Genomic DNA, 82678 nt, shown 5'->3' with positions numbered 1-82678 from the left:
GCGTATTCGCACATTATTATCGACTGCTCGCAAACAGGGTTGGAAGGTTATTGATACCATTGCGGATGTCTTTAATGGCAAAATCCCACAGTTCAATTAACAAGCTGCTGGGTAGTTACAAAAATTCTGTAAAATGGTTTGTGATGGGTATATACGATTACACCGCTAAATATTTATTAACCAAGCCAACAAAGTTTGCTGGATCTTCAAGCTGTGCGCCTTCAACCAACAAGGCTTGCTGATATAAAAGTTCTGTCCAATCAGCAAATTGCGCATCGTCTTGCTCTTGCTGCAAGTGCTTCACTAATTTATGATCAGCATTGATCTCAAGAATTGGTTTGCCCCCCATGCCTGGCATCATCATTTGCCCTGCATCTGCCATCATTTTTTGCAAATGCATGCTCATGCCATAATCATTAACAACAATACAGCTTGGTGAATTAGTCAAACGCTTAGAAAGACGTACATCTTCGACTTTATCTTTTAGCACTTCTTTCATTTGCTTAATAATGCTTTCAAACTCTTTCTGTGTTTCTTCTTGCTGCTTTTTATCTTCTTCAGAATCCAAGTCACCAAGGTCTAAATCACCTTTAGCCACTGATTTTAAGGTCTTGCCATCAAATTCAGATAAGTGCGATGTCATCCACTCATCAACGCGATCGCTTAACAATAACACCTCAATGCCTTTCTTACGGAATACTTCCAACTGTGGGTTATTCTTCGCTGCATTAAAGCTCTCAGCGGTCACATAGTAGATAAACTTCTGATCTTCCTTCATACGTGACACATAATCAGCTAATGACACATCTTGTTCGGCAGTATCTTTGTGCGTTGAAGCAAAGCGCAATAACTTAGCGATCTTATCTTTGTTTTCATGATCTTCAGCAGGCGCCTCTTTTAATACTTGTCCAAACGCCTTCCAGAATTTCGCATATTGCTCTTTATCATCTTTAGCCATTTTATCGAGCATATCTAAGACTTTCTTAGCTGTAGCTTTTTTGATCTTATCGATCACTTTATTATGCTGCAAAATCTCACGTGAGATATTCAATGGCAAATCATTTGAATCAATCACCCCTTTAACAAAACGCAAGTATGACGGCAACAAATGCTCGTTTTCCATAATAAATACGCGTTGTACGTAAAGCTGTAAACCAGATTTACGCTCGCGATCCCATAGATCAAATGGCGCGCGCTCTGGTAGATACAAGAGGCTTGTATATTCAAGATTACCCTCAACCTTATTGTGCGACCAAGTTAATGGATCAGTAAAATCATGTGAAATATGCTTATAAAATTCTTTATACTCTTCATCGGTAATTTCAGATTTAGAACGTGTCCACAAAGCTTTTGCCTTATTGATTGTTTCCCATTCTTTAGTATCTTTTTCTTTGCCTTCTTCATCATGCTCAATTTTTAGCATTTGAATAGGCAATGAAATATGGTCTGAATATTTCTTAACGATTTGACGCAACTTCCAATCATCTAGCAAATCATGCTCTTCATCTTTAAGATGCAAAATAATCTCAGTACCACGTGCTTCTTTAGTGATATCTTCAACACTAAATGAACCATCGGCCTTAGACTCCCAACGCACGCCTTGTGAAGCGTCAACACCAGCTTTGCGTGTATTTACCGTCACTTTATCAGCAACGATATAGGCAGAATAAAAACCAACACCAAATTGACCAATCAATTGTGAGTCTTTACTCTGATCACCACTTAATGCTTCTAAGAATTTCTTAGTGCCTGATTTTGCAATTGTACCCAAATGCTCAATTGCCTCATCACGCGTCATACCAATACCATTATCGGCAATCGTGATCGTTTTAGCTTCCTTATCAAAAGAAATGCGTACTTTCAAATCAGCATCATTTTCAAAAATATCAGCATTACTTAATGCTTCAAAACGCAGCTTTTCTGCAGCATCTGATGCGTTAGAAATAAGCTCTCTTAAGAAAATTTCACGGTTTGAATAGAGTGAGTGAATCACCAAATGTAATAATTGTTTTACTTCCGTTTGAAAGTCAAAAACTTGCTTTTCAGACATGGTCGCTCCTATTTTGGTTTGCTTTATTTAAAACTCGACCGCAAACAAATGGGCGTTAAAAAAGATATTTCAAGGCTAAATTGATAAAATGTTGTCATTGACAGGTGAAGCTCATAAATAGTACTGTCTATCCACACCAATCTTTGGATATAACAGATAATGCACAACACCATCTACACTGCTAGTTGCCTTTGCGGGGATGTCAAAATAAATATTTCTGCAGAACCCATCGCCATGCTTAATTGCCACTGCAAAGATTGCCAAAAATGGACAGGTTGCGCTTATGAGCCAGCCGTTGCTTTTAACAAAAGTGACATTCAGCTTCAAGGTCAAGTCAACTTTTTTGACAAAACATCTGATAGCGGAAGCGTTGTCTCACGTGGTTCATGTGCCAACTGCGGTGGCTCAATTATCAATAAGTGCACCGCCTTTGATCACTTGTATATTCTATATGCCGGCACTATTGATAGTGAAAATTTCAAACATACGCCACTTGCTGAGATCTATACTCGCAGCAGAATGAATGATCATTGTGAATTAGAAAATACACCTCAATATCAAGGCGCATTACAGAGGTAATTATTGGGATTCACTCGTTCCCTGAGCGTAGTTAAAGGGTACGAGTAACAATGGCTTCGACTGACGCTCAGCCAATATTGATGCTAAACTAATATTATTTTTCAGATTGATCGTCCGCTTGTTGCGGTTTAGCCGCTTCAGACGGTGTTGCAGTTAGCGCTTCTTTGGCTACTTGTGGAGCCAATTTTTCTTTCTCATCTTTCGGGATATAGCTATCACCCCAATCACCTGGCTCTCTGACCTCGCGACGCGCCATTAAGTCATCGACCTGCATTGAATCAATCGTTTCATATTTCATCAACGCATCCGCCATAGCGTGCAAGATATCCGTGTTTTCCTTAAGAATAGTTTCCGCTCTTGAGTAATTTTCATCGATTAAGCGACGAACTTCGCCATCGATATCAACGGCTGTTTTATCTGAGAAATGTTTTGGATTCTTACCCATACTTTGCCCTAAAAACGGCTGCTGATCATCTTCATCAAACAAAATTGGTCCCATCTTGTCAGACAAGCCCCACTTGGTGACCATGCTGCGAGCGATATTGGTTGCTACTTGAATATCATTAGAAGCACCCGTAGTAACTTTGTCATAGCCAAAGATCAGCTCCTCAGCAATACGCCCACCAAAGATACTTGATAAGCGACTTAATAACTGCTCACGTGATTGACTGACTTGATCACCATCTGGCAAGTACATTGTCACACCTAACGCGCGCCCTCTTGGGATAATACTAACCTTATACACAGGATCGTGATCAGGTACCAAACGCCCAACAATCGCGTGTCCGGCTTCATGATAAGCCGTTAAGCGCTTCTGCTCGTCACTCATTGCCATCGAACGACGCTCAGTTCCCATCAAAATTTTATCCTTGGCTTTTTCAAACTCTTCCATGCCAACGATTTCTTTGTTAACACGTGCGGCAAATAATGCCGCTTCATTCACTAAATTTGCAAGCTCAGCACCTGAGAAGCCCGGTGTACCACGCGCAATCCAGTCAACACGCACCTCATCGGCTACCGCAATCTTACGCATATGAACTTTTAGAATTTGCTCACGACCTTTAACGCTTGGCAAACCAACTGTTACCTGTCTGTCAAAACGACCAGGACGCAACAATGCAGGATCCAATACATCCGGTCGGTTAGTTGCAGCAATCACGATAACACCTTCATTATCGGCAAATCCATCCATCTCAACCAGCATCTGGTTTAATGTCTGCTCACGCTCATCATGTCCGCCACCTAGGCCAGCCCCACGATGGCGACCCACGGCATCAATTTCATCGATAAAGATAATACAAGGCGCGCGACGCTTGGCTTGCTCAAACATATCACGCACACGTGACGCACCAACACCAACAAACATTTCAACGAAATCTGAACCTGAGATTGAAAAGAAAGGCACCTTTGCTTCACCGGCAATGGCGCGTGCTAATAGGGTTTTACCTGTTCCAGGAGGTCCTACCATCAACACACCTTTAGGGATCTTGCCGCCAATCTTCTCGTATTTGGCAGGATTTTTTAGGAAATCAACAATTTCAGCCACTTCTTCTTTGGCTTCATCGACACCGGCGACATCTGCTAAAGTTACTTTGATCTGATCTTCACCTAAGAGTTTTGCCTTACTTTTACCAAATGAGAAGGCACCACTTTTACCACCTCCGGCACGCATCATTAAGAAAATAAAAAAGCCGGCAATTAACAATAATGGCAACCAATTAAACAAAAATGCCAATAGTAAACTTGGTTTTTCTGGTGCTTTTGCAGAAACTTCAGCATTTTTACTGAGCATCTGATCAACAATACTTTGATCCAAGAGTGGTGCATAGGTAGTAAACTTCTCATCAGAATCCGTTGTCCCCGTGAACGTCCGTCCATCAACGTTAACTGATTTGATGCTGCCGCTATTTAATTGTTGCACAAAACTTGAGTACTTCATCGTTGTTGATGGATCGGTCTTCGTACTCATGTTGCTAAAAATAAACACTAAGCCTACGGCAATCAAGCCCCAGAATAGTGCATTTCGCAAGAACTCATTTTTCTTCATGCAAGTGTAATCCTATTGATTTTGCTTAATTATTCAACTTCCAAGCTCAAACCTAAAAGCCAATTTATTGGTTGGACATTATAGTATATCGCTGACCTTGTCGCGATGGCTTCACAACAAAATTTTGCAAACACTTATTAGGCTCAACCTTAGCACAAAAAAATATCGCTTCACAATTGTAATTCAGCAGATATTTAGCGAATGCGCTAACTCTTCTGTTTCGCCATTCCAATATTTAGCGGCGTAAGCATGGCAATGGTGAAAAAACAAGTTACACCAACTATTACCTCTCCCCTTACGGGAGAGGTCGTGCAGCTTACACTGCGCGGGTGAGGGGGAGTTGAAACGCAACTTCTCTTTTATTCATTACGTAACAAATGTTTTGAAATAAATCAAACAATTATTGTTTATCAAAGTTGCAATATAGATCTGGATTAAACTTCATAGTTTTTAGCCCGTTATTAAATAAACTAATCAGCTTAGCTGAACCGGTTTGATCTTTTGCGGCAATTAAGTAATGTGTTTGCTGATCAGCAACGAATGCCTTAGTGAAAAGACTTACCCCGTCTTTAACATGCGCAATATTTTCAAGCGCATCGTCACCTGCGTAGACAGCAGTCACACGCTTTGCTTTCAATTGACTAAAACAATCTTGCATTGTTAATGCCGTAATACGCGTCGCTGTCTTTTGTGTAAACATGTCTGCCAACTTGCCATAGGCACCATAGCCTTGCGGCACACAGACTTTTGCCCCTTGTAACGACTTGAAATCAATATAGCTTTGCTTATCATCAGTCAACACCCAAATGTAAGCCGATTTAGTGTAAAGCGCATCACTATAAAGATATTTTTGTGCGCGTTCTTTGGTATAGCTCCATGGAAATGACACACTAGGTGAAGCGCCATAAGCTAAGCTTTTCATTGCCACACTCCATGGCAGCCATTTAATCTCGCCAAGATTCACACCTTGGCTTTTAAAAACTTTTGTCACAAATTCAGTCAAACAGCCTTTGTTGTTTTCATGCTGATTAACATATGGATAATAATAATCACCCAAGGCATAATCCACTGTATATTGAGTTTGCGCACTGGCATAGCCCATGCCCATACTCAGTAAAATAACACTAAACTTTAATCCCCTCACATCGCACTCCTCTTTCGCATTATTTATCCTTAACACCGATGCTCTTAGCATAAACGTAATTAATCCAAAATGCATTAACCATAATGTCAATCCAAGGAATATAGCATTTTTTTGCCGCATACACATATTGACTTATGCCAAATCAATTTCTACGATGTGGTGCGTATTTGAACTTTTAACAGATAATCTCAATCTAAGGAGAACACATGAAAAAGATTATTGCACTAACCACTGCCATGCTACTTGCTGGCTCAATCACAGCTTATGCCGCCGATGCGCAAACAACTGCAACTGCAGTTGGTGCCAAGCCTGCTGCGGCTAAAACTGACGCGGCAAAACCTGCTAAAGTTGATATGAAAGAAGTAAGCTACATCATCGGTCAAGAGATGGGTAAAGGCTTCAAATCACAAGATATCGAGCTTGATGTCAAACAATTAAATGCAGGTTTAGAGGCTGGACTTTCTGGCAAAGAATCTAAGATTTCTGAAGCTAAAAGCAAAGAACTCATGCAAGCTTTCCAAATGGAAATGATCCAAAAAGCGCAAACAAAAATGAAAGCTGAAGGTACTGCAAATCAAAAAGCAGCCGATGCATTTATGGCTGACGTTGCTAAAATGCCTAATGTTAAGAAAGCAGCTGATGGTATCTACTACCAAGTAATCACTGAAGGCAAAGGTGACGTTCCTGCTAAAACTGATACAGTAACTGTCAACTACACAGGTACAACACCTGCTGCTGATTTCAACAAAGACGCTAAAGCAGGTGCAGCACAACTAGCCAAGGGCGAGCTTCTTGGTAAAGTGTTTGATAGCTCTGAAAAAACTGGCAAACCAGCAACTTTCCCATTAAATCAAGTGATCCCTTGCTGGACTGATGCTTTAAGTCAAATCCCAGTAGGTTCAACAGTTATTCTTTACTGTGCACCTAAGCAAGCATATGGCGAGATGGCTCCACCACAAATCGGACCTAATCAAGTATTAAGCTTCAAAGTAGAATTAATCAAAGCAGAAAAAGCGGAAAAACCTGCAGCTAATGACGCTGCTGCAACTGATACTCAAGCAGACGCAACAACAGCTGCTGAATAATATACTCTGACATTTTAATCTTAAGCCCGCTGTTGCGGGCTTTTTTATTTATTTTTATTGCAGAAAGACAAGAGGGATGATTATATGAAGGTTATTTCATTTAATGCCAACGGCATTCGCGCTGCCACGCGCAAGGGCTTTTTTGACTGGTTCACCCAGCAAGATGCTGATTTTTTATGTATTCAAGAAACGAAAGCACAGTTTGATCAACTCAAAGACGATGGCATTTATTTCCCTGAAGGCTATCACTATGCTTATACTGATGCCAAGAAAAAAGGCTACAGTGGCGTTGCCATCTATGCCAAACGCAAACCTAAGCGCATCATCCACACCCTAGGCATAGACTGGGCAGATGATGAGGGGCGCTATATTCAATTTGATTATGATGATTTAAGTATCGCCTCTATTTATATCCCTTCAGGCTCAAGCGGTGATGAACGTCAGGCGTATAAAATGGATTTTTTAGATAAGTATAAAGATATACTCAAAGATCAAATTAACCATAACAAGCGCTTTATCGTCTGTGGTGATGTTAATATCGTGCACAAAGAAATCGATATTAAAAATTGGAAACAAAACCAGAAAACCTCCGGCGTTTTACCTGAGGAACGCGCTTGGCTTGATCACGTCTTTGATGATATTGGTTGGGTTGATGCGTTTCGCGTGATTAATCAGCAAGCTGAACAATATACTTGGTGGTCAAACCGTGGTCAGGCGCGCGCTAAAAATGTCGGTTGGCGGATTGATTATCAGTGGATTACACCTGAATTAAAAGATAAAGTCATTGATGATAATGTTTACACTGATTCATGGTTTTCAGATCACGCACCTCTATCAATCACATATAAAGCCTAAGGGTAAAACTCATCGTCTAATAATTGCGCTAACGTGTAAGGCAAGCATGCTGGGAATTCACTTTCAGCCAGTCCCGTTTCTTTTTGCGCTGCCAAAATCGCATCACCATAAACATCATCAAGCATTTCTTCAATTTTTGCTTTCAAACTTGGTGTTTTCTTCAATCTTCTGGCAATTTTTCGCCTTTGCTCTTTGATTGTTAACGACCAACTTTTACTTTGATAAGTCGGCTGATGTTCCCACTTAAGCAGATGCATAATCAAGACAGTTAATCGACTCTCCATCTCGCGCTCTTGACTAACACCCATATCTTCCAGCTCCTCACTTAGATGATCGAAATCAAGTTGCTCAATGTCACGCGCTTTTAAAGCATGCGCCATCTTCATTGCCCATGCGTAAAAGTCTCTCTCATATAACTGTGAAACATTCATAGCCTGCTCCATTTATTTAACATTATAAACACTGGCTATTATAGCAACAATCAACTCAAAGCACAGCATTTCAGCAAGATCAAACAAAAAAGCCTGCAATTGCAGGCTTAAAATAGTAAAAACAGAAGGTTGAGGAGTTCCTCCTATTTTTTACAGTTTTTTACGGTTTTTGTTTTTAGAAATATACTGAGATATCTAAAGTATAGGCATTGGTATGCTGATTGTTGTACATATGCATATAAGCATATTCTAGACCAATCAACACATTCTCAGTGAAGAATGGACGTTGCGCTGAAGCAACAATCATCTTATCAACACCAGAACCTGGGTAGATAACTTTATAGTTATTACTTGAGGTAGCCCCCGACGTTGTCCCATAACCTTTATCCGCATTACCACTTAAAGTAATCGGTAAATTATTAGTGTTATAAGCACCGTTATAGGCGATATTGAAGTTGGTTGAACGACCATAAATCTCTGGTGAGAAGCCAGCTTGAACATACCAAGCACCAGCATAGCCATTATTTGTCATATCTGATTTATTTGTCGTTTGCGCCCAACCAGCACCAACACCATAGATATCATAAGCCAAGCTTGTATCAAAGTTTACTGCACCAATACGCGTCTTACTTGGTCCTGGGTTTGTTGCCAAATTAAATGAGCTATTACCTGTACCATTAACATTGTAGACGTAACCACCATTAATGCCGTATGCCAACTTACCAATCTCGTTACCATAAAATGCGGCATAAACAAAGTCACTGGTGTGATCATCGGTTTGGAAAAGTGTCAAATTACTGCTTAGACCATCCTTATAATAAGCAAGAGAGACGTTATTAACACGACCTGGTCTAAATAACATCTGCGTTAATGATCCAGTCCATGGACCACCACCTGAGAATGAACCGAATGCTAAGCGGTTTTTACCAACCGTTGCATACAGTGGGAAGTCATCTAAATTACCAAACATCACAAAAGCATCTTGTGCATTGACTTTATAGCCGTCAGATGAATCAGCTGCTAAGGTTGTTTCAGCCGTAACATAACGACCTAAGTTCGCTGCAACATATAAGTTAGCAGTAGTAATTGGCAAACCTTTGCCTGATTGATAAGTCTGATAATCTGGATTTGAAGAAGTGCCCTTATTGTAAGTAATTGGACTACCATGCCAAACCTGTGGATCTGCTTCCAAATAACCACCAAACACTAACGCGCGATCGCTATACATATTACGCTGCTTTAATAAGCCCAGAGCAAACTGCGATGAACTTAGCATTCCCATCGGAATAACACCATCATGAACATCTGAGAACAAGAAGTTCTGAATCTGCCCCATATTGGTTGGTACCGTGACGTGATCAGAGCTATCAGTGCCAGTATCAACACTCTCAACACTACCATGTTGCGTTTGCGTAGGTGCTGATTTTGCCATTGCTTCTTGGCTTGCTTGCAGTGCGGCAATCTCTTTTTTCAGCTCAGCAATTTGTGCTTGTACTGTTTGATTATCTGCACTGCCAGTGTTAGCATCTTGCGCATAGACTGCCGTGGCAGCAGATGCGGCAAGCATTGCCAATGTGATTTTTTTTAACATTTATCTTCCCCTTCCTGTTTTCTTTACGGGTAATTTTACCTACGAGCAAAAAATGCTCGATAACAAGATAACTGATGACAAAAAAAAAGAAAAGTACAAAAACCTGCTTTTTATGAAATTATTATAGAGTAACGCTTGATTTTTGATTACAGTGAGCACACCAACTCAAATACTATTACTCAATGACTTCTAATGAATACTAGATCTAACGCTTTTAACACTGATGTTTTAATCATTGGCGCAGGTCCCTCAGGCACTGTTGCCGCGTCAATCCTTGCACAGAAAGGCTATCAAGTCACCATTATTGAATCCTCCAAGTTCCCGCGTTTCTCCATTGGCGAGAGCCTGCTGCCACAAGCGATGGAATTTCTAGCGCATGCTAATTTACTGCCCTGCATCGAAGACGCACATTTTCAATTTAAAAATGGTGCCGCTTTTTTCTGCCAAAATCACTACACTGAGTTTGATTTTAGTCAAAAGTTTAGCACTGGATTTGATAGCACATTCCAAGTCGAGCGCAGTGTTTTTGATAAGCTGTTAGCTGATCAAGCTACACAATTTGGCACAACAATCATCTATGAACAACAAGTCATTGATATTCGACTAAGCGACAATAGCCAGATGATCACTACAATCGATAAAAGTGGCAAAACACACCAATATCACGCACGATTTGTACTCGATGCTAGTGGGTTCGCACGCGTATTGCCTAATTTGTTAAAGCTTAATCTACCAAGTGAATTTCCACCGCGCATGTCTGTCTTTACTCACATCAATAGCGTACTTGATCAAAGACTATTTGACCAAAATAAAATCTTGATTACTGTACACCCAATGCACAGCGACATTTGGTTTTGGTTGATTCCCTTAAGTCCGACTAAATACTCACTTGGCGTTGTTGGTGAACCGCATTTGCTACAACAAAATGAAGATGAACCCGAAAAAATATTAATGCGACTTATTAATGAAACACCTAATTTATCTAATATTTTAAAAGAAGTCAGCTTTGATATGCCCGAGCGCAAGATTGTCGGCTATGCCCAAGATGTGAGCACATTGCATGGCACAGGCTATGCACTTCTTGGCAATGCTGGCGAGTTTTTAGATCCTATATTCTCATCAGGGGTCACGATTGCTCTAAAATCAGCCGTCCTTGCCGCTGAAACATTAGATAAGTCGCTAAAAGGTGAGAACGTTAATTGGCAACAAGACTTTGCTGTTCCCTTACAAAAAGGTGTTAACACTTTTAAATCTTATGTCCGTGCTTGGTACACCGGTGAATTACAACAAATTATTTTTAGTCACACTCAGCCACCTGAGATCAAAGCTAAGATCTGCTCCATTCTCGCAGGTTATGCTTGGGATGAAACCAATGATTATGCCACGGATGCCAAACGCAAACTAAGCGTCCTTGCTAAAGTCTGCAGTCACCTTCAATAAAAGGCTATCGCCGCACTGGCGATTAAATATTGCGCTAAATAATAACTGATCATGACAAGACTTGGTTCGTGCTTTAACTTGCGTTTAAACTTATCCCACGCCAACACGGAGTCTGAGAACATAAAGCACAATGCACCAAGCATCATACACAGGCTTGGTAACGACCTATCGGCAATATAGACATTAACAGCCACAGCACCCATTACCACAATAATCACAATATAAACAGCAACAGCAATGCGATCTGAGCCCAGTTTTGGGTGTAACTTAAGATAAAACACTACTGCATATAGCAACATCGCAACAACAACCCACCAATGAAATAATGTAAGCTTCAATGAGAAAGCCACAATATAAGCAATATGCGCCAACAAGAAACTCGCAAGCCCACCAGTGAAGTTTTTCTCCTTTGTCGATAGCAAAAAAACATCACCTATTAATGACAGCATTAATCCCAATAAAATCAACACCACAAACATGTTAATCTCCGCGCTAAAGCAAAATGCATATAGCAAAATCAACAAGGTTGTTAATGGCTTAAACACATAACTTAAAACACTCATCGTACGATATTTGTCGATAATATGTATGCTCGCGCATAATGCAATTAATAACGTTAATCCAATTATTCCTAACATAACTTATTTATCCAACATCCAACATCCAACATCCAACATCCAACATCCAACATCCAACATCCAACATCCAACATCCAACATCCAACATCCAACATCCAACATCCAACATCCAACATCCAACAAAAACATTCTAACAAATTATTATCACAACGCATTCTTGTCATTGCTTAACTTATGTTATGATACGCAGCAATCAAATCCGGTCAACCTTGCACTTATGACTGAAAAGAAAAACACCCTTGGCGTAGTAATTATTACTAAAAACGAAGAAAAGAATATCGCGCGCTGCTTAGAATCTGTCAAATGGGCAGACGAGATTATTGTCGTTGACTCGGGCAGCACCGATAAGACACTTGAAATTGCTAAATCTTATGGTGCCAAGACGATTGAACGTCATTGGCCTGGTGATGGTCCACAAAAGCATTTTGGCATTTCGCAACTAACCACTGACTGGGGGCTGATATTAGATGCTGATGAAGAGGTAACACCTGATCTTGAACACTCGATTAAAGCAACGTTGAATAACCCACAGTACAGCTTTTATAAAATGCATCGTCGATCATTTTTCTTGGGAAAAATCATTCACCATGGCGACTGGGGTAAAGACTGGATTGTGCGTTTATTTGATTGCAAAAAACATCAATGGACACAAGATATAGTTCATGCCAAACTTGATGTTTCAAAAAAGCAAGCTGGTATGTTACAAGGCAAACTTATTCATCACTCTCAGGACAGTGTCACCAGCTCATTAAAGAAAATGAACGATTATAGCGATGGCACCTCAGCGATCCTGTGGCAAAAAGGCAAAAGAACTTCCTTGCTAAAGGCAAGTTTTCATAAACATTGGACTTTCTTACGTGGATTTATTATGCGTTTAGGATTTCTAGATGGAAAACGCGGCTATTTAATTGCTAAACTCTCGGCTTATGGCTCATATTTCAAATATGTTAAATTATGGGAGAAGCAACAAAATGAGCAATAATACCTATCAAGGGTTGGTCTCAGTTATTGTTTCTACCTATAACTGGCCAGAAGCGCTCAAGCTTGCTTTAACGGCGTTAAACAACCAAACCGATAGTAATTTTGAGGTTATTATTGTCGATGATGGCTCAACTTTTGCAACCAAAGAAATGATTGAGCAATTTAAAACAATGGCTCGCTTCCCTTTAAAGCATCTATGGCAAGAAGACAAAGGGTTTCGCGCTGCAAGAGCACGTAACCTTGGCATTAAGCATGCCTCTGGAGATTACATTATCTTTCTTGATGGCGATTGTGTGCCAAACATACACTTCATCGAAAACCACCGCAAAATAGCTGAGACAAATTATTTTGTCGTTGGTCACCGTATTATTTTATCCGAAAGCTATACACAAAAAGTTTTACAGCACCAACTACCACTATGGAAGAAAAGTGGCTTTGAGTGGATGATTAATGCCTTGTGCAAAAATTCAAATAAACTCTTGCCAAAACTTTATGTTCCTTTTTTAAATCGTTATAAAAAACCAAATAAATGGCAAGGCGCTAAAACTTGTAATCTCGCCTTTTGGAAAAATGATTTACTTGCCGTAAGAGGCTTTGACGAAAGTTTTGAAGGCTGGGGGTTTGAAGACTCAGACTTAGTTATTCGCATACTTAATTATGGAAAAAGACGTAAATCTGGCAAGTTTGCCACTGAGGTTTTCCATTTATGGCACAAAGAAGCAGATAGAGCAAATGAGGGTAAAAACTTTGATTACCTACAACAACTATTGCAAACAAAACGTATTCACCCTGCAAATTCTGAACTATAACAAGTCCTGCTGATATATCTTGTTGATCGTGTTAAATGCACTCTCAAAGCTAAACTTTTCTAACTGCTGTTGTGTTGCAGTAATAGGAGAGACTAAAGCTTCTTCTATACTTTTAGCTAGCGCCAACGGATCATTACAATGTACTAAGTATTTAGCCATATTTTCAACTAATATTTCTTTTGGTCCCGACTTACAATCCGTACTCACCACAGGTGTTCCACAGATCATCGCCTCAACAATCACGTTACCAAATGCTTCATAAGCAGAACACAACACGACAACTTGAGCATTTTTCATATATGGAAATGGATTGCTCATGAAATTCATGACTTTAATTTGGCTTTGCTTTTTAGCATTTACCACCTGCTTTTCCAATGCCAAAACATTGTCTGTGATAAAAATCAAATTCACATGCGCTGTAACTTGTTCAAATGCTGCCAATAACAGATCCTGACGCTTACTATCTAAGCTATACCTACCAACATGTAAAATATAGGGCTTCTCATCAATCTGGAACGCCTGTGCTTTGCTACGAATCAGATCAAAATCAAAAAAATTATATAATACATGAATAGATTTTGGTTTAACTTCAAACCTATTAAGAAGGGTCTCTTTAACACCATGCGACACACATATAATTCGCCTTTTATTAAAATGCCTAAATTCTTTTTTGCGCATTTTTTGATAGGATTTTTCACTTTCCTCCAATTTTCTATCTAACACAAAACTTGAACAAAAATGTCGATAATAAAATGTTTTATTCTCAACAGAAGCTTTGAGCCATTTTCTTGAAGTCGTTTTATTCGAGAAAATCATTTTAAAATCATGGAGCTTATCTAGCTTGGTAATTAATCTAGACACCAAAATTTCTTGCAAAACTTTAATGTCATGAGCATTTTTTGCTGCCTCTGCAAATAAGATAATTCGTTCATCAATATCAATATCAACCTTACCAAAGACAATCAAATAAACTTGCAGTCCTTGCTCTAGCAAAAGTCGCGCAAGATTAAGAAGTACAACATCAGCACCACCACGTTTTAACCCTTGAGAAATTAGTAAAACTTTATCATTAGCCTTTAGCATATTAAGACCGAATTCAATACATTACGATAAAATTGATTCTACTTGAGTTGATGTGAAATGCTAAGGACTTTATACTAGCAAAAATCTTATTTGAGGTAATCTAACTTAACATGCAAACCCCGCCACATCAGAACTACGACTTTTTGAATAAAGCTTATCTTTTTTTCGCTTTTGGACTAGGGCTCGTCATGACAGTCTCTACAGCACTCACCAGCATATTCGCGATATGTTTACTATTATTATTTATCATCAGTGGTGACTATTGTGCTAAATTCTCCTTAATCAAACGCTTTTATATTTGGCCAGCAATCGCATTAATTATTTTGGCTTTAATTAGTTGCCTGTATTCAACGCTGCCATTTAATGAATCTATTGCTTGGGTTGGCAAATTTTACAAACTCTTAATTGTTTGGGTTATCGCCTATGTATGCTATAAAAACCCTGAGATTATTAATAAGCTCTTATTAGCATTTTTTATTGGCGTGATACTCAATGTCATTGCTATTTTCGTGAATTATTATTTCTTAAGTCCTGAAAATGCCATTGTTTTTAGCGGCCCGACTTTTCCAGCGGCACAGTCGCACTTTGTGACGGGCTTTATCTTTGCAGTTGCTGCATTTATGCTCTTTTCAATGGCGTTAACAACCCACAGTAAAAAGCAACGGATACTTTTTCTAATTCTCGGCATTATTATTATTTGTGCTGAGCTTGGCTTAAACACGAGTCGTACCGGTTATTTGATTGAGTTTTCTGTATTGGCAGTTGGCTTTTTTATGAAATTTCGCTGGAAAGGTTTAATTGCTGCTATTGTCATTGTCCCGAGTGTTTTTGCCGCATTTTATCATTTCTCGCCAAACTTCAAGATGCGTGTTGATGAAGCCCATAATAGCACTATTAGCTATTATAATGGCACAAACACTGACACTTCCGCTGGTATTCGTCTAAGTTTTTATCACACTGCCCTTGGAATTTTTGAACAAAAACCACAGCGCATTTTCTATGGTTGCGGCACCGGTGAGCAAACACAGTGCAGCACGCATTTTATTAATAGTGAAATACCATCACATGACAAAAAATATTATCGCGTGATTAATAACCCGCATAATCAATATATCTATTTTGCAATGCAATCGGGTATCTGGGCACTGGCTATATTCATCTTTTTATTACTTGCTTCTTTTTGCTATGCCAAAGACATGCCAATGATGATGCGTAATAACACACGTATTCTTATCATTGCCTTTGCCATTGGCTGCTTGGTAAATTCATGGATACTGGATATTGGTCCCGGGTTTATCTTCTGCTTTTTGTTACCCGTCGTGCTAGCTCAACGCTACATCAAAAACCCAGATGCACAATAAAACCAAATTCCCCAATATTTTTATCTCTAGTTATATTAAACTACTTAGCAGTATTGATTTGCCATAACAAATAATCATCGTGACAATGACACAAAAAACACCACATTATCATTTTATCGGCATTGGCGGCATGGGTATGTCAGCGCTTGCGATATTTTGCCTACAAAAAGGCTATCGTGTGTCTGGCTCTGATTTGCAATCATCAGAGCTTACATCGAAGCTTACTACAATGGGTGCACATATCACATTGGGGCATGATGCTAAGAACTTAACCGATATTGATGCCGTTATTTATACCTCCGCCATGCGCAAAGATAATCCTGAATATCAAAAAGCATTAAGCCAAAACATAAAAATTCATCATCGCGCGGAGTTCTTAGCCTTTTTAAGCAAAGACTATGCTGAGCTTATTGCCATTACTGGCACTCATGGCAAAACAACGATCACTAGCCTTTTGGCACATATCATGCGTGAGGCAGGACTTGATCCAAGCTTTATTAACGGTGGACTTGCTAATAACTTCACACATCACGCACATGCTGGTAACTCACCTTATATGATTATTGAGGCCGATGAAAGTGATGCCTCATTTCTTAAGATACACCCTAAGCATATTATTATCAGTAACGTTGATCTTGATCACATGCAAACCTATCAACATGAGATTACAGCACTTATTCACAGCTTTGCTAATTTCGCTTTAGCTGATAACGTTATTGGCGAAATTCTTATTGGCAGTGATAGTGACAGCGCTTATCAACTCGTAGAGAAGATAAAAACACACAAGCCAAGCGCCCTGCATTATGGTTTAAACAATGATATGGATATTCAAATCATTCATTTCGAGCAAACAACACATCACGCGAAGTTTGATATTACCACCACAGATAAGAGCTATAACGACTTTATAAGCACCTTGCCTGGTAAGCATAATGCTGAAAATGCGCTTGCTGCCATTGCACTTTGCCTTAAATTTGGCATTGCCGAGAATACGATTAAACACGCATTATTAAGCTTTAAAGGTATTTATCGTCGTTTTAATCATTACCAAACCACAATAAATAATCACACGGTTGAGCTTATTGACGATTATGGTCACCATCCGGTTGAGATTCAAAGCACATTGGATGCTGTTTCACAACAATTTCCGCATCAACGTCTTATCCACATCTATCAGCCACACCGCTATACACGGACGCGCGATTTATTTCATGAGTTTATCGACTGTTTGAAAAATGCGGATATTGTGATTCTAATGCGCAGTTATGCTGCCAGTGAAGACCCAATTGAGGGCGCGCATGCCGTAGATCTATTTAACGCACTAACAAACAAACACCCGCAATGCTTTTATGTTGATAATAATGAAGAAGCCAAAATCCTTATCGATAAACTTGCCTCAGCACATGATGTGGTACTCGTGCAAGGTGCAGGGGACATTGCCCATTTAGTGAGTATGTTGCGATGAAAAATCAAATTGAACGCGGTGTATTATATGTTGTCGCGACACCAATCGGTAATTTACAGGATATTACTCTGCGTGCTTTAGATACGTTAAAAAACGCTGAAGTCATCTTTGCTGAAGATACGCGCGTCACGCGCAAATTGTTAGAGCAATATGCGATTAAACCACCAGTGATTATCTCCTGCCATGAACATAACGAACAGGCACGTGTTGATTTATTAATCGAGCATTTAAACGATCAAAAAATAGTGGCTCTAGTTAGTGATGCCGGCACGCCATTGATTAGTGATCCCGGCTTTTACTTGGTGAAAACGCTGCGTGAGAAAGACTACACTGTAGTACCATTACCTGGTGCTAGTGCTCTAATTACCGCCTTATCCGCAGCTGGTATTGCAACCGATGGCTTTCAATTTAAAGGTTTCTTACCTGCTAAGTCAGGAGCTCGCAAAAAGATTTTACAAGGTATTGAAAAATCAACGATCACAACAGCCTTTTATGAGTCAACACATCGAATTATTGCCACACTCACGGATATTCAGGATACATTACCAAATTACACACTAGTTGTTGCCAAAGAATTGACCAAACAATTTGAGCGTTTCTTTAATGGGACTGCTAATGATATTTTGTCTGACTTTGCAAAAGATTCTTCATTAACCAAGGGAGAATTTGTTATCCTCATTGAAGGTATTAAGGCAGATGAAAAAGACGATACTATTGTTGATGAACATAAACTGCTTAGCCTATTGCTTGAGGAACTGCCAATTAAAAAAGCCGTCAGCATCGCAGTAGAGCTTACCCAAGGCAAAAAAAATGCCCTATATAAGCAAGCGCTTGCAATACAAGAAGATAAACAAAACAATACCAATAACACATCAGGAATGTAGATTTAATGGGACGATTTAGTTTTACGATTAAAATGAGCTGGTATCAACGTAAAAAAATAAAAGCAATTGCCCAGCGCAAACATCAAGTGGAAAATGTCACACAGTTAAATCCTGAAAAACTTAAAAAATCAGGTATTCGTTATATTGCACTTGATTTTGATGGTGTACTCGCGCCTCATGGTCAACCCTTGCCAGATGAAAAAATTCTCAATTGGCTTAAGTCGCTAACCGACAAATATAGTGAGCATAATATTTTTATTCTTTCAAATATGCCGACCGCAGAGCGCGCCCAGTATTTTGCTACACACTTCCCTAATATCCGCTTTATTGATGGCGTTGCTAAAAAGCCTTATCCCGATGGCTTATTAAAAATTCAAGAACTAGCACCATGCAACGCACATGAACTTGCCCTTGTTGATGATCGACTACTTACTGGGTGCCTTGCCTGCATTTTGGCTGGTAGCTTTCCTGTTCTAGTTATGAGACCCTATAGCAACTATAAAAGACGACCTTTTCAAGAAAGCTTTTTTGGATTGCTACGCTTTATTGAGAAGTCAATTTTTCTCTAAATTACTATACCATTATATAAACGTTGCCTGAGCGTCAGTCGAAGCCATATGTTGTCTCTACGTCGCCATTTGACTTCATTCAGAGCATGGAGTATTGCTCGGCAAATGTTGAAGCTTAATCCATTAAATAAACGACAATACTCTATTGTTGCAATATCGTCTTAGCACCTTTTTCAACCATCTTTTGCGCTAATGCCTTACCAAGATCAATCGCATCATCGCCATTTAAAGTCTCGCGCATTATCTGTGCACCGTCATTGCTAGCAACCATCGCTGTTAACTGCAAACTGTTAGCATCTTTTTCACAAAATGCGGCAATCGGCACATGACAGCCACCTTGTAACTCTTCATTAAAGCTGCGTTCTGCCAGTGCGCATACTCTAGCGTCTTTGTTATCAATAGCATTGAGTAATGTTTTGATTTTGGTATTTTGCGCTAAATACTCAACAACAACAATGCCTTGCCCAACCGCTGGCAAGGAAATATTAATATCAATCAGGCTTTTGATGTGCGCAGTTAGCTCTAAGCGAATCAATCCAGCTGCTGCCAAAATAATCGCATCATATTGCCCATCATCAAGCTTTTTGAGTCGTGTTTGCACATTACCACGCAAATCAAGAATATCTAAATCTGGTCGATAAGCTAATAGCTGAGCTTTGCGTCTTAAGCTTGATGTGCCAACAATCGCGCCTTGCGGTAAATCATCAATACTGGAGAAAGCATTAGACACAAAAGCATCTTGTGGATTCTCACGTTGACAAAAAGCACCCAATGCAAAGCCTTCAGGCAACTCATACGGAACATCTTTCAGTGAATGAACAGCGATATCAGCACGCCCTTTCGTGATTGCTACTTCAAGCTCTTTCATGAAAAGTGCTTTACCACCGATTTGATTCAATGGGCGATCAAGAATCTTATCGCCTTGTGTTTTCATCGTGATAATCTCACAAATCAATCCAGGATGTGTTTGCTCTAACAATTCCTTGACGTAACGGCTCTGCCATAATGCTAGCTGGCTATCACGCGAAGCAATAATCAATTTATCTAATTTATCTGGCTGTGTCATTGATCAGCCCATAACATGATTGGATAAAGTGACTAATATCATGAATCTCTGGCATACACACGCTATGCTCCATTGGGTAGTCATGAAATTTGTGTTTTATACCTAATTCCTCAAGCTTAGCTTTAAGCATTTGACCAGCAGCAAATGGTACCACTGGGTCATGACTGCCATGCCCTATAAAAAACGGTGTTTGCTGATTAGCATTATTAAGCTTTGTTTTAAAATAATCCCAATCTGGCAAATAAGTTGATAACAGCACAATGCCGGCAAATGAGTAAGGCATCGTAAGTCCTGCTAAGGCAGCAATCGCTCCGCCTTGAGAAAAACCTGCAATAATCATATTCTCAGTAGCAATACCGTCACTAAGCTGTGATTTAATGATCTCATCTAGCGCATTTAACGAATCTTCAATTCCTTTACAGTCCACGTCACGTTTTATATCATCAATACGTTTTATGTCATACCAAGCACGCATTTCCATGCCCATGTTAATCGTCACTGCCTGCACAGGCGCATGCGGGAAAATAAAACGCACATTTGCATCAACTGGCAAATTCAACTCTGGCACAATCGCCTCAAAATCATGTCCATCGGCACCCAAACCATGCAACCATATCACCGCATGTGTCGCTTTTTGTCTTGGCTCAACAACCACTAAATCAAGCATTTTTCCCAATCTATATTACACTTAAGCTTAAAAATGCTGTCATTATGAAACACAATACGCTTGAATGCCAGCAACATACGTGGCAAATTAATACCGTTTGATAATTTAGTAATCAATAAAATTTAGGAGCTAAAACCATGGTTGCCCTCATTATTATCGTTGTAATTCTTGCTTTGATTTTTGGCTATGTCTTGATGACATATAATAGCCTCATCGCTGAAATTGAAGCCGTTAAAAACTCTGAGCGCCAAATTGACGTCCAATTGGATCGTCGTGCTAAAGTCTTTGACTCACTCATTAGTGTCGTCAAAAAGTATATGGATTATGAGCAAACGACATTAAAAGATGTCACCGCCTTAAGAAATCAGGCAATACACGCCAAAGAAAAGGGTGACACTGAAACACGCATGGCAGCTGAGAATGAAATCTCAAAAATCGCCGGTGGCTTGAATGTTCAGTTTGAAAATTATCCTGACTTAAAGGCCAATCAAAACGTCATGCAATTGCAGGAAGAAATTACCTCTACCGAAAATAAACTGGCGTTTTCAAAGCAATCTTTTAACGACAGTATTGAAAAGTACAATGCCCATAAGAAGTCAATGATTGCGGGTATTGTTGTGAATATGTTTAAAAGCAAGCTTGATGAAGATTTTATCTACTGGCAAGTCAGTGATGAGAAACGTCAAGTGCTTGAAGATAGTCGCGTTGAGTTATAAGCCATGGCAGCAATTGATATCAATGGTGTTGATTGGCGTGAAGTCGTTAAGAAAAACACGCGCAAATCGTACATCGTTATCGCTTTATTTTTAATTATCTTTTTTGCGCTTGGCTTTCTGATCGATCTTGTCTGGCGCTATGGTCAATACGGCGGCATGATGACTTATGCGGGATATCGCTTAAGTTTTGCTGATATCGCTTATCTTGTGGCGACCTTGAAACTCACGCCATGGGCGACGATCATATCCACTGTTATCGCATTTATTTGGCTGATGGCAACCTTTAGCTATTATGACAAGATCATGCTTGCCGGAACCCAGTATCGCGAGATTAGCGCAAATGACCCGGATCCACTTTGTCAGCGTATTTATAATGTCACCGAAGAGATGAAGATTGCTGCCAATATGCCCTATATGCCAAAGGTGTACTTAATCGAAGCCGATTATATGAATGCCTTTGCTTCCGGATTTTCTGAAAAATCATCGATGGTTGCGGTAACACGCGCACTTGCCAATCGATTAAATCGCGATGAGTTGCAAGCAGTAATGGCGCACGAGTTAACCCATATTCGTAACCAGGATATTAAGCTTAATCTATTTACCGTCGTGTTATCGAATATGCTGATGTTTATGATTGAGTTTTTATTTTACTCGACACTTTTTGGTGGCAATCGTAATCGTCGCGATAACAATAATGGTGGCAATGCGATGGCGATTATCTTTATGGTGATTATGCTGCTGCGTTTCATACTACCCATTATTACCAGTATGATGGTGCTATTCTTAAGTCGCACACGTGAGTATATGGCAGACGCTGGTGCCGTTGAGCTGATGCGTGATAACAAGCCGATGGCGAATGCACTGATTAAAATCAGTCAAAATCATAACGAGCCGCAAACTGCGCAAAGCTATGCGCACAATAGCAATGAACGTATGCGCCGCGCCTCTTACCTTTATGATCCAGCTAGTAGTAAGTTTGCCGCTGGCGGCATGGATGATATGTTTTCCACCCACCCAAGTTTGAAAAAGCGCTTAGCTTCTATTGGTGCCAATCTGCGCTAGCTTTGATTGGCTCACCTGCTGTTCAAAAGGTCATCTATTATTTCTTCGACACCAATTAAAGGCAATAATCTAAGAATCACGTCTTTAAACACACCTTTTTCTGCCTTAGCAATGAATCGGCATTTGCGCTCTTTCCACGATAATGTTTGCACAATTGATGATGCTACAACAGATGGGTTATCAATATTATTAATGGAGACTTCAGTAGCTCCGCCACGAATAGATGTACTCACTGGGCAACAAATAAGTGTCGATGTTTTTGAATTATATTCTTTGGATGATAAGACAAAAGCAGGGCGATACTTGCCAATTTCCTTGCCTTTTGTTGGCTCAAAGTCAAGCCAGACAATATCGTTTCGCTCTGGAATATACTGCTTAGTCATGCCATTCATTGCCTTGAGGCTTAACTATTAAATCTTTGTGACTGCTCTCATCTAAGCCATCAAGTAATGATGACTCGGAGAATGGCAAAATTGTTTTTTGTTTAGCTTTGCGTATGAATAAACCATCTGCCTTTATTTCAACATCAACAATCGTTCCAGCCTTAAAGTCCGTTAAATCTCTAAGTGCACCTGATAATCTAATCCCAAGACTATTTCCCCATTTGAGAATTTTTGCGTTTGTATGCATGATGGACTCCAGTTACTTAAGTTATACATAGTATAACATTCATTTGATAAATTGCTATCAGAGATCTATATATTTCACATTAACCTCGCAAATACTGCTTTAAATCACTGGCTGAATGGATGCTAGACATCACAGTTTTATGCGTTACCTTCTTATGTTTACCTGCCTTAAACCACGGAATATACACTGAAAAAATAACTGCTAATGTCATCAATAAAATGATTATACGTCTTAACATATCCTCCCCCTTTGGATATTAAAGCATCATCTTTAAAAATCTGCCGGTGTGCGACTGCGCATTTTTAGCTATGCTTGCTGGTGCACCTTCGGCAATAATCTGACCACCGCCATCACCCCCTTCAGGACCCAAATCAATAATCCAATCTGCTACTTTGATCACATCTAAATTATGTTCAATAATGACGATGGTATTGCCTTGCTCACGCAAACGCATAATGACATTAAGTAATTGCTGAATATCATGAAAATGCAGCCCTGTGGTTGGTTCGTCGAGAATATATAACGTTTTGCCGGTTGCTGTTTTTGATAACTCTTTGGCTAATTTCACCCTTTGCGCTTCACCACCTGACAAGGTGGTCGCATTTTGCCCCAAAGTAATATACGACAAACCAACATCCATTAAGGTTTGTAGGCGACGCTTAATTTGTGGCACTGCCGAGAAAAACTCTAAAGCTTCTTCAATACTCATATCAAGCACTTCGCTGATATTTTTGCCTTTGTATTGAATCTCTAAAGTCTCACGATTATAACGCTTGCCTTGGCAAACATCGCATGCCACATAAACATCCGGTAAAAAGTGCATTTCCACCTTTAACACACCATCACCTTGGCATGCTTCACAACGCCCACCTTTGACATTAAAGCTAAAACGTCCCACCTGATAGCCACGTGAACGCGACTCCGCAGTTGCTGCAAACAGCTCACGAATGGGTGTAAAAACACCAGTATAAGTCGCAGGATTTGAACGCGGTGTGCGTCCAATTGGGCTTTGGTCAATATCGATAACCTTATCCAGTAGCTCAAAACCTTTGTGTTTATCATAGGCTCGCGCTGTGATGCTGTTGTTTTTATTCAACAATTTTGCCGCTAAGGGATAAAGTGTGCGATTAATCAAGGTTGACTTACCTGAGCCAGATACTCCGGTGACACAAGTTAATAAACCCAAAGGAATTTTCAAATTAACATTTTGCAGGTTATTGCCCTTGGCACCATAGATCTCAACATACTGCCCTTTTTGTGGCTTTAATTTTTTGCCATTAATCGCAATTTGTTTGCGTTTGGAGAGATAGTCAGCCGTTAATGAGTTTTTATTATCAATAATCTCACTTAAGCGCCCTTCAGCCACGATTTGCCCACCATGAATACCAGCACCAGGTCCTATATCAATAATATGATCGGCTTGTTTAATCGCGTCTTCATCATGCTCGACTACAATCACCGTATTACCTAAATCACGTAAATGATGCAAGGTGTCTAATAGCTTTTGATTATCACGTTGATGCAGCCCAATCGATGGTTCATCGAGAATATACATCACTCCAACCAAGCCTGCACCAATTTGACTGGCTAAGCGTATACGCTGAGCCTCACCACCTGAGAGCGTATCGGCTTGTCGTGATAGATTTAAATAATCCAAGCCAACATTAACTAAGAAACCCAAACGCGCAAGAATTTCTTTGAGTAAGCGCTCAGCAATCACGTGCTTTTGACCTGTAAGACTCAAATTATCTAGCCATTTAACACTATCTTTAATCGACAGAGCTGTTAATTGCGCGATATTTTTGCCGGCAATAAATACATTGCGCGCACCCTCATTTAAGCGCGTTTCATTACAACTTGGGCATGGTAAATTACTCATCAGTTTACTTAATTCTTCACGAATCATGTTTGAGTCAGTTTCTTTGTAACGACGCTCGAAATTTGCCAAAACGCCTTCAAACGGCTTCTGTGCTCGATATTCTCTGCCACCTGAGCTTTTGAAATAAATATTAATCTCGGTTTTACCTGAGCCATTTAGCACCAGCTCTTTTTGCGCATCGGTGAGTTTATTAAAGGGTGTATCCAGTGAGAAATCAAAATGCCGAGCCAACGCCTCTAATTGCGCAAAGTAATAGCCATTACGCTTATCCCAACCATGTAACGCACCCTGGTTTAAACTTAAGTTATCATCAACAATAATTTTATCCGCATCAAAGTAAGCCTTAGTTCCTAAGCCATCACAGCTTGGGCAAGCACCAATTGGGCTATTGAATGAAAAAATTCTGGGGGCTAATTCCTTAAGCGAATAATTACAGTGCGGACAGGCATGCTTGGATGAAAAAATAATATCGTCTTGTTCACCCTCTAAAAACACAAGCTTAGCAATGCCGGCTGATAAGTCTAACGCTGTTTCAAAGGACTCTGCTAAACGCTGTTGGTTTTTCTTTTGTGATTTAAATCGATCAACGACTACTTCAATCGTATGCTTTTTATAACGATCCAATTTAGGCGGATCACTCAATTCATATAATTCACCATTAATGCGCGCACGCAAATACCCTTCAGCGTAGAGCTTTTCCATCAACTGGATGTGCTCACCCTTTTTATCAACAATCACGGGAGAGACAATCATAAGCTTCGTTTCATCATTAAAACTTAACGTATGATCAACCATCTGGCTAATCGTTTGCGCCTTTAATTCAACCTTATGCACAGGACACATCGGCTCACCAATACGCGCAAATAACACACGCAAGTAATCATAGATTTCAGTGACTGTCCCTACTGTTGAACGTGGATTATGCGATGTGGTTTTCTGCTCAATCGAAATCGCAGGGGACAAGCCTTCAATATGTTCAACCTCGGGTTTATCCATTAACGATAGGAATTGCCTAGCGTAACTTGATAATGACTCAACATAGCGCCGCTGCCCTTCAGCGTAAAGTGTATCAAATGCTAATGATGATTTACCTGAACCACTTAAACCTGTAATAACCGTTAATTTATCGCGAGGGATCTCTAAATCAATATTCTTAAGATTATGCGTTTTCGCACCTTTAATTGTAATTTTATCCATGCTGTTATACCGCAAAAAAGAATGACCAGATTGTAACACAATCATTAAGCAGGTTGAATCATGTAAGCTACAGCATCAGGTCTTGCGGTGGTCGAGCAATTAGTGCCACTACGCTTTACTGGATTTATCATTGGCTTATGGTGGGTATTTTTTGCAGTGATCTTGTAATTTGCTTTCATTTTAATTACCGTACCTGCCCACGATGATAAACAGAGACTTCATTTGAAAACACGTAACATAAGTATCGCAGGGCTACTATTTTCATCAATCAGTGCTATTTTAGGCTCCGGTTGGCTATTTGCTGCATCACAAACCGCAAGTTATGCTGGACCTGCCGCAATGCTATCTTGGATTATTGGTGCATTATTGATCATGATTATTGCCTTTGTCTTTGCTGAAATTTGCACCATGATACCCGTCACAGGCTCAAGCACTCGTATCCCACACATTACCCATGGCACCTTGGTTAGCTTTATCTTTGCCTGGATTATCTGGTTATCTTATTTAACGCTTGCCCCAACGGAAGTTCAAGCCATCATCCAGTATCTTGCTGTCTTTTTCCCAACACTTATCAATGCCTCTAGTGGCGGTTTAAGCGCTAGTGGCTTTGGATTTGCTGCCATTTTATTACTCTTGATCAGCATTCTTAATACCTACTCGCTACGCTGGCTTATTCGCGCAAATAATTTTCTGACGATCATCAAAATTATTGTTCCAAGCATTATTGCGATTATCATATTAGTGATTGTTTATCATCTGCATCAAAGCACTCCTGTCACATCCGCCAATCTAAGCTTTGCCCCCAATGGTAGCTCAGGCGTATTATCAGCCATCTCATTAGGTGGCATTGCCTTTTCCTTCACGGGATTCAAGCTTGCAGCAGAAATGGCAGGTGAGACTAAAAACCCTAAAAAAGCCATCCCCATTGCTATTATCGGTTCGATTATTGCGTGCCTGATTATTTTTCTACTGCTGCAAGCTGCTTATATCTATACCGTTTCTGGCAGTGTTGAACATAACAACTGGCAACATATTACTCTTGCAGGCAGTCATGCTGACGAGTCTTTTGGACCTTTTGCAATGATCGCTAAAATGCTTGAAATTAAATGGCTAATGGTCTTGATTTACATTGGCGCAATTGTTGGTCCACTTGCTGCAGGACTGATGTATTTTGGCAGTGCCACACGCTCTATCTTTGCTATGAGTCAAAACAACTATATTCCACAAATATTTGCCAAACTGACGCCAAAAGGCAATCCACTTTACTGCATTATTATTAATTTCATCGTTGGCATGCTGATGTTTGCACCACTACCTGGCTGGTCAACCATGGCAACTTTCCTGACGTCACTTGTTGCATTAACCTACATTATGGGTCCTGTTAGTGCTAGCGCTTTGCGCCTACGTATCCCGGAAGCACACCGACCATTTCGACTTCCTTTTGCACGGATTTGGAATATTATGGCATTTTATGCCAGCACCTTAATTGTCTACTGGAGTGGTTGGAATATCGTCTCAAAAACAAGTTTTATGATTGCAATAGCCATTATTGTCTTAATGCTCTACCGGATATTCAAAAAAGATAAAAGCATCACGATCAATTGGAATTTTAAGCAATCTTACTGGCTCTGGCTTTATTTAGTGCTGTTAACCGCTGTATCTTACCTTGGCAATTATGGTGGCGGAATAGCTGTTTTTGATCTACCTAAAGCCATGATTGCATTATTAATTATTTGTATTATTTGCCATCGCATTGCAGTACAATCGAGCCTACCTCGTGAATCTATCTTAAACAGTCTTAAAAACATTGAACTCGAACAGCGTAAGCTTAGAACAGTGGAACAGCATTAAGCAATTTGCACTGACCACACAAGGTATTTCTGATATATCAGCCACTGATTGCCTACTTGATCCGTATATCCCTAAGTATCAGGAGTGGCTTGAACAAGGTTATCATGCTGATCTTGATTACATGATCAAGCATGGTAGCAAACGCTATACGCCACACGAACTTGTTGCAGACACTAAAAGTGTTATTGTTGTGCGTTTAAACTACTTACCCCAAGCTTATTGCTTCAAAGGTATTCGCAAAACGCTATCAACACCAAGTGAAAATGCAGCTATTTCTGTTTATGCGCACGGTCGCGACTATCACAAGGTGTTACGCCAAAAGTTAAGTAAACTAAGTGATTTCATTCAAAATATTTTTCCAGAACACAGTGCACGTGTTTTCACAGATAGCGCCCCCGTTTTAGAAAAGCCATTAGCTGAAAAAGCTGGTCTTGGCTGGATCGGTAAAAATGGCAATCTCCTACACCCAGTCGATGGTTCATTTTTCTTTATTGGCTGCATCTACTCTAATCTTGACTTTAGTGCATTTGCACAATCGCCTATAACGGATCAATGTGGCAAATGCCAAGCTTGCATTAAAGCATGCCCTACCAATGCCATAGTTAACAATAAAGTCATTGATGCCAATAAATGCATCTCTTATTTAACGATTGAAAACAAAGGTGTGATTCCAATCCAATATCGGCAAGCAATTGGTAATCGCATCTATGGCTGTGATGACTGTCAACTGGTATGCCCTATTAATAAGGAAGCGCCTGTAACCGCTGAGTCCGACTTTCTCGCACGCGCGTACTTAAGCAACCAAAGTTTGATGGATTTAGCGCAATGGTCAGAACAAGAGTTTTTGAAAAAAACAGAAGGCTCTGCTATTCGCCGAATTGGTTATCAGGCTTGGCTTAGAAATATCTACATTGCCCTTGGTAATGCGCCTTTCTCCAAAGAGATTATTATGCTGCTTGAAAAAGCCAAACAAACACATGTTAGCAATGCTTTACTCTTAGAGCATATCAACTGGGGAATTCAGCAACAGATGGCAAAAATTTAGGTGGGTTTCAGGATATCCATATCCTATTAAAATTCATCCGTGCGGGGGGGGCTATCCATTTCTACCTTCATCCGTTAAGGTCGCCATCCGTTGCATGAGTGACATTATGGACAAAACAATTATCAAAATCTGTAGGATTTTAACTAAATCTTTGTGAGAAATTTGCCATTTCCATAAATTTAGCTTATATTTTGATCACAAACGCCATATTATGATCATTCCACACCCTCTCCATCCAAGACAATCTGTAGAGTTTCTTACTATTTTGCTTTATTCCTAATTACTACATATCATCATAATCTATAGTATTGACTTATTTTTAACTGCGATCCACCTTTGTAATCCCCCATAAATATGCCAAAATAAGCCACCTAACGCGATTAATTGGATATTACTACTTATGTTTTTCAATAAAAAAACAGATCAAAATGAATTAAAAAAAATTGCTGCAACTGCCGCAATTGAATATATCAAACCGGGAATGACCGTTGGTGTTGGTACAGGCTCAACCGTTAATTTTTTTATTGATGAACTTGTGAAAATCAAGTCCAAAATTGAGCTAACTGTCTCAAGTTCTGAGGAAAGCACTAAACGCCTCAAGGCACATGGCTTTGAAGTCGTTGATTTAAACTATCCAAATAAAGTCGATATTTATATCGACGGCGCTGACGAAGCAAACAGACATCGAGAGCTGATCAAAGGTGGGGGGGCTGCATTAACGCGCGAGAAAATTTGCCGTGTTGCCAGTGACAAATTTATTTGTATTATTGATAAAACCAAGCTAGTACCTCAACTAGGGCGCTTTCCATTGCCGATTGAAGTTATTCCTATGGCGCGCAGTTATGTTGCCAAGGAATTAATAAAGCTAGGCGGTCAAGCGATCTATCGTGAAGGTGTAATCACTGACAATGGCAATATTATTATTGATATCCATAACCTGATGATCGATAACCCATTGAAACTTGAACAGCAAATCAATCAAATCACCGGTGTAGTTTGCAATGGTTTATTTGCAGTTAACCCTGCCGATATATTGCTCATAGCCAATGACAAAGGTCAAATTGATATTATTGAATAAACATAACAATGGTCGGGACGGCGGGATTTGAACCCACGACCTTTAGCACCCCATGCTAACGCGCTACCAGGCTGCGCTACGCCCCGAGGTCAAATCTCACAATAATGAAATATTTGAAGTAATGAAAAAGCACTCCTAGAAGCGCTTTTAATGAAATAAATTATCCAGCAATTTGAACGTTTACTGCTTGTGGACCACGGCGGCCATCTTCGATATCAAATGAAACGCGTTGATCATTAGCTAATGATTGTAAACCGTTTAATGCAGTTACGTGAACGAAAAGATCAGAACCACCATTGTCTGGCTTGATAAAACCAAAGCCTTTTGTTTCATTAAAAAATTTTACGGCACCTGTTTGTTGCGACATATCCTATACTCTCTTACTATATTATTTAAATTAAACTTTACTGACTCCATGTACTCTTATGCGCTTAGTGGGTATATGCAGCATGATAAAATCACTCACATATAAGAACAAAAATCACTCAAAGACCAAAAAGTCGCACTCAGTATAGCAAGACTGTATAAAAAACAAATCATTTTATATGCGCAATAGCAACTATTTTATTTTGACAGCGATCTATGATAGGGATCATGCGACAAGAACAGCAAGCCACTGCCCTGTGAATAGTCAATAAGCAGCTCATCTTGAAGTGCATGATTACGAATGCCCAGCTCTTCACCAAAGCGTAATGTATATTGATCCAAATCAAAGGCGAACCCTTGTAATGTTAAATCAACCAACTCAAATAGCGGCACAATTGAGACCATTTTTCCTTTAGTATTGGTTATATGCATGTTTTGATGCATTAACTGTGAAACACCATAACGATCAATCACTTGACATTTGAGTTGATGCTGATGCCTAAGCAAGGTCGATATATTGCCAAGGTAGTGATCCATTTCCCGACCACCAAACCCGAATAAAAATAACTCACGATATCCGTGTTGTCGTAAATGGTTTAACGCCTTCTCAAAATCGGTAGAATATTGATCATCATCTTGCTGATATGGGATGTTTAAGCGCTTAGCATGATCAATCGAGTCACCGTCACCAATAATCATCCGTACTTTGTTAACAAGACTTTTGACATTTTGAATCTGATTAAACGCCCCATCAGCACAATAAATCGGTAAATCATCTAAATGCTGACAGATATAAGATTCGCAAAACGCGATATCGATCTCGCCATTAATTAATAGAACTGCTTTTTTTGCCAAAGGATCACTCGCTTTTTTGCTTTTTTTGCTTTTTCTGCTTTTTCTGCTTTTTTTATTTTTTCTTGTCGCGATGAGTATATACTCATGACAAATACAAAAAAACCATGCGCAGGCACAAGTTTAGATGAACTCAGAACTTAATAACTTTTTGCATCACCTAAAATTTGAGCGCAATTACTCTGATCTCACCATCGATGCCTACAGGCAAGATTTACATGGCTTTGATGTCTTTTTGCAAAGCAAAGACAAGGCACTTGCTGAAAGTACATCACAAGAGATCAAACTCTGGCTTAAGACATTGCATAGTCAAGGTATTAGTCCCAAATCGATTCAACGTAAATTAAGTGCTGTTAAATCCTTTTTCCGCTATTTGTTAAGCAATGAAATAATCACAAAAGATCCTTCTTATGCTATCAAAGCGCCTAAAGCACCAAAGAAGCTTCCCAAAACGCTTGATGTTGATCAAATGCAGCAGATATTGGACTATAAAAGCGATGATGATTTAGAACTGCGCGATCTTGCCATGCTTGAAGTTATCTATAGTAGCGGACTACGCCTTAGTGAATTAGCCCAATTACGTTTTGAACAAATCGATTTCTCACAAAAAACCATTCGCGTATTTGGCAAAGGCAATAAAGAACGCATCGTGCCAATCGGTGATAAAGCAGTTAGCGCCATCAATAAATGGTTAAACATACGTCAAAGTTTAAACTGTGCCCATGACTATCTTTTTACCACCTTTAAAGGCACCCCCATTCAAGCGCGCAGCATTCAGAAGCGCTTTGAAAAATTTGCACTTGAACACGCACCAAAACATATCCATCCGCATATGCTAAGGCACGCCTTTGCCAGCCATTTGCTTGAATCATCAAGAGATCTTGTTGCCGTGCAAAACCTATTAGGGCATAGCGATATTTCAACCACTCAAATTTATACACACCTTGATTTTCAACAACTGGCAAGTGTCTATGATCAAACCCATCCACGCGCTAAACGTAAAAAATAAGACTTCTAATATATGCAATCCATAAACTATCTCATATCACACAGCACGGCAATCTCACCTGATTTAGAGATGCTTAAATCTATATCTATCAATAGAGTAAGCTCCATCCCTAAGCACTCATTTTATCTTGAGTATGAAGATGATGTGCTCACACTAAAGCATAGCGATTCATTATTAACACTCTATGTTGATTTCAATAGCACTGACATTCAAAATCGCATCAAACCCAATACCGCAAAACTTGATTTAATTAAAGCAATTGAAGGGAAAGGCAAAGATAAGCTCAGCATTCTAGATATGACTGCAGGCCTTGGGCAGGATAGTTTTTCTCTTGCCGCACGAGGGCATACTATCGATGCGATTGAGCAAAACCCTCATGTATTTTTTCTGCTTCAAGATGGCTTACGACGCGCCAAAGAAGAACCAAATTTAGCAGTAATTGCCGATAGAATTAATCTTTACTTTGCCAATTCAATTCAGCTTAATCATGTTCATCAAGTGGCTAAATATGATGTAATCTATCTTGACCCGATGTTTCCTGAGCGCACCAAAAGTGCCAAGGTCAAAAAGAATATGCAATTATTGCATGATTTGGTAGGCATTGATGAGCAAAGCAATCAGCTCCTTTTCCATCAGGCTAAAACATTAAGTCCTAAGAAGATAGTCGTTAAACGCCCGCGCTTGGGCGATTTTATTGACCATCAAAAACCGACCAGTCAAGTGATTGGTAAAAGTAGCCGATTTGATGTTTATGCCTATTAAACAGGCTAATGTGATAATTTTCCCCCCCTCTATTTACGTTGATTTTAAGAAACCATTAGGCAGGTGCTCCGGGTAAATAAATGTTTTTGGCATCAACGTTAATTTGCTGACAAATGTTTCCACTACAGTTTGAAAGAACAAGATTGCCGCTTGAGTTTTTCTCTAAATGAAACTCTGTATTGTCAGTGCTCTGTCCTTTATTCATCGTTAAACTCACGTCACACGTTTTATCAAAGCTCAGCGGAATGACCGACTCATTAGCAACCGCCTTGCCACATACATTACCCGTGATAGTTGTCCAACCACCACCAATATTAATATTGTACTCACTTGGTGGCGGCGGTGGTGTATACGGTGATGTATTAGGCAAACTTTTTGTGCTTCCCACATCAAGCACTATCCCCTTGTAATTAGGTACATATAAATTCCCAATTGAATCATCAATTGAAAAAGCATAGATCTGAAGCCCTAAATTAGGCGGTGTCTTATCGTGCATAAAAATAGTATACGGATCAAGCACATATTTATCACTGCAGTTAATGCTATCAGCGTGATCACTATCATCAGCTAACCCACCACGCAATAGATCCGTGACATGAGACCCAAGGTGTATACTTTGATGATCATCAATATAAGGCCATATGTTTTTCTTGGGATCTGTTGGATATTTTGGATCAGGTGCGGTGATAAATGGTACATAGCCATAAATATTTGTAAGAATCTTAGAGCGATTTTGGGCATTAGCGATAACAGTCGCAATATTCTCAGGCGTAATTGCCTCTTTTTTAGAAAGCAGATAGTTTTCAACAAAGCCATTAATAACACCCCTGACTTTTTGCTGGAACTCTCTACAATGAGATGTTGGATCTTCGTCACAAGCCGTACTACTTTGATTATACCAAACATCAAACCATTTATGCTCCAAAGACTGTCTTATCAGATCCCCTTTGCTCTGTTCAGCTAACTCAGGATGAGCAAACAAATTATATGCTCCTGGCATCTTATCCAAAACAGGTTGACCATCATCTCCTTTATAAAATGGCCAATTTGCTGCGTTTGAGAATTTGCTCATTGCATCTTGATAATAAGTTTGCTGATTATTCATTCCAACCCATCCAATTTGGGGTTGTGATGTCGTTGGCATAAAAGCTTCCATAGCAACTGGAATATCACTAAACGCATCAACTGCCGAAAAATCATAGTCAACCGTGTCCCCATGACTGAAAGTATACTCTAATAATTGATAAGGATATTTGCTGTCTGGAGCAAGCGGTGCATTAGGCTGCATGCCAACAATGGAACTTTGACCGATAAAAACTCGCCCTGCATTCCAACAATTTGACGCTAAATTTATAGTCACCGCTGTATTAGTCGCAATACCATTTTTCTCTATACTAGGGTCTCCCGTACAGTCGATAAGTTGTTTATTCACCATCGCTGTTACCAAAGGATAAATTGTCTGATTTGTATCGTTGATAATTTTTATATACATAGGGTCTGCCGACACAGCCTGCCCCACCATTAAACCCGCAACACATAATGGTGTTAGAATAAAAAATTTTTTCAAATATAACATTGTCACTCCTTTACCTTCTGATTATTTTCAAATTTAACCTGACGTCCTTTGTAGCATGTATGTCATTATCATTAAGTCATGTAGAATAAATTGTGGACATCCTTTTGTCTTCAATACAATCGTTGCCCTACAATATAAGATAACGATTGTATTTGCTTCCCCCTACCAAATGTTGCCAAGCATCTTTAATTAGATACTCCACTAAGAATCCGATGTGATGGTTTTAGACTAACCATTCACAGCATACGCCGTAACATTAGATGCAGCTAACGAGTAATCCAAGGTTAATTACTACCAGACCATTGATCTAATGTGGTGCGCGTTGCAAAAGCAGAAGCATCAGATCCAAAGTTTTTGTTATCGGTTGTATGCACTACATTTTTTATTGTTTCAGCTGTTGATTTATTGATATTTATATTGACATCAACCATGTGCTTGAGCGTAATTCCCGTATGATCAGGTGCTTCAATCGCGGACTGACTGTATGTATTACCTGATGTATTTCTAAATACACTATATACACCAAAACCATAGCCATTAAAGTGGACTACTTGATCCGCAATTTTAAACGATGCCGGAACGGCAAAATTTGCCGGCACATCATAAGGTAACTCTGACTGGTAAAAATACACGCTACCATTATCGCCATTCCAAATCACCTGATTGCCCCTGAAATGTTCAACAGCCAAACCATAGGCAATCACATTATGTCCATTAACAATTAAACCTGTTTGTGCAGCATCCTGATCCCAACTACCAGCACCTACACCATGATCTGCACGCCACAACCACAGGTTATCCAAGATGGTGTAACTATCATTTACCGTAATACAGCTTTGCGTTTGCGCCTCAACCCTACCACCAACTCGGCAGTAAACATCTGACAAAGTCGTCGGATCATTTGCGTTACCATGATCCTGTCCATTTACACCAATTTGCAATAAAGAAGGGTCGTTGGCATTAATAGCATCATTAGAGCCTGCCTCAAAAACGATACCGGCAACTTTAACACCACTGGCATTGACTTGCATAATCGATTTATGTGGTGATACAGCAGTTAATACCGGCACACCCAAACCAAACACCACGGTATTAGCTTGGTTAATATTAATCGTATCCGTTAAATTATACTGCCCAGGTGTAAAGATTACAGCGCATGGCTGACCCGCTTTAGCTTGAATCGCTTGATTAATATCACTAGCACTCATGCTTGGCTTCACAATAACAAACTGTGACTGCGGAATAATAGCAGCCCCATTACTTAAGTCGCTTGCCCCATGACTTGCTTGAGCATTATATTTTGGTACAACTATCTCAAAGCTTCCGTTTTCAAAAGCTAAATAAGGTTTTTCCTGAATGCTTGGCGTGCTACCAACAACGGTATACGGAAATTGAGCCCAATCACCTTCTGCAGGCGCTCCATTGACACCAACGAACACCTGATTCCAAACGCCATTAGACCAGTTGCCAACTGTACTATTTCTTGATAGCCACTGCTGCTGTGTTATTGATTGCACGGCATTATTAGCCGTTATATTTGCCAAGAACCCGCCACTAGCATAACCGTATGGGTGATATGGATCAGGTGCGTTTGGATCTTTTTGCGCCAACCATAAATCACCTTTTATATTGACACTCCGCATTGGCGAGGCTTGAGATACCGCCCATGTATCATTGCCTGGCACTGTGAAGTTTTCTGCTGAACGCCAAAATGTATCTAAACTTGTACCATTTCTTAGGTGTGTGACTTGTACACTGCCTATGGTTGTATCATTCGGGTTGAGCCCCAAACCTGCCACCTGAGTATAATAGCCAGCTTCAACATTCGTGCCACTATAATTACCTGGTTTAAATAACAGTGCATATCCATTTGATCCAAACTGATCGTCCTGCATTTGTGTATTGATGTTTCCTGCAATATCATTGATATTTACTTGGCTTTGGCTGGCGTCAAACACGCAAACATGGTCTCCAAATAGTGTATCGCCATAACCACCACAAGCACTGCTGTTTGCTGCATTTACTGTGACAGCACAGCCTAAACTCAATGCACACAATAATACTGTTTTTCTAACATTTAGATACATTTTTGACTCCTTAGTCGTTGATACAATCATTGTATCTCCCTCTCTTTCCAATTTATCCATACCAGCTTCAAATCAATAGCAAGCGTCAATTAGGGCAGTCTTTCATCATAATGAGGCTTCCTTTTGTTTGTTTTACCTCCTTTTTCAGATCTTATTCCATCTAATGACTGCCACACAAGAAGCCAAATGGCAGGGGTCACACCCTAATTTTCAAAAAACTGCTTTCGCGAATTGCCGCCGTAACATTTTGACAAGCACAATATCGCTCCTTTAGCATACGTAATTGGAGACTAAAAGGAGGATAAGATGAATTATTTAACAAAACATTTAAACGATATCAATGAAGGATATTTTCAACACGCCAAAGAAGCACTCTATTGCAGCGCGTTGATGGTTGCAGCCGGTATCTTTTGCACGATACATGCAATATTTCCTTTTTTGTTTGAAAAAACAGCAAGCAACATTCTAAACAAACTACAGCAACGCTTCAAAAAGCGTTTGAACTCAAAGTGCGACTAAATCAATCAAACAAGTGCCTTATCCGCATTTGATACATGAATATAATAAAGATGCTTTTCGTACTGCGTTAAGATATCGGCAATCACCTGCTCTTCGGTATAGCCCATGATGTCATATTGCTGACCGCCATGTATTCTACCCCAAAGTGTCAATATGAGCGTTTACTTGGATTCAATACGGGGAGTAGTTGTAATGCAGCCTCTATTGGTCATTTATTTTGATTACATCTGCTTAGAACATGATTCAAAACCCATAAAGGTCCGATAAGCAAGAACTGCAGGTCTTTGAAAAAAGAAGGTTTTTTGCCCTCAAGTTTGTGTCCAATAAATTGGAAAATCCAACTAATGATGAAGATAACCAAACTCACCCAGAAAAGTTGCGGTATTTGATAAAGAATCACAACCATAATCACGGTAATCACCAGCATGTACAGACTAAGCTTTAATGATAATCGCGCAAAGAAAATCAGGCTAACAACGACTAAAAGCCACATAAGCCAAGGAGAAATACTCAATAAAATGCCCATTAAGCTAAACATAATAAGTGGCACAAAAATATAGTGAATCGTCTTATTGGTTTTATTTTGATGGCTTTGGGCGTATTCATCGAGCCATTGATCAAGTGTTTTCATTATCAAGTTCCTATAGATAATCATAAGTATCTACAGTTTAACGTAAGTTACAGCTTCTAAATAGCTATATACCACCCATAAACCATTTTACAGTATTTCTGCCATTGAATTTTATGCCCTTTTAGGTGATTGAATTTTGACAATAGTCCTAGCTATTACCTGCAATCCAATCACCTAACAGCATCAAAAACTTCTTCGGCACCGAATGTCGCAAAATGATTGACGGGTGGGATATCACAAACCATATTGCCTCACTTGGATGTAACTCAATAAGTCTTAAATTTTGTCATAAACATGATAAATCAAAAAAATAACCGCCGCACCAAAGACAAATGGCCCAATAACAATCGCTGGCAACAATAAATTCTTAAGTAGTTTCATAGCTTCTCCCGTTTTTATTCTTTTTTAAAATTTGTCATCAAAAAATAAAGCGTCGCTAGGATAACGTTAATTTGCTATAAAATTAATGCTCATGTTACACACACCAAACGTTAGTATATTCAAATACTAGTTATTAATGTGCTGATTTTATAGTCTTTTATCAAATTTAGACTATAGTTAGTACTACCTTAAGCCACAACAATATTATAAAAATTATCAAATGGATATTGGTGATGAGACAAGCAAAAATATGGTTAAACAATAAGTTCAACATCAAAAACTCCAGATCATCCTACTGGCACCGTATTCATGTAACACTTATTAGCTTAATGCTCGTTATTATTGGCAATTCCATATTTGGTATTTTGCATTTTGCAACTGAAAAAGAAATCTATGGTGGCGTATATAGCTACTGTGCGGTACTTTCTTATTTCATACCGCTTATCTTATTGAAATACCGTCATTACTATTTAGCAAAATTTACCCTTGGCGCACTCTTTATTATCAACACCTTTATTTTTACTTACTTTTTGTATCAACCGGAGCTGTTAAACTACCTTTTCTTTATGGCTGTGCCTCCTTTTAGCAACATGATCTTTGAGGTTAATCAACACAAAACCAAGTGGTTTCTGTCACTTACTTCAGTTGCTTTGATGATCTTTTGTGTAACGTATCCTAACTATAACTATTTGATTGAATTACCATTAACTGATCAAAAGATAACAAATATCTTTATTCTTATGACCATCACAATTGTTATTGCGACAACGATATCGGTTATTTTATCTGATATTGCTTACAGTGAAAAACAATTAGAACTGATGGCAACAACCGATCAATTGACCGGTTTAATGAATCGTGGTGCTTTTTATGATAGCGTCAAAGATTTCAAGCAGCTTACTCGTGATGGTACACCTTATAGTGTGATGTTTATCGATATTGATAAGTTCAAAAAAATCAATGACGAGCACGGACATGCTATGGGAGATAAAATCATCCAGAATGTAGCAAGTATTTTAAAACAGCACACACGAAAAGATGACATCGTGTCACGTTTTGGTGGCGATGAATATGTGATTCTTTTGCCAAATACCACGATGCCTCAAGCGCAAGAAATCGGTCAAAGACTTAATGCGAAAGTATGTCAAGACATACCCAAGATCGGCTTAATTCAAGTCACGATCAGCATTGGTGTTGCTAGCAATTTGTATCACACATTAGAATCCAATAATTTTGAAACCACCTTAAATAAAGCCGATGAGGCGCTTTATCAAGTGAAAGCCGCAGGGCGAAATGGTGTTATTTGTTTGCAGGTGTAGCCAGACACCCTGAAAATCACACCCTGAAAACTAACAATTTTTGCAGAGACCTGCAGCCCTAGCTACACTACCATGCATGCCAAAACATGACATTGGGCAACTTTTTAGTAATGTGGATCCAGTTATAGTTTCCATATTCTTAGCGTATGCGCTCTGAGAAACAGAACCCAATGCTAATATAGTCAATACAGGTAACAAAGAACCGATTAAATTTAATTTTTTCATTTTATTTCCTTACGTTGTTTAACAGTTTAATTATAAAAACCATCAGTCGAATCTAGCAAAGCGCTGATTAAGCCTGTATAGTAATTATTTTATCCTCTTTTTGTATACTATTCGCATTGACACTATGCAACTTTTGCTCTAAAAGATCGATATGCTTTAACACCTCCGGTGAGCGTTTATCTCTTAGGCGCGGGATATTTAATGTATGCTCATAGGCAATTTTACCCGGATGGTTATCAAAGATAATAACGCGATCTGCCATCATCACCGCTTCTTCGACACTATGAGTGACTAGCACCATTGATTTCGTTGGAATTTGCTTATTAAGCCATAGGTTTAATATATCACTACGCAAAGTATTTGCCGTAGTAATATCAAGCGATGAAAACGGCTCATCTAAGAATAAAATCTCCGGCTCAACCATAAGCGCTCGCGCGAAGCCAACACGTTGTTTCATGCCGCCAGATAGCTCATTAACATACGCTTTTTCAAAACCTTGTAGTGATATTTTTTGAATAAGTTCATGCGCTTTAGGCTCACTTATTTTACGTGAAACACCCAATGCATCACTGCCAAATAGAATATTGTCAACCACATTCAACCATGGCAGCAATGCAAAGTTTTGAAACACCATGCTCATATTATCAAGTGGCTTAGTCACTGGCTTGTCTTTGTAGAGCACAGAACCATAGCTTGGATGCAAGAGTCCTGCAGCAATGCGTAAGAAGCTTGATTTACCGGCACCTGATTTACCTAAGATGGTAACGATTTCATTTTCATGTAATGTGAAGTTAATACGATCCAACACTTTAAGTGAGTGCTTTTTGTCTTTTTCAAAATAAAGTTCGATATTTTGGCATTCGATAAGTACATTGTTTTTCATTTTCAAATCCTCTTTTCACGCTTCTTCGCCAAGATCATCACCCGTTCTGTCATTTGCGTTTTGATGATAAGGTTGGCAAAGAAACGATGGTCAACCTATGTTATATTTTTTTAAGTTTTAAATTATGGCTATGACCATATTCCTGCCCACTTTGATTGTGTAAGCGTTGGCTGAGCGTAAGTCGAAGCCTTTATGAAGTATGATTTTCCCAAGCTACCCTTCGACTTACGCTCAGGGTACGGTGAGCACTTGTGGGTGGGCATTTAGTCTTAGCCTAGATTTTATATTTTGTTTCCGCAAGCTTATACAATGGCTTCCAGATAAAGATTACACACAGTGCGACAAGCACACACATCGCACTGACGGCTAATGCTGCTTCAGCTATTTGGTTATTACTGGTTGTTTGTGACACAAGCTCGCCAATGCCGCTGATTGAAATCGTTTTACCACCCCAAGTAATCAGCTCAGCAGCAATTGCTGAGTTCCACGCGCCACCCGCGGCACTGATAATCCCACAAACGATGTAGGGAAAGACCGCAGGAATTGCAAACTTAAACCACCATTTAGTACCTTTTAAGTGGAAACTGCGTGACATCTCAATTAAATCTGATGGCAAAGCTGAGGCACCAGCAATCACATTAAACAACACATACCAAGAAGTGCCTGTCATGATGAGTGGAATTGCCCAAATACTTAAACTACCGCCACCGAACATCAGTAAAATTGCCACGATTGGGAAGAAGATCGGTTGCGGAATAGCTGCCATTACCTGAATAATTGGCTGCAACATTTTGGTACGCTTCGGTGAGATACCAATCCAGATACCAAGAGGTGTACAAATCACGATACTTAACCCCATAGCAATTGCGACACGATATGTCGTCTCCCACATCAGTGGTAACAGATAGGTCATATCGCCATTAGGGAAAAACTTCCATAATGAAACACCTGCCCAAATAGCTAAGGTAATAATACACAGATACCAAATTGCTGTTGATAAGTGTCGAACTGCTGGCGTGAGTGATAACTGCGGCAGCGATAGTTTTCTAGCAATAATTGTTGGTGAATTAATGAAGTAAAAACTCACCGTTTTAATGCCTTTAGCAATCGCGTTAAAACACGTTGATTTAGTGCATAAATCATGCATCCACGAGCTATGCGCACCACTGACATTTATCTGTTCATACTTAAATTTCTTTGACCACTTGACCAATGGACGAAATACCAACTGATCAAAAGCAACAATCGTCAAAATAATCGCAATAAGGGCGTATACGATTGCTAACGCGTTGGCGTGATCAAGTGCGGTACTTATATACGCACCAACGCCCGGCAACATAACATCTTTATCACCCACAGGAATCGCCTCAGTTGCAACAAGTGCAAACCATGCGGCAGATTGCGAGACCATCACATTCCACAAAAGCCCAGGTACTGAATAAGGCATTTCAATCTTCCAAAAACGCTGCCACGCATTTAGTTTATACACACGCGACGCATCAATCACTTCCTCTGGCACAATGCGAATCGTCTGATAAACAATTAATGCCATATTCCATGCTTGTGATGTAAACACGCCAAAAATCGCTGCCGCTTCAAGCCCCATCACTGAATGAGGAAATAGAAATAAGAAAAAGGCCGTGGTAAAAGTCAAAAAACCCAGTAAAGGTACTGATTCCATAAAGTTAATAATTGGCAACAAAATGCGTGCAACATGCTTGTTCTTAGCACATGCATAACCTGCAATTAAGGCAAAAGCAAACGACCACACCATCCCAATAAGTAAGCGCATTACCGTACGCAATGTATAATAAGGTAAATGACTTGGATCTAGTGATATTGCCGCCACAGATGATTCATTAATAAAGCTTTGATGCATGCCAATCCACGCGTAATACATCAGCCCAAGGGCTGCAATAACCAGCATGACAAAAACAACATCCTGCAGCGAATAGTTTCTTTTTCTGTAGTTATTTTTTAATTTTATTGTATTCATAACTTACACCTTAATTCATTAACTTAATATATTTCTTTTATTTTTTAATCTTATAAACCAAGCACTAGACAACAGATTGAGAATACCAATAAGGCATAAACACAGCTGTTTTTATTGCTAAATATTTCAATAATAACGCAACATACCACAGAATAAATACATTACACATCTATGTATAATATATTATCCGAGTGACTGAGCTATCTTGGTATTACAGCATTGGAGTTACAACTATTTGATGAATACTTTCTATTTGGCATTTATCAAAACTAACGAAAAACAAACTGGGTTACAACTACCCACCACCAGTACGGCTTAGGCTATACGATCTCTCCCGCAAGAGGCGAGATAACAGATGGCATAACTCATTTTGCGACGGATGTCAGAAACTATAAACGCAGTCAATCAAATATAAAAGTATTAATGAAACAGCTATAGAAATAATCTATTTATCTCCAACTGCAAAAGATCAACAACTGGGTGGTTGAAGTGAGTGAAAAGTTATCATGTTTAGCTCCTTAATATCATGTTGGGGAGGGTCACATGTGCCCACATATCGGGGAACACTATTTGGTTCTGTCGCGCATTATTTACTTAAGCAGAACAAAGGTCAAGTATTTTTTTAATTTTTATAATATTTATCTAAAAACAATACATTTTCAGTCACAATAAACCTTAATCGTCGTGATTATTGCAAAATACGCAATATATAATTGATGATAATTCACTTTATTTCAACACAAACTTTATAGCACAATAAGTTTATCGGCGAATTTTTATTTTTAATTATTAGAAACACTAAAAACAATGAGGTAAGACCATATGAAAATCCAAAGCAATATTTTTGAAGTCAAAGAGTACAACTTAGGCGGCAACAGTGAAACAATTGTTGCCGGAGGTCGTCATTTATTCTCAAAGCTGCCACAAGCATTTGAGGGTATCAAGCAAATCGGTGTGATTGGCTGGAGCTCACAAGGTCCAGCGCAAGCGCAAAACTTACGTGATTCACTCGCTGACACTGATATTAAAGTGTGTGTTGGATTGCGCGCTAATTCCAAATCAGAAAAATCTGCTGAAGCAGCAGGCTTCTCTAAGGCAGATGGCACATTAGGTGAGATGTTTGACGTTATTTCTAAATCTGATTTAGCGATCATTTTGATTTCAGATGCAGCACAAGCTGAACTTTACAAAGAAATTTTTGCTGCGGCAAAACCAGGAAGTACCCTTGGCTTTTCGCATGGTTTTTTAATCGGCTATATGAAGACAATCAATGCGCCAATTCGCAATGATATTAATATTGTTGCAATGTGTCCAAAAGGGATGGGACCTTCGGTAAGACGACTTTATGAACAAGGCAAAACGGTTAATGGTGCGGGCATTAACAGTAGCATTGCCGTTTATCAAGACGTCAATGGTAAGCCAACTGATTATGCGCTTGCTTGGGCAATTGCCTGTGGCGCACCATTTGTTTTCCCAACGACGATGGAGATGGAATATCGCTCAGACATTTTTGGCGAGCGCGGTGTATTACTCGGTGCCGTTCATGGCATTATTGAAGTGCTTTATCGCCACTTTACCGATAATGGTGTTAACCCTGAAGAGGCTTTCAAGCGCACTGCTGAAGCAATCACAGGTAATATCTCAAAAACCATCTCAACACAGGGGCTTAAAAAGGTTTATGACAGCTTTAGTTCAGCAGATAAAGAAAAGTTTGAGAATGCTTACAATGCTGCCTATACACCCTGCTTAGATATTCTTTTTGAGATCTATGAAGATGTTGAAAGTGGCAATGAATTTCGATCAGTCACCTTGGCAGGCAAACGCCATTCGCGCCTACCAATGGGCAAAATCGATGGCACTGACATGTGGAAAGTCGGCGAGAAAGTACGTAGTCAACGCGATAACAACAATATGCCAAATGACCCAATCACTGCGGGTGTTTACCTTGCCTGCATTATCGCCCAAGTTGATGTTTTAGCTGAAAAAGGTCACAGCTATTCAGAGATCGTGAATGAGTCAATTATCGAAGCCGTTGACTCACTTAATCCATATATGCACTTTAAAGGTGTTGCGCACATGGTTGACAACTGTTCAACCACTGCACGCCTTGGCGCACGCAAATGGGCGCCACGCTTTGACTATAACTTAATGCAACAAGCAATCCCTGCAATTGATCAAAAAGCGCCAAGCAATGCACCGTTTACAAAATTTGCAAATCACCCTGTACATGAAGCATTAGCCGTCTGCTCAACTTTGCGTCCATCGGTTGATATTAGTGTTGTTTGCTAATACCAATTAAATCCAGCTACTCTTAGGTACGACAGGAAGATAGAGTTTTTGCTCTGGGCTAATCACGTTTCCTTTCAAATGATTCAATGATTTGATGCAGCTTTCAGTCGTATTATTCGCTTTAGCAATCTTGCTTAAACTATCACCTTTTTTCACTGTATAGGATTGTAAGGTTTCAGTTTGACAATATTGATCCGGCGTGAGATATACTGTTTTTGTCGCACATCCTGCCAACAACAAGCCAGCTGCTGCCAGCGCGCTTAAGCTCAGTAGACTTTTTTTATTCATCATTTTCAACTCCTATGTTTAACGTTTACTTAATCAGCACGATCGAGTATAGCAAATTATTCTAAAGCTGTATCTCTTAACACACTATCCGTCTGTGCCTGACGATATTGTTTGATTGCCTCATTATATTCATGATGCTCAACAGCCAATATACTGCATGCAAACAAAGCGGCATTGACAGCACCAGCACGCCCAATGGCAAATGTTGCCACCGGAATGCCTGCTGGCATTTGCACAATAGATAACAATGAATCTTGTCCCGATAAAGCTTTGGATTGCACCGGCACCCCAAGCACAGGGATATGCGTTTTCGCTGCAAGCATGCCTGGTAGGTGCGCCGCTCCTCCGGCACCTGCAATAATTGCTTTTAGTCCTTTCTGCTCAGCTGTTTCCGCATAGCTAAATAATAAATCAGGCGTGCGATGCGCTGAAACAACTTGCACCTCATAAGGAATACCCAATTTCTTTAAGGTTTCTGTGGTATTTTGCATTGTTTCCCAATCAGACTTTGAGCCCATAACGACGCCAACTAATGGTTTACTCATCCTTTAAATCCCCTCTTTTTGAATAACATGTAAAACTTGCGCACAAATCCACTCATATATAAATTGAAAACTATGCTTACCTTTATTGCTAAAACGCACATGATGCTCTTGTTCAAAGCTTCTATTTTTAACATGATCATGCGCCTTAATGACTAAAGACAGATCATCAACCAAGTGTGCGCTTTTGCTCCAAAAGCCAAGCATGCCATTGGTTTGCAACTGCACACTTAACTTTGGCTTAGTTTCAGTGACTGGCATCAATTGTGCTAAATGACTGTATACATAACCTTTGGTGACATCCTTTTGCATGCTTAGACTCACTTCACCTGTTTTAAGATAAGTTTTGAGCACTTCACTAGCATGTTGCTTAGTCGTTGTTGCTAAAAACGGCTCAACCACTTTGGTAATCTCATGAGCGAGTAACGACACATCCTGTGCGGTCGTGACATGCAGCTTAACCTCAAGATATGGATATGCTGCGCGATAACCAAGCTCTAGCTGATATTCAGCAGCCAATGGACTTAACATCTTGGCAATATGCGCCTCTGAAGCGCCCAATAATTGCCATTGATAGCGTACCGGCGTGTTATGTAGCTTCAAATGAAGCAGTCTGGGTAAAACCTCTTGATCAAACATCGGTAAACATTCATGTGGCGGTCCCGGCAGCATAAATAAATGCCTATTATCAGCATTGATATAACAACCATCCGCTGTACCTTGCGCATTAACAAGTACCTCCGCACCTTCGGGGAAATACGCCTGTTTCTTGTTATTCTCAGGCACAGTTGCAAAGCGACTGGAAATACGCGTGAAAATTCGCTGCCAAGAATCTTCATTAAACACTAACGATTTATTAAAAACTTCGGCAATCGCCTCGCAGGTCTTATCATCTTCAGTAGGTCCCAAACCACCCACTGTAATAACAACATCATGCTCTTGCAGCAAAAACCGAAGACTTGTTTTGAGCTTCTCTTTAACATCAAAACAGGCTAGATGTAACCCTGGCTGAAAGCCATATTCATATAGCTTTTCAGCTAACTTAGGGGTATTGGTATTAATGACATCACCGGTGGTGATCTCATCACCCGTTGCTAAAAAACCAATGCGCTTTATGTCAGATTGCAACGCAGTCATACTATCGATAAATACACTATCAGCACCCTCGTTAAGTAACTTATGAATTTCTTCATCCGGTAATGAGCCAATCGAATAAACCAACACGGTGTGAAAAGCTTCTTTTAATTGCGCAATACGCTCACGATTAAGTACAGTACTATTAATACCTAGAGCGATACAGCCCCACTGATCAAACTTCTTCTTTGTTTCAGTAAAAACACTATGCTCTTCACGCTGCCAATCTTCAACCTCAAGCAAAAATTCACATGCCAGTTTTATTTTACTTTCAGCCAATTGCGCTAAGACGTACTCTGAAAAGCTCGATAACAAGATACGTGAATATAATTGCGGGTAACGCTCAACAAGATCTAGTAAACTCTTAACTAAACGCTCTTCATAAGCAGCATCAAACTCAGCTTTGACCTTAATCTCAATATTGGTATATAGATCCGATTTAGTTGCCATCCAAGCTAAATATTCATCCATCGTTGGGATCTTGGCATGCACCTCTGGGAAGCGATCGTTTAATACATGAAGCTCACTAATATCAGTCCAAGTTTGACTCGTTAGATCAACATCTAACCCTGTAAGCTTCTTAGCATTATTATCATGAAAAATAAAAAGCATATTATCAGCACTTAACTGTACATCCAACTCAATCCAGCGCGCTCCTGCTTGATAGGCCTTTTCAAATGCCAACATCGTATTTTCAGGCGCAATTTTATTCGCCCCTCTATGGGCAATAAATTTACTTATCTTCATGTTGTGACAACTCCAGTTCTGATTGCTCAACAATATCTTGCGGTAATGACTTTTTCATATGCACCCCCATATTTTCGAGTTGCACGGCTTGGGAGATTAAGTTGCCTCTTCCTTTGGTTAGCTTGTTCAACGCACCATCATAAGTCTCTTTGGTTTTATCTAACTGCTTACCAAGTGTTTCAACGTCTTCGACAAAACCACGGAATTTATCGAGCATCTTAGTTGCGCGCTCGGTGATGTCACTCGCGTTTTTGTTTAAGCTTTCATATTTCCATGTGTTACGAATAGTGCCTAAGGTTGCCAATAAGGTCGTTGGTGTTACGATAATAATGCGCTTTTTAAAGGCTTCTTGAAACAAGCTATCATCATGCTGAAATGCCACTACAAAAGCTGCTTCAATTGGCATAAACATCAAAATAAAATCCAATGAATTAACCTGTGATAAACGCTCGTAGTTTTTAGATGACAACAATGCAATATGCTGACGAATAGCGTCAATATGCTTCTTAAGATACTCTTGTTTTGAGCTATCACTATCAGCACGCGTATAGGCATCATAACTTACCAAGGAAACCTTAGCATCGATAATGACGTCTTTGCCATCTGGCAAGTGAACGATTGCATCAGGGCGCATGACTTTGGTATTATCCTCATCATCACTTGCTTTGAAGCTTGTCTGCACATCATATTCATGACCTTTGCGTAGACCTGATGATTCAAGCACGCGCTCAAGCACCACCTCTCCCCAATCGCCTTGCAGTTTCTTATCACCTTTAAGCGCTTTGGTAAGATTTTTCGCTTCTTTGTTCATCTCTTGGTTTAATTCAAACAGCTTATTGACTTCTTTTTGCAATGAAGCACGCTCTTTTGCCTCATGCACATAAACATCATCAACTTTCTTTTTAAACTCGTTAATATCATTTTTAAAAGGCTGTAATACTTCTGCCAAATTGACTTTATTCTGATTGGCAAACTTCTCGCCCTTTTCTTCAAAAATGCGATTTGCCAAATTCTCAAACTGTTCCGTCAAACTCTTTTTAGCATTCTCTAGTAGTGCAATTTTTTCCTGCGCGTTTTGCTCTTGTGCTTCAATGTGTTTTAAGAATTTTGAGCGCTCCGCCTGAAGTGCTGATTTTTCCTCAGTTAAATGATCAACTTTAGCAAGTAAGCCATCATGCTTAGCTGAGAGTTTACTAAGCTCAACTATCAAGCGCTCGCCATCTTTAGCTAACGAATCAATCTTGACTTCATCACTGGCAAGTTTATTTTGCAGCTTGAGCACTTCCTCACTGCGAATCTCAAACTTTTGTTTTGTCATACTGAGTTCCTGGCTTAAGCGCCTTTCTTGCTCTTGGTAATGCTTATGATCTGTTGTCAATACCAAGTTTTGCTGCTGGCTTTGCTGCAGTTGACTCTCTTTATCCTGAAGTAGCGCCTCAATTTGCGGCAATTGCTCTTCAAGCGCTTTTAACTTCACTTGTTGTGATTTGCTTGAAACTTTGACGAATAAAAACCCAATAATAAGACCCAATATAAAGGCGGCAATGATCAGTCCGACCAACATAACTTTTCCTTTGCATTATGCTTTGATAATTTGGGCTATATCATGCCATAAAATTGATGTCATCGCTTGTAAATATCATTTGGTTGCAAAAATTTTATCACCTGCATCACCAAGTCCAGGGATAATATAGGCTTTTTCATTCAAGCATTGATCAATTGAAGCGGTATAAAGCTCAACCTCGGGATGCGCTTTCTCAAGAGCCCTAATACCCTCTGGTGAGGATAATAGCGTCACCACAATAAAATGCTTGCATCCTGCGGATTTAAGCAGTGAAATCGTCTTATTGATTGATCCGGCAGTGGCAAGCATTGGATCGAGAATGACCGCAATGCGTTTATTAATATCAACACATGCTTTGAAGTAATACTCGCGCGGCTCAGCAGTCTCTTCATCACGCTCAACACCGATCATTGTCACTGGCGCATTCGGTAATAAAGATAACGCACCATCTAACATACCAAGTCCTGCACGCAGTATCGGGCAAAAAGTCGGCAATGGCTTTTTAAGCATAGGCACTGCAAGCCGCCCCTGCCAATGCTCAATAATTTCCTCTTCAACCATCAGGTCACTTAATGCTTCATAACATAACAGCATGGCAAGCTCGCTAGTGATCATTCTAAAGTCACGACTTGAAGTCGACTCATCCCTTAATAGGCTTAATTTATGCTGCACAACCGGATGTACAATTTCATGAGTTTTCATTGCTTGGTTTTCCTACTTACAAAATGTCTCAATAACAAACTCTCCTGTGCGAAAGCCTGTGAAATCCAGCCATAGGCATCAATACATTCTTGATATTCTTCTTCACTATATGTTGCTAGAAATTGTTGCTTTATTGCTTGTTGCTGCAAACGTGTCACAACATCTGCATTATATTGTGCATACGCTTTATTTTCACCAGTCATCGACTCCACTAAAAACCCCGCCGCTGTTAATACTTCAACATATTGGGTCATAGTTGTTGGATAAAGCGTTAACCCTTCAAGCTCACACATTTTATCGACAAGTTCTCCAAACCCTGCCCCATCTGGACTTAACCAGTCATTCACAATAAACAGCCCATCTTTTTTACAAACACGATGTATTTCTGTAAATAATGGTAGTTTATTATCCAAATGCACCAATACTCCTTTGGAAAATATCAGATCAAAGCTTAGCTCTGAAAAGGGCAAAACATCAGGGTTTTCTAAGTGATAGAAATGCGTGTTTGGTTTCTTGTAATGTTTATTTGCATGCTTAACCATATCGGCATTAATCTCAACACCATGATAATCAATACTTGGATATTTACTTGAAATATACTGTGCCAAACCGCCTTGACCAAAGCCAATTTCTAATACTTTTTTATTGTATAAATCAACACCTGAAAAAAGCTGATCAATAGCTTCACTCCCGCCTTCTGACATCATGCCCTCACCATAGCAAAGCTCAAGTAATGAACAATATTCTTGCGGGTATTCATCGATAATTTTCTGATAATCCATTATTTATCCTATGATCTAAAACACTAAAATGGGCAACTCGCCTTCACTGCAGGATATTGCATTTTTAAGGCATCTTGATACCACGTGTTAAAGTCTTTTTTATGATGCTTATAAAAGCTGTTCATTTTCTTAATTAACCACTTGCCATCTTTGGTTTTATTGGTCATAAAAACCTTTTGGCTGACTTTATTGCCTGAGATAGAATTTAAATCAAATTTAAGTCCGTGATCACTCAACACACTATCTTTCATATCTGCACGGTATTGCACTTCAATTTTGTCAGTAAACATAACAAGTTTCTTTTGAGGGTATTTGTTCAAACAGGCATACACTTCTGCATTGGTTGGTAAAATCTTTACTTCAGCATTACGAATATAGCTCTCAGCAAAAGGCTGATTTGTGCCACCTTTATTCTCAATAACGGTCACACCTTTTTGGTCAATGCTCGCAAGGTTTTTAAACGTAGACTCATTTGCTTTAGAAAAAACAGGAGCTTTTTGGTTCGACAACACGCCCGTTGATAAATAAAACATGCTTGCACGCTCAGGTGTGTAACTAATACCACCCATCGCGATGTCACATTTTGTCTTAAGATCATCACTTAAGGTCGACCATGTACTATGCACAAATTCAACTTTACGCTGAATCTTATGCGCAAACTCTTTTGCAACACTGATTGCAAAGCCTTTATACTCTCCCGTACTTGCATCATATGATGTCAATGGTGGATAATCTCCTGTGGTACAAACACGCAATTGCTTTTGGTTAGCTAACGCACTATTGCTAAATAAAACCATCGCTGTTGCTGCACTGGCGGTAAAAATAATTTTTTTGACTTGTTTAACTTGCATTACTTGCTCCTGATATGCCACTTCCATCTTTATTAACGCATGTCATCATATACTATATTCAAGATGACTTCCCAGCGCTATCTGCTCAAAGTCTTGCGCTGTTGCCACAGCCCTTTGCAGATCTTGAGTCTTGGTTATGTAGCTCACAACCGCAACACCATCGACACCACATTGCCAGACATCAGCCATTTGTGGCTCAAAGATTCCACCAATAGCAACAAGCGGTGTTTCTTGACAAAGCTTACGCCAAATACGCAATTTATCTAATCCCTGCTCATTAAACTTCATCTCTTTGGTCGTTGTCGGGTAAATGGGACCTAATGCAACATATGAAGGCTTGAGTGTTAATGCGCGCGCTAATTCAACATAGTTATGCGTGCTGATTCCTAGACGCAGACCCGCTTCAGCAATCTCATGCAAATTGGCAGTATCTAGATCCTCTTGTCCTAAATGCACACCAAAACATTCATATTTAATCGCCAATTGCCAATGATCATTAATAAACAAAGATAAGTTATAGGCTTTAGCAATAACATTTGCTTTTTTAATTTGAGCTTCCAACGCATCTGGGGATAAGCCTTTTAGTCGCAACTGAATGGTTCTAACGCCTAATTTCGCCAATTTTTCCACCCAATCAACATGATCAACAACGGGATAAAAGCCTATTGGATGCTGCATTTGTGGAAACTTTTTATGTTCGGTTTTTTGATAACTCATCTCTGGCAAATAACTTACATTATCCATGGCATCTTGAGCATAATAGCTTAAATATCTAACCTCTAGTTGAGGGAGATCATTAACCGCTTTATCCATCTGTTGTGATAGATGATATTTAGCGATACAAATCGCTTCTGTTATCTTCTCATCTTGCGCCACAAGAGCCGCAATACTGCTTGCCAAGGCGCAACCCGTACCACGTATATTACCCTCATAGACTGCTTTGCTTTGATAATGCACGCCTTCTTGAGCTTCAAGTGTCAAATAATCACAGCCCCTTTGGTTTTCGACTAAAGCATGTCCTCCTTTTAATAAGACATGTTGTATTTCATATAAGGATTTTAATGTGTATGCAATCTCAACAGGCGATTTTTGATTGATATTCTCATCATTTAACAAACTAGCTGCTTCAGGTAAATTCGGTGTTAATAAGTAACATAGTGGCAATAGCTGTTGTTTTAACGCACTTATAATATCCGCATTCATCAACATGCCACCTGAGCTTGTTGCAATCACAGGATCACAGATATATTTCACCTGTGGATTAGCTTGCAAGAATTTACTTAGCATTTTAATTTGAGCAACCGAAGCTAGCACACCGCTTTTAATCACTTGTGGTTTGTGCATATTAACAACAGCTGTAAATTGCTCATAAAAGACAGTATCCTCAACAACGTTAAGCGCTATAAAATCACGATCATTTTGCACAGTATTTGCCGATACCACGGCAGTGCAATCTACCTTAAAATAGTTAGCTACTTTGATATCTTGCAACACACCCGCGTGTGCTGTTGGATCAATGCCACCAATGACTAATAGGTTGGCTTTATTATCTTCTTTTATCATCACATTTTACTCATAAGCCCCAGAGATTCTGGGTATAGATTTAGATAACTTTGTTGCGCTAAGAACTCAATATCATAACGTGTAAGGTAGTGCTTAATAATCTCAACAGGTACTGCTAACGGCAAAATGCCTACATGATACTGTTTGATTTTATGTTGCAAATCATCACGTTCTTGTTTTGAGATCAATTTGTTAATTTCACGCAACATGCGCTGCAAAATCGTATGATGTTTGCCACGCGTAGCTACTTTTTGCAGCGCCATTAAAAACATTTCATAATAGCTTTTCTTAACCAGCTCAAAGTTTTGCTGATGTCCATTAGCAAGCAAGCGACCTAAAGCTTTTTGCGCATCAGGATGATGTAAACGTAAGATAATTTTATGACGTGTATGAAAAGCCATCAGATCATTAATGTTTTGAGCATGTAATACTTCATTTTTAGCTTGTCTAGTCAATAGCACACGCTTGATAAAATGCTCTTTTAAATAAGGATCATTTAAACGACCTTCATCCTCAAGTGGCAAAAGGGGGCAATGCTTTTTAACATATGCCACGAAAAAACCATCTGCTTTGTTATGAATGATCCCATGCTTATCATTGTAAAGTTTAACACTGCCATTGCCACAGCTAGGTGAGGACTTTTTTAAAATAAAGCCGTCAACATCTTGAAGGCTTGATGCGGCTTTATCAACACCTTGTTGTAATTGCGGGCTGACATCGGTGACTTGATCATGCTTCACTGCCGCAATATTGTTATTCTCTTTCAACTCAAGATAAATAGGCTCACGCGGCACACCAAAACCTGCTGACATCTCTGGACAAACAGGCTGGTAATCAAAAATAAGTGCCAATTCTTCGGTGATCATTTTCTTATGCGAATTAGCACCATTAAAACGAACATTATTACCTAAAAGACAGCTTGAAACGGCAATCATTGGTTTATTTCTTACTCGCGTTTCCTTTGTATTTGACATATTCACTCCTTGTAACCTAAAAGTTTAAAATACTTATCATGAACACAAAATCACATAACACAATATAGCTTAACTTAGTTTATTTGATGCCAAAATGGCGTATCTTGCAACGGCGTACTTGCCTGCGCTAGCTCTCTTTGCGGCATGCGTTTAGCTAAATATGCTTTTCTGCCAGACTCAATCGCCAAACGAAAAGCATCTGCCATCAGTGGTGGGTTTTCAGCTAATGCCACCGCGCTATTTAAGAGCACACCATCAAATCCAAGCTCCATAGCTAAGACGGCATCCGATGGTGTGCCAATACCAGCATCAACAATGAGTGTAATGTCTTTCAAGCGCGAACGTAACAGTTTAAATGCCGATGGGTTAACAATGCCTTGCCCACTGCCTATATAAGAACCTAGCGGCATAATCACTTTACAGCCTAGATTGACTAGTTGTTGGCAAACGATTAAATCATCGGTGCAATAAGGCAGCACCTTAAATCCTTGATCAATGAGAATTTTTGCTGCTTTAACAAGCTCAAACACATTAGGTTGTAAGGTGTGATTATCACCAATGACTTCAAGCTTAATAAAATCCGTATTGAAAATTTGCCTTGCTGCCTTAGCAATCATCAACGCTTCATCTGCTGTCTTGCAGCCCGCGGTATTAGGTAACACATGACAACCACTTTGCTGTATGCTCTGCCAGAAAAAGTTATTTTTGCCTCCATGCAACTCGCGCTTTAATGCCACGGTGACCATTTGTGTTTGCGACATATTAATCGCATCATACATACTCTCCAAGCTTGGATAGAGCGCTGTCCCCAAAAGCATGCGCGAGTCAAGATTCATATCATAAAGCTGTAATTGCTCCATCTAACCACCTTGCATGGGTGTGAGAATATCGATCTCATCACCCTGTTTAATTTGTGTTGTATCATAAGCGCTGTGATCAATAATTGATTTATTGACCGCAACCGCTGCATAGCTTGAAGCAAAGCCAATATCAGTTAATAACGCCTGCAATGATTGCTGACTTTTCAATTGCTTTTTCTCACCATTTAATACGATCTCTATCATACTTGCTCCACTATTTTTATATCTTTTATATCACTTCTCATTTTATCGATAACTTTTAACGCATAGATGGGCGCTAAAAGATAACCATGTCGATAAAAGCCATTGAGTGTTATCAGGTTATTCTGTTGCATGAGCCTTGGCAAGCCCTCTTTAAAGCACGGGCGTACTTGAGTGAAATTTTTGATAATCCGCGCTTCGGCAAAACCCTCATCAACAGTTACTAAAGCGCTTAATAAAGTAAGCTGTGAAATCACACTCATCTGACTCATATCTTCTGATTGGACAATCGTCGCACCAATATAATAAAACCCACTGCCACGTGGCACGATATATAACGGCATGCGCGGATGGCATAATCTAGTGATTCCTGTGATGTTGACTTCAGGAGCATAAACCACTAAAGCTTCGCCACGAATACCATATAAATCATTGAAGTTATCTTTAGCACCCATTCCGCGCGCATCACAAACATAATCATAACCTCTTTGAAAATCTTGCAATTGAGCTTTGGAAATATCTTGTGCCAAGTGTAAAGAAACACGTGGATGATTCATCAAATAAAGTCTTGATTGACTAAAAAATTGCGGCACATGAACACAGCCTTCATTCTCAATATGGAGCATGCGATGCGCAAGCTTACCTTGAGTATACTGATCTGTTAATGGAATTTGCGCATAAGCATGTTCATGTAAACTCAATCTTTGAACGCGTGCAATTTTGGTTTCAAGATCACTCAGATCCAAAGGGTGAGCAATGATATTTGTTCCAGTTTGAGTGAAAAAACCACCCAATAGCCACTGATCAATACGCTGCCAAGCCCCTGCCGCAGAGCATGATAGATCATAAATCATTTGCCCTTCATCTAATGCTTCGGAAACAGGGGCAACCATGCCAGCTGCGGCATAACCGCAACTTGATTTACCACTAAAATCAGTGCTTTTGTCATATAGATCAACCCTAATATCAGCGAATGACTCAAGCAATGTAATTGCCAGTATGCGCCCAACAAGACCGCCACCAACAATCGCAACACGCATGCTATTCAACATGATAAATTTCAGCACCTTGCGCTAAAAAATCCTCACTTTTCTGCTGCATGCCTTTGCTTGCAACATCCGCTAAATCAAGCTTATGTTCTTTAGCATAATCACGCACTTCTTGAGTGATTTTCATCGAACAGAATTTAGGCCCACACATCGAGCAAAAATGTGCAAGTTTATGCCCTTCTTTTGGTAAAGTCTGATCATGGAAGCTTTGTGCTTTTTGTGGATCAAGGCTTAAATTAAATTGGTCTTGCCACCTGAATTCAAAACGGGCTTTTGATAAAGCATTATCACGAATTTGCGCCGCAGGAAAGCCCTTGGCTAAATCAGCCGCATGCGCTGCCAGCTTATAGGTAACTATACCCTCGCGTACATCCTCTTTATCCGGCAACCCTAAGTGCTCTTTAGGTGTCACATAACAGAGCATCGAGGTGCCATACCAGCCAATTTGTGCTGCACCTATCGCTGATGTGATGTGATCATAACCAGGCGCTATATCCGTCACCAAGGGACCCAAGGTATAAAATGGTGCTTCAAAGCAATCCTTAAGCTCTTTGGTCATATTCTCTTTGATCATTTGCATCGGCACGTGCCCAGGTCCTTCAATCATCACCTGTACATCATGGTTCCACGCGCGCTTAGTTAACTCACCAAGAGTTTCAAGCTCAGCAAATTGCGCTTCATCATTAGCATCTAAAATAGAGCCTGGACGCAAGCCATCACCTAAAGAAAAAGCGACATCATAGGCTTTCATAATTTCACAGATTTCATCAAAGTGTGTGTAGATGAAGCTTTCTTTATGATGCGCAATACACCATTTGGCAATAATTGAGCCACCGCGCGAGACAATACCTGTTAGTCTCTTAGCGGTTAGATGAATATATTTCAAACGCACACCAGCATGAATAGTGAAATAACTCACTCCCTGCTCAGCTTGTTCAATCAAGGTATCGCGAAAGATCTCCCATGTGAGTTTCTCCGCTTGACCATCGACTTTTTCAAGTGCTTGATAGATAGGGACTGTACCAATTGGAACAGGTGAATTACGAATAATCCACTCACGCGTTTGATGAATGTTTTTACCCGTTGATAAATCCATCACTGTATCGGCACCCCAACGCGTCGCGATCACCATTTTTTCGACTTCCTCAGCAATCGATGAGCTCACCGCAGATGTCCCAATATTGGCATTAATTTTGACACTGAAATTGCGCCCTATAATCATCGGCTCCATTTCTGGATGATTGATATTACTTGGAATAATCGCTCGTCCCAAGGCGATCTCTTGGCGCACAAACTCAGGCGTTATTTCATTGGGAATGTTTGCGCCAAAATCAACACCAGAATGCTGCTTAAGTAAAATAGGATCTTGAATATGGGCATTTGCACGCTTTAAGTTCTCGCGCAGTGCAACATAGCGCATTTCTTTGGTGATTATTCCACGACGCGCGCAATGCATTTGTGTGACATTATGACCTTGCTTTGCTTTTAATGGCTTAGCACGCTTGGGAAATGCTAAGTCTTTTTGTGTATGGGTAAACTCAGCACTAAAGTCTGTTAATGTTTCGATCTCGTTATTGTCTTTAATCCACGCTTGACGCAATTTAGGTAAGCCTTCAACCAAATCATGGCTGTAAGACTCATCACTATATTTGCCTGAGGTATCATATACCGCAATCTCAGGATTTTGCACGCGCCCTTGCTCAGTTAGCGTATCGCTCTGGGCAATATAACGAAAAGGCACATAAATATTGTCATCCGCCTTAAGATATTTTTTGCTCGATGCTGGATAAGCTACTTGTAAATCAGCTGATAAGGTCAATGACGCTTTGTCGCTACTTGATGCTGTTTTTTTATGCTGTGGCATGTATGGCTCCTTAGATTTTGCCTTTTACATGCGTAGGAAAACTTTTTGTGATATATCGCACCAACCATTTTGAGCACAGTACAAAATACAAATCGTTATAACAACTTCCTACGCTAGTACTAACTAGTTCAGGTACAAAGGGTTACAAAACTTGCATTTTGCTCTCAGCCAAAGGCACCCCTGTTGTAAACGCGATTTATCCTAAAGTAATTTTCCGGAGGTGTCTACTGCTAGATTTTGTTCGTAATATAAATCGGCTATAACCATACTCCTGCCCACTTTGATTGTGTGAGCGTTGGCTGAGCGTAAGTCGAAGCCTTTATGAAGTATGATTTTCCCAAGCTACCTACTTCGACTGATGCTCAGTGCATCGCTTCGAATTACGCTCAGGGTACGGTGAGCACTTGTCGGTGAGCATTTAGTTTTAGTCCATAAATCTTATCTAGAAATGTGAGAATAACATTTGGAAATATGCATGAGTCAGCGCTTGACCGATAAAAGGGTACAGCGCACCAGCAATCGCGATAGAGGGACCAAAAGGAATGAGCGAAGTTCCTTGTCGCTTCATTAAGCTTATGATAATAGCAAACACAATACCAATCACCGCACTGGTGAATATCAAAAACAACAAACTTGGTGCGCCAAACCAAGCGCCAAGGGCTGCCATTAATTTGAAGTCACCATAGCCCATGCCTTCTTTTTTAGTAATGAATTTAAACACCCAAAAGACGAGCCATAATATGCCATAGCCAAGGACCGCACCCAATATTGCCTGTATTGGCGAGCTAAAAACAAACCCGCAATTTATTAATAGCCCAAGCCATAACAAAGGTAAGGTTAGATTATCAGGCAATATAAAATGTTTAAGATCAATCACTGCTAGCGGAATTAAAAAGAAATACATAATGCAAAGTGATAGAGCAGCAGGCGTTATACCAAAATAGTACAGCGTGAGAAACACCAAAAGACCGCTAATGAGCTCAACACTTGGATAGAGCCAAGATATTTTACTGTGGCAAAAGCTACATTTACCGCGCAAAAAAATAAAGCTTATAAGAGGAATATTGTGCCATGGCTTCAGTTGCTGGTGACATGCCGGACAAGCTGACCTGCGATGAATATTTTCAGATAAGCCCCTCTTTATATCAGGTGGCGAGATATCAAGAATATCATAGGCTTGATCTTTGTATTGCTTATCTAGTATTTCAGGTAGCCGCGCAATGACCACATTTAAAAAACTACCAACACAAACAGCAATAATGGTTGCCGCAATGATAATAATAGGAGCTATCTCGTTTAAAAATTCCATAACCACATTCAAAAAAACAGATTTCTTATGAGTATATACCGATTAAAAAAAGCGAAAACAAAAACTTTGGTAATTGATGCTTAACCGAATATCAATATTGCGATATACTTGCCGGTGTTTTCGTTTTTGTGTCGATCAGAACATGAAAATTTTGTTAAACAAACCATAAAGTAAATAGTGAGAAAGATATGAATTTACATGAATATCAAGCAAAACAGCTTTTTGCTGAATACGGCTTACCGGTATCAAAAGGTTATGCTGTTGAAAGCGTTGAAGAAGCATTGGTTGCTGTTGATAAAATTGGTGGTGACATGTGGGTTGTTAAGGCTCAGGTTCATGCAGGCGGTCGCGGTAAAGCGGGTGGCGTGAAACTTGTTTCTAACAAGGAAGATGTTGCTAATTTTGTGAAAAACATGATGGGCACACGTCTTGTTACTTTCCAAACCGATGAAAACGGTCAGCCAGTTAGCAAAATCCTTATCGAAAGCTGCACTGATATTGCCAAAGAATTATATCTAAGCGCGGTTGTTGATCGTAGCACGCGTCGTATTATCTTTATGGCATCGACTGAAGGTGGTGTTGAGATTGAAGAAGTTGCAGAAAAAACACCTGAGAAAATCTTCAAAGAAATTATTGACCCAGTCGTCGGCGCGCAACCTTACCAAGCACGTAAAATTGCGTTTAAGCTTGGCTTAGAAGGCAATCAAATCAAGCAATTCACTAAGATTTTCTTAGGTCTTGCTAAAATGTTCCAAGAAAGAGATCTTGAGCTTTTAGAAATCAATCCTTTAGTCATCACTAAAGAAGGCAATCTCCACTGTTTAGATGCTAAAGTAGCTGTTGATGGCAATGCATTATATCGTCAACCACAATTAGCTGAATGGCGTGACTTATCGCAAGAAGATGAGCGTGAAGCACGTGCTGCTGAGTGGGAGCTTAACTACGTTGCTCTAGATGGTGACATCGGTTGCATGGTTAATGGTGCCGGTCTTGCAATGGCAACAATGGACATCGTCAAACTTCACGGTGGACGTCCTGCAAACTTCCTAGATGTCGGCGGTGGTGCAACAAAAGAGCGCGTATCAGAAGCATTCAAAATCATTCTATCTGATGCAGCAGTTAAAGGGGTATTTGTGAATATCTTCGGTGGTATCGTGCGTTGTGACATGATTGCTGAAGGTATTATGGCAGCAGTTGAAGAAGTTGGCGTTAAAGTGCCAGTCGTTGTGCGTCTTGCCGGTACAAATGCTGAGTTAGGTGCCAAAAAATTAAAAGAAAGCGGTTTAAATATTATTGCTGCTAATGGTTTCACAGATGGTGCGAAGAAAATCATCGAAGCAGTTAAAGAGGTATCTCACGTATGAGCGTTTTAGTTAATAAGAATACAAAAGTTATCTGCCAAGGTTTTACTGGTAAGCAAGGTACTTTCCACTCTGAGCAAGCGATTGCTTATGGTACAAAAATGGTTGGCGGGGTAACACCAGGCAAAGGGGGTACAACTCACTTAGGTCTACCAGTATTCAATACGGTTCAAGAAGCCGTTGATGCAGTACAACCTGATGCAACTGTTATCTACGTACCAGCACCTTTTTGTAAAGACTCAATCATTGAAGCTGCTGATGCTGGCATCAAATTGATCGTATGTATTACTGAAGGCATTCCTGTTATGGATATGCTTGAAGCGAAGGTTTATGTTGAGCGCTCAGGCTCACGTTTGATCGGTCCAAACTGCCCAGGCGTTATTACGCCAGGCGAGTGCAAAATCGGTATTATGCCAGGCAGCATTCATATGCCAGGTAAAGTTGGTATCGTATCACGCTCTGGTACATTAACATACGAAGCAGTTAACCAAACAACTGCTTTAGGTTTTGGTCAATCAACATGTATCGGTATCGGTGGCGATCCAATTCCAGGTACTAACTTTATCGATGCTTTAGAGATGTTCCAAAACGACCCACAAACTGAAGCAATCATCATGGTTGGTGAGATCGGTGGTTCAGCTGAAGAAGAAGCTGCTGAATACATTAAAAAGCACGTTACTAAACCAGTTGTATCATACATCGCTGGTGTCACAGCACCTGCTGGTAAGCGTATGGGTCACGCAGGAGCCATCATCTCTGGTGGTAAAGGTACAGCCGCTGAGAAATTTGCAGCACTTGAAGCCGCAGGTGTCGCTGTTAGTAAATCACCTGCTGAATTGGGCAAAGTCCTTCAGCAAGTTACTGGTTGGGCGGTTCCAGCTTAATCATCTATATTCTTTTCAAGCGCACATATTGTGCGCTTTTTAGTTTCTTATAGTTTATTTACTTTGATTGCACTAAAATTTTGTCTGTATACTTTTAAATTGTATATACTTCAAAGAGCTAAGCTAACGTTTAGGAGATTAACATATGGCAAATACACTTTATGATAGAGATTTCTATGCATGGACTATGCAAACAGTTAAAGCACTCAGAGAAAAAGCTTTTGATAAGGTGGATATAGAACATTTAGTTGAGGAAGTAGAAAGTATGGGTAAAAGTGATTTTAGAGAGCTTAAAAGTCGTTTAATTGTACTTATTGCACATTTACTGAAATGGGAATATCAAGAAAGTCAAAGAAGCACTAGTTGGCAAGGAACTATTAGGGAGCAACGCAATTCAATAGAAGATGTGCTTGAAGACAGTCCAAGCTTATATCGCTTACTTGAAGGCTTAATGACTGAAGATAAATTATATGCTCGCGCAGTTAATCTTGCTGCTTTGGAAACAGGAATTGCTAAAAAAGCATTTCCTGAGCACTGCCCTTATACAGTAGCACAGCTCTTAAATCATGACTTTTTACCTACTGATGATTTAGAGTAAACCTAAAATTTTTATACAATCACGATCATATGGCGCCTCAAAAAACATATTCTCACCAGTCTTCGGATCCTTAAATGACAAGTTCGCTGAATGCAAAAACAAGCGATTAAAGCCTTTTTTTATTAACACTTGGTCTTTATCGGCAATGCCATATTTTTTATCACAAACGATCGGACAGTGATATGCCGCAAGATGCACACGAATTTGATGCGTTCTACCGGTGTGCGGCATCGCTTCGACCAAAGTGTATTGATCAAATTTTTGCAAGATTCTAACACTGGTTAATGCATCCTTACCTTCTGTTTTATCAACACGCACCATACGCTCACCATGTAGTAGTAAGTGACGCTTTAATGGCAAATCAATCTGTTTGATTTTATTTGACCAACTGCCATGCACTAGGGCGTGATAAGTCTTTTGCACTTCACGCTTTTTCAAAGCTTCATGAAAATAGGTCAAGATGCTGTATTTCTTGGCAATGATCATACAACCCGAGGTTTCCTTATCCAAGCGATGTGCTAGCTCAAGTTTTTTAGCTTGAGGGCGCAGTTGACGCAAGCGCTCTATTAACCCTGAGTTAACGCCTGAGCCACCGTGAACGGCAATGCCAGAGGGCTTATTAATAATCATATAATCCGCATTCTCGAATAAAATAAGTGATTCAAGGAAACTCAAATGGTCATCACTTACCTTAGCTGGCGCTTCTTCCTCAAGGATAAAGGGTGGAACACGTACGATGTCACCCGGCTCAACGCGATAAGTTTGTTTAATGCGTTTCTTATTGACGCGTAAGTCTCCCTTGCGAATCCAACGATATATCAAGGATTTGGGCAGTTTACTAAACTGTCCAATCAGAAAATTATCAATGCGCTGACCTTCGCGATCAGCATCTACTTCAATATGTTGAACACCTGCCATACTAGAACTCAACCACGCTACGAATGCTTTCACCTTTCTGGGATGGTAATACATCAATAGTTTCGATTGAGAGGGGTGTATTGGCTTGCCAAGCAACGGCTGCTTTAGATTTTATAGTATGAGACATGTCGATCCTTTGTTCCTGCAAAATATTGGCACTTATTATGCGCGAAACCACCAACCCCGCCAAGGATTTCCATATCTTTTTGCCCTATCTCCTGTTAATAAACCAAATCCTTTGGGTCTATATCGATAAAATCCGGTTCAGGTGTCACATCAAATTGAATGGCGTTAATGGTTTCTCTATTTTCTAACTTGGCCTTGCATAGCCGATGCATGCCATCCATGATTTGCCCATCAGCACACAACAAAATAGGATAACTCAAATCAGCAGCTTGAATAAGTTTCATATGCTCAATAATATTCAAGCACGTTGGCTTTTCTTCGCCAAGCTCATACCAATAACACTGATCAAGCTCTTTAAGTTGATCGACTTTAATCGATATTGCTTTTAGGTGCTGTGATTCTTTAACAAGCTTTTTAACATCCCAAATTAACAGCTGCCCTTTAGCGGACTTTCTAAAATGATACTGAGTCCTCATTCGGCAATCTGCTCTAGGCAGAAATTGGTTTTACCAAGCTCAGCCACAGCAAAGCTCGTTGCTTTTTGGATCACCACATCTTGTGCTTTCGCATCTTGCTTATCTTGTGTATAGAAAACACTGATCACAATTGGTTTGCATTTGTTTGGCCATATCACGCCAATATCATTCGTTGTACCATAATCACCCGTACCAGTCTTATCACCAACGATCCAAGACTTATTAACACCCGCTTTTATGCGTTTATCTCCCGTGGTATTTGTTTGCATCCACTTGATCAATAAATCACGCTGCATAGCAGGAAGAACATTACCCAGCACAATTTTATCTAAACTCTGTGACATGGCTTTTGCTGTTGTTGTATCTCTTTTATCTCCTGGGATAGCGGTATTTAAATAGGGCTCATAACGATCTAACCTAAAGGTTGTATCACCAATGCTTCGCGCAAATTGGTTTAACTTATCCAAACCACCTAACTCTTTAAGCAGTAGATTTGCTGCTGTGTTATCACTTAACATCGCTGCATGACATAATGCGCTAACGGTCATGCCTTTACCCAGATTTTCTTTGGTGTACGGTGAGTATGCATTGACCATATCTTTTTGTGTATACTCAATCTTCTTTTCAAGCAATTTGGGCTCATTAACACTCTTGTTTAATACTGCCGCAACAAGCATCAGTTTAAATGTACTGCACATCGGCATGCGTTTATTTGCATGATAATCAACAACTTGATCATTCGATGTGTCAATAGCACTAATTGCCAGTTGCCCACCGTACTGTTTTTCAAGTGCCTTAAAGTTATTATTAACATTTGCAAAGCTTGTCAGTGTTAGTAACGACAAAGTCACACCCACTGTATACTTACTGATTAAACGCATAATAGCTCCCCATTAATTTCTATTTGACAAAGCTTACAGTGCTTATCATCATATCTACAAACCCACCGTAACACCATGCCAAATATCATGCCTAATATCGCTATTTTTGATCTTGATCACACGCTTATTTCTGTTGACTGCTCCAATGAATGGGCAAAATATCTATGTGATCAGGAACTGGTTAATAATCCAAAAACTTTTATGGCAACCAAAGAGGCATACGATCGCGCCTATCATGCCGGTGAAGTCGATATGCTCGGATTTTGCCACTTTATCTTACAGCCTCTGATTGGATACAATGAAAGCTCATTACAAAACACATTAAAAGACTTTGCCCACTTTATTGTCAAGAACTTCACTTACCCTGAAGCTCACCAAGCAGTTAAGGGGCATGTAGCAAAGGGAGATCAGATTTTATTAATATCCGCAAGCTTGATCGATTTAGTGCGCCCCATTGGTCTTTTGCTTGGATTTGATCAAGAAAATATTATCGGTGTACAAAATGTCAAAGAAAATGGCAAACTCACGGGTGGAGTGATTGAACCACTAAGTTTTGGTAGCGGCAAAGTTCACTACTATCAACAATGGCTTCAAAAACAACCCGAGATATTTGAGCAAAGTATTTTCTACTCTGACTCAATTAATGATGCGCCATTATTAAAGCTTGTTGATAAAGCAGTTTGCGTGAATCCAGATCCTAAATTAGCATTATTAGCTCATGATAATAAGTGGGAAGTAAGAAGCTGGCAGCAAATGGAAACGGCTCACGAACAAATCAATGACGTGTATTTTTGATGCACTCCTTTAGTTCAATAACATCTTTTTGATCAAGACCTGTTATTTCATAAACATCATCAATCGCATAGCCTTTATGCAACATTTTGCATGCAGTTTCTTCTGCCTTCAAACGCGCTCCTTGCTGCATACCCTTTGCAATCCCTTGTGCTTCCCATTTTTCTGCTACCGTCATAACATCACCTCTTAAACTTGGCGCTATTCCGGGCGCATGTGCGGGAATAAGATCACATCACGAATCGATGCGCTATTGGTGAAAAACATCACTAATCTATCAATGCCAATACCCTCACCTGCGGTAGGTGCTAAACCATACTCTAAAGCACGGATATAATCCGCGTCATAAAACATCGCTTCATCGTCCCCTGCATCTTTTGCTGCAACTTGCGCCTTAAAGCGCTCTGCCTGATCTTCTGCATCATTTAACTCAGAGAAACCATTGGCAATCTCACGCCCACCAATAAAGAACTCAAAACGATCGGTAATAAAAGGATTATCATCATTGCGACGCGCCAATGGTGAAACCTCGGCTGGATACTCGGTAATAAAGGTTGGTTGAATCAAACGATGCTCAACCGTTTCTTCAAAAATCTCTGTTTGTACTTTACCTAAACCGTAGTGTGATTCGACTTTAATGCCTAGCTTTTTAGCAATTGCTACCGCTTGGTCAAAATCACTCAACTGCTCTTTAGTAATCTCTTGATTAAAATGTAAAATTGAGTCAAACATACTCATACGCACAAATGGTTGTGCCAAATCATAATCCTGACCTTGATAATGAATATCTGTTGTACCCAAGACTTCTATCGCCATCTTGCGCAATAAATCTTCGGTTAAATCCATCAAATCTTTATAGTCAGCATAGGCTTGGTAAAACTCAATCATGGTAAATTCAGGGTTATGGCGCGTTGATAAACCTTCATTTCTGAAGTTACGATTAATCTCATACACGCGATCGAAACCACCGACAACCAAACGCTTTAAGTAAAGCTCAGGTGCGATACGCAAATAAAGCGGCATATCTAGTGCATTGTGATGTGTTGCAAAAGGTTTTGCTGAAGCGCCCCCTGGAATCACGTGCATCATTGGCGTTTCGACTTCCATAAAGCGATGTTCATCAAAATAGCGGCGAATAAATTGAATCATTTTAGAGCGCGTCTGAAATACTTTACGACTCTCACTATTAGTCATCAAATCAACATAGCGTTGGCGATAACGCGTTTCTTGATCGGATAACCCATGAAACTTATCAGGCAATGGGCGGATTGATTTGGTTAATAACTTAATGCTCGTTGCATGCACCGATAATTCGCCGGTATTGGTCTTAAATAATATGCCCTCAACACCAACAATATCACCCAAGTCCCAATGCGCGTTAAAGCGATCATACTCGCCTTCGGCTAAATCATTTTTGCGAATATACGCTTGAATACGACCAGACATATCTTGCAACGTGATAAATGATGCTTTACCCATCACACGCTTAAGCATAATACGCCCAGCAATTTTTACTGTTGGCTTATCTGTCAAAGCCTCTAACTCTGCTTTTTCGATCTTGCCATATCGTGCTTGCAGGCATGCTGCTGCGGCATTGGGTTTGAAATCATTAGCAAACGCAATACCATTATTTGATTCGGTATGCTCTTTAAGCTTTTCTTTGCGCACTTGAATCTGATTATTTTCTTCGATTTGCGCTTCTTCTTTTGTCATCACTTGATCTTGAACTTGTTCTGTCATGGCTGTTATTCCAATTTTTTATTTTAATCTTTATTTAAGGGCGTATTCGATACGCCCCTACGCTACATCATTTTCAATACGCCCCGCTACATTATGTGCAACACGCTCCTATGGTGTATCATGCCAATTTTAGTAATCTGGCTATCACAAACCCATTTTCAAGCTGGCTTCGATAAATTTATCTAAATCACCGTCAAGCACTGCCTGTGTGTTGGTATTCTCTACAGAGGTTCTTAAGTCCTTAATTCTTGATTGATCAAGTACATAAGAGCGAATTTGGCTGCCCCAACCAATATCTGATTTAGACTCTTCAAGCGCTTGCTTTTCAGCATTGCGCTTGTGCATCTCTAGCTCATATAACTTTGATTTTAGCTGCTTCATCGCTTGATCTTTGTTTTTATGTTGTGAGCGATCATTCTGACATTGCACGACAATACCTGATGGCTCATGCGTAATTCTTACCGCTGAATCTGTACGGTTGACATGCTGCCCACCGGCACCTGACGCGCGATACGTATCAATGCGCAAATCCGCGGGGTTAATCTCAATCTCGATATCGTCACTCACCTCAGGGGAGACAAAAACCGATGCAAATGACGTATGACGACGATTGCCTGAGTCAAACGGTGACTTACGCACCAAACGATGTACACCCGTCTCAGTCCTAAGCCAACCATAGGCGTACTCACCTTCAAAACGAATCGTACAGCTCTTAATGCCTGCAACATCGCCATCTGAGACTTCAATGAGCTCTGTTTTCAAGCCATGCGCCTCACCCCAACGTAGATACATACGCATAAGCATTTGCGCCCAATCTTGCGCTTCAGTGCCTCCCGAGCCAGATTGCACATCCAAAAACGCATCATTTGGATCCATTGGGTTATTAAACATACGCATAAACTCAAGCTTAGCTAACGCAGATTCCAAATGATCAATTTCGGTGATCACCTCTTGCAAGATGCTCTCATCATCAGCTTCTTGCGCAAATTCAATCATCTCTAGCGCATCAGTAATTCCCTTATCAAGCGTTAAGACATTATTAACAACCACTTCAAGTGCTGTTTTTTCTTTACCTAGCGTTTGCGCATTCTCTGGATCATTCCAAATCTCTGGATTTTCCAACTCCATTAATACCTCGTCTAAACGCTCTTTTTTATGGGCAAAGTCAAAGATACCCCCGAAGTGTATCTAAGCGCATTGCCATCTCTTTTAATTGTGTTTTATAGCTATTTACTTCCATTACAGAAAATTTTATTTGATTGGCGTTAAAGTGGTCGATATTCTAGCATAAGCTTGACTCAGCTGCGAATTGTTTTTCCCTTTGCACAGTTTAAGCATAGCTCAATTGCTATTTTGTTCTATAATGACGTAAAAAAGTGTATTTTATTGTATCTAAATGCATCGCAAGCAAAGGAGATTGCCATTATGTCATCACAACCTCTTTCTCAAGTCTCGCCTAAAGAAAAAGAAATCTCGCGCACGAAAAATATTGTTGCTAGCTTCTGCGGAAGCGTTTCAGAATGGTATGAATTTGTTGTTTATGCCTTTTGCGCACCCTTCTTAGCGCCCTTGTTTTTCCCTTCTGACAATCAGCTTGTTTCCGTTTTAGCTGTTTATGGTGCCTTTGCTGCAGGCTTTTTGATGCGTCCATTAGGGGCGCTTGTTTTTGGTTACTTTGGCGATAAATATGGACGACAAAAAACTGTCTCTATTGCGGTTATTTTAATTGGCTTACCGACTGTCATCATGGGCATTATGCCAACCTATGAACACATTGGTGTTATCGCACCCATTGTGCTTATTCTTGTGCGCATGCTCCAAGGCTTAAGTGTTGGCGGACAGTTTACCGGATCTGCCGTTTTCATCAATGAGCATATAGGCAGTAATCGCCGTTACCTAGGTGCTGGCATCACCTTTACTGGCGCATTTGTTGGCATGCTACTGGCATCAGCAGTTGGCGCGCTATTAACGGCTATTTTAAGTGATAAACAACTTGCCAGTTGGGGATGGCGCATCCCTTTTATCTTAGGGATTTTTGTTGCCATCTTAGGCTATTACCTTAAAACGCACACCAGCGAGACTCCACAGTTTAAAAAACTCAAAGCACACAATGCCCTACCAAAGAATCCAATTATTGAAGCATTTAAAACACAAAAATTTGGCATGCTACTTGGTATTTTCATTTGTTGGCTAACGCCATTAATCGTCTATCAGCTATTTATCTTTATGCCAACCTATGCGCATACTTACCTTAATATTGAGCTAAGTCACGCACTTGAAATCAATGCCATTGGCATGATCATCTTATCTGTTTTCACCGTTTTTTGGGGCTATGTTGCTGATCAAATTGGCTTTTACAAGGTCATGGCAACGGCGGCGGTTATTTTGCTTTTCCTCTCACCATTACTCTATTGGCTAATGTCACTACATACTTCGATTTTTATTCTGGCACAAATTATTTTTGCCATTGTAGGAGCTGCTTTTATCGGTCCTGTAATGGGTATGCTTAGTCATTTATTCACAGTCAATGCGCGTTATACCGCGTTATCAATCAGTTATAATATAGGCTTTGGGATTTTTGGTGGCAGTGCAGCATTGTTTGTCATCTATCTCATTAACACAACGATGATCACATGGATTCCTGGTGTTTATATTTCCTTTGCTGCCATTATTTCTTTGATTGCCTTAACGATTGCCAGAAAACACATGAAGGCTTAAAAAGCCGATCATTTTAATTGCAGTTTATCTGCCAACACTCTAAAGTGGCTCGCTAACTATATAAACAAGTATGCACTTCGCTGCTTGACTAAGTACTATCTGAATATTTGGAGTTATCAATGAAACCGGTTAACAACCGCCTATTAGTCGCCATATTGATGTTGACGATTGTTATTGATGTCATGGGTGTGGGACTTGTTTTCCCCGTCATTCCTGAAATCATGATGTCAAAACAAAGCCCATTTTTTGGGGTTAACACAGCTGATTCGCTACGCAATTTTTATTATGGTCTATCCATGGCAGTATGGCCTTTGGGGATCTTTATTGGTAGTGCGATTATCGGCAGACTCTCTGATAAATATGGGCGTAAGCTGATGATCATCGTCTCACTAGCTGGCACGATTGTTGCTTATCTATTATCCGTAAGCGCTTTAGCGTTAGGCTCATTAAGCATTTTCATGTTAAGCCGTTTTATTTGCGGATTTTTTGGTGGCAGTTTTAGTATTGCGCAAGCAGTTATCTTGGATATTTCTAACGAGAATAATCGTGTTAAAAACCTAAGTTTAATCACGCTTTCCGCCTCTATTGGTTTTGTCTTTGGACCACTTATAACAACAGCTGTTGGTTTATTATCGCAAACGGAATATCAAGCCATTACACTGCCATTTTGGTTTGGCGCAGGACTTTCTGTGGTCAATCTATTAAGTGTTTGTTTCTTGCTACCTGAAACCTACACCAATCGTATTAAAGAGCAAAAACTTAAGCTGATAAGTCTTATCTTCAGTTTTAAAGTAATGTTTAGCGACAAGCGTGTCAAAATACTTGCATTAGCCTTTTTGATGTTGCAAATCGGTTGGGGCTACTACGCCCAAGGTTTACCACTTGTATTAGCGCAAGCATTCCAATTTGAACCAGCCAGCATTGGTTTTGTTTTTGTGATCATGAGTTTAGGTTTTGCCTTTTCAACACTTTACTTTCAAAACGTTGTGCTTAAACGCCTTAACAATCATCTTGCGATGCTATTAAGTGGCACCATTATCGCGATATTGATTGCACTTTGCACCTTTTTCTTAAGCCCAAGCTCAATGATTATCAGCGCATTTATTGGCGCGCTATTAGAAATCATCTTTTATACTGCCTTATTATCAGTCATTGCCAGCAAAGTTGAGGGTCATGAACAAGGCGCCATCATGGGAGGCACTACTTCTGTATTTGGTATTGCTTGGGCAATCAACGCCTTTACCCTTGGCTTATTTACAACATTCTACTTATTACTTCCTCTGTATCTAGCGGCGGTGAGTATTTTAATCGCAGGATTAGTCGTCAAACTAGACAAATAACATAAGTTATATTTATTTACTAACGATTTGCTTTGAATTTAACGTACTATACCCCTTCCTAAAAGGGAGAAAATAAGGAGATTTTATATGTTAATTAAAAATAAGCCCGTCACACTAACGTTTTTCATCACCCTGTTTCAAACGATGAGCACAGGTGTTATGTTTAGTTTAACCGTGTTGTATTTAACGCTTTCACTCAAGGTTAGTGAAAGCGAAGCATATATGCTCAACACCGCACTTTTTTCGCTTTTTTATTGCTTGCCACTGATAGCAGGTATTGTTGCTGACAAGCTCTTAGATGCAAAGCGCACGCTGATTATTGGACAGCTTTTTAGTATTTTTGGCTTTTTTGCCTTAGCACAGTTTGGCGAGCCTTTACTTGTCACGAGTTTAAGCTGCATTGCCATTGGTGGCGCATTTTACTTGCCTAGCATTTGGAAATTATTGCATAGCTGCTTTCCAGAGCATAACACGAAACGCTCATACTACTTTACTGTTGCCTATATAAGCCTTGCCACAGGCGGTATGATTGCAACATTTAGCTCAGGCTTCATTGCCAACTATTTTAGTTACCAAACTGCCTTTTATATTGGTGCAATCTACAATGTAATTTCACTCGTGTTGTTTATATCGTTCCAACACATTTACCCTGCTTCAAGACAGATTATTTCACTAAGCAAATACACATATAGCTTGGTTGTTTTTGTGCTTACCTTTGTTATAGTGCACTACCTCATGCAAAGACCACATGCCACGGTCACCATTATTTATATTGCTGGATTGTTACTTATTGCATACTTCTTGTATCTTGCAAGCCAAGCGCAAAACATACAGCAAAGAAAGGGAATTTTAAAATTTCTGGTATTTTGTTTTATCAATGTTGCCTATTGGAGTATTGCTACTTTGTCACAGACAAATATCACACTCTTCGCACAGTACAATCTTAACAGGCAAATTTTTGGGCTTACCTATCCGGCAGGTTCTGTGATTACTTTTTGGTATATCAGCATGTTTATTTGCGCAATTGGCGTGAGTTATTTTTGGTATCGCAAGCTCAAACACAATGCATTTGATCAAAAATTTCTTATTGGGCTTATTGTGACTGCAATTGCGGGTGCTGCAATCCCAGTTTCAATATATTTTTCAGGACTCCATAATCAGGTCACTTTTTTCTGGATTATTATATTTTTCTTCTTCTTAGGTCTTGGAGAAATCCTAATACACCCTAATGGTAGCGCCTCTGTAGGGGAGTATATTCAAGAAAAAAATCGAGGATTTGCACTTGGTTCTTGGGAATTTGCAAGTGGACTTGGCGTTGCCATCTCAGGGCAACTATCTGTATTAACGGTCACCGATAGCAAAGAAACGAATTTATTATTAAGCAATCAAGCCTATAGCCATGTGTTTTTGTATATTGCTATTATTTGCCTTGCCTTTGGCATCATTACATTCCTCATTAATCGCTTTTTGAGAACATCACATTAATACCTTAATTTTGTAGTATTCATTTATAAAACTAGAACGCTTAAAATATCTCCCACAGCATAGGCAATCTTTGAACATGCTAGCTATATTGCGGTGGGGCCGATTGTACAGCGCTTTTAAAGCTAAGGGGTAATACGCTTTAAAAGCCGCTCGTACATTTTTATAATCTAATAAACCACACAGAGTAAGACAATGGCAACCATACACACAGCAGAAGAATACGCTAATATTTATAAAATCTTACAAAAACATGATAATTCCAAGCAAATCATAGACCATATCACCAAAGAAATTTTACCTACTATCAACTGCAATCGCTCTTTAGATATCGGGGCAGGTGAGGGCAAAATTACCAAAAAGATTTCGCCACACTTTAATAACACTCTAGCAATCGAACCTAATCCTACTTATGCAAGTTTATTAAAGTCAATTGATGACTTAACCGTGATCAATCAAACTTTTCAAGAAGTCAAATTATCTGAGCAGTATAACTTTATATTATGCTCTCACGTACTCTATCACGTCGATGAACAAGACTGGGAAATTTTTGCATTAAAGGCGTATAAAGCACTCGCACCGGGAGGTGTGCTCATGTTTGTCGTGCCATCGAATAAGGGTGAACACTATGAAAAATGCATAAGTTACAATCCACAATATAAGTGCTATAAGCTTCTCAAGGCAATTGCTAATAAGCATAAGATTAACTATAAGCTCAAAATAACTGATGCTTTTTACAATACAACAACCTTGGATGAAATGTATCAAATTTGCCGCTTTTCAATCCTAGAGGACAGCTTCACCTATGAGATGTATCAAGGCCTTCTACAAAAAGGGATTGAGCCATTCAATGTAGATGTTATGGATTATGCTAAGCGTAAATATGTCGATGATAATCATTACTCACTAATCATTCACCCTGCCTTTATTAGCTTTCATAAACCCTTGTAATTATCGTAATAAACGCGCATAACGGCGCATATTCTGAAATAACCCATGGCTTTTAAACCATGCTTCAATATTCCCTGAAAAATGGCTGCGATAGAGCTCCTGAATATTACGAATATGTGTGCGTACTGTGCCAACTGAACACTGCAATATTCTGGCACTAACAACTGTACTATAGCCTTCAAAATACAAAGCCAGACATTTAATTTGCTGCTTTGTCAGATAAAGCCCTTGCGCGTTAATTAACACATACAGCTTTGCCAACATTGCATAACAACGGCTATTTGATTCGTTTAATGCCTCTAATGTTTTCGCCGCTGTTTTATCATCAGTGATCTGCGCAAAAACACCTGCCATATCAGGTGATAACGAATATTCTTTGATTTTATCCTCTTGCCAACGCAACATAATTGAAGCATTAAAAACAAACTTCTTACCTGTGGTTTCTATACCGCAAAACTCACCAATATGCTCACAGTTTTCAGAAAACTGTAATACAGTGGTATCGGCGCAATGCGCTTGCTGTAAGAAATCCAATGATCTCACATCAACCGATTGAAAATAAAAAGAAAGATCCATGGCAATTTCATCACGCCCAAAAGCAATACCATAGTCAGTCAAAGCCAAACAATCGGGTGTTAGAAACTCACCCAATGCATTGTTATCGCGCCCAATCAGCAGAGCATCTAGGAATTCTTTTGTTTCATTAACCTTGTTATTACTCTTCGTCATCCATGTTCTCTTTTAATTACACGATATCAAAGTCAAACATTTGATTAGCAAATGGCTCGTCAATCAATCTAAAATGCCACCATTCCGTTGCTATTGGTTCAAATCCAGCACTTAACATCTCTTGACGTAATAACGCTCGGTTGGTAATCGCTTCTTTTGAGGCTTCTCTATTCTCAGGATGTGACAAGGGATCCATATAATCAAAGATCGTACCCATTTCAAGCGCTTGACCTTGTTGATCAATCAATGTTAAGTCAACGGTGCTACCACTACAGTGGTTTGATGTTTTATTAAAATAGCCCTGTCCAAATAAGTCTGCTTTGCTTAAGTTGGGATAATACTGACGCTGCGTATGATTATCGTGAGTGTCTTGCGCCCATTGCCAAAAATCATCAACGGCTTTAGCGGGACGATAAGCATCCCAAATCAATAGACTTAAATTATGTTTAGCAACACGTTGAGCTACCTGCTGCAATGCAGCGTAGCAGACCTTTGTCATCAAGCATTTATTCGCATAATAGCCTACTATACGCCTACCTACGATATTATCATCATAGCTGTATTTAATATCCCAACGCATTGGGTCCGATTGCGTTAACTCAATAAACTCACTATGCATAGTGCAACTACCGAATATTAGAAAGGAATATCGTCATCATCAAAGTCATTAAGTTGACTTAAATCTGGCTGCACTTGAGGCTTGGCTTGCTGTGGCGCCTGATTATATGCACCTGCTGCAGCTTGTGGTTGCGCTGATGGTTGGTTAAATTGTGGCTGCGAATAACCTTGCTGAGGACTGCCTCCATTCTGTCCTTCATTACGTCCGCCCATTAGCTGCATTTCAGTAGCAACAATCTCGGTTGTATAGCGCTCTTGACCATTTTGATCTTGCCATTTATTAGTGCGAATACGCCCTTCAATATACAGCAACGACCCTTTTTGCGTATATTGTGCAACCGTCTCTGCTTGCTTACCAAACACGACAACACGATGCCATTCTGTATTTTCAACAAACTGCCCTGTTTGACGATCTTTATAGCCATCATTGGTCGCTAATCGCAAATTTGCTACCGACATACCACTTGGCATATAGCGCACCTCAGGATCTGCACCCAATCGTCCAAGCAAAATCACCTTATTTACTGTACCCTTAGCCATAAATCACCTTTTATTCTAAATTATTCTAATTTTTCAGTCTGAAATTCACCGACCTATAGTATCACAATGATCGCAGCGTTAACACGCTTAGCATGTAAGATTATTGACAAACTTAATCAACGCATAGACCTTGATGTCATATGCTCTTTTAAGAAGCTGACATATCATTTTTTATTACACAATACGCCATTTTGCCATAGTCCATTGCTTGCAAATCTGCTAATCTGAGTGACGTAAAATCGATAACAAATTGGAGTTAATCATTCATGAGTCGTTATGATAACATCAACATGGATAATTTATGGAATGAAGAACAAGATCATTTCAGTAATGAACAATATTATTCGCTGTTGATAGAACAATATAAAATCTACGTTGAAATGGCAGATCGTGCAAGCTTTCGTCGTGTGTCAATCAATCTATTTTTCCTTATTGCCAATATCGCCATCGTTGGCATTATGGCACTTGGCATTAGTCGCTCTAGCACTGAGTTATCACTTGGCTTATTGGTATTGCCTTTATTAGGCTTATTAGCCATTTGCTATTGCTGGTGGCGTGTTGTACGTTTTTATCGCCATACGGTTAATATCAAAGAACAAGTCATTGGCGCGCTTGAAAAACGCCTACCTTCTAGCCCCATCTTTTCTGCTGAACGCGTAACTGCATTACAAAAAGGTTCTTTCACGCCACTTAAGCGTATCGAAACTTATATGCCGTTTGTATTCTTCTTACTATATATCGGCATCTATATCTATCTTTTGATTGCTTGGGGGAAATAAGCAATGACCACAACTTTAATTAAAGATGAACTAACACAACTAAAGTCACGTTACCAATCTTTTATTGATCAAGGCTTAAAGCTTGATATGACACGTGGCAAGCCATGTGTTGAGCAACTTAATCTATCCGATGAGTTACTCAACAACTTAAATCATCAAGATGTCGTTGTTGCGCCTGATTATCGCAATTACAGCCCACCTGATTTACTTACAGGACTTCCCGCAATCAAGACACTTTTTGCCGATGTGCTTGGTATTACGAGCGATCAAATCATTGTTGGCGGCAATTCATCGCTTAATTTGATGTATGACACAATTATCAAAGCGCTCATTCATAAACTGCCAAATCAGACAAAAAGCTGGTCTGAACAAGGGAAAATCAAATTTCTGTGTCCAACCCCTGGCTATGATCGTCACTTTGCCATTTGTGAGTCTTTTGATATTGAGATGATTAACATTCCTTTAACTGGCAATGGTCCAGATATGGATCAAGTGGAAAAACTCGTTGCTAATGACAGCAGCATCAAAGGCATGTGGTGTGTGCCTAAGTACAGCAACCCAACAGGTGAAAGCTACAGTAATGAAACGATCAAGCGTCTTGCTGCGATGCAAACAGCTGCAAATGACTTTAGAATCTTCTGGGATAACGCCTATGCCGTGCATCACCTAGATATGCAAGATCAAGTGGAAATTATTGATATTCTTAGCGAGTGTACCAAAGCTGGTAATGCTGATCGTGTATTTATGTTTGCCTCCACCTCAAAAATCACTTATGCCGGTGCTGGCATTGCCATTATTGCCTCTAATAAAGGCAACCATGACTGGCTAGTATCGCAACTAAAAGCACAAACCATTGGTCATGATAAAATTAATCAGCTGCGCCATTTAAAGCTTCTTCCAAATAAAGATGTTTTTATGCAACACATGGCAAAACATGCAGCCATTTTAAAACCTAAGTTCGATATTGTGAATGAAGTCCTTAGTGCTGAGCTTGGCACGGATGGTCAATTTGCACAGTGGCACGAACCCAAAGGCGGCTATTTCATTAGTTTTGATAGCCAACCTGGACTTGCTAAGAAAATTGTCAAAATGGCACAAGATGCAGGTGTTAAATTAACTAACGCAGGTGCCACGTATCCTTATGGCAAGGATCCACAAGATTGCAATATTCGTATTGCCCCTTCCTTACCAACGGTCTCTGAGCTTAAAATCGCGACCGAAGTGTTAGCCGTTGTTACCAAAATTGCGACATTAGAACATTAACATCACCTTACTCAACCATCTTTGCTAAGGAAGCACTATGAAGGGTCTTAGAATACTCGTTGATCACCTTGATCTCTGGGCACCTTATTTTCCAACTGACAATCTACAAACCACTCAAGATTACTTAACAACAAAGCATCATCACAGTGCCTATTTGATTAATTTATCAGACGATACAGGTTATCTTGGTCAAGGTTATTATGCATCCCTACTTGCTGAAGCTAATGGCGATAAAGTCATACCCAGCGTTAGCACATTAAACAATCTTCAGCATCTCGGTGATTTATCATTTAGTCTTCTCAATATCCGACTGAATTCACAAGCTATTGATGTTTTAGAACAGCTTAATCAAGACAACACAGTACACATCAAACTTTACTTTGGCACATCTGCTTACCCAGGATTTGCCAAACTTGCGCGTAAAATTTTTGATATTTACAATGCCCCTCTTCTACAGATCGGCTTTATTAAAACTGCCAATATTTGGCAAATTCATAGTCTTACAACCATCTCCCTGCAAAGCTTAAATGATGCAGAGGAAACTTTTTTTGCAAATGCGCTGAGTGATTTTAGCACCAAAGTCTGGCGTAAGCCGCGCTCACAAAAGCAATATCGCTATGAAATGGCAATACTCGTTGATCCAGACGAAGCACTGCCACCAAGTAATAATCAAGCGATTAAAAAATTTATTAAAGCAGGACGCGCACTAGGTGTTGATATAGATCTCATCACCAAAGAAGATTATGCGCGCCTACCTGAATACGATGGCTTATTTATTCGCACTAACACCCAAATCAACCACTATAGTTATGCATTTGCTAAAAAGGCAGAGGAAAACAACCTTGTTGTCATGGATAGTACCCAAACAATTATGCGCTGCACTAACAAAGTATACTTGCACAATTTGATGGAAAAAAACCATATTACCATGCCTGAATCTTATTTTGTTTTCCGCCGCAATACCCCGCCAAACTGTGATGAATTAATTGAAAAATTAGGCTTGCCTATTGTGTTAAAAGTACCTGATGGTTCATTTTCAAAGGGTGTTAAAAAAGCTAAGACAAAAGAGGAACTCATTAGCGAACTAAATAATCTTTTATCTCAATCATCAATTATTATTGCGCAAAAATATCATTACACAGATTACGACTGGCGTATTGGTGTTTTGAATAATAAACCACTGTATGCATGCAAATACTACATGGCACCAAACCATTGGCAGATTGTAAATCACGGCAAAAAGAATGTGACTGCAGGGCCTGCTGAAGCATTTGGCATTCATCAAGCACCCAAAGATGTCATTAAAATAGCACTTAAGGCGTGCCGTTTGATTGGTCACGATCTTTATGGTGTTGATATCAAGATGATTGATGATAAACCTGCCATTATTGAAATTAATGACAACCCATCCATTGATCATCCATGGGAAGATGCTTATTTAAGTGATGAGCTTTATAGCAGAATCATGCTTGAATTTGTTAATCGTATGGAGCATAAGCGAGTTCACTATGACGATTAACATTCGTCTGGCGCAAACCAAAGATGTCCCTGCACTTATTGAGATTGAAAATGCTCTTTTTAACAGCGACAAACTAAGCAAAGCTCAATTTTATTACCATATTCGTTCATTAAAGAATGAACTTTTTGTTGCTTATGAGCATCACGAAATCACTGGATATATATTATTGTTTATACATCGTCATAGCGCACGCATCTACTCGCTTGCTGTTTCGCCAAACCATCAAGGCAAAGGCATAGCCCGCGAGCTCATGATACATACAATAAATCACTTAAACACCAACATTAGAAATGTTTTTCTTGAAGTTAACACCAATAATTTAAAAGCTATTCACCTGTATCAGAAGCTAGGCTTTGGCGTTAGTAAAACCATACATAATTATTATGACAATGGTGATAGCGCCTATAGAATGAAGAAAGCGCTTACTCAAACTTAGGCAAAACCAACTTACCCTTAACAAAAGGTGGGCACCATAAAAACTGTGTTGATAATATCTTTGAGAACTTAAATAAGCCATCTACAACACCGTCTTCTTCACCCGTCATTCGTAAGAACTGCGCTTCAAAGGGGTAAAAGCTTGTAGCAAAACACGAGAACATTAATCCGCCTTCAAGCTTATCATTAATCCATGGCATCGATCGGCGCCACATAAATGCTTCAGGTTCAAAGCTCTCTTGTGCTGTGCGTTTAACATGGGCAAACGGCTTGTTATCTTCAAACTCACGATTATCATCCAGGCTTCGCCCAATAATCTCTTCCTTAGCTTGCTGACTTGCTTTATCAAGCCACGCAAAGTCATGCTTCCACTTTTGAATAGTCCAAAAACTCGAACCATCTAAATATTTATCATCACTCACAACAATCGCGGTATTAAATTGCTCATCATCTTTAGGATTCTCGGTACCATCTTCAAAGCCAGATAAATCATGATCAACCATTTTGCCGTCTTCTACATAAGTTAAATAAGTGCAAGCTCGCGAGATATCCGTGCATTTAAAGGCATCACTTGCAATAGCAATCATTTGACGCGCCTTATGCATTAACATGCCTTGATCATTATCTCTTAACCAAAGCACTAAGTCGCAATGTGTTTTAGTCGCAAGCTTTTGCTGCTTTATTGTTGGTGTATATGCTTTGAAATCACTTTTTAGCTCTGCCTTGTGCATAAGCGCCTCACCCAAGCCAATCACCGTAGATTGACCATCAATCAGCTGACGTAAGCTTTGCATAACCTCCTTTAATTTACGCTTCTTCTTCAGAACAAAAAATAAATAAATTGCCGATGACGGTAAGTTTTCTAAAATACCTTGCTGATATTTTGGGATCTTGATCATTACTCTTCACTCCATCCTTTTGCTCTTGTCACGGCTTTGTGCCAATAGTTAGTATATTGTGTGCGTAGTTCGTTATTCAGTGAGCTTGTAAACTCTTTTTCAACAGACCATAACGATTTTAACTCATTAACATCCGACCAATAACCAACCGCAAGACCTGCCAAATAAGCCGCGCCTAATGCCGTTGTCTCTAATACTTGTGGGCGAATTACCTTAGCGTTAAGCATATCCGCTTGAAATTGCATTAGGAAATTATTTGCCACAGCGCCTCCATCAACACGCATTTCAGTTAATGGGATATTAGTATCTGATATTTGTGAATTAACAATATCCACTACCTGATAAGCTATGCTCTCTAATGCAGCACGCGCAATATGCGCTTTAGAGCTGCCACGCGTTAAACCAAAGATCGAACCACGTGCTGATTGATCCCAATGCGGCGCACCCAATCCTGCCATTGCAGGTACTAAATAAACACCACCATTATCAGCAACGGACAATGCAAGCCTTTCACTATCAGCGGCATTTTGCAAAATACCTAACTCATCTCTTAGCCACTGAATAACTGCACCACCCATGAAGACGCTTCCCTCTAGTGCATAGGTTGTTTTGCCATTAAGCTGCCAAGCAATTGTTGTTAATAAGTTATTGTTTGAAACTGCAGGAGTATCTCCTGTATTCATCATCATAAAGCACCCCGTACCATAGGTAGTCTTTAACATCCCTGGTTCTGTACACATTTGTCCAAATAATGCTGCTTGTTGGTCTCCTGCCACACCTGCTATCGGAATTTTTGTCGCAAAAAGGGTCGTTGCTGTTTGCGAATACACTTCACTTGAGGATTTCACTTCAGGCATCATTTCCTTAGGAATATCAAACAGCTTTAATAAATCGTTATCCCATTGATTGCTATGGATATTATAAAGCATCGTGCGACTGGCATTACTTGCATCTGTTGCATGTAGACGTAAATTAGTAAACTTAGCCATAAGCCAAGTATCGACCGTACCAAAGCATAACTCACCCTGTCTGGCTTTTTCACGAGCACCATCAACATGATCAAGAATCCACTTGATCTTAGAGGCACTAAAATAGGCATCAATCACCAATCCTGTCTTTTCTTGGATCATTTTAGCATGACCTTCAGCTTTTAATTTATTGCAGAAATCCGCTGTGCGTCTGTCCTGCCACACAATTGCATTATAAATCGGTTTGCCCGTGTCACGCTCCCAAACAATCGTTGTTTCACGCTGATTAGTAATACCAATAGCGGCAATATTCTTACCATTAATACCTGCTTTGGTGATAGCAGTAGCAGCAACTGCAGCTTGTGTACTCCAAATTTCCTTAGGATCATGCTCAACCCAACTAGGCTTTGGATAAATTTGTCTGAACTCTTGTTGCGCCATTTCAACCACTTGACCTTTTTGGTTAAATATAATCGCACGTGAACTCGTTGTACCTTGATCGAGTGTTAGAATATATTGCGACATGCATACGTCTCCTTATCATTAGCTCCGCCAGTATCATATACGGTATAGATACAAAGATACAATAAGATACTGAAAGAAACACAATAGAACCTAGATTGTACAAACAAAAAAGGCACCCTTAGGTGCCTTTTGAATTGGTATTGTATTGCGATGTCCCATCGTCTTGCAATGTCGAATAATTTGGCGGTGTCCTACTTAACTTCAGGCGTCCTGCCTTACGCCATTACATGGTCAATGTCATGCTTCCATTGATCAAATTTGTTCCCAACAAATTTGTCACATGGCGAATGGTGAGACGGAAAAATCAAATAGTGCCAACTATTTGCCGTCGAACGCCACTTGTAACGGATTAGCAAGTAGCCGATTTGATAAAATACAGGATGTATTTTTGATAAATACACTATCATCGACGCTAACTGTTTTCACTTCTGAGTTCGGAATGGGTTAAAAGCACTGCTTTTAACGACTTTGAAGCGAGGGGATATTTTCTCTCCCGAGCGTTGACTCAAAGTCCGGAATGATCACCATGGAAGGTTTTACGACAAACCGTCAAGGAAGTATTTTTGAAAAGCTCAGGTGAAATATATTATGCTTGGCAATGTCTTACT

At 39.7% G+C, this 82678-nt stretch carries 78 protein-coding genes, 1 tRNA gene, 1 pseudogene and 1 riboswitch; of the genes and pseudogenes, 32 read left to right on the top strand and 48 right to left on the bottom strand.

What is annotated here, in order from left to right:
• Positions 1–157 precede the first annotated feature (157 nt).
• Positions 158–2050 (bottom strand): molecular chaperone HtpG, encoded by a 1893-nt coding sequence (gene htpG / locus F3D68_RS06715; protein ID WP_151193676.1) that lies wholly within the window; start codon positions 2048–2050, stop codon positions 158–160.
• A 159-nt stretch (positions 2051–2209) separates the two neighbouring features.
• Here htpG and F3D68_RS06710 point away from each other — a divergent pair, with 159 nt between their 5' ends.
• On the top strand, positions 2210–2629 hold the full coding sequence (locus F3D68_RS06710) for a GFA family protein (RefSeq protein ID WP_151193675.1): 420 nt from the start codon (positions 2210–2212) through the stop codon (positions 2627–2629).
• Between the two features lie 94 nt (positions 2630–2723).
• Here the strand turns inward: F3D68_RS06710 and ftsH are convergent, their stop codons facing one another.
• Positions 2724–4676 carry an ATP-dependent zinc metalloprotease FtsH gene (gene ftsH, locus F3D68_RS06705; RefSeq protein WP_151193674.1) on the bottom strand — a complete coding sequence of 651 codons (1953 nt, stop codon included), beginning with the start codon at positions 4674–4676 and terminating at the stop codon, positions 2724–2726.
• A 400-nt stretch (positions 4677–5076) separates the two neighbouring features.
• On the bottom strand, positions 5077–5820 hold the full coding sequence (locus F3D68_RS06700; RefSeq protein ID WP_191092734.1) for a substrate-binding periplasmic protein: 744 nt from the start codon (positions 5818–5820) through the stop codon (positions 5077–5079).
• Between the two features lie 206 nt (positions 5821–6026).
• Here F3D68_RS06700 and F3D68_RS06695 point away from each other — a divergent pair, with 206 nt between their 5' ends.
• Positions 6027–6905: an FKBP-type peptidyl-prolyl cis-trans isomerase gene (locus F3D68_RS06695; protein WP_151193672.1), complete on the top strand. Its 879-nt coding sequence runs from the start codon at positions 6027–6029 to the stop codon at positions 6903–6905.
• 84 nt (positions 6906–6989) lie between these two features.
• The gene (locus tag F3D68_RS06690) at positions 6990–7760 is read left to right on the top strand and encodes an exodeoxyribonuclease III (protein WP_151193671.1); all 771 of its coding nucleotides are present in this window, start codon (positions 6990–6992) and stop codon (positions 7758–7760) included.
• Here F3D68_RS06690 and F3D68_RS06685 read toward each other — a convergent pair.
• Positions 7757–8191 carry a DUF29 domain-containing protein gene (locus tag F3D68_RS06685; RefSeq protein WP_151193670.1) on the bottom strand — a complete coding sequence of 145 codons (435 nt, stop codon included), beginning with the start codon at positions 8189–8191 and terminating at the stop codon, positions 7757–7759. The genes F3D68_RS06690 and F3D68_RS06685 overlap by 4 nt on opposite strands.
• Positions 8192–8366: 175 nt before the next feature.
• Positions 8367–9782 carry an LbtU family siderophore porin gene (locus F3D68_RS06680; protein ID WP_151193669.1) on the bottom strand — a complete coding sequence of 472 codons (1416 nt, stop codon included), beginning with the start codon at positions 9780–9782 and terminating at the stop codon, positions 8367–8369.
• Positions 9783–9974: 192 nt separating this feature from the next.
• Here F3D68_RS06680 and F3D68_RS06675 point away from each other — a divergent pair, with 192 nt between their 5' ends.
• Positions 9975–11222 (top strand): NAD(P)/FAD-dependent oxidoreductase, encoded by a 1248-nt coding sequence (locus F3D68_RS06675; RefSeq protein ID WP_151193668.1) that lies wholly within the window; start codon positions 9975–9977, stop codon positions 11220–11222.
• Here the strand turns inward: F3D68_RS06675 and F3D68_RS06670 are convergent.
• Entirely contained in the window at positions 11216–11860 is a 645-nt protein-coding gene (locus F3D68_RS06670) for a lysoplasmalogenase (protein ID WP_151193667.1), read from the bottom strand. The two genes, F3D68_RS06675 and F3D68_RS06670, sit on opposite strands and share 7 nt — an antisense overlap.
• 217 nt (positions 11861–12077) lie before the next feature.
• Between F3D68_RS06670 and F3D68_RS06660 the strand changes: the two genes are divergently transcribed.
• Both F3D68_RS06660 and F3D68_RS06655 read left to right on the top strand, forming a co-directional pair.
• Positions 12078–12842, top strand: coding sequence for a glycosyltransferase family 2 protein (locus F3D68_RS06660; RefSeq protein ID WP_151193665.1), 765 nt, complete (start codon positions 12078–12080; stop codon positions 12840–12842).
• Positions 12832–13650 carry a glycosyltransferase family 2 protein gene (locus F3D68_RS06655; RefSeq protein WP_151193664.1) on the top strand — a complete coding sequence of 273 codons (819 nt, stop codon included), beginning with the start codon at positions 12832–12834 and terminating at the stop codon, positions 13648–13650. The genes F3D68_RS06660 and F3D68_RS06655 overlap by 11 nt, the downstream gene beginning before the upstream one ends.
• Here the strand turns inward: F3D68_RS06655 and F3D68_RS06650 are convergent.
• The gene (locus F3D68_RS06650; protein WP_151193663.1) at positions 13645–14733 is read right to left on the bottom strand and encodes a glycosyltransferase; all 1089 of its coding nucleotides are present in this window, start codon (positions 14731–14733) and stop codon (positions 13645–13647) included. The genes F3D68_RS06655 and F3D68_RS06650 overlap by 6 nt on opposite strands.
• Positions 14734–14921: 188 nt before the next feature.
• Here F3D68_RS06650 and F3D68_RS06645 point away from each other — a divergent pair, with 188 nt between their 5' ends.
• The 4 genes from F3D68_RS06645 to F3D68_RS06630 all read left to right on the top strand — a co-directional run bounded on the left by F3D68_RS06645 (position 14922) and on the right by F3D68_RS06630 (position 19012).
• Positions 14922–16094, top strand: coding sequence for an O-antigen ligase family protein (locus tag F3D68_RS06645; RefSeq protein WP_191092733.1), 1173 nt, complete (start codon positions 14922–14924; stop codon positions 16092–16094).
• 85 nt (positions 16095–16179) lie between these two features.
• Complete coding sequence (murC, locus tag F3D68_RS06640) at positions 16180–17559, top strand: UDP-N-acetylmuramate--L-alanine ligase (RefSeq protein ID WP_151193661.1); 1380 nt, start codon at positions 16180–16182, stop codon at positions 17557–17559.
• Complete coding sequence (rsmI, locus tag F3D68_RS06635; RefSeq protein WP_151193660.1) at positions 17556–18443, top strand: 16S rRNA (cytidine(1402)-2'-O)-methyltransferase; 888 nt, start codon at positions 17556–17558, stop codon at positions 18441–18443. The genes murC and rsmI overlap by 4 nt, the downstream gene beginning before the upstream one ends.
• Before the next feature lie 5 nt (positions 18444–18448).
• Positions 18449–19012, top strand: a complete 564-nt coding sequence (locus F3D68_RS06630) for a YqeG family HAD IIIA-type phosphatase (protein ID WP_151193659.1) — start codon at positions 18449–18451, stop codon at positions 19010–19012.
• 142 nt (positions 19013–19154) lie between these two features.
• On the opposite strand, the gene hemC is transcribed toward F3D68_RS06630, so the two are convergent.
• Positions 19155–20078, bottom strand: coding sequence for a hydroxymethylbilane synthase (gene hemC / locus F3D68_RS06625; RefSeq protein ID WP_151193658.1), 924 nt, complete (start codon positions 20076–20078; stop codon positions 19155–19157).
• Entirely contained in the window at positions 20062–20745 is a 684-nt protein-coding gene (locus tag F3D68_RS06620) for an alpha/beta hydrolase (protein WP_151193657.1), read from the bottom strand. The genes hemC and F3D68_RS06620 overlap by 17 nt, the downstream gene beginning before the upstream one ends.
• A gap of 137 nt (positions 20746–20882) precedes the next feature.
• On the opposite strand from F3D68_RS06620, the gene F3D68_RS06615 reads away from it, so the two are divergent.
• Together F3D68_RS06615 and htpX are read left to right on the top strand one after the other, a co-directional pair.
• On the top strand, positions 20883–21461 hold the full coding sequence (locus F3D68_RS06615; protein WP_151193656.1) for a LemA family protein: 579 nt from the start codon (positions 20883–20885) through the stop codon (positions 21459–21461).
• 3 nt (positions 21462–21464) lie between these two features.
• A complete protein-coding gene (gene htpX / locus F3D68_RS06610; RefSeq protein ID WP_151193655.1) occupies positions 21465–22523 on the top strand; it encodes a zinc metalloprotease HtpX in 1059 nt (352 codons plus the stop codon).
• Between the two features lie 11 nt (positions 22524–22534).
• Here htpX and F3D68_RS06605 read toward each other — a convergent pair whose 3' ends face one another.
• The 4 genes from F3D68_RS06605 to uvrA form a co-directional block, all read right to left on the bottom strand.
• The gene (locus F3D68_RS06605) at positions 22535–22906 is read right to left on the bottom strand and encodes a type II toxin-antitoxin system PemK/MazF family toxin (RefSeq protein ID WP_151193654.1); all 372 of its coding nucleotides are present in this window, start codon (positions 22904–22906) and stop codon (positions 22535–22537) included.
• Positions 22899–23153: a transcriptional regulator gene (locus F3D68_RS06600; protein ID WP_117003032.1), complete on the bottom strand. Its 255-nt coding sequence runs from the start codon at positions 23151–23153 to the stop codon at positions 22899–22901. The genes F3D68_RS06605 and F3D68_RS06600 overlap by 8 nt, the downstream gene beginning before the upstream one ends.
• A gap of 79 nt (positions 23154–23232) precedes the next feature.
• Positions 23233–23391, bottom strand: a complete 159-nt coding sequence (locus F3D68_RS11225; protein WP_191092732.1) for a hypothetical protein — start codon at positions 23389–23391, stop codon at positions 23233–23235.
• Positions 23392–23409: 18 nt separating this feature from the next.
• Positions 23410–26229 (bottom strand): excinuclease ABC subunit UvrA, encoded by a 2820-nt coding sequence (gene uvrA, locus F3D68_RS06595; RefSeq protein ID WP_151193653.1) that lies wholly within the window; start codon positions 26227–26229, stop codon positions 23410–23412.
• A gap of 222 nt (positions 26230–26451) precedes the next feature.
• Here uvrA and F3D68_RS06590 point away from each other — a divergent pair, with 222 nt between their 5' ends.
• The 3 genes from F3D68_RS06590 (at position 26452) to rpiA (ending at position 30203) form a co-directional block, all read left to right on the top strand.
• On the top strand, positions 26452–28080 hold the full coding sequence (locus F3D68_RS06590) for an APC family permease (protein ID WP_224728257.1): 1629 nt from the start codon (positions 26452–26454) through the stop codon (positions 28078–28080).
• Positions 28037–29125, top strand: a complete 1089-nt coding sequence (queG, locus tag F3D68_RS06585; protein WP_151193652.1) for a tRNA epoxyqueuosine(34) reductase QueG — start codon at positions 28037–28039, stop codon at positions 29123–29125. The genes F3D68_RS06590 and queG overlap by 44 nt, the downstream gene beginning before the upstream one ends.
• Positions 29126–29525: 400 nt before the next feature.
• Entirely contained in the window at positions 29526–30203 is a 678-nt protein-coding gene (rpiA, locus tag F3D68_RS06580; protein ID WP_151193651.1) for a ribose-5-phosphate isomerase RpiA, read from the top strand.
• Between the two features lie 9 nt (positions 30204–30212).
• Here the strand turns inward: rpiA and F3D68_RS06575 are convergent.
• From F3D68_RS06575 to F3D68_RS06565, 3 genes are all read right to left on the bottom strand, one after another.
• Positions 30213–30289: transfer RNA gene (locus F3D68_RS06575), tRNA-Pro, on the bottom strand.
• Between the two features lie 74 nt (positions 30290–30363).
• On the bottom strand, positions 30364–30570 hold the full coding sequence (locus tag F3D68_RS06570; RefSeq protein WP_117003029.1) for a cold-shock protein: 207 nt from the start codon (positions 30568–30570) through the stop codon (positions 30364–30366).
• Between the two features lie 197 nt (positions 30571–30767).
• A complete protein-coding gene (locus F3D68_RS06565) occupies positions 30768–31424 on the bottom strand; it encodes a thiamine diphosphokinase (RefSeq protein ID WP_191092731.1) in 657 nt (218 codons plus the stop codon).
• Between the two features lie 124 nt (positions 31425–31548).
• On the opposite strand from F3D68_RS06565, the gene xerC reads away from it, so the two are divergent.
• Together xerC and F3D68_RS06555 are read left to right on the top strand one after the other, a co-directional pair.
• Positions 31549–32430 carry a tyrosine recombinase XerC gene (xerC, locus tag F3D68_RS06560; RefSeq protein ID WP_151193649.1) on the top strand — a complete coding sequence of 294 codons (882 nt, stop codon included), beginning with the start codon at positions 31549–31551 and terminating at the stop codon, positions 32428–32430.
• 12 nt (positions 32431–32442) lie between these two features.
• Positions 32443–33192: a class I SAM-dependent methyltransferase gene (locus F3D68_RS06555; RefSeq protein WP_151193648.1), complete on the top strand. Its 750-nt coding sequence runs from the start codon at positions 32443–32445 to the stop codon at positions 33190–33192.
• Positions 33193–33247: 55 nt separating this feature from the next.
• Here F3D68_RS06555 and F3D68_RS06550 read toward each other — a convergent pair whose 3' ends face one another.
• Both F3D68_RS06550 and F3D68_RS06545 read right to left on the bottom strand, forming a co-directional pair.
• Complete coding sequence (locus F3D68_RS06550) at positions 33248–34768, bottom strand: hypothetical protein (protein WP_151193647.1); 1521 nt, start codon at positions 34766–34768, stop codon at positions 33248–33250.
• Between the two features lie 284 nt (positions 34769–35052).
• Positions 35053–36885 (bottom strand): hypothetical protein, encoded by a 1833-nt coding sequence (locus F3D68_RS06545; protein ID WP_151193646.1) that lies wholly within the window; start codon positions 36883–36885, stop codon positions 35053–35055.
• A 276-nt stretch (positions 36886–37161) separates the two neighbouring features.
• Between F3D68_RS06545 and F3D68_RS06540 the strand changes: the two genes are divergently transcribed.
• Positions 37162–37374 (top strand): DUF6356 family protein, encoded by a 213-nt coding sequence (locus F3D68_RS06540; RefSeq protein ID WP_151193645.1) that lies wholly within the window; start codon positions 37162–37164, stop codon positions 37372–37374.
• A gap of 5 nt (positions 37375–37379) precedes the next feature.
• On the opposite strand, the gene F3D68_RS11220 is transcribed toward F3D68_RS06540, so the two are convergent.
• On the bottom strand, positions 37380–37526 hold the full coding sequence (locus tag F3D68_RS11220; protein WP_191092736.1) for a hypothetical protein: 147 nt from the start codon (positions 37524–37526) through the stop codon (positions 37380–37382).
• Positions 37527–37582: 56 nt separating this feature from the next.
• Positions 37583–38005: a DUF962 domain-containing protein gene (locus F3D68_RS06535; protein ID WP_151193644.1), complete on the bottom strand. Its 423-nt coding sequence runs from the start codon at positions 38003–38005 to the stop codon at positions 37583–37585.
• 614 nt (positions 38006–38619) lie between these two features.
• On the opposite strand from F3D68_RS06535, the gene F3D68_RS06530 reads away from it, so the two are divergent.
• Positions 38620–39705 carry a GGDEF domain-containing protein gene (locus F3D68_RS06530; protein ID WP_151193643.1) on the top strand — a complete coding sequence of 362 codons (1086 nt, stop codon included), beginning with the start codon at positions 38620–38622 and terminating at the stop codon, positions 39703–39705.
• Between the two features lie 292 nt (positions 39706–39997).
• On the opposite strand, the gene F3D68_RS06525 is transcribed toward F3D68_RS06530, so the two are convergent.
• Positions 39998–40813 (bottom strand): ABC transporter ATP-binding protein, encoded by an 816-nt coding sequence (locus F3D68_RS06525; RefSeq protein ID WP_151193642.1) that lies wholly within the window; start codon positions 40811–40813, stop codon positions 39998–40000.
• 274 nt (positions 40814–41087) lie between these two features.
• A complete protein-coding gene (locus tag F3D68_RS06520; RefSeq protein WP_151193641.1) occupies positions 41088–42809 on the bottom strand; it encodes an ABC transporter permease subunit in 1722 nt (573 codons plus the stop codon).
• An 822-nt stretch (positions 42810–43631) separates the two neighbouring features.
• Between F3D68_RS06520 and F3D68_RS06515 the strand changes: the two genes are divergently transcribed.
• The gene (locus F3D68_RS06515; protein WP_151193640.1) at positions 43632–45098 is read left to right on the top strand and encodes a ketol-acid reductoisomerase; all 1467 of its coding nucleotides are present in this window, start codon (positions 43632–43634) and stop codon (positions 45096–45098) included.
• Between the two features lie 6 nt (positions 45099–45104).
• Here the strand turns inward: F3D68_RS06515 and F3D68_RS06510 are convergent, their stop codons facing one another.
• From F3D68_RS06510 to F3D68_RS06445, 14 genes are all read right to left on the bottom strand, one after another.
• The gene (locus F3D68_RS06510; RefSeq protein WP_117003016.1) at positions 45105–45389 is read right to left on the bottom strand and encodes a LysM peptidoglycan-binding domain-containing protein; all 285 of its coding nucleotides are present in this window, start codon (positions 45387–45389) and stop codon (positions 45105–45107) included.
• Between the two features lie 53 nt (positions 45390–45442).
• The gene (gene purE, locus F3D68_RS06505) at positions 45443–45931 is read right to left on the bottom strand and encodes a 5-(carboxyamino)imidazole ribonucleotide mutase (protein WP_151193639.1); all 489 of its coding nucleotides are present in this window, start codon (positions 45929–45931) and stop codon (positions 45443–45445) included.
• Positions 45932–45934: 3 nt separating this feature from the next.
• Positions 45935–47809 (bottom strand): glycerophosphodiester phosphodiesterase family protein, encoded by a 1875-nt coding sequence (locus tag F3D68_RS06500; protein ID WP_151193638.1) that lies wholly within the window; start codon positions 47807–47809, stop codon positions 45935–45937.
• Positions 47796–49373, bottom strand: coding sequence for a DNA recombination protein RmuC (gene rmuC, locus F3D68_RS06495; protein WP_151193637.1), 1578 nt, complete (start codon positions 49371–49373; stop codon positions 47796–47798). Before rmuC ends, F3D68_RS06500 begins: the two co-directional genes overlap by 14 nt.
• Before the next feature lie 75 nt (positions 49374–49448).
• On the bottom strand, positions 49449–50075 hold the full coding sequence (gene upp, locus F3D68_RS06490) for a uracil phosphoribosyltransferase (protein WP_151193636.1): 627 nt from the start codon (positions 50073–50075) through the stop codon (positions 49449–49451).
• Positions 50072–50857, bottom strand: a complete 786-nt coding sequence (locus F3D68_RS06485; RefSeq protein ID WP_151193635.1) for a class I SAM-dependent methyltransferase — start codon at positions 50855–50857, stop codon at positions 50072–50074. Before F3D68_RS06485 ends, upp begins: the two co-directional genes overlap by 4 nt.
• A gap of 23 nt (positions 50858–50880) precedes the next feature.
• The gene (locus tag F3D68_RS06480; RefSeq protein WP_191092730.1) at positions 50881–51708 is read right to left on the bottom strand and encodes a transporter substrate-binding domain-containing protein; all 828 of its coding nucleotides are present in this window, start codon (positions 51706–51708) and stop codon (positions 50881–50883) included.
• 45 nt (positions 51709–51753) lie between these two features.
• Positions 51754–53271 (bottom strand): thiamine phosphate synthase, encoded by a 1518-nt coding sequence (gene thiE / locus F3D68_RS06475; protein ID WP_224728258.1) that lies wholly within the window; start codon positions 53269–53271, stop codon positions 51754–51756.
• Complete coding sequence (locus tag F3D68_RS06470; protein ID WP_151193632.1) at positions 53271–54245, bottom strand: YbgA family protein; 975 nt, start codon at positions 54243–54245, stop codon at positions 53271–53273. The genes thiE and F3D68_RS06470 overlap by 1 nt, the downstream gene beginning before the upstream one ends.
• Before the next feature lie 74 nt (positions 54246–54319).
• Positions 54320–55105, bottom strand: a complete 786-nt coding sequence (locus F3D68_RS06465; RefSeq protein WP_151193631.1) for a thiazole synthase — start codon at positions 55103–55105, stop codon at positions 54320–54322.
• Positions 55106–55309, bottom strand: a complete 204-nt coding sequence (gene thiS, locus F3D68_RS06460) for a sulfur carrier protein ThiS (protein WP_151193630.1) — start codon at positions 55307–55309, stop codon at positions 55106–55108. It lies immediately after the preceding gene.
• Entirely contained in the window at positions 55306–56358 is a 1053-nt protein-coding gene (locus tag F3D68_RS06455) for an FAD-dependent oxidoreductase (RefSeq protein ID WP_151193629.1), read from the bottom strand. The genes thiS and F3D68_RS06455 overlap by 4 nt, the downstream gene beginning before the upstream one ends.
• Positions 56348–58219, bottom strand: coding sequence for a phosphomethylpyrimidine synthase ThiC (gene thiC, locus F3D68_RS06450; RefSeq protein WP_151193628.1), 1872 nt, complete (start codon positions 58217–58219; stop codon positions 56348–56350). The genes F3D68_RS06455 and thiC overlap by 11 nt, the downstream gene beginning before the upstream one ends.
• Positions 58220–58307: 88 nt before the next feature.
• Positions 58308–58411, bottom strand: a riboswitch (TPP riboswitch).
• Positions 58412–58661: 250 nt separating this feature from the next.
• Positions 58662–59528 carry a prepilin peptidase gene (locus F3D68_RS06445; RefSeq protein ID WP_151193627.1) on the bottom strand — a complete coding sequence of 289 codons (867 nt, stop codon included), beginning with the start codon at positions 59526–59528 and terminating at the stop codon, positions 58662–58664.
• A gap of 182 nt (positions 59529–59710) precedes the next feature.
• Between F3D68_RS06445 and sucC the strand changes: the two are divergent.
• From sucC to F3D68_RS06430, 3 genes and pseudogenes are all read left to right on the top strand, one after another.
• A pseudogene (gene sucC, locus F3D68_RS06440) lies at positions 59711–60892 on the top strand (ADP-forming succinate--CoA ligase subunit beta); the annotation flags it as partial.
• Positions 60889–61773 (top strand): succinate--CoA ligase subunit alpha, encoded by an 885-nt coding sequence (sucD, locus tag F3D68_RS06435; RefSeq protein WP_151193626.1) that lies wholly within the window; start codon positions 60889–60891, stop codon positions 61771–61773. The pseudogene sucC and the gene sucD, both read left to right, overlap by 4 nt.
• Before the next feature lie 145 nt (positions 61774–61918).
• Positions 61919–62371, top strand: coding sequence for a DUF29 domain-containing protein (locus tag F3D68_RS06430; protein ID WP_151193625.1), 453 nt, complete (start codon positions 61919–61921; stop codon positions 62369–62371).
• Here F3D68_RS06430 and F3D68_RS06425 read toward each other — a convergent pair.
• From F3D68_RS06425 to bla, 4 genes are all read right to left on the bottom strand, one after another.
• Positions 62363–63289: an RluA family pseudouridine synthase gene (locus tag F3D68_RS06425; protein WP_151193624.1), complete on the bottom strand. Its 927-nt coding sequence runs from the start codon at positions 63287–63289 to the stop codon at positions 62363–62365. The two genes, F3D68_RS06430 and F3D68_RS06425, sit on opposite strands and share 9 nt — an antisense overlap.
• Position 63290: 1 nt before the next feature.
• Positions 63291–63416, bottom strand: coding sequence for a hypothetical protein (locus F3D68_RS11465; RefSeq protein ID WP_263478730.1), 126 nt, complete (start codon positions 63414–63416; stop codon positions 63291–63293).
• Between the two features lie 94 nt (positions 63417–63510).
• The gene (locus F3D68_RS06420; protein WP_151193623.1) at positions 63511–63891 is read right to left on the bottom strand and encodes a hypothetical protein; all 381 of its coding nucleotides are present in this window, start codon (positions 63889–63891) and stop codon (positions 63511–63513) included.
• Positions 63888–64772 (bottom strand): class A beta-lactamase, encoded by an 885-nt coding sequence (bla, locus tag F3D68_RS06415; protein ID WP_151193622.1) that lies wholly within the window; start codon positions 64770–64772, stop codon positions 63888–63890. Before bla ends, F3D68_RS06420 begins: the two co-directional genes overlap by 4 nt.
• Before the next feature lie 75 nt (positions 64773–64847).
• Here bla and F3D68_RS06410 point away from each other — a divergent pair, with 75 nt between their 5' ends.
• The gene (locus F3D68_RS06410; protein WP_151193621.1) at positions 64848–65567 is read left to right on the top strand and encodes an HAD family hydrolase; all 720 of its coding nucleotides are present in this window, start codon (positions 64848–64850) and stop codon (positions 65565–65567) included.
• Here F3D68_RS06410 and F3D68_RS06405 read toward each other — a convergent pair.
• The 3 genes from F3D68_RS06405 to prfB all read right to left on the bottom strand — a co-directional run bounded on the left by F3D68_RS06405 (position 65548) and on the right by prfB (position 68544).
• Entirely contained in the window at positions 65548–65742 is a 195-nt protein-coding gene (locus tag F3D68_RS06405) for a transposase (RefSeq protein WP_151193620.1), read from the bottom strand. The two genes, F3D68_RS06410 and F3D68_RS06405, sit on opposite strands and share 20 nt — an antisense overlap.
• A gap of 23 nt (positions 65743–65765) precedes the next feature.
• Positions 65766–67304, bottom strand: coding sequence for a lysine--tRNA ligase (gene lysS / locus F3D68_RS06400; protein WP_411954960.1), 1539 nt, complete (start codon positions 67302–67304; stop codon positions 65766–65768).
• Positions 67305–67448: 144 nt separating this feature from the next.
• Positions 67449–68544 (bottom strand): peptide chain release factor 2 gene (gene prfB / locus F3D68_RS06395; RefSeq protein WP_151193619.1). Its coding sequence is split into 2 segments (ribosomal slippage): positions 67449–68471 and positions 68473–68544, totalling 1095 coding nucleotides; the frame shifts between segments, so codons are not numbered across the junction.
• A gap of 185 nt (positions 68545–68729) precedes the next feature.
• Between prfB and F3D68_RS06390 the strand changes: the two genes are divergently transcribed.
• The 4 genes from F3D68_RS06390 to F3D68_RS06375 all read left to right on the top strand — a co-directional run bounded on the left by F3D68_RS06390 (position 68730) and on the right by F3D68_RS06375 (position 73795).
• Positions 68730–70022, top strand: a complete 1293-nt coding sequence (locus F3D68_RS06390; RefSeq protein WP_151193618.1) for an MFS transporter — start codon at positions 68730–68732, stop codon at positions 70020–70022.
• Positions 70023–70141: 119 nt separating this feature from the next.
• Positions 70142–71362 carry an MFS transporter gene (locus tag F3D68_RS06385; protein ID WP_151193617.1) on the top strand — a complete coding sequence of 407 codons (1221 nt, stop codon included), beginning with the start codon at positions 70142–70144 and terminating at the stop codon, positions 71360–71362.
• 87 nt (positions 71363–71449) lie between these two features.
• The gene (locus F3D68_RS06380) at positions 71450–72847 is read left to right on the top strand and encodes an MFS transporter (protein WP_151193616.1); all 1398 of its coding nucleotides are present in this window, start codon (positions 71450–71452) and stop codon (positions 72845–72847) included.
• Positions 72848–73039: 192 nt separating this feature from the next.
• Positions 73040–73795 carry a class I SAM-dependent methyltransferase gene (locus tag F3D68_RS06375; protein ID WP_151193615.1) on the top strand — a complete coding sequence of 252 codons (756 nt, stop codon included), beginning with the start codon at positions 73040–73042 and terminating at the stop codon, positions 73793–73795.
• Here the strand turns inward: F3D68_RS06375 and F3D68_RS06370 are convergent, their stop codons facing one another.
• Genes F3D68_RS06370 through ssb form a run of 3 tightly spaced genes read right to left on the bottom strand, consistent with a single transcriptional unit; the run spans position 73796 to position 75682 of the window.
• Positions 73796–74524, bottom strand: coding sequence for an ester cyclase (locus tag F3D68_RS06370; RefSeq protein ID WP_151193614.1), 729 nt, complete (start codon positions 74522–74524; stop codon positions 73796–73798). It lies immediately after the preceding gene.
• Between the two features lie 16 nt (positions 74525–74540).
• Positions 74541–75143, bottom strand: a complete 603-nt coding sequence (locus tag F3D68_RS06365; protein ID WP_151193613.1) for a M15 family metallopeptidase — start codon at positions 75141–75143, stop codon at positions 74541–74543.
• Positions 75144–75160: 17 nt separating this feature from the next.
• Positions 75161–75682 (bottom strand): single-stranded DNA-binding protein, encoded by a 522-nt coding sequence (gene ssb / locus F3D68_RS06360; RefSeq protein ID WP_151193612.1) that lies wholly within the window; start codon positions 75680–75682, stop codon positions 75161–75163.
• Between the two features lie 266 nt (positions 75683–75948).
• Here ssb and F3D68_RS06355 point away from each other — a divergent pair, with 266 nt between their 5' ends.
• The 4 genes from F3D68_RS06355 to rimI are packed head-to-tail and all read left to right on the top strand — an operon-like array spanning position 75949 to position 79679.
• Complete coding sequence (locus F3D68_RS06355; protein ID WP_117003111.1) at positions 75949–76461, top strand: hypothetical protein; 513 nt, start codon at positions 75949–75951, stop codon at positions 76459–76461.
• A gap of 3 nt (positions 76462–76464) precedes the next feature.
• Positions 76465–77724, top strand: coding sequence for an aminotransferase class I/II-fold pyridoxal phosphate-dependent enzyme (locus F3D68_RS06350; RefSeq protein ID WP_151193611.1), 1260 nt, complete (start codon positions 76465–76467; stop codon positions 77722–77724).
• Between the two features lie 37 nt (positions 77725–77761).
• Positions 77762–79243 (top strand): RimK family protein, encoded by a 1482-nt coding sequence (locus F3D68_RS06345; protein ID WP_151193610.1) that lies wholly within the window; start codon positions 77762–77764, stop codon positions 79241–79243.
• Entirely contained in the window at positions 79233–79679 is a 447-nt protein-coding gene (gene rimI, locus F3D68_RS06340; protein WP_224728256.1) for a ribosomal protein S18-alanine N-acetyltransferase, read from the top strand. Before F3D68_RS06345 ends, rimI begins: the two co-directional genes overlap by 11 nt.
• Here the strand turns inward: rimI and F3D68_RS06335 are convergent.
• Both F3D68_RS06335 and glpK read right to left on the bottom strand, forming a co-directional pair.
• Positions 79666–80577 (bottom strand): Dyp-type peroxidase, encoded by a 912-nt coding sequence (locus F3D68_RS06335; protein ID WP_224728255.1) that lies wholly within the window; start codon positions 80575–80577, stop codon positions 79666–79668. The genes rimI and F3D68_RS06335 overlap by 14 nt on opposite strands.
• Positions 80577–82070: a glycerol kinase GlpK gene (gene glpK / locus F3D68_RS06330; protein ID WP_151193609.1), complete on the bottom strand. Its 1494-nt coding sequence runs from the start codon at positions 82068–82070 to the stop codon at positions 80577–80579. The genes F3D68_RS06335 and glpK overlap by 1 nt, the downstream gene beginning before the upstream one ends.
• Positions 82071–82678 lie beyond the last annotated feature (608 nt).

Source organism: Cysteiniphilum sp. JM-1 (assembly GCF_008711525.1).
Lineage (GTDB): Bacteria > Pseudomonadota > Gammaproteobacteria > Francisellales > Francisellaceae > Caedibacter.
This window is presented reverse-complemented; position numbering and strand designations above follow the sequence as displayed.

Coding starts and splice junctions, on each gene's coding strand:
- ftsH (WP_151193674.1), bottom strand. CDS start 4,676: ATGAAGAAAAATGAGTTCTTGCGAAATGCACTATTCTGGGGCTTGATT.
- F3D68_RS06385 (WP_151193617.1), top strand. CDS start 70,142: ATGAAACCGGTTAACAACCGCCTATTAGTCGCCATATTGATGTTGACG.
- F3D68_RS06630 (WP_151193659.1), top strand. CDS start 18,449: ATGGGACGATTTAGTTTTACGATTAAAATGAGCTGGTATCAACGTAAA.
- F3D68_RS06525 (WP_151193642.1), bottom strand. CDS start 40,813: ATGAAAAACAATGTACTTATCGAATGCCAAAATATCGAACTTTATTTT.
- F3D68_RS06710 (WP_151193675.1), top strand. CDS start 2,210: ATGCACAACACCATCTACACTGCTAGTTGCCTTTGCGGGGATGTCAAA.
- thiE (WP_224728258.1), bottom strand. CDS start 53,271: ATGATAAAAGAAGATAATAAAGCCAACCTATTAGTCATTGGTGGCATT.
- purE (WP_151193639.1), bottom strand. CDS start 45,931: ATGAGTAAACCATTAGTTGGCGTCGTTATGGGCTCAAAGTCTGATTGG.
- F3D68_RS11225 (WP_191092732.1), bottom strand. CDS start 23,391: ATGTTAAGACGTATAATCATTTTATTGATGACATTAGCAGTTATTTTT.
- sucD (WP_151193626.1), top strand. CDS start 60,889: ATGAGCGTTTTAGTTAATAAGAATACAAAAGTTATCTGCCAAGGTTTT.
- lysS (WP_411954960.1), bottom strand. CDS start 67,304: ATGACAGAACAAGTTCAAGATCAAGTGATGACAAAAGAAGAAGCGCAA.
- F3D68_RS06480 (WP_191092730.1), bottom strand. CDS start 51,708: ATGCAAGTTAAACAAGTCAAAAAAATTATTTTTACCGCCAGTGCAGCA.
- F3D68_RS06535 (WP_151193644.1), bottom strand. CDS start 38,005: ATGAAAACACTTGATCAATGGCTCGATGAATACGCCCAAAGCCATCAA.
- F3D68_RS06570 (WP_117003029.1), bottom strand. CDS start 30,570: ATGTCGCAACAAACAGGTGCCGTAAAATTTTTTAATGAAACAAAAGGC.
- F3D68_RS06655 (WP_151193664.1), top strand. CDS start 12,832: ATGAGCAATAATACCTATCAAGGGTTGGTCTCAGTTATTGTTTCTACC.
- F3D68_RS06695 (WP_151193672.1), top strand. CDS start 6,027: ATGAAAAAGATTATTGCACTAACCACTGCCATGCTACTTGCTGGCTCA.
- F3D68_RS11465 (WP_263478730.1), bottom strand. CDS start 63,416: ATGTCTCATACTATAAAATCTAAAGCAGCCGTTGCTTGGCAAGCCAAT.
- F3D68_RS06530 (WP_151193643.1), top strand. CDS start 38,620: ATGAGACAAGCAAAAATATGGTTAAACAATAAGTTCAACATCAAAAAC.
- bla (WP_151193622.1), bottom strand. CDS start 64,772: ATGCGTTTAATCAGTAAGTATACAGTGGGTGTGACTTTGTCGTTACTA.
- F3D68_RS06420 (WP_151193623.1), bottom strand. CDS start 63,891: ATGAGGACTCAGTATCATTTTAGAAAGTCCGCTAAAGGGCAGCTGTTA.
- F3D68_RS06365 (WP_151193613.1), bottom strand. CDS start 75,143: ATGCATAGTGAGTTTATTGAGTTAACGCAATCGGACCCAATGCGTTGG.
- rpiA (WP_151193651.1), top strand. CDS start 29,526: ATGTTTTTCAATAAAAAAACAGATCAAAATGAATTAAAAAAAATTGCT.
- thiS (WP_151193630.1), bottom strand. CDS start 55,309: ATGATAGAGATCGTATTAAATGGTGAGAAAAAGCAATTGAAAAGTCAG.
- F3D68_RS06345 (WP_151193610.1), top strand. CDS start 77,762: ATGAAGGGTCTTAGAATACTCGTTGATCACCTTGATCTCTGGGCACCT.
- F3D68_RS06540 (WP_151193645.1), top strand. CDS start 37,162: ATGAATTATTTAACAAAACATTTAAACGATATCAATGAAGGATATTTT.
- thiC (WP_151193628.1), bottom strand. CDS start 58,219: ATGCCACAGCATAAAAAAACAGCATCAAGTAGCGACAAAGCGTCATTG.
- F3D68_RS06380 (WP_151193616.1), top strand. CDS start 71,450: ATGTTAATTAAAAATAAGCCCGTCACACTAACGTTTTTCATCACCCTG.
- F3D68_RS06410 (WP_151193621.1), top strand. CDS start 64,848: ATGCCAAATATCATGCCTAATATCGCTATTTTTGATCTTGATCACACG.
- upp (WP_151193636.1), bottom strand. CDS start 50,075: ATGAAAACTCATGAAATTGTACATCCGGTTGTGCAGCATAAATTAAGC.
- F3D68_RS06675 (WP_151193668.1), top strand. CDS start 9,975: ATGAATACTAGATCTAACGCTTTTAACACTGATGTTTTAATCATTGGC.
- F3D68_RS06670 (WP_151193667.1), bottom strand. CDS start 11,860: ATGTTAGGAATAATTGGATTAACGTTATTAATTGCATTATGCGCGAGC.
- F3D68_RS06660 (WP_151193665.1), top strand. CDS start 12,078: ATGACTGAAAAGAAAAACACCCTTGGCGTAGTAATTATTACTAAAAAC.
- F3D68_RS06555 (WP_151193648.1), top strand. CDS start 32,443: ATGCAATCCATAAACTATCTCATATCACACAGCACGGCAATCTCACCT.
- F3D68_RS06690 (WP_151193671.1), top strand. CDS start 6,990: ATGAAGGTTATTTCATTTAATGCCAACGGCATTCGCGCTGCCACGCGC.
- rsmI (WP_151193660.1), top strand. CDS start 17,556: ATGAAAAATCAAATTGAACGCGGTGTATTATATGTTGTCGCGACACCA.
- F3D68_RS06510 (WP_117003016.1), bottom strand. CDS start 45,389: ATGATGAATAAAAAAAGTCTACTGAGCTTAAGCGCGCTGGCAGCAGCT.
- F3D68_RS06685 (WP_151193670.1), bottom strand. CDS start 8,191: ATGAATGTTTCACAGTTATATGAGAGAGACTTTTACGCATGGGCAATG.
- hemC (WP_151193658.1), bottom strand. CDS start 20,078: ATGACACAGCCAGATAAATTAGATAAATTGATTATTGCTTCGCGTGAT.
- rimI (WP_224728256.1), top strand. CDS start 79,233: ATGACGATTAACATTCGTCTGGCGCAAACCAAAGATGTCCCTGCACTT.
- F3D68_RS06350 (WP_151193611.1), top strand. CDS start 76,465: ATGACCACAACTTTAATTAAAGATGAACTAACACAACTAAAGTCACGT.
- F3D68_RS06370 (WP_151193614.1), bottom strand. CDS start 74,524: ATGACGAAGAGTAATAACAAGGTTAATGAAACAAAAGAATTCCTAGAT.
- F3D68_RS06500 (WP_151193638.1), bottom strand. CDS start 47,809: ATGAAGATAAGTAAATTTATTGCCCATAGAGGGGCGAATAAAATTGCG.
- htpG (WP_151193676.1), bottom strand. CDS start 2,050: ATGTCTGAAAAGCAAGTTTTTGACTTTCAAACGGAAGTAAAACAATTA.
- xerC (WP_151193649.1), top strand. CDS start 31,549: ATGAACTCAGAACTTAATAACTTTTTGCATCACCTAAAATTTGAGCGC.
- F3D68_RS06445 (WP_151193627.1), bottom strand. CDS start 59,528: ATGGAATTTTTAAACGAGATAGCTCCTATTATTATCATTGCGGCAACC.
- htpX (WP_151193655.1), top strand. CDS start 21,465: ATGGCAGCAATTGATATCAATGGTGTTGATTGGCGTGAAGTCGTTAAG.
- F3D68_RS06645 (WP_191092733.1), top strand. CDS start 14,922: ATGACAGTCTCTACAGCACTCACCAGCATATTCGCGATATGTTTACTA.
- ssb (WP_151193612.1), bottom strand. CDS start 75,682: ATGGCTAAGGGTACAGTAAATAAGGTGATTTTGCTTGGACGATTGGGT.
- F3D68_RS06465 (WP_151193631.1), bottom strand. CDS start 55,105: ATGGAGCAATTACAGCTTTATGATATGAATCTTGACTCGCGCATGCTT.
- F3D68_RS06680 (WP_151193669.1), bottom strand. CDS start 9,782: ATGTTAAAAAAAATCACATTGGCAATGCTTGCCGCATCTGCTGCCACG.
- F3D68_RS06650 (WP_151193663.1), bottom strand. CDS start 14,733: ATGCTAAAGGCTAATGATAAAGTTTTACTAATTTCTCAAGGGTTAAAA.
- F3D68_RS06515 (WP_151193640.1), top strand. CDS start 43,632: ATGAAAATCCAAAGCAATATTTTTGAAGTCAAAGAGTACAACTTAGGC.
- F3D68_RS06425 (WP_151193624.1), bottom strand. CDS start 63,289: ATGGCAGGTGTTCAACATATTGAAGTAGATGCTGATCGCGAAGGTCAG.
- F3D68_RS06375 (WP_151193615.1), top strand. CDS start 73,040: ATGGCAACCATACACACAGCAGAAGAATACGCTAATATTTATAAAATC.
- uvrA (WP_151193653.1), bottom strand. CDS start 26,229: ATGGATAAAATTACAATTAAAGGTGCGAAAACGCATAATCTTAAGAAT.
- F3D68_RS06550 (WP_151193647.1), bottom strand. CDS start 34,768: ATGTTATATTTGAAAAAATTTTTTATTCTAACACCATTATGTGTTGCG.
- F3D68_RS06545 (WP_151193646.1), bottom strand. CDS start 36,885: ATGATTGTATCAACGACTAAGGAGTCAAAAATGTATCTAAATGTTAGA.
- F3D68_RS06355 (WP_117003111.1), top strand. CDS start 75,949: ATGAGTCGTTATGATAACATCAACATGGATAATTTATGGAATGAAGAA.
- F3D68_RS06620 (WP_151193657.1), bottom strand. CDS start 20,745: ATGCTTGATTTAGTGGTTGTTGAGCCAAGACAAAAAGCGACACATGCG.
- F3D68_RS06430 (WP_151193625.1), top strand. CDS start 61,919: ATGGCAAATACACTTTATGATAGAGATTTCTATGCATGGACTATGCAA.
- F3D68_RS06615 (WP_151193656.1), top strand. CDS start 20,883: ATGGTTGCCCTCATTATTATCGTTGTAATTCTTGCTTTGATTTTTGGC.
- F3D68_RS06390 (WP_151193618.1), top strand. CDS start 68,730: ATGTCATCACAACCTCTTTCTCAAGTCTCGCCTAAAGAAAAAGAAATC.
- F3D68_RS06485 (WP_151193635.1), bottom strand. CDS start 50,857: ATGGATTATCAGAAAATTATCGATGAATACCCGCAAGAATATTGTTCA.
- glpK (WP_151193609.1), bottom strand. CDS start 82,070: ATGTCGCAATATATTCTAACACTCGATCAAGGTACAACGAGTTCACGT.
- F3D68_RS06605 (WP_151193654.1), bottom strand. CDS start 22,906: ATGACTAAGCAGTATATTCCAGAGCGAAACGATATTGTCTGGCTTGAC.
- F3D68_RS06470 (WP_151193632.1), bottom strand. CDS start 54,245: ATGTCAAATACAAAGGAAACGCGAGTAAGAAATAAACCAATGATTGCC.
- F3D68_RS06335 (WP_224728255.1), bottom strand. CDS start 80,577: ATGATCAAGATCCCAAAATATCAGCAAGGTATTTTAGAAAACTTACCG.
- rmuC (WP_151193637.1), bottom strand. CDS start 49,373: ATGTTGGTCGGACTGATCATTGCCGCCTTTATATTGGGTCTTATTATT.
- F3D68_RS06405 (WP_151193620.1), bottom strand. CDS start 65,742: ATGACGGTAGCAGAAAAATGGGAAGCACAAGGGATTGCAAAGGGTATG.
- F3D68_RS06600 (WP_117003032.1), bottom strand. CDS start 23,153: ATGCATACAAACGCAAAAATTCTCAAATGGGGAAATAGTCTTGGGATT.
- F3D68_RS06455 (WP_151193629.1), bottom strand. CDS start 56,358: ATGTTGAATAGCATGCGTGTTGCGATTGTTGGTGGCGGTCTTGTTGGG.
- F3D68_RS06520 (WP_151193641.1), bottom strand. CDS start 42,809: ATGAATACAATAAAATTAAAAAATAACTACAGAAAAAGAAACTATTCG.
- murC (WP_151193661.1), top strand. CDS start 16,180: ATGACACAAAAAACACCACATTATCATTTTATCGGCATTGGCGGCATG.